General features: G+C 72.7%; 112 protein-coding genes and 1 pseudogene (2 of these 113 running past the window's edge). 64 read left to right on the forward strand and 49 right to left on the reverse strand.

The window, feature by feature from the left end; genetic code table 11:
• Positions 1–41, forward strand: the 3' end of a protein-coding gene (locus tag AB0B39_RS16250) for a ribose-phosphate pyrophosphokinase (RefSeq protein WP_357495817.1). 898 nt of this gene lie to the left of the window's left edge; only the last 41 of its 939 coding nucleotides appear in the window; the start codon falls outside the window, past its left edge; the stop codon is at positions 39–41.
• Positions 42–64: 23 nt separating this feature from the next.
• On the opposite strand, the gene AB0B39_RS16255 is transcribed toward AB0B39_RS16250, so the two are convergent.
• Positions 65–520 carry an ATP-binding protein gene (locus AB0B39_RS16255; protein ID WP_357574668.1) on the reverse strand — a complete coding sequence of 152 codons (456 nt, stop codon included), beginning with the start codon at positions 518–520 and terminating at the stop codon, positions 65–67.
• Positions 521–638: 118 nt separating this feature from the next.
• Here AB0B39_RS16255 and AB0B39_RS16260 point away from each other — a divergent pair, with 118 nt between their 5' ends.
• Positions 639–1,760 carry a DUF5931 domain-containing protein gene (locus AB0B39_RS16260; RefSeq protein WP_357574669.1) on the forward strand — a complete coding sequence of 374 codons (1,122 nt, stop codon included), beginning with the start codon at positions 639–641 and terminating at the stop codon, positions 1,758–1,760.
• A 14-nt stretch (positions 1,761–1,774) separates the two neighbouring features.
• On the forward strand, positions 1,775–2,422 hold the full coding sequence (locus tag AB0B39_RS16265) for a response regulator transcription factor (protein ID WP_357496237.1): 648 nt from the start codon (positions 1,775–1,777) through the stop codon (positions 2,420–2,422).
• A 5-nt stretch (positions 2,423–2,427) separates the two neighbouring features.
• On the opposite strand, the gene AB0B39_RS16270 is transcribed toward AB0B39_RS16265, so the two are convergent.
• The 3 genes from AB0B39_RS16270 to AB0B39_RS16280 all read right to left on the reverse strand — a co-directional run bounded on the left by AB0B39_RS16270 (position 2,428) and on the right by AB0B39_RS16280 (position 4,890).
• Positions 2,428–3,000, reverse strand: coding sequence for a DUF5709 domain-containing protein (locus AB0B39_RS16270; RefSeq protein WP_354861350.1), 573 nt, complete (start codon positions 2,998–3,000; stop codon positions 2,428–2,430).
• An 88-nt stretch (positions 3,001–3,088) separates the two neighbouring features.
• On the reverse strand, positions 3,089–3,829 hold the full coding sequence (locus tag AB0B39_RS16275; protein ID WP_357574670.1) for an ATP-binding protein: 741 nt from the start codon (positions 3,827–3,829) through the stop codon (positions 3,089–3,091).
• A gap of 65 nt (positions 3,830–3,894) precedes the next feature.
• Entirely contained in the window at positions 3,895–4,890 is a 996-nt protein-coding gene (locus tag AB0B39_RS16280; RefSeq protein WP_234587632.1) for an SDR family oxidoreductase, read from the reverse strand.
• Positions 4,891–5,119: 229 nt separating this feature from the next.
• Between AB0B39_RS16280 and AB0B39_RS16285 the strand changes: the two genes are divergently transcribed.
• Positions 5,120–6,319, forward strand: coding sequence for a glycosyltransferase (locus AB0B39_RS16285; protein ID WP_234587631.1), 1,200 nt, complete (start codon positions 5,120–5,122; stop codon positions 6,317–6,319).
• Between the two features lie 28 nt (positions 6,320–6,347).
• On the opposite strand, the gene AB0B39_RS16290 is transcribed toward AB0B39_RS16285, so the two are convergent.
• The 4 genes from AB0B39_RS16290 to aroA form a co-directional block, all read right to left on the reverse strand.
• Positions 6,348–7,202: a hypothetical protein gene (locus tag AB0B39_RS16290; protein ID WP_357496239.1), complete on the reverse strand. Its 855-nt coding sequence runs from the start codon at positions 7,200–7,202 to the stop codon at positions 6,348–6,350.
• Between the two features lie 59 nt (positions 7,203–7,261).
• Positions 7,262–8,080 (reverse strand): histidinol-phosphatase, encoded by an 819-nt coding sequence (gene hisN / locus AB0B39_RS16295; RefSeq protein ID WP_357495828.1) that lies wholly within the window; start codon positions 8,078–8,080, stop codon positions 7,262–7,264.
• A 28-nt stretch (positions 8,081–8,108) separates the two neighbouring features.
• On the reverse strand, positions 8,109–9,119 hold the full coding sequence (gene rsgA, locus AB0B39_RS16300) for a ribosome small subunit-dependent GTPase A (protein WP_357574671.1): 1,011 nt from the start codon (positions 9,117–9,119) through the stop codon (positions 8,109–8,111).
• A gap of 121 nt (positions 9,120–9,240) precedes the next feature.
• A complete protein-coding gene (gene aroA, locus AB0B39_RS16305) occupies positions 9,241–10,542 on the reverse strand; it encodes a 3-phosphoshikimate 1-carboxyvinyltransferase (RefSeq protein ID WP_357574672.1) in 1,302 nt (433 codons plus the stop codon).
• A 102-nt stretch (positions 10,543–10,644) separates the two neighbouring features.
• On the opposite strand from aroA, the gene AB0B39_RS16310 reads away from it, so the two are divergent.
• From AB0B39_RS16310 to rsrA, 5 genes are all read left to right on the forward strand, one after another.
• Complete coding sequence (locus AB0B39_RS16310) at positions 10,645–11,355, forward strand: SOS response-associated peptidase (protein ID WP_357574673.1); 711 nt, start codon at positions 10,645–10,647, stop codon at positions 11,353–11,355.
• A 197-nt stretch (positions 11,356–11,552) separates the two neighbouring features.
• A complete protein-coding gene (locus tag AB0B39_RS16315) occupies positions 11,553–11,945 on the forward strand; it encodes a WhiB family transcriptional regulator (protein ID WP_234587627.1) in 393 nt (130 codons plus the stop codon).
• 53 nt (positions 11,946–11,998) lie between these two features.
• Positions 11,999–12,616, forward strand: coding sequence for an alpha/beta family hydrolase (locus AB0B39_RS16320; RefSeq protein WP_357495833.1), 618 nt, complete (start codon positions 11,999–12,001; stop codon positions 12,614–12,616).
• Between the two features lie 216 nt (positions 12,617–12,832).
• Positions 12,833–13,660, forward strand: a complete 828-nt coding sequence (locus AB0B39_RS16325) for a sigma-70 family RNA polymerase sigma factor (RefSeq protein ID WP_354861333.1) — start codon at positions 12,833–12,835, stop codon at positions 13,658–13,660.
• 1 nt (position 13,661) lies between these two features.
• Positions 13,662–13,949: a mycothiol system anti-sigma-R factor gene (gene rsrA / locus AB0B39_RS16330; protein WP_007464731.1), complete on the forward strand. Its 288-nt coding sequence runs from the start codon at positions 13,662–13,664 to the stop codon at positions 13,947–13,949.
• Between the two features lie 124 nt (positions 13,950–14,073).
• Here the strand turns inward: rsrA and AB0B39_RS16335 are convergent, their stop codons facing one another.
• Positions 14,074–14,205 carry a hypothetical protein gene (locus AB0B39_RS16335; RefSeq protein WP_255787660.1) on the reverse strand — a complete coding sequence of 44 codons (132 nt, stop codon included), beginning with the start codon at positions 14,203–14,205 and terminating at the stop codon, positions 14,074–14,076.
• Positions 14,206–14,371: 166 nt separating this feature from the next.
• Here AB0B39_RS16335 and AB0B39_RS16340 point away from each other — a divergent pair, with 166 nt between their 5' ends.
• Positions 14,372–14,593, forward strand: a complete 222-nt coding sequence (locus AB0B39_RS16340; RefSeq protein ID WP_007464729.1) for a biotin/lipoyl-binding carrier protein — start codon at positions 14,372–14,374, stop codon at positions 14,591–14,593.
• Entirely contained in the window at positions 14,590–15,099 is a 510-nt protein-coding gene (locus AB0B39_RS16345; RefSeq protein WP_357574674.1) for a GNAT family N-acetyltransferase, read from the forward strand. The genes AB0B39_RS16340 and AB0B39_RS16345 overlap by 4 nt, the downstream gene beginning before the upstream one ends.
• A gap of 10 nt (positions 15,100–15,109) precedes the next feature.
• On the opposite strand, the gene AB0B39_RS16350 is transcribed toward AB0B39_RS16345, so the two are convergent.
• A complete protein-coding gene (locus AB0B39_RS16350; RefSeq protein WP_234588662.1) occupies positions 15,110–15,712 on the reverse strand; it encodes a TetR/AcrR family transcriptional regulator in 603 nt (200 codons plus the stop codon).
• Positions 15,713–15,824: 112 nt separating this feature from the next.
• Between AB0B39_RS16350 and AB0B39_RS16355 the strand changes: the two genes are divergently transcribed.
• On the forward strand, positions 15,825–17,405 hold the full coding sequence (locus AB0B39_RS16355) for an MDR family MFS transporter (RefSeq protein ID WP_357495839.1): 1,581 nt from the start codon (positions 15,825–15,827) through the stop codon (positions 17,403–17,405).
• 194 nt (positions 17,406–17,599) lie between these two features.
• Here the strand turns inward: AB0B39_RS16355 and AB0B39_RS16360 are convergent, their stop codons facing one another.
• Entirely contained in the window at positions 17,600–19,429 is a 1,830-nt protein-coding gene (locus tag AB0B39_RS16360) for a tetratricopeptide repeat protein (protein WP_357574675.1), read from the reverse strand.
• Between the two features lie 184 nt (positions 19,430–19,613).
• Between AB0B39_RS16360 and AB0B39_RS16365 the strand changes: the two genes are divergently transcribed.
• Positions 19,614–20,645, forward strand: a complete 1,032-nt coding sequence (locus AB0B39_RS16365) for an SIS domain-containing protein (protein ID WP_357496243.1) — start codon at positions 19,614–19,616, stop codon at positions 20,643–20,645.
• Positions 20,646–20,675: 30 nt separating this feature from the next.
• On the forward strand, positions 20,676–22,268 hold the full coding sequence (locus AB0B39_RS16370) for a histidine kinase N-terminal domain-containing protein (RefSeq protein WP_357495843.1): 1,593 nt from the start codon (positions 20,676–20,678) through the stop codon (positions 22,266–22,268).
• A gap of 168 nt (positions 22,269–22,436) precedes the next feature.
• On the opposite strand, the gene AB0B39_RS16375 is transcribed toward AB0B39_RS16370, so the two are convergent.
• Together AB0B39_RS16375 and AB0B39_RS16380 are read right to left on the reverse strand one after the other, a co-directional pair.
• Entirely contained in the window at positions 22,437–23,978 is a 1,542-nt protein-coding gene (locus tag AB0B39_RS16375; protein ID WP_357574676.1) for a glycosyltransferase family 39 protein, read from the reverse strand.
• Positions 23,979–24,014: 36 nt separating this feature from the next.
• Positions 24,015–25,040 carry an aldo/keto reductase family protein gene (locus AB0B39_RS16380; RefSeq protein WP_357574677.1) on the reverse strand — a complete coding sequence of 342 codons (1,026 nt, stop codon included), beginning with the start codon at positions 25,038–25,040 and terminating at the stop codon, positions 24,015–24,017.
• Positions 25,041–25,102: 62 nt separating this feature from the next.
• Here AB0B39_RS16380 and AB0B39_RS16385 point away from each other — a divergent pair, with 62 nt between their 5' ends.
• The 5 genes from AB0B39_RS16385 to AB0B39_RS16405 all read left to right on the forward strand — a co-directional run bounded on the left by AB0B39_RS16385 (position 25,103) and on the right by AB0B39_RS16405 (position 29,719).
• Positions 25,103–26,014 carry a helix-turn-helix domain-containing protein gene (locus tag AB0B39_RS16385; protein ID WP_357495849.1) on the forward strand — a complete coding sequence of 304 codons (912 nt, stop codon included), beginning with the start codon at positions 25,103–25,105 and terminating at the stop codon, positions 26,012–26,014.
• Positions 26,015–26,305: 291 nt separating this feature from the next.
• Complete coding sequence (locus tag AB0B39_RS16390) at positions 26,306–28,018, forward strand: nitrite/sulfite reductase (RefSeq protein WP_357495851.1); 1,713 nt, start codon at positions 26,306–26,308, stop codon at positions 28,016–28,018.
• A complete protein-coding gene (locus tag AB0B39_RS16395; protein ID WP_234588653.1) occupies positions 28,015–28,176 on the forward strand; it encodes a hypothetical protein in 162 nt (53 codons plus the stop codon). Before AB0B39_RS16390 ends, AB0B39_RS16395 begins: the two co-directional genes overlap by 4 nt.
• The gene (locus tag AB0B39_RS16400; protein ID WP_357574678.1) at positions 28,173–28,934 is read left to right on the forward strand and encodes a phosphoadenylyl-sulfate reductase; all 762 of its coding nucleotides are present in this window, start codon (positions 28,173–28,175) and stop codon (positions 28,932–28,934) included. The genes AB0B39_RS16395 and AB0B39_RS16400 overlap by 4 nt, the downstream gene beginning before the upstream one ends.
• Complete coding sequence (locus AB0B39_RS16405; protein WP_357574739.1) at positions 28,931–29,719, forward strand: CbiX/SirB N-terminal domain-containing protein; 789 nt, start codon at positions 28,931–28,933, stop codon at positions 29,717–29,719. Before AB0B39_RS16400 ends, AB0B39_RS16405 begins: the two co-directional genes overlap by 4 nt.
• An 87-nt stretch (positions 29,720–29,806) precedes the next feature.
• On the opposite strand, the gene AB0B39_RS16410 is transcribed toward AB0B39_RS16405, so the two are convergent.
• Entirely contained in the window at positions 29,807–30,064 is a 258-nt protein-coding gene (locus AB0B39_RS16410; RefSeq protein WP_007072794.1) for a WhiB family transcriptional regulator, read from the reverse strand.
• 447 nt (positions 30,065–30,511) lie between these two features.
• The gene (locus AB0B39_RS16415; protein WP_357574679.1) at positions 30,512–31,462 is read right to left on the reverse strand and encodes a diacylglycerol kinase family protein; all 951 of its coding nucleotides are present in this window, start codon (positions 31,460–31,462) and stop codon (positions 30,512–30,514) included.
• Positions 31,463–31,505: 43 nt separating this feature from the next.
• Here AB0B39_RS16415 and AB0B39_RS16420 point away from each other — a divergent pair, with 43 nt between their 5' ends.
• Positions 31,506–31,895 (forward strand): hypothetical protein, encoded by a 390-nt coding sequence (locus tag AB0B39_RS16420; RefSeq protein ID WP_234588649.1) that lies wholly within the window; start codon positions 31,506–31,508, stop codon positions 31,893–31,895.
• 72 nt (positions 31,896–31,967) lie between these two features.
• Here AB0B39_RS16420 and AB0B39_RS16425 read toward each other — a convergent pair whose 3' ends face one another.
• From AB0B39_RS16425 to sodN, 3 genes are read right to left on the reverse strand one after another with little or no spacing between them, the layout of a single operon-like run.
• Positions 31,968–32,375, reverse strand: coding sequence for an ATP-binding protein (locus AB0B39_RS16425; RefSeq protein WP_234588647.1), 408 nt, complete (start codon positions 32,373–32,375; stop codon positions 31,968–31,970).
• 32 nt (positions 32,376–32,407) lie between these two features.
• Positions 32,408–32,983 carry a GNAT family N-acetyltransferase gene (locus tag AB0B39_RS16430; protein WP_357574680.1) on the reverse strand — a complete coding sequence of 192 codons (576 nt, stop codon included), beginning with the start codon at positions 32,981–32,983 and terminating at the stop codon, positions 32,408–32,410.
• Positions 32,980–33,384, reverse strand: coding sequence for a superoxide dismutase, Ni (sodN, locus tag AB0B39_RS16435; RefSeq protein WP_007464694.1), 405 nt, complete (start codon positions 33,382–33,384; stop codon positions 32,980–32,982). Before sodN ends, AB0B39_RS16430 begins: the two co-directional genes overlap by 4 nt.
• Positions 33,385–33,468: 84 nt before the next feature.
• Between sodN and AB0B39_RS16440 the strand changes: the two genes are divergently transcribed.
• The 3 genes from AB0B39_RS16440 to AB0B39_RS16450 all read left to right on the forward strand — a co-directional run bounded on the left by AB0B39_RS16440 (position 33,469) and on the right by AB0B39_RS16450 (position 36,251).
• Positions 33,469–33,819 carry a S26 family signal peptidase gene (locus AB0B39_RS16440; RefSeq protein ID WP_357574681.1) on the forward strand — a complete coding sequence of 117 codons (351 nt, stop codon included), beginning with the start codon at positions 33,469–33,471 and terminating at the stop codon, positions 33,817–33,819.
• Positions 33,820–33,963: 144 nt separating this feature from the next.
• A complete protein-coding gene (locus AB0B39_RS16445) occupies positions 33,964–35,142 on the forward strand; it encodes an NADP-dependent malic enzyme (RefSeq protein WP_357495862.1) in 1,179 nt (392 codons plus the stop codon).
• A 146-nt stretch (positions 35,143–35,288) separates the two neighbouring features.
• Complete coding sequence (locus AB0B39_RS16450; protein WP_234588641.1) at positions 35,289–36,251, forward strand: zinc-binding dehydrogenase; 963 nt, start codon at positions 35,289–35,291, stop codon at positions 36,249–36,251.
• Between the two features lie 113 nt (positions 36,252–36,364).
• Here the strand turns inward: AB0B39_RS16450 and AB0B39_RS16455 are convergent, their stop codons facing one another.
• Entirely contained in the window at positions 36,365–37,333 is a 969-nt protein-coding gene (locus tag AB0B39_RS16455; RefSeq protein WP_357495864.1) for a chlorophyllase, read from the reverse strand.
• Between the two features lie 99 nt (positions 37,334–37,432).
• Positions 37,433–38,482 (reverse strand): aldo/keto reductase, encoded by a 1,050-nt coding sequence (locus AB0B39_RS16460; protein ID WP_357574682.1) that lies wholly within the window; start codon positions 38,480–38,482, stop codon positions 37,433–37,435.
• Between the two features lie 90 nt (positions 38,483–38,572).
• Between AB0B39_RS16460 and AB0B39_RS16465 the strand changes: the two genes are divergently transcribed.
• Positions 38,573–39,034, forward strand: a complete 462-nt coding sequence (locus AB0B39_RS16465) for a MerR family transcriptional regulator (RefSeq protein ID WP_357574683.1) — start codon at positions 38,573–38,575, stop codon at positions 39,032–39,034.
• Here the strand turns inward: AB0B39_RS16465 and AB0B39_RS16470 are convergent.
• The gene (locus AB0B39_RS16470; protein WP_357574684.1) at positions 38,916–39,461 is read right to left on the reverse strand and encodes an aminoglycoside adenylyltransferase; all 546 of its coding nucleotides are present in this window, start codon (positions 39,459–39,461) and stop codon (positions 38,916–38,918) included. The genes AB0B39_RS16465 and AB0B39_RS16470 overlap by 119 nt on opposite strands.
• A gap of 47 nt (positions 39,462–39,508) precedes the next feature.
• A complete protein-coding gene (locus AB0B39_RS16475) occupies positions 39,509–40,399 on the reverse strand; it encodes an alpha/beta hydrolase (RefSeq protein ID WP_357574685.1) in 891 nt (296 codons plus the stop codon).
• 158 nt (positions 40,400–40,557) lie between these two features.
• Here AB0B39_RS16475 and AB0B39_RS16480 point away from each other — a divergent pair, with 158 nt between their 5' ends.
• Entirely contained in the window at positions 40,558–40,731 is a 174-nt protein-coding gene (locus AB0B39_RS16480) for a hypothetical protein (protein WP_234588635.1), read from the forward strand.
• 54 nt (positions 40,732–40,785) lie between these two features.
• Here the strand turns inward: AB0B39_RS16480 and AB0B39_RS16485 are convergent, their stop codons facing one another.
• From AB0B39_RS16485 to AB0B39_RS16495, 3 genes are all read right to left on the reverse strand, one after another.
• Positions 40,786–41,901 carry an acetate kinase gene (locus AB0B39_RS16485; RefSeq protein WP_357495874.1) on the reverse strand — a complete coding sequence of 372 codons (1,116 nt, stop codon included), beginning with the start codon at positions 41,899–41,901 and terminating at the stop codon, positions 40,786–40,788.
• Positions 41,898–43,976 carry a phosphate acetyltransferase gene (gene pta / locus AB0B39_RS16490; protein WP_357574686.1) on the reverse strand — a complete coding sequence of 693 codons (2,079 nt, stop codon included), beginning with the start codon at positions 43,974–43,976 and terminating at the stop codon, positions 41,898–41,900. Before pta ends, AB0B39_RS16485 begins: the two co-directional genes overlap by 4 nt.
• Positions 43,977–44,055: 79 nt before the next feature.
• Positions 44,056–44,748 (reverse strand): TetR/AcrR family transcriptional regulator C-terminal domain-containing protein, encoded by a 693-nt coding sequence (locus AB0B39_RS16495; protein ID WP_357495878.1) that lies wholly within the window; start codon positions 44,746–44,748, stop codon positions 44,056–44,058.
• A gap of 101 nt (positions 44,749–44,849) precedes the next feature.
• Here AB0B39_RS16495 and AB0B39_RS16500 point away from each other — a divergent pair, with 101 nt between their 5' ends.
• From AB0B39_RS16500 to AB0B39_RS16510, 3 genes are all read left to right on the forward strand, one after another.
• Positions 44,850–45,968 carry an NAD(P)/FAD-dependent oxidoreductase gene (locus tag AB0B39_RS16500; RefSeq protein WP_357574687.1) on the forward strand — a complete coding sequence of 373 codons (1,119 nt, stop codon included), beginning with the start codon at positions 44,850–44,852 and terminating at the stop codon, positions 45,966–45,968.
• 151 nt (positions 45,969–46,119) lie between these two features.
• Entirely contained in the window at positions 46,120–46,782 is a 663-nt protein-coding gene (locus tag AB0B39_RS16505; protein WP_357574688.1) for a hypothetical protein, read from the forward strand.
• Complete coding sequence (locus AB0B39_RS16510; protein WP_357574689.1) at positions 46,775–48,940, forward strand: bifunctional polysaccharide deacetylase/glycosyltransferase family 2 protein; 2,166 nt, start codon at positions 46,775–46,777, stop codon at positions 48,938–48,940. Before AB0B39_RS16505 ends, AB0B39_RS16510 begins: the two co-directional genes overlap by 8 nt.
• A 41-nt stretch (positions 48,941–48,981) precedes the next feature.
• Here the strand turns inward: AB0B39_RS16510 and AB0B39_RS16515 are convergent, their stop codons facing one another.
• A complete protein-coding gene (locus AB0B39_RS16515; protein ID WP_357495886.1) occupies positions 48,982–49,161 on the reverse strand; it encodes a DUF6104 family protein in 180 nt (59 codons plus the stop codon).
• Positions 49,162–49,282: 121 nt separating this feature from the next.
• Entirely contained in the window at positions 49,283–53,023 is a 3,741-nt protein-coding gene (locus tag AB0B39_RS16520) for a multifunctional oxoglutarate decarboxylase/oxoglutarate dehydrogenase thiamine pyrophosphate-binding subunit/dihydrolipoyllysine-residue succinyltransferase subunit (RefSeq protein WP_357574690.1), read from the reverse strand.
• 297 nt (positions 53,024–53,320) lie between these two features.
• Here AB0B39_RS16520 and AB0B39_RS16525 point away from each other — a divergent pair, with 297 nt between their 5' ends.
• Together AB0B39_RS16525 and AB0B39_RS16530 are read left to right on the forward strand one after the other, a co-directional pair.
• On the forward strand, positions 53,321–53,620 hold the full coding sequence (locus tag AB0B39_RS16525; protein ID WP_357574691.1) for a hypothetical protein: 300 nt from the start codon (positions 53,321–53,323) through the stop codon (positions 53,618–53,620).
• Positions 53,617–54,024 carry a hypothetical protein gene (locus AB0B39_RS16530; RefSeq protein WP_357574692.1) on the forward strand — a complete coding sequence of 136 codons (408 nt, stop codon included), beginning with the start codon at positions 53,617–53,619 and terminating at the stop codon, positions 54,022–54,024. Before AB0B39_RS16525 ends, AB0B39_RS16530 begins: the two co-directional genes overlap by 4 nt.
• A 53-nt stretch (positions 54,025–54,077) precedes the next feature.
• On the opposite strand, the gene AB0B39_RS16535 is transcribed toward AB0B39_RS16530, so the two are convergent.
• From AB0B39_RS16535 to AB0B39_RS16545, 3 genes are all read right to left on the reverse strand, one after another.
• On the reverse strand, positions 54,078–54,899 hold the full coding sequence (locus AB0B39_RS16535; protein WP_357495894.1) for an ABC transporter permease: 822 nt from the start codon (positions 54,897–54,899) through the stop codon (positions 54,078–54,080).
• The gene (locus tag AB0B39_RS16540; protein ID WP_357574693.1) at positions 54,896–55,831 is read right to left on the reverse strand and encodes an ABC transporter ATP-binding protein; all 936 of its coding nucleotides are present in this window, start codon (positions 55,829–55,831) and stop codon (positions 54,896–54,898) included. The genes AB0B39_RS16535 and AB0B39_RS16540 overlap by 4 nt, the downstream gene beginning before the upstream one ends.
• A 140-nt stretch (positions 55,832–55,971) precedes the next feature.
• Positions 55,972–56,616 (reverse strand): hypothetical protein, encoded by a 645-nt coding sequence (locus tag AB0B39_RS16545; protein ID WP_357495896.1) that lies wholly within the window; start codon positions 56,614–56,616, stop codon positions 55,972–55,974.
• Between the two features lie 151 nt (positions 56,617–56,767).
• Between AB0B39_RS16545 and AB0B39_RS16550 the strand changes: the two genes are divergently transcribed.
• From AB0B39_RS16550 to AB0B39_RS16590, 9 genes are all read left to right on the forward strand, one after another.
• Positions 56,768–57,544, forward strand: a complete 777-nt coding sequence (locus AB0B39_RS16550) for a GNAT family N-acyltransferase (RefSeq protein ID WP_357495898.1) — start codon at positions 56,768–56,770, stop codon at positions 57,542–57,544.
• Positions 57,541–58,473, forward strand: coding sequence for a lysophospholipid acyltransferase family protein (locus AB0B39_RS16555; protein WP_357495900.1), 933 nt, complete (start codon positions 57,541–57,543; stop codon positions 58,471–58,473). Before AB0B39_RS16550 ends, AB0B39_RS16555 begins: the two co-directional genes overlap by 4 nt.
• Before the next feature lie 294 nt (positions 58,474–58,767).
• Positions 58,768–59,592 (forward strand): DUF4097 family beta strand repeat-containing protein, encoded by an 825-nt coding sequence (locus AB0B39_RS16560; protein ID WP_357495902.1) that lies wholly within the window; start codon positions 58,768–58,770, stop codon positions 59,590–59,592.
• Positions 59,589–60,200, forward strand: a complete 612-nt coding sequence (locus AB0B39_RS16565) for a PadR family transcriptional regulator (protein WP_357495904.1) — start codon at positions 59,589–59,591, stop codon at positions 60,198–60,200. Before AB0B39_RS16560 ends, AB0B39_RS16565 begins: the two co-directional genes overlap by 4 nt.
• Before the next feature lie 85 nt (positions 60,201–60,285).
• Positions 60,286–60,987, forward strand: a complete 702-nt coding sequence (locus tag AB0B39_RS16570; RefSeq protein WP_030336721.1) for a response regulator transcription factor — start codon at positions 60,286–60,288, stop codon at positions 60,985–60,987.
• Positions 60,984–62,540: a HAMP domain-containing sensor histidine kinase gene (locus tag AB0B39_RS16575; RefSeq protein WP_357574694.1), complete on the forward strand. Its 1,557-nt coding sequence runs from the start codon at positions 60,984–60,986 to the stop codon at positions 62,538–62,540. The genes AB0B39_RS16570 and AB0B39_RS16575 overlap by 4 nt, the downstream gene beginning before the upstream one ends.
• A gap of 62 nt (positions 62,541–62,602) precedes the next feature.
• Positions 62,603–64,234: a trypsin-like peptidase domain-containing protein gene (locus AB0B39_RS16580; protein WP_357574695.1), complete on the forward strand. Its 1,632-nt coding sequence runs from the start codon at positions 62,603–62,605 to the stop codon at positions 64,232–64,234.
• Between the two features lie 178 nt (positions 64,235–64,412).
• Positions 64,413–65,078 carry a BON domain-containing protein gene (locus AB0B39_RS16585; protein ID WP_234590591.1) on the forward strand — a complete coding sequence of 222 codons (666 nt, stop codon included), beginning with the start codon at positions 64,413–64,415 and terminating at the stop codon, positions 65,076–65,078.
• Between the two features lie 157 nt (positions 65,079–65,235).
• On the forward strand, positions 65,236–66,291 hold the full coding sequence (locus AB0B39_RS16590; protein WP_357496247.1) for a glycosyltransferase family 4 protein: 1,056 nt from the start codon (positions 65,236–65,238) through the stop codon (positions 66,289–66,291).
• 15 nt (positions 66,292–66,306) lie between these two features.
• Here AB0B39_RS16590 and AB0B39_RS16595 read toward each other — a convergent pair whose 3' ends face one another.
• Positions 66,307–67,818, reverse strand: coding sequence for a protein kinase (locus AB0B39_RS16595; RefSeq protein ID WP_357574696.1), 1,512 nt, complete (start codon positions 67,816–67,818; stop codon positions 66,307–66,309).
• Positions 67,819–67,983: 165 nt separating this feature from the next.
• Between AB0B39_RS16595 and AB0B39_RS16600 the strand changes: the two genes are divergently transcribed.
• The 7 genes from AB0B39_RS16600 (at position 67,984) to AB0B39_RS16630 (ending at position 76,632) form a co-directional block, all read left to right on the forward strand.
• Entirely contained in the window at positions 67,984–68,817 is an 834-nt protein-coding gene (locus tag AB0B39_RS16600; protein WP_357574697.1) for a patatin-like phospholipase family protein, read from the forward strand.
• On the forward strand, positions 68,817–69,821 hold the full coding sequence (locus tag AB0B39_RS16605) for a 1-acyl-sn-glycerol-3-phosphate acyltransferase (RefSeq protein WP_357495915.1): 1,005 nt from the start codon (positions 68,817–68,819) through the stop codon (positions 69,819–69,821). Before AB0B39_RS16600 ends, AB0B39_RS16605 begins: the two co-directional genes overlap by 1 nt.
• Before the next feature lie 143 nt (positions 69,822–69,964).
• On the forward strand, positions 69,965–70,285 hold the full coding sequence (gene cutA / locus AB0B39_RS16610; RefSeq protein WP_234590601.1) for a divalent-cation tolerance protein CutA: 321 nt from the start codon (positions 69,965–69,967) through the stop codon (positions 70,283–70,285).
• 47 nt (positions 70,286–70,332) lie between these two features.
• Positions 70,333–73,875 carry a hypothetical protein gene (locus AB0B39_RS16615; RefSeq protein WP_357574698.1) on the forward strand — a complete coding sequence of 1,181 codons (3,543 nt, stop codon included), beginning with the start codon at positions 70,333–70,335 and terminating at the stop codon, positions 73,873–73,875.
• 134 nt (positions 73,876–74,009) lie between these two features.
• Entirely contained in the window at positions 74,010–75,062 is a 1,053-nt protein-coding gene (locus AB0B39_RS16620) for an acyl-CoA desaturase (protein WP_234586042.1), read from the forward strand.
• A gap of 125 nt (positions 75,063–75,187) precedes the next feature.
• Positions 75,188–75,481, forward strand: coding sequence for a 4a-hydroxytetrahydrobiopterin dehydratase (locus AB0B39_RS16625; protein WP_234586040.1), 294 nt, complete (start codon positions 75,188–75,190; stop codon positions 75,479–75,481).
• The gene (locus tag AB0B39_RS16630; protein WP_357574699.1) at positions 75,478–76,632 is read left to right on the forward strand and encodes an FHA domain-containing protein; all 1,155 of its coding nucleotides are present in this window, start codon (positions 75,478–75,480) and stop codon (positions 76,630–76,632) included. Before AB0B39_RS16625 ends, AB0B39_RS16630 begins: the two co-directional genes overlap by 4 nt.
• 82 nt (positions 76,633–76,714) lie before the next feature.
• On the opposite strand, the gene rocD is transcribed toward AB0B39_RS16630, so the two are convergent.
• The 5 genes from rocD to AB0B39_RS16655 all read right to left on the reverse strand — a co-directional run bounded on the left by rocD (position 76,715) and on the right by AB0B39_RS16655 (position 80,811).
• Positions 76,715–77,929, reverse strand: coding sequence for an ornithine--oxo-acid transaminase (gene rocD / locus AB0B39_RS16635; RefSeq protein ID WP_357574700.1), 1,215 nt, complete (start codon positions 77,927–77,929; stop codon positions 76,715–76,717).
• Entirely contained in the window at positions 77,926–78,741 is an 816-nt protein-coding gene (gene ddaH, locus AB0B39_RS16640) for a dimethylargininase (RefSeq protein WP_357496249.1), read from the reverse strand. Before ddaH ends, rocD begins: the two co-directional genes overlap by 4 nt.
• A 667-nt stretch (positions 78,742–79,408) precedes the next feature.
• Positions 79,409–80,278 (reverse strand): sulfite exporter TauE/SafE family protein, encoded by an 870-nt coding sequence (locus AB0B39_RS16645; RefSeq protein ID WP_357574701.1) that lies wholly within the window; start codon positions 80,276–80,278, stop codon positions 79,409–79,411.
• A 111-nt stretch (positions 80,279–80,389) separates the two neighbouring features.
• Positions 80,390–80,644, reverse strand: a complete 255-nt coding sequence (locus AB0B39_RS16650) for a hypothetical protein (RefSeq protein ID WP_357574702.1) — start codon at positions 80,642–80,644, stop codon at positions 80,390–80,392.
• A complete protein-coding gene (locus tag AB0B39_RS16655) occupies positions 80,641–80,811 on the reverse strand; it encodes a hypothetical protein (protein ID WP_234586029.1) in 171 nt (56 codons plus the stop codon). The genes AB0B39_RS16650 and AB0B39_RS16655 overlap by 4 nt, the downstream gene beginning before the upstream one ends.
• Positions 80,812–81,020: 209 nt before the next feature.
• Here AB0B39_RS16655 and AB0B39_RS16660 point away from each other — a divergent pair.
• From AB0B39_RS16660 to AB0B39_RS16670, 3 genes and pseudogenes are all read left to right on the forward strand, one after another.
• Positions 81,021–81,908: pseudogene (locus AB0B39_RS16660) on the forward strand (helix-turn-helix transcriptional regulator).
• Complete coding sequence (locus AB0B39_RS16665) at positions 81,901–82,101, forward strand: DUF397 domain-containing protein (protein ID WP_357574703.1); 201 nt, start codon at positions 81,901–81,903, stop codon at positions 82,099–82,101. The pseudogene AB0B39_RS16660 and the gene AB0B39_RS16665 overlap by 8 nt, the downstream one beginning before the upstream one ends.
• 56 nt (positions 82,102–82,157) lie before the next feature.
• A complete protein-coding gene (locus AB0B39_RS16670) occupies positions 82,158–82,967 on the forward strand; it encodes a DNA-formamidopyrimidine glycosylase family protein (RefSeq protein WP_234586010.1) in 810 nt (269 codons plus the stop codon).
• Positions 82,968–82,985: 18 nt separating this feature from the next.
• Here AB0B39_RS16670 and AB0B39_RS16675 read toward each other — a convergent pair whose 3' ends face one another.
• Positions 82,986–83,852, reverse strand: coding sequence for an aminoglycoside phosphotransferase family protein (locus AB0B39_RS16675; RefSeq protein ID WP_357495929.1), 867 nt, complete (start codon positions 83,850–83,852; stop codon positions 82,986–82,988).
• A gap of 77 nt (positions 83,853–83,929) precedes the next feature.
• Between AB0B39_RS16675 and AB0B39_RS16680 the strand changes: the two genes are divergently transcribed.
• From AB0B39_RS16680 to AB0B39_RS16690, 3 genes are all read left to right on the forward strand, one after another.
• Positions 83,930–84,355: a nucleoside deaminase gene (locus tag AB0B39_RS16680; protein ID WP_357495931.1), complete on the forward strand. Its 426-nt coding sequence runs from the start codon at positions 83,930–83,932 to the stop codon at positions 84,353–84,355.
• Positions 84,356–84,706: 351 nt separating this feature from the next.
• On the forward strand, positions 84,707–85,972 hold the full coding sequence (locus AB0B39_RS16685) for an AGE family epimerase/isomerase (RefSeq protein ID WP_357574704.1): 1,266 nt from the start codon (positions 84,707–84,709) through the stop codon (positions 85,970–85,972).
• Entirely contained in the window at positions 85,969–86,922 is a 954-nt protein-coding gene (locus AB0B39_RS16690) for a carbohydrate kinase (protein ID WP_357574705.1), read from the forward strand. The genes AB0B39_RS16685 and AB0B39_RS16690 overlap by 4 nt, the downstream gene beginning before the upstream one ends.
• Before the next feature lie 188 nt (positions 86,923–87,110).
• Here the strand turns inward: AB0B39_RS16690 and AB0B39_RS16695 are convergent, their stop codons facing one another.
• The 3 genes from AB0B39_RS16695 to AB0B39_RS16705 all read right to left on the reverse strand — a co-directional run bounded on the left by AB0B39_RS16695 (position 87,111) and on the right by AB0B39_RS16705 (position 90,692).
• Positions 87,111–88,079, reverse strand: coding sequence for a LacI family DNA-binding transcriptional regulator (locus AB0B39_RS16695; RefSeq protein ID WP_234586074.1), 969 nt, complete (start codon positions 88,077–88,079; stop codon positions 87,111–87,113).
• 72 nt (positions 88,080–88,151) lie between these two features.
• Positions 88,152–89,531 (reverse strand): FAD-dependent oxidoreductase, encoded by a 1,380-nt coding sequence (locus tag AB0B39_RS16700; RefSeq protein ID WP_357495937.1) that lies wholly within the window; start codon positions 89,529–89,531, stop codon positions 88,152–88,154.
• Between the two features lie 24 nt (positions 89,532–89,555).
• On the reverse strand, positions 89,556–90,692 hold the full coding sequence (locus tag AB0B39_RS16705) for a glutamate--cysteine ligase (RefSeq protein WP_357574706.1): 1,137 nt from the start codon (positions 90,690–90,692) through the stop codon (positions 89,556–89,558).
• Positions 90,693–90,898: 206 nt separating this feature from the next.
• On the opposite strand from AB0B39_RS16705, the gene AB0B39_RS16710 reads away from it, so the two are divergent.
• Both AB0B39_RS16710 and AB0B39_RS16715 read left to right on the forward strand, forming a co-directional pair.
• On the forward strand, positions 90,899–91,192 hold the full coding sequence (locus AB0B39_RS16710) for a DUF6412 domain-containing protein (RefSeq protein WP_357574707.1): 294 nt from the start codon (positions 90,899–90,901) through the stop codon (positions 91,190–91,192).
• A 98-nt stretch (positions 91,193–91,290) separates the two neighbouring features.
• Entirely contained in the window at positions 91,291–92,046 is a 756-nt protein-coding gene (locus tag AB0B39_RS16715; RefSeq protein ID WP_357495941.1) for a membrane protein insertase YidC, read from the forward strand.
• Positions 92,047–92,088: 42 nt separating this feature from the next.
• Here AB0B39_RS16715 and AB0B39_RS16720 read toward each other — a convergent pair whose 3' ends face one another.
• Entirely contained in the window at positions 92,089–92,760 is a 672-nt protein-coding gene (locus tag AB0B39_RS16720) for a DedA family protein (RefSeq protein ID WP_234585960.1), read from the reverse strand.
• A gap of 95 nt (positions 92,761–92,855) precedes the next feature.
• Positions 92,856–93,470: a DUF1349 domain-containing protein gene (locus AB0B39_RS16725; protein ID WP_357574708.1), complete on the reverse strand. Its 615-nt coding sequence runs from the start codon at positions 93,468–93,470 to the stop codon at positions 92,856–92,858.
• 78 nt (positions 93,471–93,548) lie between these two features.
• Here AB0B39_RS16725 and AB0B39_RS16730 point away from each other — a divergent pair, with 78 nt between their 5' ends.
• Both AB0B39_RS16730 and fabG read left to right on the forward strand, forming a co-directional pair.
• Entirely contained in the window at positions 93,549–95,201 is a 1,653-nt protein-coding gene (locus AB0B39_RS16730) for an alpha-amylase family protein (RefSeq protein WP_357495945.1), read from the forward strand.
• A 43-nt stretch (positions 95,202–95,244) separates the two neighbouring features.
• Positions 95,245–96,003 carry a 3-oxoacyl-ACP reductase FabG gene (gene fabG / locus AB0B39_RS16735; protein WP_234585952.1) on the forward strand — a complete coding sequence of 253 codons (759 nt, stop codon included), beginning with the start codon at positions 95,245–95,247 and terminating at the stop codon, positions 96,001–96,003.
• Between the two features lie 29 nt (positions 96,004–96,032).
• On the opposite strand, the gene AB0B39_RS16740 is transcribed toward fabG, so the two are convergent.
• Together AB0B39_RS16740 and AB0B39_RS16745 are read right to left on the reverse strand one after the other, a co-directional pair.
• Positions 96,033–96,449: a hypothetical protein gene (locus tag AB0B39_RS16740; protein WP_357495947.1), complete on the reverse strand. Its 417-nt coding sequence runs from the start codon at positions 96,447–96,449 to the stop codon at positions 96,033–96,035.
• Positions 96,442–96,834 (reverse strand): hypothetical protein, encoded by a 393-nt coding sequence (locus AB0B39_RS16745; protein ID WP_234585948.1) that lies wholly within the window; start codon positions 96,832–96,834, stop codon positions 96,442–96,444. The genes AB0B39_RS16740 and AB0B39_RS16745 overlap by 8 nt, the downstream gene beginning before the upstream one ends.
• A 463-nt stretch (positions 96,835–97,297) precedes the next feature.
• On the opposite strand from AB0B39_RS16745, the gene AB0B39_RS16750 reads away from it, so the two are divergent.
• The gene (locus AB0B39_RS16750) at positions 97,298–98,200 is read left to right on the forward strand and encodes a Gfo/Idh/MocA family oxidoreductase (protein ID WP_357574709.1); all 903 of its coding nucleotides are present in this window, start codon (positions 97,298–97,300) and stop codon (positions 98,198–98,200) included.
• 493 nt (positions 98,201–98,693) lie between these two features.
• Positions 98,694–99,491: an ErmE/ErmH/ErmO/ErmR family 23S rRNA (adenine(2058)-N(6))-methyltransferase gene (erm, locus tag AB0B39_RS16755; RefSeq protein ID WP_357574710.1), complete on the forward strand. Its 798-nt coding sequence runs from the start codon at positions 98,694–98,696 to the stop codon at positions 99,489–99,491.
• An 8-nt stretch (positions 99,492–99,499) separates the two neighbouring features.
• Here erm and AB0B39_RS16760 read toward each other — a convergent pair whose 3' ends face one another.
• Entirely contained in the window at positions 99,500–99,691 is a 192-nt protein-coding gene (locus AB0B39_RS16760) for a DUF2795 domain-containing protein (protein ID WP_234585931.1), read from the reverse strand.
• A gap of 100 nt (positions 99,692–99,791) precedes the next feature.
• Here AB0B39_RS16760 and AB0B39_RS16765 point away from each other — a divergent pair, with 100 nt between their 5' ends.
• Positions 99,792–101,048 (forward strand): erythromycin esterase family protein, encoded by a 1,257-nt coding sequence (locus AB0B39_RS16765; protein WP_234585927.1) that lies wholly within the window; start codon positions 99,792–99,794, stop codon positions 101,046–101,048.
• 122 nt (positions 101,049–101,170) lie between these two features.
• Here AB0B39_RS16765 and AB0B39_RS16770 read toward each other — a convergent pair whose 3' ends face one another.
• The 3 genes from AB0B39_RS16770 to AB0B39_RS16780 all read right to left on the reverse strand — a co-directional run bounded on the left by AB0B39_RS16770 (position 101,171) and on the right by AB0B39_RS16780 (position 104,503).
• Complete coding sequence (locus AB0B39_RS16770; protein ID WP_357574711.1) at positions 101,171–103,381, reverse strand: MMPL family transporter; 2,211 nt, start codon at positions 103,379–103,381, stop codon at positions 101,171–101,173.
• Positions 103,382–103,416: 35 nt separating this feature from the next.
• Entirely contained in the window at positions 103,417–103,968 is a 552-nt protein-coding gene (locus AB0B39_RS16775) for a helix-turn-helix domain-containing protein (RefSeq protein WP_357495958.1), read from the reverse strand.
• A gap of 100 nt (positions 103,969–104,068) precedes the next feature.
• Positions 104,069–104,503, reverse strand: coding sequence for a helix-turn-helix domain-containing protein (locus tag AB0B39_RS16780; RefSeq protein WP_357495960.1), 435 nt, complete (start codon positions 104,501–104,503; stop codon positions 104,069–104,071).
• A gap of 75 nt (positions 104,504–104,578) precedes the next feature.
• Between AB0B39_RS16780 and AB0B39_RS16785 the strand changes: the two genes are divergently transcribed.
• The 4 genes from AB0B39_RS16785 to AB0B39_RS16800 all read left to right on the forward strand — a co-directional run bounded on the left by AB0B39_RS16785 (position 104,579) and on the right by AB0B39_RS16800 (position 110,058).
• Entirely contained in the window at positions 104,579–106,096 is a 1,518-nt protein-coding gene (locus AB0B39_RS16785; RefSeq protein WP_357574712.1) for an MFS transporter, read from the forward strand.
• A complete protein-coding gene (locus tag AB0B39_RS16790) occupies positions 106,093–107,052 on the forward strand; it encodes an ATP-dependent DNA ligase (protein WP_357574713.1) in 960 nt (319 codons plus the stop codon). Before AB0B39_RS16785 ends, AB0B39_RS16790 begins: the two co-directional genes overlap by 4 nt.
• 61 nt (positions 107,053–107,113) lie before the next feature.
• On the forward strand, positions 107,114–107,596 hold the full coding sequence (locus AB0B39_RS16795) for an AraC family transcriptional regulator (protein ID WP_357574714.1): 483 nt from the start codon (positions 107,114–107,116) through the stop codon (positions 107,594–107,596).
• A gap of 80 nt (positions 107,597–107,676) precedes the next feature.
• Positions 107,677–110,058, forward strand: a complete 2,382-nt coding sequence (locus AB0B39_RS16800; RefSeq protein ID WP_357574715.1) for an excinuclease ABC subunit UvrA — start codon at positions 107,677–107,679, stop codon at positions 110,056–110,058.
• A 63-nt stretch (positions 110,059–110,121) separates the two neighbouring features.
• On the opposite strand, the gene AB0B39_RS16805 is transcribed toward AB0B39_RS16800, so the two are convergent.
• Positions 110,122–110,748 (reverse strand): TetR family transcriptional regulator, encoded by a 627-nt coding sequence (locus tag AB0B39_RS16805; protein WP_357495967.1) that lies wholly within the window; start codon positions 110,746–110,748, stop codon positions 110,122–110,124.
• Between the two features lie 124 nt (positions 110,749–110,872).
• On the opposite strand from AB0B39_RS16805, the gene AB0B39_RS16810 reads away from it, so the two are divergent.
• Positions 110,873–112,173: the 5' portion of an ABC transporter permease gene (locus tag AB0B39_RS16810; protein WP_357574716.1), read on the forward strand. 826 nt of this gene lie beyond the right edge of the window; only the first 1,301 of its 2,127 coding nucleotides appear in the window; the start codon lies at positions 110,873–110,875; its stop codon lies beyond the right edge, outside the window.

Genomic DNA, 112,173 nt, shown 5'->3' on the forward strand with positions numbered 1-112,173 from the left:
GGATTCACAACGGGGAGTCGGTCTCGGCCCTGTTCGGGTGAGCCCGCCCGCGCCGGGCCCGGTCTCAGCGCTTGGTGCGGTCGGTGGCGGCGAGGGTGGCGGCGATGCGGACGGTGGTGCCGGCGGCGCTGGTGGCGATCTCCATGGCGTCGGTCAGCTCCCGGGCCAGCCAGAGACCCCACCCGCCGGCGGTGTCCGGGGCGGGACGGCTCCGGTCGCCCAGCCGCTGCGGGGTGATGCCCTGGCCGTGGTCCGCCACCTCGCAGAACAGCCCGCCGGGCTCCCGCCAGAGCCGCAGCCACCCGCGCCCGCCGCCGTGCCGCACGGCGTTGGTGATCAACTCGTTGACCGCCAGCACGAAGTCGTCCAGCCGTTGGCCTTCGAGGCCGGAGGTGTGCGCGCAGGAGGTGACCGAGTGTCGAATCTCGGTCACCTGGGCCTGCTCGAAGGCCTCGGCGATCAGGAGGGAGGGTTCGATGGGCACAACCGTACGCGGTGCGTGCGGATCTGCATTCGTCATGGCCCGTCCCGACAGCGGATCTCGGAGTATTTCGCGGCTTTTCAACCGTACGTCAGGGTTCCTTGATGTGCACTCCGTGGCCCCGCGCCGCCGGCCCCGCTGTGGCATCCTGACCGCCATGCCGTCGCCGTCGGGTGGTTTCGAGGTGCCGCTCTGGCGGGCGCTCACGGTGTTCCGGGTCACCTCCCTCGGGTACGTCTGCGCGCTCGCCGTACGCGACGCCGACCGGTACGACCACCCGTTCGCCGTCGGCGCCCTGGTCCTGGCGATGATCCTCTGGACCGGCGTGACAGCCGTCGGGTACGCCCGCTCCGCCTGGCGCCGTTGGCCGCTGCTGCTGGCCGACCTCGGGGTGGTGGTCGCCATCGTGCTGTCCACCCCCTGGGTGATCGGACGGGAGGCGCTCGCCCACGGCGTACCCACCCTGGGGGTTGCCTGGATGGCCGGCCCGGTGCTGGCCTGGGCGGTCTCCGGCGGCCGGCGGCGGGGCACGGTGGCCGCGCTGCTGGTCGCCGGCGCGGACGTGGCCACCCGGGAACGGATCAGCCAGTCCTCCTTCACCGGAGTGATCCTGCTGCTGCTCGCCGGGGTGGTGGTCGGCCACGTCGCCCGGCTCGCCGTGGCCGCCGAGGAACGCCTGCAACACGCGGTGGAGTTGGAGGCGGCCACCCGGGAACGGGAACGACTGGCACGCGACATCCACGACTCGGTGCTCCAGGTGCTGGCGCTGGTGCAGCGGCGCGGCGCGCACCTGCCCGGCGAGGCCGGCGAACTGGCCCGGCTCGCCGGTGAGCAGGAGGCCGCGCTGCGGGCGCTGATCGCCGGCACCGCACCGGCCGACGCCGGGGCGGAAGCGGTGGACCTGCGCGGTCTGCTCGGCCGGTACGCGTCGGCGGCGGTGTCGGTCTCGGCCCCCGCCACCCCGGTGACCCTGCCCCGGCAGGTGGCCGGCGAGTTGGCGGCCGCGGCCGGCGCGGCCCTGGACAACGTGGGCCGCCACGCCGGCGGGCGGGCCTGGGTGTTGATCGAGGACGAGGGGGAGACCGTGACCGTGTCGATCCGGGATGAGGGGCCGGGCATCCCGGCCGGCCGGCTGGTCGAGGCCGCCGCGCAGGGACGGCTCGGCGTGGCCCAGTCGATCCGTGGCCGGGTGACCGACCTCGGGGGTACGGTCCGGATCATGTCGACCCCCGACGCGGGCACCGAGATCGAGCTGATCGTGCCGAGGACGCAGCGGTGACGGCGGTGCGGGTGATGGTGGTCGACGACCATCCGATGTGGCGCGAGGGCGTGGCCCGCGACCTGGCCGAGGCTGGCTTCCTGGTGGTGGCGACCAGCGGCGAGGGGCGACAGGCGATCCGGGTGGCCGCCGCCGCCCGCCCCGACGTGGTGATCCTCGACCTGCAACTACCGGACATCTCCGGGGTCGAGGTGGTCGTCGGGCTGCGCGCCGCGCTGCCCGAGGTCCGGGTGCTGATGCTCAGCGCCAGCGGCGAGGAGCAGAGCGTGCTCGACGCGGTCAAGGCGGGCGCCACCGGCTACCTGGTGAAGTCGACGGCGCCCGCCGCGTTCCTCGACGCGGTCCGCCGCACCGCCGCCGGTGACCCGGTCTTCACGCCCGGCCTGGCGGGGTTGGTGCTGGGGGAGTACCGGCGGATGGCCGCCGGGCCGGGGCAGGACGCGACCGGGGACGCGGAGCCGGGAACGCCCCGCCTCACCGACCGGGAGACCGAGGTGCTGCGCCTGGTGGCCAAGGGAATGTCGTACAAGCAGATCGCGCAGCGGCTCGGCCTGTCCCACCGGACGGTGCAGAACCACGTCCAGAACACGCTCGGCAAGCTGCAACTGCACAACCGGGTCGAGTTGACCCGTTACGCGATCGAGCGTGGCCTGGACGACTGATCGGCTCAGACCGAGCGCGGCGGCTCTGTCTCGTGGATGGCCAGCTCCTCCGCGGTCGCCCCGCCCCCCGCCGACCCGGCGTCGTACGCCACGGAGTCGGTCTCCTGGTCGGTGTGCGCTCCCTCGTCCGGTTCCACGAGCCGGCCCACTGTGGCGTCGGCGACCGTGCCGAGCTGGCCGTGGTCATAGAGGGAGACCGGCGAGTTGGGATCCGACGTCGGCCCCGGGTCCATCACGTCGGCGTCCAGCTGGGCCTCCGCCGCCGCGGCCTCGTTCTCCGCCTCGAAGGCGATCTTCGGGTCGACCGGGCCGGCCAGTGGGTCGTCCACCGGGCGTTCGTAGACCTCCCGATCGAGCTTGTAGTCCAACGACTCCCCGTCGAGTTGCTCCTCGGCGGTCGTCCCGAAGCGGTCAACGGCCACCGGCGTCCGGTCGCCGGGCAGCTGGGCCGGCTCCGGGCCGTCCGCCTCGCGGCCGGTGAGCACGTCGTCGTTGGCGCTCGAGTCGTCATCGGCGGTGTCGGGCAGCCCCTCCGCCTCGGTGTCGGACACGGGGGTCGGGTACTCGTTGTCGCGCATGTCTGATCACTACCCGCTGCCCTCCCGCCGTAACCGGAGCACCGCCGGTCATGCGGCGGCGAACCGGACACCGGGTGCGGGAGGTCCGTCAGCCCTGCGCTGCCTCGTCGTCCGGGTGCAGCACGCACCAGACGACCTTGCCGTCCGGCACCATGCTGGTGCCCCACCGGCGGGCCACGGTGTCGATCAGCAGCAGACCCCGGCCGCCCACGCGGTTCGGCGGGGACAGACCTTCGAACGTGGGCCGGCGCGACGAGTGGTCCCGAACCGCCAGGTGCAGGGTGTCGTCCTGCGGCGCCAACCGGACGCTCATCGGGGTCCGGGCGTGCGTGACCACGTTGTTGACCATCTCGGTGACCGCGATCTGCGCCGGCTCGGTCAGGGCCGGCATGCCCCAGCGCACGCAACCGGTGGCGACCAGCTCGCGGGCCTGCCGGGCGGACTCCGGAGTCGGCGGCAGCTCGGCGGTCAGCACGGCCGCCAGCGGGGCCGCCGCGACAGCGGCCAGCGCGGCGTCGAGGGTGGGCCAGGCCGGCACACCCGCCAGGACGGCGTCGGGGCGACCGGGTCCGGAGACCGCCGGGTCGCACAGCAGCAGGTCCGCGGCCGGCCAGTCGGCGATCTCCCGGCGGACCTCGGCGAAGACACCCCGCCCGGCCGGGTCGGTGACCCGCAACCCGGTCACGTCGGCGACCACCGGGCCGGGCCGGTCGCTGAGCCGTGCCAGCAACGCGTCGTGAACCCGGGGCGCCCCGGCGGTGTCGAGCACCCCGCTCAACCGGATGACCGGGGACGACTCGTCGACCTCCACCCGGCAGCGCTCGTTCACTCCGATGGTCGTTTCGGGGTGCGGCCCGCTGACGTACGGCGCTTGCGGTCGGTCGACGCCTTTCATCAGCGAACCGATCGGGATCGGCGGTTCATGGCCATGGTGCCGACAGCGGTGCCGGCCGCGGCGAGACCGAACGCGGCGGTCATCCGCACCAGCTGACGCCGTCGACCGTGCCAGCCACCGCTGCGGCTGGCCTGCCCGTCGGCGTGGAACACGTTGCCGGTGCTGTCGAGCCGGGCGCCGGGGCCGAACTGGGTGCGGTGGGCGTACCAGCCGAGGGTGCGTTCGACAAGGGCCGGCGCCAGCCGCCACTGCAGGCCGAGCAGCCGTGCGGCGCCACCGGCGTACGCCTCGCGGCGCGGCCGGCGCAGCAGCCGCACGATCGTCTCGGCGACCACCTCCGGCGGGTAGATCGGCGGGGGTGGCACCAGCTCGCGACCGCTGTGGTTGGCCGCGTGCCGGAAGAACGGGGTGTCGATGGTGGCCGGCAGGACGGTGCAGACGGAGATCTGCCCCCGACCGGTCACCCGCAGCTCCTGCCGGACGGTGTCGGCCAGCCCACGGATGCCGTGCTTCGCGGCGTTGTACGCCGACTGGTACGGCATCGCCACCTCGGCCAGCACCGACGCGTTGTTGACCAGCACGCCGCCGCCGGCCGCGCCGAGGTACGGCAGCGCGGCCTTGATGCCGTGCACAGTGCCCAGCAGGTTGACCTCCAGCACGCGCCGGAACTCGGCGACGGGGATCTCGTCGAACAGGCCCACCGCGCTCACGGCGGCGTTGTTCACCCAGGCGTCGATGCGGCCGAATTCGCCCACCGCGCGGTCGGCCAGCCGTTGCACCGACTCCAGATCGGTCACGTCGGTCGGGACGGCCACCGCCCGGCCGCCCAGCTCCCGGCAGCGCTGCGCGACCTGTCGCAACGCGGGCTCGCTGCGGGCGGCGAGCACCACCGCCGCGCCCCGGCGGGCCAGGGCGTACGCGGTGGCCGTGCCGATCCCGCTGGAGGCGCCGGTGATCACCACGGTCGAATCGTCGAGGGTGCGGGTCAGCGGCATTCTGCAGCGGTACCCCCGGTCGGGCCCGGTCATACCAATCGCCGCCCGACGATCATCGGATCCGCCCGGTGCACCGGGCGAAATCGGGGCTCATGTGGTTGCCGTGGCGCAAGTGTCGGTGGCACCTGCGGTGACTGTTCCCGATCTGCCAGGTTTCGGCTCGGGGCTCTGAGGTTAATGGGACGCTCTGACCGGGACCGCCGAGGAAAAGATCGCAGGGAGGTGACCCATGCGCGTCGGCCTCGTCTGCGCGCACACCAGCTCGTACCGGCATGCCGACGGCCCGCCGGTCGGCACCCAACAACACATCGCGCGGGTCGCCGCCGAACTGGCCGGAAGAGGCCACGACGTCCGCATCTACGAACGTCGGGACGACCCTGACCTGCCGGCGACGGCCGATGTCGGCGGCTATCGGGTGCACCGGGTGCCCGTCGGCCCGGCGACCGCCCTGCCCACCGCCGGTCTGATCCCGCACGTCACCGAGTTCGGGCGCTGGCTGACCGACGAGTGGGGCGGTGCCTGGCGCCCCGAGGTGGTGCACGGGCACTACTGGATCGGCGGCCTGGCCGCCGCACACGCCGTCCGGGAGACCGACATCCCGGTCGTGCAGACCTTCCACTCGCTCGGTGTGGAGCAGCTGCGCCACCTGGGCGGCGAGTACGACGGCCCGGGGGAGCGGATCCCGCTGGAGCGGGCGCTGACCCGGGCGGTGGACATCGCCGTCGCCCAGTGCAACGACGAGGTGGACGAGCTGACCCGGATGGGTCTGCAACGTACCTCCGTGGCGATGGTGCCGGCCGGGGTGGACACCGCGCAGTTCCACCCGGACGGCGAGGCGGCCCCGCGCGAACAGCGGGCCCGGATCCTCTCCGTCGGCGGACTGTCCCCGGGCCACGGCCAGGACGACCTGATCCGGGCGATGCGGCTGGTCGGCGACGCCGAACTGGTGATCGCCGGTGGCCCACCGGCCGGCCAGCTGGCCAACCACGCGGAGGCGCGTCGCCTGCGCGAGCTGGCCGAACGGGCCGGGGTGGCCGAGCAGGTCCGCCTGGTCGGGGCGGTGCCGCACGACCAGATGGCGACCTGGTACCGGTCGGCCGACGTGGTGGCCTGCACGCCGCACTACTCCTCGGCGGGACGGGTCTCCCTGGAGGCCATGGCCTGCGGGGTGCCGGTGGTCGGTTACGCGATGGGCGGCCTGGCGGACGCGGTGGTCGACGAGGTCACCGGCCGCCTGGTGCCCCCCGGTGACGTACGCACGCTCGGGGTCTCCCTGCGCCGGCTGCTCGCCGACAACGCCGGCCGGTTCGCGTACGGGCACGCCGCGGTGGACCGGGTTCGCAGCAGTTACACGTGGGAACGGACCGCCGGTGCCCTGGAACGCCTCTACGAGCGGGTGGTGAGCCGCCGCAAGCCGGTCGAGGCGTGAGCGGGGTGCCGCCGGATGCGCGGGTCGGTCAGACGGACCGGCCCGCGCTGACCATGGCCCGGTCGTGGCGGTGCGCCACCGAACGGTGCTGCTGCGGCTGCGCGTAGCGGGTCAGGCCGATCACGGCGGCCAGGGTGACCAGGAATCCGGCGGCGGCCAGCCACTCCCGGCCCGGCCAGATCTTGTCGTTGAGCAGCAGCAGGCCGACGATCGCCGCCGGCACCGCTCCGGCGGCGTCCATGGCGGCGACCGCCGCGGTCGTCGAGCCGCGCTGCATGGCCAGCCCGAGCAGCAGTTGGCCGACGATCGAGTGGGCGATCAGCAGGTAGAACAGCGGGTTGGCGAGGAACGCCTCGGCCGACGGCGCGGAGGCCAGCGGCCGGGCCGCCACGGCCGCCGACGAGAACGCCAGCCCGGCCAACGAGCCCAGGGCCACCGACCCGGGCGCTCCGTGCAGCCGGACGGCGAAGACACCGAGCACCGCGATGACGCCGAGCGCCGCCAGCAGGGCCACCGAACCGGCGGTGCCGAGCTGCTTCGACGGCGCCGGCCGCGCGGCCAGCACCAGCGCGGTGATCCCCGCGAAGAGCAGGGCCAGCAGGGCCACCTCCGCCACCGGCATCCGCCACTTCAGCACCAGAACGCCGATGATGGCGGTCACCCCGAGCCCGGCCGCCACGCTCGCCTGCACCAGGAACAGGGGCAGGTCCCGTCGGGCCAGGAAGGCGAGCACGAACCCGCCGATCTGACAGCACAGCCCCACCAGGTACGTCCGGTGCCCGGCCAGGCGCAGCAGCAGACCCGGATCGAAGGTGTGGTGCACTGTGGTGCGCGCCGCAGCCACCGACTGGAGCAGGTTGGCGAAGCCGTACGCGACGATCATCGCCGCGAGGAAGCACCAGCCGGAGGAGACCACCTGGCGAGGATAGAGGTTGCCGGGGGTCAGCGCTCGGCTGGTCGATCCAGCCGGGCGAGGATGTCGGCGTGCAGTACACCGTTGGTGGCCACCACGCTGCTCTCGGTGCCCGGCCCGCCGGTGGGGGACTGTCGACCGCCCAGATCCGTGACCGTGCCACCCGCCTCCGTGATGATCGGTACCAGCGCCGCCACGTCCCACAGCGACAACTCCGGCTCGGCCATCACGTCCAGTGCGCCCTCGGCCAACAACATGTAGCCGTAGAAGTCGCCGTACGCCCGGCTGCGCCAACCGGCGCGCAGCAGGTCGAGCATCGCGTCGAGTCGCCCGGCGTCCTCCCAGCCGGTCAGCGACGAGTAGCAGACGCTCGCGTCGGCGACCTCGCGCACCGCCGAGACCCCGATCCGGTCGCCGGCTGCCGGACCCGGCCCGGCGAACGCGCCCGCGCCGGCGCTCGCCCACCAGCGTCGGCCCAACGCCGGCGCCGACACCACGCCGACGGCCGGCCGGTCGCCGTCGTACAGCGCGATCAGGCTGGCCCAGATCGGCACGCCACGGACGAAGTTCTTGGTGCCGTCGATCGGGTCGACGATCCACCGCCGGCCGTTGGGATCGGTGGACGGCTCGGCGCCGTACTCCTCGCCGAGCAGCCCGTCGGCGGGCCGGTGCTCGGCCAGCAGGGCGCGGATCTCCCGCTCCACGGCGGTGTCCGCGTCGGAGACCGGGGTCAGGTCGGGCTTCGTCTCCACCCGCAGGTCGAGCGCCCGGAACCGGGCCATGGCGATGGCGTCGGCCCGGTCGGCGAGCAGGTGGGCGAGGGCGAGGTCGTCGGCGTACCCGGTCATGCCGGCAACCTAGCCGACGCCCCGCCTGTCACTCGTCGGGCCCGCGCCGGTCACCCTCGCCGGGCCCGCGCTGGTCGCTGTCGCCGCGCGCGTCGCCGTCGCCGGCGCGCGAGGCGAGCAACCGGCGGTACGACGCCAGCCGGCGCGGGTCGGCCTTGCCAGCGGCCACCCAGGCGTCCAGCGCGCAGTCGGTCTCGTCGGCCGTGTGCTGACAGTTGGGCGGGCAGTCGACGGTGCCCTCGACGAGGTCCGGGAAGCCGTGCAGCAGGCTGTCGGCGGAGACGTGCGCCAGCCCGAAGCTGCGGATCCCGGGGGTGTCGATGATCCAGCCCGGGTCGGTGTCGACGCCCGGCACGGGTGGCAGCCGCAGCGCCACCGCGCTTGTCGAGGTGTGTCGGCCCCGGCCGATCGCGCTGACCACGCCGACCGCGCGCAGCGCCTCCGGGACGAGGCGGTTGACGAGCGTCGACTTGCCCACCCCGGAGTGCCCGACCAGCACCGACACCTTGCCGCTCAGCAGCGCGCGGAGCGCGGCGAGGTCGGAGTCCGGGCGGTTGAGCACGTACGGCAGCTCCAGCTCGGTGTAGTAGCCCAGCACCTCCTCCGGCCCGGCCAGGTCGGCCTTCGTGAGGCAGAGCAGCGGCTCGACGTCCGCGTCGTACGCGGCCACCAGGCAGCGGTCGATGAACCCGGTCCGCGGCGGCGGGTCGGCCAGGGCGCTGACGATCACCAACTGGTCGGCGTTGGCCACCACCACCCGTTCCAGCCGACCCTCCGCGGTGGTCTCGTCGTCGTCGGCGGTGCGACGTAGCACCGAGCGGCGCTCGGCGATCCGGACGATCCGGGCGAGAGCGCCCTGGGCGCCGGAGGTGTCGCCGACCAGGCTGACGCGGTCACCAACGACCACCGACTTGCGGCCCAGCTCCCGGGCCCGCATCGCGGTCACCGTGGGCAGCTCGGCCCCCACCACGCCGCGTTCGGCCCCGGCCAGCACGCACTGGTAGCGCCCCCGGTCCACGGCGATGACGAAGCCGTCCACCGCGTCGGCGTGCTGCGGGCGGGTGCGCGTACGCGGGCGCGACGACTTTCCGGGTCGGACCCGTACGTCGTCCTCGTCGTACTCCCGCCGTTTGGTCGCCAGGACCTGTCCTCTTCTCGCGTCAGCTCTTGCCGGTCACCATCGCTGACCATAGTGCCGGGAACTCGGGCATGGTCTTGGAGGTACACCCCACGTCGTCCACCTCGATGCCGGGGACGGCGAGCCCGGCCACTGCGGCGGCGTGGGCCATCCGGTGGTCGTGGTAGGTGCGGAAGACGCCACCGCGCAGCGGACGCGGCCGGATCTCCAGCCCGTCCGGCGTCTCGGTGATGTCGGCCCCGAGCCCGCCGAACTCCCGCGCGAGCGCGGCGAGCCGGTCGGTCTCGTGGCCCCGGATGTGCCCGACGCCGGTGAAGACCGACGGTGAGTCGGCGAGCATGGCCAGCGCGGTCAGCACGAGGGTCAGCTCGCCGACGTCGGACAGGTCGGCGGTCAGACCGTGCACCACGCCGGTGCCGCGGACGGTCAGCCCGTTGGTGGAGAGGGTGACCTCGCCGCCCATCCGCTGGAGCAGCGACCGGAGCTGCTCGACCGGCTGGGCGCTGCTGTGCGGCCAGCCCTGCAGGGTCACCTCGCCGCCGGTGACCAGGGCCGCGGCGAAGAACGGCACGGCGCCGGAGAGGTCTGGCTCGATCTCCCAGCCGCGCCCGGTGAGCGGGCCGGGCTCGACGGCCCAGACGTCGGGGGTGCTGTCGTCGACCGCCGCGCCGGCGGCCCGCAGCATCCGCACCGTCATCCGCAGGTGGGGCGCGGAGGGCACCGGCGCACCGACGTGGCGCACCACGAGGCCCCGGTCGAAGCGCGGGGCGGCCAGCAGCAGGCCGGAGACCAACTGGCTGGACGCGGACGCGTCGATCACCACCTCGCCGCCGGTGACCCCACCGGTGCCGAGCACGGTCAGCGGGAGGCTGCCCGTGCCGGTGACGTCGATCCGCACGCCCAGCGAGCGCAGCGCGTCGACAAGCGGGCCGAGCGGCCGGGTGCGGACGTACGGGTCGCCGTCGAAGGTGACCTGCCCGTCGCTCAGCCCCGCCACCGGTGGCAGGAACCGCATCACGGTGCCGGCCAGCCCCACGTCGACGTGGGCGGGGCCGACCAGCGGGTGCGGCCGGACCAGCCAACGTTCGTCGTCGTTGATCGACACGTGCGTGCCCATCGCGCGCAGGCCGGCGGCCATCAGCTCGGTGTCCCGCGCGCGCAGCGGCTCGGCCAGGGTCGACGGGCCGGCGGCCACGGCGCTGAGCACCAGGGCGCGGGCGGTCATCGACTTGGAGCCGGGCAGGCGCAGTGTCGCTGCCACCGGGTCGGACGCGGTCGGTGCGCTCCACGGCTGTGGCGGCCGGGTCGCGGTCAGATTCCCCACGGTTACATTCTGCCGTGTCGGCCGGTGGGTGACGCCGACCGGCGGTCGTACTCCCGGTTGGCGGGACAGCAGGCAGGGCCCCCGACGGGTTAGCGTGAGCGCATGTGCGGCAGGTACGCGACGACCCGTGGTTCCGGTGAGTTGAGCGCGCTGTTCGAGTCGGCCGACGACACCGACGGCGCGATCCGGCCGGATCACAACGTCGCGCCCACCGATCGGGTGCCGCTGGTGCGGCTCACCCCGCACGGGCACCGCAGCCTCTGCGTCGCCCGCTGGGGCTTTCTGCCGCACTGGTCCCGGTCCGCCGCGGGCGCGGCCCGCATGATCAACGCGCGGGCCGAGACGGTGACCACCAGCCGGGCGTACGCCGGGGCGTTCGCCCGCCGCCGCTGCCTGGTGCCGGCCGACGGCTGGTACGAGTGGGTCGGCCAGCCCGATGGCCGCCGGCAGGCGTACTTCATGACCCCGGCCGACGGCTCGGTGCTCGCCCTGGCCGGCATCTGGTCGGTCTGGGAGTCCGGGGCCGAGAGCCGGCTCACCTTCAGCGTGCTGACCACCGCGGCGCTCGGCGAGCTGGCCGAGGTGCACGACCGGATGCCGGTGCTGCTGCCGCCCGATCGGTGGTCGTCCTGGTTGGGGCCGTGCGACGAGCCCGACCGCCTGCTCGTGCCCGCGTCGCCCGATCGGCTGGCCGGGTTGGAGATCCGCCCGGTCGGGCCGGCGGTGGGCGACGTCCGCAACGACGGCCCGGAGTTGACCGCCCGGGTGTCCGTCCCGCCGCAGCCGGTCCCATCGGAGCTGACTCTGTTCTGAAAATGACAGGCATCGTCGAGCACCGATTTGCCAGGGTTCTGCTCGATTCGTCGCCTGGCCGTTCAGCCATGTTCTCCGTAAGCCCTTGTCTCGGTGTCCGGAAGTGCGATACAACACAGCGCCGGTAGTGGCTGTCGATTCGCACGGGGCGGACGACATCCACCGATCTTGCCGGTCCCACGGGGGAGGTGGGTGGAATGACACGGGCGCGTATGCCCCGCCCGCACGAGGTGGCTGCGGCACGGAGAGATCCGCGGCTGCTGCGGGCCTTGCGAGAACGCCGACAGGACGACGCGTGGCGCACCAGAGGGACGTGCCAGAACGTCGATCCGGAGACGTTCTTTCCGGCACCGAACGAACCGGCGGATGCCGCCGTCGCGCTGTGCCGCAGTTGTGACGTGCAGGGTTCCTGCCTGGCCTGGGCGCTGGAGGTCGGCGACTGCCACGGCGTGTGGGGCGCGACCACACCCCGCGAGCGGCGGGCGATGCTTGTCGCCTGGCGCGGCGAGGTCGAGCCCGATCCGGACGCGGCCGACGACGCCGGCCCTCCGGTCCGCGACCGTCTGCTCACCCTGGTGCCGCTGAGCTGAACGCCGGGAGTGAACCATCCCGGTGACCGCCGAGGTCGGCGCAGAATGGGTCGGTGCTGCCCAGCGAAGAGATCGACACACCCCGCGGCCCGGCGCGGATCGACACCGACCTGCCGGCCCGGCCGGCCGCCGCCCTGCTGGTGCTCGGGCACGGGGCGGGCGGCAGCGTGGACGCGCCCGACCTGCTCGCGGTGCGGGACTCGGCGGTCGGGGCCGGCCTGGCGGTGATCCGGGTGACCCAGCCCTACCGGGTCGCCGGCCGTCGCGCGCCGGCCCCCGCCGGGCACCTCGACGAGGCGTGGACGGCAGTGCTCGCCGCGCTGCGCGCTCGCCACGACGAGGTGGCCACGGTGCTGGTCGGAGGTCGTTCCAGCGGCGCGCGGGTGGCCTGCCGGACGGCCCGCGCGGTGGGCGCGGCCGGGGTCGTCGCGTTGGCCTTTCCGCTGCACCCACCCGGCCGGCCGGAACGCTCCCGCGCCGCCGAGTTGGCCACCGGGCTGCCGACGCTCGTGGTCAACGGTGACCGGGACCCGTTCGGGGTGCCCGCGTCGGAGCCGGGCGTGCAGGTCGTGACCCGGCCGGGTGAGACGCACGACCTACGGCGCGACCCGGCCGGCACGGCCGACGTGGTGCGGGACTGGCTGCGCCGGCACGGCTGGGCGGCCGACTGAACCGTCCGACCGTTTCCGCTGCCGGGCGCGGGTCGTTGCATCGGTTGGTGCCGCCGGCCCGCTTCGGACGGACGGCGCCAGTCCTCCCAGGCCCTTCCTGGTCCCAGCGCCGGCGCCACCGGGGCCGGGACCAGGAACGGGAGAGCCGGGCGGAATGCCTCACCGGTCATCTCGCGTTACTAACCCCGGACGACTTTTCTGCGAGGGGGGTGACCGGTGCCGACCGAGACACGAAGCCTGGAACGGGACGAGCGGGACGCCCGGCAGCTGCAGCGGCTGCTGGATGGTCCGGACTGGCCCGTGACAGCGGGACCGGGCGGGGTGGGTGCGGTGAGCACGGGCACACCAGCCGGAAGTGAATCTGTGGGCAGGTCCGTGCGCGTATCCTCGGCGGGAAAGCATCCGACGCGAGGGGATGTGCGGTTGACCACCGAGAAGACGGACGAGCGCAGGGCCCGGTTCGAGCGGGACGCGATGCCATTCGTCGATCAGCTCTACGCTGCTGGGCTGCGCATGACGCGCAACCCGGCGGATGCCGAAGACCTGGTCCAGGAGACCTACCTGAAGGCGTACGCGGCCTTTCACCAGTTCGAGCAGGGCACGAACCTGAAGGCCTGGCTCTACCGGATCCTGACCAACACCTACATCAACTCCTACCGCAAGCGGCAGCGCCAGCCGATCCAGGCGCCCACGGAGGAGATCACCGACTGGCAGCTCGCCGAGGCCGAGTCGCACACCTCCAGCGGGCTGCGCTCGGCCGAGACCGAGGCTCTGGACCGGCTGCCGGACAGCGACGTCAAGGAGGCCCTCCAGCAGTTGCCGGAGGAGTTCCGCCTGGCCGTCTACCTGACCGACGTCGAGGGCTTCTCCTACAAGGAGGTCGCCGACATCATGGGCACGCCGATCGGCACCGTGATGTCGCGTCTGCACCGCGGCCGTCGTAATCTGCGCAAGCTGCTCGAGCAGTACGCCGCGGAGCGGGGCTTCAGCCCGGCCCGGTCCGCGAAGGGCTCTGCCGCTGCCGCTGCCGGCCGGGAGGTGTGACGTGAGCTGTGGAAAGCCGCACGAGACGGACTGCCGCGAGGTGCTCGCGGAGGTCTACCTCTACCTGGATCTCGAGTGCGCCGACGAGCGCCGCTCGCTGATCCGGCACCACCTCGACGAGTGCGGGCCGTGCCTGCGCGAGTACGGGCTCGAACAGGAGGTGCGGGCACTGGTCGCCCGTTGCTGCGGCAACGAGACCGCGCCCGATCAGCTGCGCGAGCGGCTGCGGGTCAAGCTCACCGAGTTGGTGGTCTTCGAGACCAGCGACTCCCGTGAGCTGGCCGACTGAGCGTCGGCGTACCGAAACGGCGAAACACCGGTGGCCCGGGTCGATCTTCGACCCGGGCCACCGGTGTACCCGGCCTGCGCCGGGTCGGACTGACCGGTGACGGGCGCATCGCCCGCCGGCGCGTTCAGGAGTTGGGACGCTTGCCGTGGTTCGCGGCGCTCTTCTTGCGGGCCTTCTTCTTGCGGGACTTCTTCGCCATGCTGACCTCCTCGTGATGGGTCGGATCCGTGCTGCGCGCGGCCTCGCGCCGGTGCACCCACCGGCCGCCCGGCGTCGGGTCCGACCCGCTGATGGTAGTGCGCTCGACACCCGGTGCCTTCCCCCGGGGCCTCGGCGGCCGGTCGGCCGCACCGCTCCGCTCCCGCGCCCCACCCTCGCGTGATTGGATACGTCGGCAGGCACATCGCGAAAAAGGGAGGGCCGTGGACATGGCCGAGGAGATCCGCGCCGAGATGGTGGCGAACGTCTGGAAGGTCGTCGCGTCCGCGGGCGACACCGTGTCCGAGGGCGACACTCTGGTGATCCTCGAGTCGATGAAGATGGAGATCCCGGTCGTCGCCGAGGCCGACGGCGTGGTCCAGCAGCTCGCCGTGCACGAGGGCGACGTCGTGCAGGACGGCGACCTGATCGCGGTGATCGGTTGAGCGGCCTGCTGGTCCGGCTTGCCGACACGGCCGACTTCCCGGCCGTCGCCCGCCTGACCGTGGCCGCGTACGAGGCGGACGGTCAGCTCAAGGGCGAGCACGGGTACGGGGCGGTGCTGGCCGACGTCTCGACCCGGGCCGGCAGCGGCGAGGTGCTGGTCGCGGTGGACGAGGCGACGGGCGCGGTGCTCGGCTCGGTCACCTTCGTCCTGCCGGGCACCCCGTTCGCCGAGCTGTCCGGGCCGGGCGAGGCGGAGTTCCGGATGCTGGCGGTCGACCCGGGCGCCCAGGGGCGGGGTGTGGGCGCGGCGCTGGCCCAGGCGTGCGTCGACCGGGCGGCCGAGTTGGGCTGTACGGCAGTCGTGATCTGCGTCCGCGCGGGGATGGCCGTGTCGGCCCACCGGCTCTACGAGCGCCTGGGGTTCGTCCGTATGCCGGCGATGGACTGGTCGCCGGTGGAGGGCGTGGCCCTGCTGGGCCTGCGGCTGGAGCTGCCCCGCGCCTGAGACCGGCGCGTCAGGCCCGGCTGCTGGCCGGGGCCGCGTCCTCGTCGGGCTCGGCGCCGATCGCGGCCAGCAATTCGTCGGCCACCTCCAGCGCGAGCCGGCGGCGTTCGGCGTCGGTGATGCCCGGTGCCCGCACGGCGAACCAGCTGGTGTGCACGGCGAACAGGGACAGGGTGGCGCGCAGTTGGGCGGCGGGGGAGTCGTCGCCCCGGCAGAGGGCGCTGGCGAGCCGCATCATCCGGCCCCGCATCTGCTGGCCGGAGGAGAGGCTCTTGAGCACTGTCTGGTTCTGCTCGAAGAAGCGCATCACCGACGGCATGTCGCCGCCGAACATCGTGTCGGCGTAGCGGGAGATGAGGGTGCGGCGGGTGGCCAGGGTCGCCGGCTGGGAGTCGGCCCAGGCGGTCAGCGCGTCCATCTGATCCAGCCGATCCTCGACGAAGCTGGCGACGATGTCGTCCTTGCTCTTGAAGTGGTAGTAGAGCGCCGCCTTGGTGACGTTGAGGCGTTCGGCGATCTCCCGCAGCGAGGTCTTCTCGTACCCCTGCTCGGTGAAGAGCTCCAACGCGACGGCCTTGATCCGCTCCCGGGTGCCGCCTGTGCTCTCCCTCACCTACGCCCCCCAATTCACTTGACCGTCAGTTGGTACCCAACTTACCGTGCGGCTAGTAAGGTGACTAGCCGGGCGGCAAGTAAGTAAGGCAATCCTCGGGGGGAGCTTACCCATGACTCAGGCAACCCAGGCCGGCGCACGACCCAACGTACGGGTCGTGCTGTTCGGACTGATGATCGCGATGATGCTCGCGATGCTCGACAACATGATCGTCAGCACCGCGCTGCCGCGGATCGTCGGCGAGTTCGGCGGCCTCAACCACTTCACCTGGGTGGTCACCGCGTACGTCCTGGGCACCACCGTCTCCACCCCGATCTGGGGCAAGCTCGGTGACCTCTACGGCCGTAAGTCGGTCTTCCTGACCTCGGTCGTCGTCTTCCTCGTCGGCTCGGCCCTGTGCGGGATGGCCGGCTCCGGGATGTTCGGCGGCCCGCAGGACGGCATGGTGCAGCTCATCGCCTTCCGCGCCGTGCAGGGCCTGGGCGCCGGTGGCCTGATGGTCGGCGTGATGGCGATCATCGGCGACCTGGTTCCGCCGCGCGAGCGCGGGCGTTACCAGGGCATGATCGCCGGCATCATGGCCATCGCCATGGTGGCCGGCCCGCTGGTCGGCGGTTTCATCACCGACAACCTCTCCTGGCGCTGGGCGTTCTACGTGAACCTGCCGCTGGGTGGCATCGCGCTGCTCGTGCTGATCACCACGATGCACCTGCCGAAGTACCGCACCGAGCACCGGATCGACTGGCTCGGCGCGGCGCTGCTCTCGGTCGGCATCACCGCGATCGTGCTGATCACCACCTGGGGCGGCAACGAGTACGACTGGGCCTCGCCGCAGATCCTCGGCCTGGCCGTGCTGGCGCTGGTGGCGCTGGTGGCGTTCGGCCTGGTGGAGCGCCGGGTTCCGGAGCCGATCCTGCCGTTGGCGCTGTTCGCCAACCGCAACTTCGCGCTGATCTCGGTGATCGGCTTCCTGCTCGGTTTCGCGATGTTCGGCGCGATGAACTTCCTGCCGCTCTATCAGCAGACCGTGCAGGGTGCCTCGGCCACCAACAGCGGTCTGCTGCTGCTGCCGTTGATGTTCGGCATGCTTGTCGTCTCGCTGGTCATCGGGCGGGCGATCACCAAGACCGGCAAGTACCGGGCGTACCCGATCATCGGCGGCGTGGTGATGACCGGGGGCATGGCGCTGCTCTCCATGCTCGACACCGACACCAGCAAGCTGCAGTCCTCGCTCTACATGGTCGTGCTCGGGGCCGGCATGGGCTTCCTCATGCAGACCTCCATGCTGATCGCCCAGAACAGCGTGGAACAGAAGGACCTCGGCGCGGCCAGCGGCGCGGCCACCTTCTTCCGGTCGATCGGCGGCTCGTTCGGCATCTCGCTGTTCGGCGCGATCTTCGCCAACCGGCTCGCCGACTCGTCCGCCGGCCGGGCGTTCAGCGGCGGCGGCGAGGGCGGGATGGACCTGGAGCAGCTGAAGAAGCTGCCGGCCCAGGCGCGTGAGCTGGTCCTCACCGGTCTCTCCGACGCCATCTCGCACGTGTTCCTCTGGGCCGTGCTGTTCACCATCGTGATTCCGGTGCTCGCCTGGTTCATCAAGGAGATCCCGCTGCGCACCGCCAACGAGGCGCCGCCGCAGGCCACCCCGGAGGAGGAGGCCGAGGTCGCCCTCGGCAAGGCCCCGGTCGCCTGACCCAACCCCAACCCCAACCCCGCGCCGCACCGACCTCAAGGTCGGTGCGGCGCCCCCTTTCCCGCCGATCTTGCACTTTCTGTCCCGACAAAAACCCCAAACCCGGACGAAACCACGACAGCAAGTGCAAGATCGGCGGGGCGGGGCGGGCAGGGCGGGGCGGGGTGCGCGGGGTGGGGCGGGGTGCGCGCGTGTCAGGGGCGGCGGGTCAGCCGTTGCCAGAGGCGGCGTAGCGGGTTGCGGGGGCGGGGAAGCCGGGCGGTGCGCTCGCCGATCATCCGGGTGGCCAGTGCCGTGCTGTCCGGGTCCAGGGTGGGGGCGGCCAGCGCGAGGTGGGCCAGTGAGACCGCGATCGGCACCGGCCGGGCCTGGGCCACCGCCGCCGCGTCGGCCAACCGTTCCGCCACCACGCAGGCCACGTCCGGCCGCACGTCCGGGTCCACCCAGGCGGCGGTGATCAGGGCGAACAGCGCCGCTTCGGTGACCCAGTCCTCCACACCCCAGACCAGGTCCACCAGCACCCGGCGTCGGGTCGACTCCGCCCAGGGCTCGTCGGTGCGCTGGTGCAGCAGCCCCAGACAGGCCCAGACCTGCACCCCGCGGACCCAGATCGACGGATCCTGGGCGGCCAGCAGTCGTCCCAGCCCGCTCGCCGGCGCCGCGGGCGGGTGCACCAGCAGCCCGAGCAGGTCGTCGACGTCGAGGCCGGCCAGGCCCACCGCCGCGTCGTAGGCCGCCGGCGGGTGCGGCCACGCCGGGTGGGCCACCTGTCCGATCCGTTCGACAGCCACCGCCGAGGGCGCCGGCAGCGCCGGTGTCGGCACGTTCTCCGCGAAGTGCCACAGCCGCTGCGCGGACGGGCGTCGAGGCTCGCGCGGGTCCGGCTCCACGACCCCGGCGACCTCGATCCGCAGTCCGGGCGCCACCGCCGTCGCCGTCCGCAGGGCGCTCGGTGGGGCTGCCGCCGCGAGGCGTACGGCGCCGCCGATGCCGTTGTCGTCGTCGGCGACCGCCTGACGGAGCGCGTCGACCAGGGGGCCGCCGGCCGGCGTCAGTTGCCCGAGCCAGGGCCGGCCCCGGCAGCACTGGGCCAGATCGCCGTGCTCGTGGCTGTCGTCGGGGTGGTCCCGGATGAAGTCGGCGAGCGCGACCAGGTGGGACAGGTCGCCGTCGCGCAGGTGCCGCAGTCGGTGGGCGGTGTGCACCGCGCAGTCGAACGACGGGTCCCGGGCCAGCGCCCGCTCGGTCCACTCCAACGCCTCGTCGAGCCGGCCGATCTCGGCCAGGGTGCCGGCGATGTCGGCGTAGATGGCCAGGTCGTCCGGGTCCAGTTCGACGGCCCGACCGAGCGCCGCGAGGGCGTCGCGGGTCCGGCCCGCGCTGCGGTACGCGTACCCGAGCCAGACCTCGCCCATCTTCGACGGCTGGCACCGTACGCCCCGGCTGGCCCAGCGGATCGCCAGCGCGACCTCGCCGAGCCGCCGGGCCAGTGCGGACGCCGCGCCCAGCAGGAGACCGTGCTCGGGGTGCACGGTGGCGGCGTTGCGGGCCAGCGTGAGGTACGGCGTGAGGGCGTCCCGGCCGGCCCGCGGCACCGGATCGGTCAGCGCCGCGCAGACCTGCATGAGGACGCGGGCGATGTGGTCCGGCTCCAGCCGTTCGGCCAGTTCGGAGGCGGTCACCCACGGCACGCCCGCCCACTGGGTGCCGGGCGCGTGACCGGTCGCCGCGGCCAGCAGCTCCAGCCCTTCGGCGGGGCGGCCGGCGGCGGCCAGCAGGTGGGCGCGGGCGACGACCGCGCCCACGAAGGTGTGGTGGTTGATCGGGAAGAGGTCGAGCCCTCCTCCGTCGGCCGCGGCGAGGCGGGCCAGCGTCTCGTGCACCTCGGGCAGGGTGGGCGCCCGCGCGAGCGCGCCGGCGAGGTGGCCGGCGGCGTGGTGGAGGTCTCCCTCGTCCAGTGCCAGCCGGGCCAGCGCCAGCTCCTCCGTCGCGGAGAGCGCGGGCTCGTCCCTTCCCTCTGGCACGGTGTCCTCTCGTCGCAGCTGCAGACAGCGGGGCCAGCGTAGTTGATGTTGAGTTGATCAAGTGATCAACTGCGCACTGCTGCTCGAATAATTGCTGCTGTCGACTTCTGCGTGCAAGACTGAGCAGGAAACGCGCGGCAATCGCGCATGAGGGGAGTGTTTCGTGACACGTGCAGGGTCCGGAATGGCCGCCGACATCGCCGAGCAGCCCGCCGGCTACGCGCGCCTGCTCGACAGCGCCAACACCGCGGCGATCGCCCGGGTGGCCGCAGTCGTGGCCGAGCGTCGACCGCGACACGTGGTCTTCACCGCCCGGGGCACGTCCGACCACGCGGCCCTCTACGGGGCGTACCTGACCGAGATCCGGCTCGGCCTGCCCGCCGGTCTCGCCTCGCCGAGCGTCGTCACCCTGTTCGGCGCCCGCCCCGACCTGTCCGACGCGCTTGTCGTCGGGGTCAGCCAGAGCGGCGGCTCACCCGACCTCGCCGAGGTGCTGCGCGCCGCGCGGTCCTCCGGCGCGCTCACCCTCGCGGTGACCAACGCCCCCGACTCCCCGCTGGCCGACACTGCCGAGTTGAGCATCGACATCGCCGCCGGGCACGAGCGGGCGGTCGCGGCGACGAAGACGTACACCGCCGAACTGCTCGCCCTGCTCATGCTGGTCGAGGGGATCCGGGCCGGCGACGGGGTGCTCCCGGCGGCCGAGCGGGAGGCGCTCGCCGCGCTGCCCGACCTGGCCACCAGGACGCTCGCCGACGACACCCCGGCCCAGCTCGCGCCGCGCTACCGCTTCGCCCGCCAACTGGTCACCACCGGCCGCGGGTACGCCTACCCGACCGCCCGCGAGGCCGCGTTGAAGCTGATGGAGACCTCGTACCTGCCGGCGCTCGCCTTCTCCGGCGCCGACCTGCTGCACGGCCCGCTCGCGATGACCGACCCGGAGGTCCCGGTGCTCGCCGTCGTCGGCTCCGGTCCGGGTGGCCGGTCGATGGGCGAGGTGCTGCCCCGCCTCGGGGAGCGCCGCGCCGACGTGGTGGTCGTCGGCTCCGCCGACGTGCCGGGCGCCACCCGGCTCGCCGTCCCCGAGGTCGACGAGCGGTACGCGCCGCTGCTGGACATCCTGCCGTTGCAGCGCCTGGCGTTGGCGTTGGCACTGACCCGTGGCGAGGACCCGGACGCGCCGCGCGGCCTGAAGAAGGTCACCGCGACGATGTGAGGCACGGCGCGGCGTGGCACCCTGGTCACCGTGTCCACGCTGCGCGACCTCGCCGAGGAGCACACCCGCCTCCGTCCGGCCGACATCGACCACCTGCACCGGATCGCCGGTGACTGGCAGCTGCTCTCCGATCTGTCCTTCGCCGATCTGCTGCTCTGGGTGCCGGTCGACGCCGAGGGCACGTTCCTCTGTGTCGCCCAGGTCCGCCCGACGACCGCGCCCACCGCGTACCAGGACGACCAGGTGGGCCGGATCATCGGCGGCTCGGAGGTGGCCCACCTGGGGGTCGCCTACTCCCAGGGGCGGATCTGGCGCGAGGGCGACCCGGTCTGGTACGGCGACGTGCCGGCCCGGCACGAGGCGATCCCGGTCCGGCTGCGCACCGCCGACGGCGAGGCCGGCGAGGTGATCGCCGTGGTCGGCCGGGACACCAATCTCTCCACCGCGCGGACGCCCAGCCAGCTGGAACTCAACTACCTGACCACCGCCGACGACCTCGCCCAGATGATCGCCGACGGCACCTTCCCGCCACCCCGGCACCCGGGCGAGACCACCTCCGCCCCCCGCGTCGGCGACGGCCTGGTCCGGTTGGACGCCGGTGGCAAGGTCACCTACGCGAGCCCGAACGCGCAGTCCGCGTACCGCCGGTTGGGCTACGCCTCCCACCTGGTGGGGGAGGACCTGGCCGCGCTGCATCGCCGGCTGGCGGGCGACCCGCTGGACGGCACCGAGGCGGCCAACGGCATCCTGGCGGCGTTGCGCGGCGAGGCGCCGCCCCGGCGGGAGATCGACGCCCGTGGGGCCACGATGCTCACCCGGGCCCTGCCGCTGATGCCCGCCGGCGTGCCGATCGGCGCTCTGGTGCTGGTGCGCGACATCACCGAGGTCCGTCGTCGGGACCGGGCCTTGATCACCAAGGACGCCACCATCCGGGAGATCCATCACCGGGTGAAGAACAACCTCCAGACGGTGGCCGCGCTGCTGCGCTTGCAGGCCCGCCGGGTGGCCATGCCGGAGGCCCGGGTCGCCCTGGAGGAGTCCGTCCGCCGGGTCGCCTCGATCGCTCTCGTGCACGAGACGCTCTCGATGTCCAGCGACGAGGCGGTCGAGTTCGACGGCATCGTCGACCGGGTCGCCAGCGCGGCGACCGAGGTCGCGGCGACCGAGGTGAGCGTCGGCATGCGCCGTAAGGGCAGCTTCGGCGTACTGCCCGCGGAGATCGCCACGTCGCTGGTGATGGTCCTCAACGAGTTGCTGCTCAACGCCGTCGAACACGGCTTCCCGCCGGCCGACGAGTCGGACGACGTGCCCGTGCCGCCGACCTCGGGCGTGGTGCCGGCCGTCGTCGCCGAGGGCGATCCGTCGGCGCGGCCGGAGGTGGTGGTCTCGGCGCACCGGTTCCGCAAGATGCTGCACGTCTCGGTGACCGACAACGGGCGCGGCCTGCCCCCCGAATTCGACGCCGAACGCGGCAGCCGACTCGGTCTCCAGATCGTGCGGGCACTGGTCACCGGCGAGCTGCGCGGCACCATCGAGCTGCGCGCGGGTGCCAAGGGCGGCACCGAGGCGTTGCTCGTCGTCCCACTGGCCCGCAACGCCCCGGACGGCCGCTCGCAGGGCTGAGCCGCCGTCCGTTCGGTGTTGTCGCAGATGGGCGCGGCTGGCCGAATGAGCGTGATGCCTGTGAGTCATCTAGATGACTCACAGGCATCAGCCTTTTCACCGCGCGCCGGCCTCGCCTGGTGGGCGATCAGACCGACGACCGACGCGGTCCGGCCGTTGACCGATCGCTCAGCGGCCGGTCAACAGCGCGACGGTCAGGCCGGGGCGCTGCCAGACCTGCGTGACGGTGAAGTCGGTGCGGAGCGCGTCGCCCTTGGCGCCGGGCACGGCGGCCAGCGGCTCGGCCTGCCGGCCGGCGACGACGAGCCACACCCGCGTCGTACCGGCCAGACACTGCGCCGGCTGGGGGCACTCGGCCGCCCACAGGTCGCCCCGGCGCACCTCGTCCTCGGTGACCAGCACGTCGCGTGGTGGGTCGTCGAGGTGGTAGTCGATGCCGAGATCCAGGAAGAGCCAGCTGTGCCGGGGCGAGTAGACCACCGCGTCCCCCGGGCGTTGGCCGTCGGCGATCACCCGTGCGGCCCCCGCGTAGTCCACGGGCGCGCTGCGCGGCCACTCGTGGGTCCGCCGCAGCGCGGTCTGGTCGGGCAGGCCGAGCAGCGCGGCCAGGACCACCACGACGACCGCGGCCGGCGCGGTCACGGCGGCCAGCGCCGCACCGGCCAGCAGACACGCGAACGGCACCACGAAGACCAGGTACCGGGGCACCCACAGGGGTACGACCGTGCCGGCGGCGAAGAGCAGCAGCACGGGCAGCAGCACCGCGCTCACCGGCAGCAGAGCGCGCCGCCCGAGCCGGGCCGCGCCCAACGCGGCGACCCCGACCAGCAGACCGCCCACCACGCTGCTCTGGGCCACGCCGCCCGGCAGCGCGGTCAGGTCGTCCAGCCGGGCCAGGTGGACCCAGTTCAACTGCCGGGACTGCTGCGTCCGGGCCTTGAGCAGCAGCGGACCGGCCAGCAGTGCGGCCGGCAGCACGGCGACCAGCCATCGCCACACCCGCCGGTCCCGCTCGACGGCGGGACGGTCCCGGCCGGCAGTGGGTTGGTCCCGCCCGGCGGTGGGCTGGTCCCAGGTGGCGACGCCGGCCTCGGCGGGGCCGCGCCACCAGGCGATGAGGACGACAAGCGCATGGGCGGCGAGCACTGTGAGCGCGATCAGGTGGATGAGCCCGAGAGCGGCGACGGCGACCGCGTAACCGGCCCACCGGGCCCAGCTCGGTCGGCGCAGCGCGGTCACCAGCAGGACTGTGGCGAGCACCGCGAGCATGGTCGCCAGCGCGTACGGGCGGGCCTCCTGCCCGTAGCGGGAGGTGCCGGGGAGCACCGCGAACAGCAGCCCGGCGAAGAGGCCGGCACGTCTGTCGACCAGCCGCGCGCCGAGCACGGCGAGCAGCCCGGCGGCCACTGTCATCGCCACCACGGCCGGTATCCGCAGGGCGATTGTGGAGTCGCCGACGACAGTGGTCCAGACGTGCATCAGCAGGTAGTACGGCCCGGTGGCGGCGTCGATGGTGCCGGCCAGCCGGACCAGGTCGCCGGGCGAGCGGGTGGCCGCGCTCCACGTCGCCAGCTCGTCGCGCCAGAGCTGGGCGGAACCCAGCCCGGTCCCTGTCACCGCCAGGGTCAACAGCGCCGGGCCGAGCCAGACCGGCAGACGACGCAGGCGCTCCCACGCCGCCCCGGCCGACCTCTCGGACAATTGCCCCACGGTCCGAGCCTGCCACGACCACTCCCTGCGTGGGCGTCAGCCGGCGGGAGGCGGTGGGCGCCATGCGGGCATCACGTCGTTCGGCCGAGCGGTCTTCGCCGGATCACGCTCCACGAGTTCGTCGAGCACGGCGTCGATGCGGGCCAGCAGCTCGTCGTCGAGCCGTACCGTGGCGCCCTTGGCCGTCTCGGCGAGCTGCTCCGGCCGGGACGCGCCGACGATCGCGCTCGCCACGGTCGGACGGGCCAGCACCCACGCCACCGCCAATTGGGCCATCGTGCAGCCGGCCGCCTCGGCGACGGGTCGGAGCTGGCGTACCCGGGAGAGCAGCAGATCCGCCGAGTAGCGGGCGACGAACGAGCCCCCGAAGCCGTCGGTGGCCCGGGATCCGGCGGGCGGACGCCGGCCGGGTTCATACCGACCGGTCAGCACGCCCATCGCGAGTGGCGCCCAGGCGAGCTGACCCAGGCCGAGGTCGGCGCAGGCGGGCGACACCTCGGCCTCCACGACCCGCCACAGCATCGAGTACTGCGGCTGGTTCGCGACGAACGGAATGTGCAGCTCGGCGGCGAGCCGCTGACCCGCCTGCAACTGCGGTGCGGTCCACTCGGAGACGCCGACGTAGAGCACCTTGCCCTGGCGGACCAGGTCGGCGAAGGCGAGCATCGTCTCCTCCAGCGGCACGCTGTCGTCGTACCGATGCGCCTGATAGAGGTCGACGTGGTCGGTGCCCAGCCGGCTCAGCGAGGCGTGGCAGCCCTCGATGATGTGCTTGCGGGACAGCCCGGCGTCGTTGGCCCCCGGCCCAACCGGCAGGCACACCTTCGTGCACAGCTCGATCGAGCTGCGTCGGACGCCACGCAGCGCCTTGCCCAACGCCTCCTCGGCTCGTCCCTGCGCGTACCGGTCGGCGGTGTCGAACGTGGTGACGCCCGCGTCCAGGGCGGCGGCCACGCACCCGGCCGCCGCGTCGTCGTCGAGCTGGTTGCCGTGGGTGACCCAGTTGCCGTACGCGACCGCGCTGACGCGCAGGCCCGACCGGCCCAGTTGCCTGTACTCCATACCGGGATCCTCGGGTCGCCCCGCCCTGTCGCCGAACCGTTCGACCGTGGTCGAATCCGTGAGTGATCGAGGTTCGGTTCTCGCCCGACGACCTGAGCCGGGTTCGGTTCGTGCACTCGCCGCTGGCCGAGCTGGTGGCCAGCTCCTGGGCGTTGCGCAAGCCGGCGAAGTACTGGATGCACCGCCCGTGGCGGGAACGCGCGCAGCGGCTGCTGCCGGACGCCGGCCTGGAGCCGCTGCTGGCGGTGCTCACACCGTCCAACGGTTACGTGCCGGACTTCCTCACCCCGATCGGCGTGGCACCGAACCTGGCCGCCGAGCTGCGGGCGGTCGCCGGCACCGACCCGTCCCTGGTGCGCCGGCAACTGGACCGGGCCGGCGCACCCCGGCTGCCCCCGGACGAGCTGGTCGCGCAGCTCCACCGGTACTTCACCCTGCTGATCGCACCGGACTGGCCCCGGCTGCGGGCGCTCGCTCTGGCCGACATCCGGCGGCGGGCGCTGCTCGCCGCGGAGCAGGGTGGGCGGACCCTGCTCCGCGAGCTGCACCCGTTGATCAGGTGGGACGGCGCGGCGCTGCGGGTCGCCGTCGGCACGACCCGGCCGGCCGGTCTGGACGGCCGCCCGTGGACGCTGCTGCCCACTTCGTTCTCCGGACCGACGGTGCACGCGATCATGGAGGGCGACGCCGGCCCCGCCCTCTGCTATCCGCCCACCGGGCTGGGCGGGCTGTGGGACTCGCCACCGCCCAGCACCGCGCTGGGCGCCCTGCTCGGCGCTACGCGGGCGGCGGCGCTCTCGCTGCTCGACTCGCCGCTGAGCACCGGTGAGCTGGCCGCGATGCTGGGTCTCGCGCCAGCGACCGCGTCGCACCACCTCACCACGCTGCGGGACAACGGCCTGATCGCTGGCGTACGGCAGGGGCGGGTGGTGCGCTATGCCCGAACTGTCCTTGGTGACCGCCTGGTCGGCTGACCTCCGGCCCGTGATGTGGGATCCAGCACGCGGACATTGGCCGGCCCCCATGGGGTGTGGCAGCATGGGCCCCATGACCGCCGCAGTCGTCCGCCGCTTCGTGGCTCGTCGCCACGTCGATTACGGCCGCGTGCGCAGCGCGATCTGTCCGGCCTACTGACGACGCCCGACCAATCCGTCTCGGGCGCGCTCCGCGCCGGCTGTCTGAAGACACCGTTGTCCCGCCCCCTCGCGGGCCGGCCGTCGCGCCCCGCGTAGCCCGAGGCACAGCAGACAACGGAGGTCGCCGCGATGGCGGTCAGCAGCATCCCGCCCCGTTCCGAGGACCCGACGACCCGCCCGGCCCGGGCGCCACGCCGGCCCCGGGGTGAGGGTCAGTGGGCGCTCGGCCACCGCGAGCCCCTCAATCCCAACGAGCGGATCAAGAAGGACGACGACCCGCTCAACGTCCGGGCGCGCATCGAGAACATCTACGCGCGCGGCGGCTTCGCCTCCATCGACCCGCAGGATCTGCGTGGCCGTTTCCGCTGGTGGGGCCTCTACACCCAGCGCAAGGCCGGCATCGACGGCGGGCGCACCGCGGTGCTGGAGCCGCACGAGCTGGAGGACGAGTTCTTCATGCTCCGGGTCCGCATCGACGGCGGCCAGCTCAACCTGGCTCAGCTGCGCGTGGTCGCGGACATCTCCCGGGAGTTCGCCCGGGACACCGCCGACATCACCGACCGGCAGAACATCCAGTACCACTGGATCCGTGTCGAGGACATGCCGGAGATCTGGCGCCGGCTGGAGTCGGTAGGCCTGCAGACGACCGAGGCCTGCGGCGACTGCCCACGGATCGTGCTGGGCAGCCCGGTCGCCGGGGTGGCCCGCGACGAGCTGGTCGACCCGACTCCGGCGATCGACGAGATCGTCGCCCGGTACGTGGGGGACAAGCAGTTCTCCAACCTGCCCCGCAAGTTCAAGACGTCCATCTCCTGGCTGGTCGACACCCCGTACGAGTCGAACGACATCGCCCTTCTCGGCGTCGACCACCCCGAGCACGGCCCCGGCTTCGACCTCTGGGTCGGTGGCGGGCTCTCCACCAACCCGATGCTGGCCCAGCGGCTCGGCGCCTGGGTGCCGTTGGCCGAGATTCCCGACGTGTGGGCCGGCGTGGTCGGGATCTTCCGCGACTACGGCTACCGCCGGCTGCGTAACCGGGCCCGACTGAAGTTCCTGGTGGCCGACTGGGGCGTGGAGCGTTTCCGGGAGGTCCTGGAGAAGGAGTACCTGGGCCGTACGCTGCTCGACGGCCCCGCCCCGGAGCTGCCGGCGAAGCCGATCGACCACGTGGGCGTGCACGAGCAGGCCGACGGGCGGCACTACGTGGGGGCCGCCCCGGTGGTCGGGCGGGTCTCCGGTGGGCAGCTCGCCCAACTGGCCGACGTGGCCGAGGCGCACGGCAGCGACCGGGTGCGGCTCACCCCGTACCAGAAGCTGCTGGTGCTCGACGTGCCGTCGGAGCGGACGGAGTCGCTTGTCGACGCGCTGCGCGGGATCGGGCTGGAGGCCCGGCCGTCGGCCTGGCGGCGCGGCACGATGGCGTGCACCGGCATCGAGTACTGCAAGCTCGCCATCGTCGAGACGAAGGCCCGCGGCGAGGAGCTGGTGGCCCGGCTGGAGCAGCGGCTGCGCGACTTCGACGCGGACATCTCGATCCACATCAACGGCTGCCCGAACGCCTGCGCCCGCACGCAGGTCGCGGACATCGGCCTCAAGGGTCAGCTGGTGGTCGGCCCGGACGGCCGGCAGGTGGAGGGCTTCCAGGTGCACCTGGGCGGCGGCCTGGGCATGGCCCAGGGTCAGACGGCCGGTTTCGGCCGCAAGCTGCGCGGCCTGAAGACCACCGCCGACGAGCTTCCGGAGTACGTGGAACGGCTGGCCCGCCGCTACCTGGCCGGTCGGAGCGAGGGCGAGACGTTCGCCAACTGGGTGATCAGAGTCGACGAGGAGGAACTGCGATGAGCAGCGAGAACCGAGCGGCACCCCTGTACTGCCCGTACTGCGGCGAGGAGGACCTGCGGCCGCACGAGGCGGGGCACGGCGCCTGGGAGTGCCACGCCTGCGCACGGGTCTTCGCGGTGAAGTTCACCGGGCTGCTCTCCCGGGCGGTGACCCGATGAGCCTCGTCTCCGCTGCCAACCTGCGCCTGGTCGGTCCGGGCGCTCAGACGTCGACCGAGCCGGCCGGGCGCAACCCCGACGAGCTGCGGACGCTGGCCGAGCACGCGGCCCGGGACCTGGAGGGCGCCCCCGCCCTGGAGATCGCCCGCTGGGCTGCGCAGACCTTCGGTGACCGCTTCTGTGTCACCAGCTCGATGGCCGACGCCGTCCTGGCCCACCTGGTGTCCCGGGTCGCCCCGGGGGTGGACGTGGTCTTCCTCGACACCGGTCTGCACTTCCCGGAGACGCTGCGGGTCCGCGACGAGGTGGCCCGGACGCTCCCGGTGAACGTCCGGTCGATCCGGCCCCGGCTCACGGTGGGGCAGCAGGACGGTCAGTACGGCCCGCGACTGTTCAACAAGTCGCCGGACGACTGCTGCCAGCTGCGCAAGGTGGAGCCGCTGGAGCGGGCGCTGTCCGGGTACGACGCCTGGGCCGCCGGTCTGCGCCGGGACGAGTCGCCGACCCGGGCCAACACGCCTGTGGTGACGTTCGACGCGCGGCGCGGCAAGGTGAAGGTCAACCCGATCGCGGCGTGGTCGCAGGGGGACGTGGACGCCTACATCGCCCGCTGGAACGTCCCGGTCAACGAGCTGTTCAAGCAGGGCTACGGCTCGATCGGCTGCTGGCCGTGCACGCGGCGGACGAAGGCCGGGGAGGACCCCCGGGCCGGGCGGTGGGCCATGTTCGAGAAGACCGAGTGCGGGCTGCACGTCTGACCCCGTCACCGACGAACCCGACCGGCCCGGACGCGGCCGGCGGGGCGGCCCCGGTGGTGCTTGTCGCGCACGGCAGCCGGGATCCACGAGCGGCCGAGGCCACCCGGGCGCTGGCCCGGGCGGTGTCGGCCGCCCGGCCCGGCCTGTCGGTGTGGGCGAGTTGGCTGGACCACACCGAGCCGGGACCGACCGAGGTGCTGCGCGAGCTGGCCGAGGCGGGGCATCCGCGCGCGGTTGTCGTGCCGCTGCTGCTGACCGCCGCGTACCACCACCGGGTGGACATTCCGGCGGCCGTCGCCGCCGCGACGCAGGCCGGACCTCCACTGTCGGTACGGGTCACCGACGTGCTCGGCCCGGCGGACGGAACGGTGTCGCCGGCGCTGCTGGCGGGGCTGCGCCGTCGGCTCGGCGAGGTTGGCCCGGGGCGCTTCGACGCGCTGGTGCTGGCCGCCGCGGGCACCCGGGACGCGCGGGCGCGCGGTTCGGTGGGCCGGGTGGCGGACGCGCTCGGCGTCGAGTTCGGGGTGCCCTGCCGGGTGTCGTACGCCTCGGCGGCCCCACCGGCGACCGGTGTGGCAGTGGCCCGCCTGCGGGCGGCTGGCGCGCGCCGGGTGGCGGTGTCCGCGTACTTCCTCGCGCCGGGCCTGTTCCACGACGCGGTGGCCGACTCGGCACGGGCGGCCGGTGCGGTGGCGGTCGCGGCCCCGCTGACGGACGCGCCCGAGCTGGCCGAGCTGGTGCTGCGCCGGGTCGACGGCCGGGGCGCGCTGGCACCGACAGGTTGACGGCTCAGCCGGTTTGGCCAGGCACGGGACAGCAGTACGCCCCGGCAGGCGGACCTGCCGGGGCGTGCAGCTGTGTCGTTGGGGGAATCAGGCGGAGTGAGCGCGCAGCACCCGGAGGCCGCCGCGCCGCTTCACAGCGCGCCGCTCCTCCTCGCTCATCCCGCCCCAGACGCCAGCGTCCTGACCGGACTCGAGCGCCCACTGCAGGCACTGGTCGGTCACGGAGCAGCGCCTGCAGACGGCCTTGGCCTGCTCGACCTGCAGGAGAGCCGGTCCGGACGTCCCAATCGGGAAGAACAGCTCCGGGTCCTCGTCGCGGCAGACAGCATGGTGACGCCAGTCCATGGCGGCAACACTCCTCATTCTGGATGGGTGGCAATTTATTGCGGGTAGTGCTTTTCCTATATGCATCCGCATTGCCTATGGTGACCGTTCGCGTCTGACCATTCGGCAGTGCGTGAGCAGGCGGTTAGCCTCGGAGACCTGCTGGAACAGCTCAACCTGACGAGCATATCCAGGCAATGTCCCGGTAACTCAAGTTCGCTTGTGAATACTTTCACGAACGCTCGTGATGTCAAGGGTGACGCTCGGAAAAACTCCAAGCGGTGAGCAAGCCCACAACCCATTTGTCCGGGTTCCAGTGCGTTCCTGGTTACCCGCCGTGCCACAGCCGAGGATCAATATAGTACAGTCCGCGTGACATTGCTGACATTTCCGGCACCTGCCCCTCGGTGTGGCGGCGCCCGCCGGTGCGGTTGCGGCGCCGCGTCGACCAAGGGCAGTACCCGAGACCTAGCAGATTACTCTGAGTGCGGCCGGAATGGATGTGAATCTGACTTTCTCCCGCTCGCCAAGATAGTCGCCGTCCAGCTGGAACGCCTGCGGACGGCTGGAGAGCAGGGTGAACTCCGCCGTGTCATGGAGTCGTAACACCTGACGACCGCTCGGATCCGGCCGCCGGGACAGGAACTGAGTGACTGTCCGTGTTGTGCTAGCCACCCGGAGCTGACGCAGTGCCAGCACGTCGAGGCCGAGATCGAACGACGCTTCCGGGTTCGGGTTGACCTCGCGGTCGCCCAGGTACGTCCACGGAGCGGTGTTCTGGATGATGACGGTGGCCAGCTCCTCCTCCGCCGGCTCACCCGGTCGCTCCAGACTGATCGCCGGATGCCGCCGGTCCGAGGCGAAGAAGTACTGGTTCATGATCGAGCGCAGGTAGAGCCCCGGCGTCGAGACCCGCCCCTTGCGCCGTGCCTGCTCCACCCGGTGGATCACCGCGGCGTCCAGGCCGAACCCGGCGCAGAAGGTGAAGTAGCGGTCGTCCGCGCGGCCCAGCCCGACCGTGCGGTGCCGGCCCAGGCGCAGCCCTTCGAGGATCATGCTGGTCGCCTCCGGCCACTCCCGGGGCAGGCCCACCGCGCGGGCGAACACGTTTGTCGAACCGCCCGGAACGGTGGCCAGCGCGGGCAGCCGCTCCGCCATCGACGCGCCCTCGGCGCCGGCTGGCGGTTCGGCCGACATCAGGCCGTTCACCACCTCGTTCACCGTGCCGTCGCCACCCAGGGTGACGACGAGATCGACCCCCTCGGTGGCGGCCTCCCGGGCCAGCGCCATGGCGTGCCCCCGGCGACGGGTGTAGCGCACACTGAGGTCGACTTCGCTGCGCAGCGCCCGGACAAGCACGTCCCGGCTGCGTTCGCTGGTGGTGGTGGCCTTCGGATTGACCACCAGGACGGCCCGCATGGGCGGCACTGTACCTCTCGGTAGCCCGGGTATCGTGGCGCGCGTGACCATCGACTCGGCCCCGGTTCCCGTCACACTCCGCTGGGCGGTGCGGCTGCTCTGGGCGGAGGCGGTCGCCGTCGGGCTGATCGCGGTCTGGCTGGTCTGGGCCGACCTCACCGCCACCACCACCGACCTGGCGTCGGCGTTGCTGGTGACCGCGTTCGCCGTCGGGGCGGCCGTCGCGCTCTGGGCTCTGGGCCGCGCGCTGCTGCGCCGACAGGCCGGCGCGCGGGCCCCCGCGATCGTCCTTCAGCTCATGCTGCTGCCGATCGGCTGGTTCATGATCCAAGCCGGGCTGGGTTGGCTGGGCGTACCGCTGATGGCGCTCGGCCTGGGCGTCGGCTGGCTGCTCGTCAGCCCGCCCACCACGAAGGCCCTCGGCTTCGAGTGACCCCGCCGCACGGCCGCAGGGCAACGGGTTCGCCCGCGGCCCCGGCCGGGCGGGGCCGGCGGGGCGTGTCGGTCAGTAGCCGCCGGAGCGGCGGGTGAGCAACGAGATCGTCGCCCGGCCGTCGGAGGCACCGGCGGACGCCGACGTGGTCAGGGCGGTGAGCACCTTCCAGGCGAAGGACGACTCGGCGGGCAGCGTCGCCCCGCGCACGGTCGGCACGGTCACCTCGACGGTCAGCGCGTCGTTGGTGACCGAGAACCGGCACTCCAACTCGGCGTCGCGGGTGGCGATGGCGAGCAGCATGGCGCACGCCTCGTCGACAGCGATCCGCAGATCCTCGATCTCGTCGAGCGCGAACTGCAACCGGGCCGCGAGACCGGCGGTGGCGGTGCGGAGCACGCCGAGGTAGCCGCCGTCGGCGGGCACCGTGAGGTGCACCACGTCGTCGTCGGTCGCTGGCTGGCCGGTCAGTTGAGTCACGCCTCATCCCCCCGGTCGGGGACTCTACCCGGTCAGTCGTTCGGGCGCGTGTCGGCGGCCTCCGCCTGAGCGGCGAGGTCTCGCAACGCGTCACCGCTGAGCCGGTAGGGGACCCACTCGCTCATCTGCTCGGCGCCGATCGAGGCGTAGAAACCGGCAGCCGGATTCCACTCGATCATCCACCACTCCAGCCGCCGGTAACCCCGTCGTACGCAGATGTCGGCAAGCGTGGCGAGCAGCAGCCGGCCTGCGCCGGTGCCCCGGGCAGCCGGTGAGACGTAGAGATCCTCCAGGTAGATGCCGTGCACGCCGGCCCAGGTGGAGAAGTTGAGAAACCACAGCGCGAAGCCGATCGGCCGGTCGTGCTCGTCGACCGCGACGTGGCCGAAGAGCGCCGGAGCGGTCGTACGACTACTCCAGTTCGGCGCGTCTGACGCCGCGCCTCGACCTGGAGTAGTCGGGAACAGCGCCGAGGTGAGCTGCTCGGTGGTGAGGTGGCACTGGTCGGGAGCGCGTTCGTACTCCGCCAGCTCGTGCACCATGGCGACGACGGCCGGCACGTCCTCGGGACGTACCGGCCGGATCGTCGGGATGACCGGGTCGGTCACGCCTTCTTGGTCTCCCAGAAGATCTTGGCGATCTCGTCGATCTTCGCGAGGAGCTTGTCGGCGGTGGCCGGGTCGAGGCTGCCCTTGACGCCACCGGCGCCGGCGAGCTTGGTGGCCTCGTTGAACAGGGTGTGCAGGTTCGGGTACTTCTCGAAGTGCGGCGCCTTGAAGTAGTCGGTCCAGAGCACCCACAGGTGGTGCTTGACCAGCTCGGCGCGCTGCTCCTTGATGATGACCGCCCGGGTACGGAACTCCGGGTCGGTGTTCGCCTGGTACTTCTCGCAGATCATTTTGACCGACTCGGCCTCGATCCGGGCCTGGGCCGGGTCGTAGACGCCGCACGGCAGGTCGCAGTGAGCGCTCGCGGTGACGCGGGGCGCAAGGATGCGCGGAAGTCGCATCGGGATCCTCCATGGGAAGTTTGCGATGATCAAAGGCGACATTACTCCTGAGAATGCTCCCCGAACCGGGTGGAGGTGAAACCAGTGCGAGCCGATCACCCGGCGGAGACGCCGCACCTGCGCGGGCCGCTGACGCCCGTTTCGGTGACCGGCCCGTCCATGGCGCCGACGCTGCGGCACGGCGACGCGGTGCTGGTCCGCTCGGGCGGGCGCCCGATCCGGCCCGGTGACGTGGTGGTCGCCGTGTTCCGCACGCGTCCCGAGCTGCTGGTCGTGAAGCGGGCGGTACGGCCGCAGGACGGCGGCTGGTGGCTGCGCGGCGACAACGATCTGGTCACCGACGACTCCCGTGCGTACGGGGTGGCGGACGTGCGCGGAAGGGTGGTGTTCCGCTACTGGCCCCGCCCCGGACGGGTGCCCCGTCGGCCGTTATGACCCTGCTCACATCCGAGGGGCAGTGCCGACACTATGCTCGGAAAGTGCCCGGGTGACCCCCCGCACCGCGTGCCACCGCTCGCCGCCCACCTCGCGGCCGGGCCCGGCCGCCCCGTCTGCTCGACAGATCCTGGAGTCACCGCCATGTCTTCGTCCTCCGTGGACCCTGCTGATCCCGTCTTCCAACTGCACCGCGGCGGCAAGATGGCCGTCGCCTCGACGGTCCCGCTCACCAGCCGCGAGGACCTCTCCCTCGCGTACACCCCGGGTGTCGCCCGGGTGTGTGAGGCGATCGCCGCCGACCCCGACCTGGCCGACGACTACACCTGGGCGTCGCACGCCGTGGCCGTCGTGACCGACGGCTCGGCGGTGCTCGGGCTCGGCAACATCGGGCCGCGCGCCGCGCTGCCGGTGATGGAGGGCAAGGCGGTGCTGTTCAAGCAGTTCGCGGGGGTGGACGCGGTGCCGGTCTGCCTGGACACCCAGGACGTGGACGAGATCGTCGCGGTGGTGCGGGCGCTGGCCCCGTCGTTCGGCGGCATCAACCTGGAGGACATCAGCGCGCCGCGCTGCTTCGAGGTGGAGCGGCGACTCGACGAGGCGCTGGACATCCCGGTCTTCCACGACGACCAGCACGGCACCGCCATCGTGGTGCTCGCCGCGCTGCGCAACGCCGCCACCCTGCTCAACCGCAAGCTCGGTGACCTGCGGGTCGCGGTGAGCGGCGCGGGCGCGGCCGGCGTGGCCGTGACGAAGATGCTTGTCGCCGGTGGGGTCAACCCCGACCAGGTGGTCGTGTGCGACTCCAAGGGGATCATCGGCCGGCACCGCGACGAGCTGACGGGCACCAAGGCCGAGCTGGCGGCGAGCACCAACGCCGACGGCCGCCAGGGCGACATCACCGAGGCGCTGCGCGACGCGGACGTGCTGATCGGGGTCTCCGGCGGGCAGATCCCCGAGGCGGCCGTCGCTCAGATGGCCCCGGGCGGGATCGTGTTCGCCCTGGCCAACCCGACTCCTGAGGTGCACCCCGAGGTGGCCGCCCGGCACGTCGCGGTGGTCGCCACCGGCCGCAGCGACTATCCCAACCAGATCAACAACGTGCTGGCGTTCCCCGGCGTGTTCCGGGGCGCGCTGGATGCGCGGGCCACCCGGATCACCGAGGGGATGAAGGTCGCCGCCGCCGACGCCATCGCCGGCGTGGTGGCCGAGTCGCTGACCGCCGACGCGATAGTCCCGTCGCCGCTCGACCCGCGGGTCGCCCCGGCCGTCGCCGAGGCCGTCGCCGAAGCGGCCCGCCGCGACGGAGTAGCCCGCCGGTGAACGCGACAGCGCGGCCCGCCGGCGTGGCGCGGCGGTAGGCGCGACGGCAGGAGCCCCGCCGCCAGGCGCGGCGCGGTGGCCCGGGGTACACGTGACGGCGTGGCCCGGTGGCGGGCCCCTTCTTAACGGGCGCTCAGCTTGTTACCGTGCCGATCATGCGTGCCGCCTTCGCCTCCCGCCTCGACGATGCCGATCCGCTCGCCGCCCTCACCGTCGGTGAGCGGCCCGAGCCGACCCACCCGGAGGACGACTGGGTGACCGTGCAGGTGCGGGCCACCTCGCTCAACCACCACGACCTCTGGTCGCTGCGCGGGGTCGGCCTCACCGACGCCCAGCTGCCGATGATCCTCGGCTGCGACGCGGTCGGCGTGGACGAGCACGGCAACGAGATGGTCGTCTACCCGGTCGTCGTCACGCCGGGTGACCCGCGCGGGGTCTCCATCCTGTCCGAGCACTTCGCCGGGACGCTCGCCGAGCGGGTCGCCGTACCCCGGTCGAACCTGATCCCCCTGCCCGACGGCATGGCGGCGACCGACGCGGCGTGCCTGCCCACGGCCTGGCTGACCGCGTGGCGGATGCTGACCACCAAGGGCCGCGTCGCGGACGCCGACAGCGTGCTGGTGCAGGGCGCCGGCGGCGGCGTCGCGACCGCGGCCGTCGCGCTCGCCCTCGCGATGGGCAAGCGGGTGTACGCGACCAGCCGGGACGCCGCCAAGCGGGAGCGGATCACCGCCCTCGGGGCGACCGCCCTGGAGTCCGGTGCCCGGCTGCCGGAGCGGGTCGACGTGGTGATCGAGACGGTGGGCGCGGCGACGTTCGACCACTCGTTGAAGTCGGCCGCGCCGATGGCCCGGATCGTGGTCTCCGGCGCCACGGCCGGCCACCAGCCGTCGGTCAACCTGCGCCGGGTCTTCGCCATGCAGCTGGAGATCCTGGGCACCTCGATGGGCACGCCGGGGGAGCTGTACGAGCTGCTGGCGTTCTGCGCCGAGAACGAGGTCCGTCCGGTGATCGACGCCGTGGTCCCGTTCAGCCGGGTCGAGGACGCCTTCGCCCGCCTGCACTCCGGCGACGCCTTCGGCAAGATCGTCATCGATCACACCGCCTGACCCGCTTCCCTCTCGCGATCTTGCACTTTCTGTCGACGATTCACGGCAAATATCCCGTTATGCCCCGACAGTAAGTGCAAGATCGCGGAGGGGGGAGGGGGTGGGGGCGTGGGTTAGAGGTGGTTGTCGAAGGTGGCGATGTCGTTGCGCGTCGCGTCGGTGGAGATGCGCTTCTTGGCCTCCGCGTCGCCGTACAGCGACCAGCGCAGGAACTCGACGGACGTGTCCGAGACGACCCGCAACGTCTTGGCGTCGCCGAGCAGCGCCCGCCCGTGGTCGCCCTTGGGCAGGCTGAGCATCGCCTTCGGCCAGGGCACCTTGTCGTACGCGGCCTTGCCCGCCGCGTAGTCGACCACCTCGTCCAGCTCGCCGTGCACGAACAGCTGCGGCGCGGTCGCGCCCGCGAACGCCGTACCCACGCCGACTGCCGTACCGGCGAAGACCACCCCGGCGTCCAGCCGCTCGTCCCGGCTGGCGGTGAAGAGGCCGATGGTGGTCACCCCGCCGGCCGAGTGCCCGGCCGCGCCAACCCGGTCGGTGGCCAGCCGGCCGCGCAGCCCGTCGCCGGCCTTGCCGTCGAGCGCCAGCACCTGGGTCAGGGCGTACGACACGTCGGCCGGCTGGTTGAGCACGTCGAGGATGTTGCCGTCGGCGCCCTTGGAGGTGTGCGGGAAGGTCGGCGCGGCCACCACGAAGCCCGCCGCCGCCCAGCGGGTCAGCAGGGTGGCGTAGTCCTCCGGCAGCCCGGTGAGACCGTGGCTGAACATCACCACCGGAAACCGGCCCTGCGCCGCCGCAGCGGACCGCTTGACCGCGCCGCCGGCCTTCCCGGCCGCCGGATACCAGATCGTCGTCGGCAGCGCACGGCCGTCCCGGTTCAGCTTGAGCTGGCGTACGCCGACGCCGAAGGCGCTCTTCGGGGCGGTCCCGGAGGGTACCTGCGGCGTCGGCGTGGCGGCGGCGGGCGGTGGCTCGGCGGGCGCCTGCCAGCCCTCGGTCTTGCGGGCGTCGGCGGAGCAGCCGACCAGGCCGGCCATGAGCAGGGCGCTGGCCAGCAGCGTGGGGGTGACGCGACGCGACATGAAACCAATTGTGCCCTGCCGCGCCGGCCGGCTCGGCGCGGTTCGACGCGCGGTGCCCACGCCGTGACCGGCTGACCCGGACCGGGTGTGACCGGTCGTTCAGGCCGCGGCGCGTTCGGGGAGCGGGCGTCGCCGCCGGGCGGTGTCGGTCAGGGAGCGTGGCGGGAAGGCGGCGTTGGGGTCGTACCGGTTGGTTCCGGGCGGCACGATCTCGTCGATCCGGTCGAGGGTCGCGTCGTCCAGGGTGAGCGTGGCGCCCTTGAGCAGGTCCTCCAGGTGTGCCATGGTCCGCGGTCCGATGATCGCCGAGGTGACCGCCGGATGGGCCACCGTGAAGGCGATGGCGAGCTGCGGGAGCGTGCAGCCGATGCCCGCCGCGAGGTCGACGAGCTGCTCGACGATGTCGAGCTTGGCGGCGTTCTCGGCGAGCGTGGGATCGAACTGCGCCGGCCGGAGCACGGCACGCCCGGTCGACAGGTCGACGGGCCGGTCCCTGCGGTACTTCCCGCTGAGGAACCCGAAGGCGAGCGGGCTCCAGACCAGGACCCCCATGCCGTAGCGCTGGCAGACCGGCAGGGTCGACGCCTCGACCCCACGGGCCAGGATCGAGTACGGCGGCTGCTCGGTGCGCAGCCGGCCGAGGCCGCGACGCTCGGAGACCTGGTGCGCCTCGACGATCCCTTCGGCGGGGAACGTCGAGCACCCGAAGGCGCGGATCTTTCCGTCGCGGACGAGGTCGCTGAGCACCGAGAGCGTCTCCTCGATGTCGGTAGCGGGGTCGGGGCGGTGGACCTGGTAGAGGTCGATCCAGTCGGTGCCCAGACGCCGCAGGCTCCCTTCGACGGCCTTGAGGATCCAGCGCCGCGAGTTGCCACCCTGGTTGGGCCCCGCACCCATCGGAAAGTGCACCTTGGTGGCGAGGACGACGTCGTCCCGGCGCCCCCGCAGCGCCTTGCCCACGATCTGCTCGGACTCACCCTGGCCGTACATGTCGGCGGTGTCGACGCAGTTGATGCCCTGGTCCAGGGCCGCGTGCACGATGCGGACGCAGTCGTCGTGGTCCGGGTTTCCGACGGCACCGAACATCATGGTTCCGAGGCAGTGGGTGCTCACCTCGATGCCGGTCCCGCCGAGTGTGCGATAGCGCATGCTGATGCTCCTCTGGCGATGTCGTGACGATCACGGGGGACCCTAGGAGCTGGAGTCGGCTCTAGGTCAAGCCTCGTTACCCTGCTCGGCATGGCCGAGGACATCGTGAGTCTGAGCATCGGGCAGGTCGCCGAACGCACCGGCTTGAGCGTGCACGCCCTGCGCTTCTACGAGCAGGAGGGCGTCTTCGTCGATCCGGTACGCCGTGGGCCCGGCGGGCGTCGCGTCTACAGCCAGGACGACGTCGACTGGCTGACCGTCTGCATCATTCTCCGTACCTCGGGCATGCCGTTGCCCGCGCTGCGCCGGTACGCCGACCTCGTCCGGGAGGGTGCCGGCAACGAGGAGGAACGTCTCGCCCTGATGCGCGAGCACCAGGAGCGCGTCACCGGCCAGATCGGCAGGCTCACCCAGTGCCTGGACCTGATCGGCTTCAAGGTCGGGGTGTACGAGGACCTGCTCGACGAGGCGCGGCCCGCAGTCGAGCCAGGTCGTCCGCGTCCTTCGGACGGCGAGGCCGCTCCGGCATCCACACCGGGTACATCTGCTTGAACTCGATCTGCGCCGGCACCGAGATCGTCGGCACGGTCAACGGGCCGATCCGGCCGGATGGCGCGTCCAGCATCCCGGCCGGCAGTGGTGTGCCGGCCCAGGACCCGGCGCCCACCGTCGGGCGACCGGCGTCGTCCCGACCCAGGTACGCGACGCTCACCTCCACGTCGTCGGCGAACAGGTCGAGCTGCAACTCCACAGGCATCCGGGGATCGGGGCGCCAGCCCCGGGCCAGCAGCAGGTCGGCCAGCCGGGCCGCGTCCTCGCGCCAGCAGTACCAGTCGACGTCGACGTGCGGTCGGGACACCTCGCCGAGCTGGAAGTCCATCGCCCAGCCGCCCCGCAACCACACCGCGATGCCGGCCGACCCGGCCACCTCGACCACGTCGGCGATGCTCGCCAACTGGCGGCGCGCGAGGTCGTCCACCCGGGCACTCTAGCCGGGGGCACCGCCGTGACACGCGGGCGAAGACCCTAGGCCGGGCGGGACTCGTAGCGGGTGCCGGGCGTGCGCGCGTCGGTGGGCAGGCGGGCGCCGGCGGTCCGGTCGCCGTAGAGGGTCCAGCGTAGGAAGTCGGTGGTGGTGGCGAGAACGGCGGCGAATCCGGGGTTGCCCGGCGTGAGGTACGCGCCATGGTCCTGGCCGAGGACGCTGACGAACACCGCAGGTCCCGGGGTACGCGCGTACGCCGCCCGGCCCACCGTCACCGGCACCACCGGGTCGGCCGTGCCGTGCACGAAGAGCACCGGTGCGGTCGGTCCGGCGAAGCTGCCCGGCAGCCCGCCGCCGGCGATCACGATGCCCCCGCGCAGCCGGGCCGGGTGGCCCTCGGTGAACATGCCGGAGGTGGTGAAGCCGCCCGCCGAGTGACCGGCGGCGGCGATCGACGTGAGGTCCAGGTGGCCGGCGAGCGGATCAGCCGGGTCGCCGTCGAGGCGGCCCAGGTGCCGGATCAGCCGCCAACCGTCGGCGGGCTGGTTGCGCACGTCGGCCCGGGTGAAGTTCGCGGCACCCGCACGGGTGTGCGGGTACGCGGGCGCGGCCACCACGAAACCGGCCGCCGCCCAGCGGGTGGTCAGCCCGGCGTGCAGTTCGGGTCGGCTGTGCAGACCGTGGCTGTAGATCACCACCGGGAACCGCCCGGCGGCCACCCCGTCGGTGCCGGCCGGATACCAGATGGTCACCGGCAGGGGACGCGCCGAGCGCGGATCGAGGGTGAGCGTACGCACGCCGACGACGTACGACCCCTCGGGCGCTCGGCGCGCGGACGGCGGCCCGGCGGACCCGCCCGCCACGGCGGTTGCCGGCGCGCAACCGGCCAGCAGCGCCGTCACCAGTACGGCGACCAGCCGTCGAACCCCCACCGTTTCACCGTAGGTGCCCGGGCACGTCCAGCGGCCCCGCCGTCCGGCCCGGCTCTGGCCGCCACCCGGTCGGGTCGCCTCCGCCGGCCGGCTCGACCCGGTGGGACGGCACAGACGGGGGGCGGTGCTCCGCGACCGGCTTCGCTAGGGTCACCGACATGGCTGAGAACTACACCGACCCCAGCGGCAACACCGAGGCGTTCCGCGCCTTCACCCAGACGCCGGAGGCCGCCGGTCCGGCCGACGCGCCGTCCCGCCTGCCGCTCATCGTCGGTGCGGCGGTCGTCGTCGTGCTGCTGGTGGCCCTCGTCGCCTGGCTGGCGATGCGCTGAGCCGGCGCGCGGCGATGCGCTGAGCGGGCCCGACTCCACGTGGTCGGGGCGACGTCAGTGCGCCCCGACCACGTCCCGGGTCTGCCGGGCGATCTCCCGTTCCTCATCGGTACGGATGACACAGACGCTCACCTCGGCGTCGTCCGGCGAGATCAGCCGGTCGCCGTCGCCGTTGTTGCGCGCCTCGTCGACGGTGATGCCGAGCCGGGCCAGTCCGGCCAGCGCGGCGGCCCGGACGGGCGCGGCGTGCTCGCCCACGCCGGCGGTGAACGCGATCGCGTCCACGTGGCCGAGCAGCGCGTAGTACGCGCCGACGTACCCGGTGATCCGCCGGCAGTACACGTCGAAGGCCAGCGCGGCGGCCGGATCCCCGGCCGCCCGGCGCTGGAGCACCTCGCGCATGTCGTTGACGCCGGTCAGCCCGAGCAGCCCGCTGCGGTGGTTGAGCAGGTCGTCGATGTCGTCGACCGACATCCCGCCCTCCCGCCGCAGGTGGAAGATGACTGTCGGGTCGAGGTCGCCGCTGCGGGTGCCCATCACCAGCCCCTGCAGGGGTGACATCCCCATCGAGGTGGCGACGCTGCGGCCGTTCGCGACCGCGCAGGCGCTGGCCCCGTTGCCCAGGTGCAGGGTGATGGTGTTGAGCTGCTCGTACGGCCGGCCCAGCAGTTCGGCGGTACGCCGGGAGACGTACGCGTGCGAGGTGCCGTGGAAGCCGTACCTGCGGATGCCGTACCGCTGGGCGGTGTCCAGGTCGATCGCGTAGGTCGCGGCGGCCTCGGGCAGGGTGTGGTGGAACGCCGTGTCGAAGACGGCGACCTGCGGGACGTCCGGCAGCGCCGCGCGGGCCACCTCGATGCCGGCCAGGTTGGCCGGGTTGTGCAGCGGGGCCAGCGGCACCAGATCCTTGATCGCGGCCAGCACCGCGTCGTCGATGAGGACCGGGGTGGTGAACTTCCGGCCGCCGTGCACCACCCGGTGCCCGACCGCCGCCAGTCCGGTCAGGTCCAGTCCGGCCAGGATCTGCCGGACGGCGCTGGCGTGGTCCGCCGGGCCGCCGCCGGGCTCACCGACCCGCTCGACGGTGCCCTGGTCGACGGTCCGGTCCCCGTCGTAGTGGCGCCACTTCACCGAGGACGACCCGCAGTTGAGCACCAGTACCCGACTCATGACGCCTCCTCGGCGGCCGCCTGGATGGCGGTGATCGCCACCGTGTTGACGATGTCCGGCACTGTCGCGCCCCGGGACAGGTCGTTCACCGGCCGGCGCAGGCCCTGCATGACCGGGCCGACGGCGACCGCCCCGGCCGAACGCTGCACCGCCTTGTACGTGTTGTTGCCCGTGTTGAGGTCCGGGAAGATAAAGACCGTTGCCTGGCCGGCGACCGGGCTGTCGGGCAGCTTCGTGGCGGCCACTGCGGGGTCGATCGCCGCGTCGTACTGGATCGGCCCCTCGACCAGCAGGTCGGGCCGGCGCTCCCGGACCAGCGCGGTGGCCGCGGCGACCTTCTCCACGTCCGCGCCCGCACCGGAGCTGCCGGTGGAGTACGACAGCATGGCGACCCGGGGTTCGATGCCGAAGCGGGCGGCGGTGTCGGCCGACGAGATCGCGATGTCGGCGAGCTGGGCGGCGTCCGGGTCGCGGTTGACGGCACAGTCTCCGTAGACCAGCACCCGGTCGGCGAGCAGCATGAAGAAGACGCTGGAGGCCACCGAGACCTCCGGCACGGTACGGATGATCTCGAACGCGGGCAGGATGGTGGCGGCGGTGGTGTGCGTGGCGCCCGAGACCATGCCGTCGGCGTACCCGGCCGCCACCATGAGCGTCCCGAAGTAGTTGGGCTGGGCCACGATGTCGTGCGCCAGCTCGGCGGTGACGCCCCGGTGGGCGCGCAGCCGCGCGTACTCGGCGGTGAACTCGTCGCGCCACCCGCTGGTGGCCGGGTCGACCAACCGCGCGTCGCCGAGGTCGATGCCCAGCTCGCGGGTGCGCCTGGCGATGTCGTCCGGCCGCCCGAGCAGGGTCAGCTCGGCGACGCCCCGGCGCAGCAGGATCTCCGCCGCCCGCAGGATGCGCTCCTCGGCGCCCTCGGGCAGCACCAGGTGCCGGGGCCTGGAGCGGGCCCGGTCGATCAGCTCGTTCTCGAACATCAGCGGGGTGACCCGCGTCGACCGGCTGACCCGCAGCCGGCGGGCCAGGTCGTCGGTGTCCACGCAGCGCTCGAACGCGCCCAGCGCGGCCTCCACCTTGCGCGGGTTGGCCACGCTGGGCCGCCCCTCGATCCGGCTGGACGCCTCGACCGTGTCGTAGCTGTCGCTGCCGACGGAGAGCACGGCCAGGCCGGTGTTCAGGCCCTCCACCAGCCGCATCACCCGGGGGTCGGGTTGCTCGCCGAGGGTGAGCACGAGCCCGGCCACCGACACCTGCCCGGCCACGTGTGCCGCGCTGGCCGCGACGAGCAGGTCGGCCCGGTCCCCGGGGGTGATCACCAGAGCGCCCTCGGTGAGGTGGCCCAGCAGTGTCGGCACGTGTGCCGCCCCGACCACGTAGTCCAGCACGTCCCGGCCGAGCGCCGCGTCGTCGCCGGCCAGCAGGGTGGCGCCGAGCGCCGCCGCCACCTCGGCCACCGTCGGCGCCGACACGCTCGGCACCTCCGGGATGGCGTACGCCGGCACGGGCAGCTCCGGCAGCGTCATCGGCTCGGACACCCGGTTGGCGATCACCGCGAGCACCGTCGCGCCCAGGTCGGCCACATCGTGGTACGCCCCGCGCATGGCCGCCGCGACGGCCGCCGGCTCCTGCTCGTAGCCGTCGACCACCGGCACCACCACGCTGCCGAACTCGGTGGCCAGTCGGGCGTTGAAGGCCAGCTCGCGGGGGTGCGCAGGGTCGCCCGGCTCGTCGAAGTCACTGCCCACCACGACGACCGCCGGGCACTGCCGCTCCACCGCCCGGTACCGCTGGACGACAGCGGAGATCAGCTCTTCCCGTCGGCCGTCGGCGACCAGCCGGGCCGCCTCGGCGTACGTGGAGCCGGCCAGGTCGGCGAGCGGCACCTCGACCCGGTACCGCTCGCTCAGCAGCGCGAGGATCGGGTCCGGGCCGGTGTCGGCCACCAGCGGTCGGAACACGCCGATCCGCCCGACCTGGCGGGACAGCAACTCGGCCAGCCCGAGGGCGATCGTCGACTTGCCTCCGCCCGAACCGACGCTGGTCAGATACACGCTGCGAGCCACAGCCCCCACCCTAGAAGATCGCGAGTCTCCCCACCCGGGCCCTACGGCCCTCCGTCCCGGGCCCCGCCGGCCGCTTCCGGCAGGTGGGTCACGCGGGGCGCAGGGCCGCGATGCCGGTCAGGAAGATGTCGATGCCGGCCAGGAACTGCTCACGGTCGTCATGATCGCGCAGCTGCGTCACTGTCGCGTGCACGAACGGGTACCTGGCGGGGTCCAGTTGCGCCCACTTCGCGGCGGTGGTGTCCAGGAACGTCCCGCGGTCCGTGCCGCCGCCGCTGAGGTGCCGGGCGTTTGCGGCGTTCTGGACGGCGACACCGAGGACGTAGTTCACGAGCGTCCCGGCCGCGTCGAAGCGCGCTCCCTCGGGCACGGCGAGCGCGTCCAGCAGCCTGCCGATGCTCTCGTAGAAGTCCAGCAGCGCGGGGCGCCACGGTTGCCGGGAGAGTTCCGCACCGACCCAGGGGTGGGCGTCGATCGCGTCGAACAGGCCCAGGGCGAGCAGGCGCAGGGTCTCGCGAGGACCGCCGGTGGTGGCCGTGCGGGACAGCACACCGGTGATGACGTCGTCGGTGGCCGCCGCGAGCAGGTCGTTCTTGTCCGCGACGTGGTGGTAGATCGCGCCGTATCCGGTCTTCAGGCGCACCGTGAGCGCACGCAGCGTCAGAGCGCTCTCGCCGCCGCCGTCCAGGATCTCGGTGGCGGTCCGAATGATCAGGTCCCTGGACAGGCTGTCCGTGCGGCGCGGGGTCGGCCCGGATCCGTGAGCGGTTCGCTGTGCCATGAGCCCAGTGTCGCACGGTTGGATTGTTGCTCCAAAGCCGTGCTAGCGTTCGTTGGAGCGGCGATCCAAAACGGCTCGTCCTGTAGACCTGGGGGACCACCATGACGACACCGGTCACGATCATCGGAGCCGGCCTGGGCGGCCTGCTGCTGGCCCGCGTGCTGCACGTGCACGGCATCCCGTCCACCGTGTACGAGGCGGAGGCGTCCTCGGCGACGCGTACGCAGGGCGGACTGCTCGACATCCGCGACTACAACGGCCAGCCCGCGCTGGAGACGGCTGGCCTGACCGAGGAGTTCCGCAAGCTCGTCCTGGAGGGGCGTCAGGCGATGCGCCTGTTGGACCGGCACCGGAACGTCCTGCTCGACGTGCCCGACGACGGCACCGGTGGCAGCCCGGAGGTGCAGCGCGGCGAACTGCGGCAGATGCTGCTCGACTCACTCCCGGCCGGCACCGTCCGGTGGGGTCACAAGGTCAGCGGCGTGCGCGCCCTCGGCGAGGGCCGCCACGAAGTGGCCTTCACCAACGACACCGCAGTCGTCACGAGCCTGCTGGTCGGCGCGGACGGCGCCTGGTCCCGGGTCCGACCGCTGCTCTCCGAGGCCACACCCGGGTACACCGGCTTCTCATTCATCGAGACCCACCTGTTCGACGGCGACACCCGGCACCCGACCAGCGCGGAAACCGTCGGCGGCGGAGCGATGATGGTGCTGGAGCCGGGCAGGGGGATCCTGGCCCATCGGGAGCGCGACGGAAACCTCCACACCTGGGTGATGCTCGCCAGGCCGCAGGACTGGTTCGCCGCCATCGACTTCGCCGACCCCGACGCGGCCATCGCGCGGATCGTGCGGGAGTTCGACGGCTGGGCGCCGGAGCTCACCGCCCTGGTCACCGACGGCGAGACCCCGCCGGTCCTGCGCCACATCTTCACCCTGCCCGCCGGACACCGGTGGGACCGGAGGCCCGGAGTGACCCTGCTCGGCGACGCCGCGCACCTGGCGGCACCCAACGGCGAAGGCGCCAACCTGGCCCTTCTCGACGGCGCCGACCTCGGCACGGCCATCGCCGCGCACCCCGACGACATCGAGACCGCGCTCACCGCGTACGAGCAGGCCATGTCCGTGCGAAGTGCCACGGCCAACGCCGAGGCCCCCGACCTTCAGGACATGCTTGGCGACGGCACACCTGACACGTTGATCAAGGCTCTCACCGGAAGCTGAGGCGGCCTGCGGCCTGCGGCCCAGGCGTCGGCGTCGGCGTCGTTCCGGCGGGGCCAGGCAGGTAGCAGGCGCTCGGTCGGCGGTGCGGTAGGCGTCTCACCTGTCAGGCGTCGCAAGAACCGAAAAAGATTCACGCCTACACTCGCTTCCCATGACCGCCCGGCGCCTGAGCAGCGAAGATACGTCGACCCGGAGGTCGACGCCCGCAGGCGTGCCCGGTGACGCTCCGACCCCACCGGCCGCGCCTGTCGACGAATCGACAATGGTGATCGGCCGCTCCGACGCCCCCACCGCGCTGATCGCCGCCGTACCCCAACCACCGCCGGTGTTCGTCGATCCCAGCGGCCGACGTCGCTCCCGCCTGCGCTGGCTCGCGTACGCCGTCGGTCTGTTCGGTCTGCTCTACACCGGGCTGGTGGCTGTCAGCTTCGCGGGCGGCATGGTGGAGCCGCACACGGTGCTCCCCTTCGTGGACGAGGCCGAGCAGCCCGAACGGCCCCGGTCGCCGCAGGCCGAGGCGATCACGGTAGTTCCCGAGCCGTCAACGGCCGTCCCCCGTACGTCGGCGGCCCCGGTGACCCCCAGCGCCGCCCCGGCGGCTACCCGCCCGGTCGCCCCCCGCCGCTCGCCGGGCGTCACCGGCTCGCCGAGCGGCGGTCCCGCCCGAGCGCCGGCCCCGCCCGCCCCCGCGCCCACACCCACGCCGACTGCTCCGTCGGCCCCGACACCAGCCGTCCCGCCGTCGACCGAGGACCCGCCGACGCCACCGGACGAGACGCTCGACGAGCCCGACGGCTCACCCGCCGATGACTGAGACGACGAGCACGGGAGCCCGCCAACGTCGGGCCGTACCGCCGCCGCGCTGGATCCTGCTGGGCGTGTTGCTGGCGGTGCTGGCCGGCGTGCTCGTCGTCCACGCGTACGCCAACGCGTCCTTCACCCCCGACCACCAGCACAGCGGCCGAGGGCAACGCGAGGTCCCCACCTCGGTGGTCACCGGGGGTCCGATCATCAGCGCCAACAGCGAACAGGTCCGTTCCTACCGGCTGCCGGAGCGGACCATCGCGCTCACCTTCGACGACGGCCCCGACCCGGTCTGGACCCCCGAGGTGCTGCGCGTCCTCGACGCTTACCAGGTCAAGGGCACCTTCTTCGTGCTGGGTTCGCAGGTCTCCCGACACCCCGACGTGGCCCGGAGCCTGGTCGGTGGCGGCCACGAACTCGGCGTCCACACGTTCACCCACCCGGACCTCACCGAGCTGCCCGGCTGGCGGCGGGACCTGGAGTACGCCCAGACGCAGCTCGCCCTGGCCGCCGTCACCGGCGTGCGGACCTCGCTGGTCCGGTACCCGTACTCCTCACACGCCGACGCCATCGACAACGAGGACTGGCCGGTGCTGACCGCCGCCGGCGACCTGGGCTACCTGACGGTGCTCAACGACACCGACAGTCAGGACTGGGCGCTGCCCGGCGTAAACAAGATCATCGAGAATGCGGCCCCGGAGGGAACCTCGGGCGCCATCACCCTCTGGCACGACGCCGGCGGTGACCGGGCGCAGACCGTGGCAGCCCTCGACCGGTTCATTCCGATGATGAAGGAACGCGGATACCGGTTCGTCACCGCGACCGAGGGGCTGAACCTCGCCTTCGCCGCCGCCGGCGCCGACCACCGGGTGGACTCCGGCCTGGCGGCCACCGCGGGGGACCGCTGGCGCGGCCGGATGCTGGTCTGGGCCGTCCAGGGTGCCGACCGCCTGCTGAGCGTGTTCGGGATCCTTTTCGTGCTCGTCGGCGTGCTCACGGTGGGGCGCACCGCGGTGCTGTTCCTGCTCGCCGGGCGGCACGCCCGCCGCCGGCGGGCCAAGGACTGGACGTGGGGGCCACCTGTCACCGCGCCGGTGTCGGTGGTCGTTCCCGCCTACAACGAGAGGGAGGGGATCGCGGCAGCGGTGCGGTCACTCGCCACCGGCGACCATCCCGGCGGGATCGAGGTGGTGGTCGTCGACGACGGCTCCACCGACGGGACCGCCGACATCGTCGACGCGCTCGGCCTGCCCAACGTCCGGGTGGTCCGCAAGCCCAACGGCGGCAAGCCCAGCGCATTGAACACCGGCGTGGCGCTGGCCCGCCACGACCTGATCGTGATGGTCGACGGCGACACCGTCTTCGAACCCGACTCCGTCCGGCGGCTCGTGCAGCCCTTCGCCGACCCGCAGGTGGGCGCGGTAGCCGGCAACGTCAAGGTCGGCAACCGGCGCAGCCTCATCGCCAAGTGGCAGCACATCGAGTACGTCATCGGGTTCAACCTGGACCGGCGTCTCTACGAGACGCTGCGCTGCATGTCGACGGTGCCCGGCGCGATCGGCGGCTTCCGGCGGCAGGCGCTGCGCTACGCCGGCGGGATGACCGACGACACCCTGGCCGAGGACACCGACATCACCATGGCCCTGGGCCGGGCCGGCTGGAAGGTGGTCTACGAGGAGACGGCCCGCGCCTGGACCGAGGCGCCGACGAGCCTGGGACAGCTGTGGAAACAGCGCTACCGGTGGAGCTACGGCACCATGCAGGCGATGTGGAAGCACCGCCGCTCCGTGTTCGACAGGGGGGCCTCCGGCCGGTTCACCAGGCGATGCCTGTTCTTCCTCAGCCTCTTCGGCGTGCTGCTGCCGCTGCTCGCGCCCGTGATCGACCTGCTGGCCCTGTACGGCCTGTTCTTCCTCGACCGGACCGCCACGGCGGTGGCCTGGCTGGTCATGCTCGGCGTGCAGATGGTCACCGCGATCGTCGCGTTCCGGCTGGACCGGGAGAAGCTGGGTGTGCTGTGGGTGCTGCCGCTGCAACAGTTCGTCTACCGGCAGTTGATGTACCTGGTGATGATCCAGGCAGTGGTCACCGCACTGACCGGCGGCCGGCTGGGCTGGCAGAAACTCCGACGCACCGGGCTGGAGCCGGCAACCTCCCGCACCGGCTGACCGGCGCCGGTCAGCCGTCGGTAGGTCGATCGTCGGGCGGTTCAGTCCTCGTCGGGGTCGTCCAGGCGGGCCAGGTAGGTGGCCAGGCGCTCGATCGGGGTCTCGAACTCGGGGTTCAGGTCGACGAAGTCGCGCAGGCGCTCGCCCAGCCACTCCAGGGTCACCTGCTCGTCCCCCCGGCGCTCGACCAGCTCCTCGATGCCACGGTCGGTGAAGTACACGGCGTACGTCCTCGTGCTCGGCCCGGCGCGGGCCGGGCGGGTCGGTGGTTCGGACGGACCGACGCGAGCCGGGGCAGGACCGTGGAAACGGCCCTGCCCCGGCTCGCGTGGCGCGATCAGGTCACGGGCGGGGGAGTGCCGCCTCGATGAGCGCGGTCTGCTCGACCTCGTGGGTCTTGGCCGAGCCGACCGCCGGGGCCGCCGCGGCCGGGCGGGAGATCCGCCGCAGCCGGACGTCGGTGAGGTGCTCCAGCAGGTTGAGCGCGACGAACGACCAGGCGCCCTGGTTGGCCGGCTCCTCCTGCACCCAGGCGAAGTCCTCCGCGTTCGGGTACTGCGCGAGGGCGGCCCGGATCTCCTCGACCGGCAGCGGGTACAGCTGCTCGATCCGGATGATCGCCGTGTCGGTGATGCCGCGCTCCTGCCGGGCCTGGAACAGGTCGTAGTAGACCTTGCCCGAGCACAGCAGCACCCGCTTGACCGACTCCGGTGCCGGGGCGGCGGTGTCGCGCAGCACCGGCTGGAAGGTGCCGGTGGTGAAGTCCTCCACCGAGGAGACGCAGAGCTTGTGCCGCAGCAGCGACTTCGGCGTGAACACCACGAGCGGCTTGCGCTTCGGCGACAGGGCCTGGCGGCGCAGCAGGTGGAAGTAGTTCGCCGGAGTCGTCGGGATGGACACCCGCATGTTGTCCTCGGCGCACATCTGCAGGAACCGCTCCGGGCGACCGGAGGTGTGGTCCGGGCCCTGGCCCTCGTGGCCGTGCGGGAGCAGCAGGGTCACCGCGGAGCGCTGACCCCACTTCACCTCACCCGAGGAGATGAACTCGTCGATCACCGACTGGGCGCCGTTGACGAAGTCACCGAACTGGGCCTCCCAGGCGACCAGCGCGTTGACGTTCTCCACCGAGTAGCCGTACTCGAAGCCCATCGCCGCGTACTCGGACAGCAGCGAGTCGTGCACGAAGAACCGGGACCGCTCGCCGTCGCCGGTGAGCGACTTGAGCGGCAGGTAGTCGTCGCCGGTGCGGGAGTCGACCACCGACGCGTGCCGCTGGACGAAGGTGCCGCGCCGCGAGTCCTGCCCGGCGAGCCGGACGGTGACCCCGTCGTGCAGCAGCGCCCCGAACGCGATGATCTCGCCGAAGCCCCAGTCGATGTTGCCCTCGACGGACATCTTGGCCCGCCGGTCGAGCAGCTGCTGGATCCGCTTGTGCGGGGTGAAGCCCTCGGGGAGGTTGGTGTGCGCCTCGCCGACCGCCTTCACCACGGCGGCATCGGTGGCGGTGTCGACCGCCGGCTCCGGCTCCTCCTCGCGGCGGGGACGGTTGAGCTGGCGCGGCGTGGCGGCGGCGTCCCGGGTGGCCTTGAAGACCTTCTCCAGCTGCGCCTGGTAGTCGCGCAGCAGCTCCTCCGCGTCCTCCACGGTGATGTCGCCGCGACCGATCAGCTCCTCGGTGTAGAGCTTGCGCACCGACCGCTTCGAGTCAATGATCTTGTACATCTGAGGGTTGGACATCGACGGGTCGTCGCCCTCGTTGTGGCCGCGCCGGCGGTAGCAGACCATGTCGATCACGACGTCCTTGTTGAACGCCTGCCGGTACTCGAAGGCCAGCCGGGCCACTCGGACCACGGCCTCCGGGTCGTCGCCGTTCACGTGGAAGATCGGCGCCTGGATCATCCGAGCCACGTCGGTGCTGTAGAGGCTGGACCGGCTGTACTCCGGGGCGGTGGTGAAGCCGACCTGGTTGTTGACCACCACGTGCACGGTGCCGCCGGTGCGGTAGCCGCGCAGCTGCGACAGGTTGAGCGTCTCGGCGACCACACCCTGGCCGGCGAACGCGGCGTCGCCGTGCACCGCCAGCGGCAGCACGGTGTAGCCCTCCAGCTTGAGGTCGATCCGGTCCTGCTTGGCCCGGACGATGCCCTCCAGCACGGGGTCGACGGCCTCCAGGTGCGACGGGTTCGCCACCAGGGACACCTTGACGACGTGCTCGCCGTCCGGGGTGGTGAACTTGCCGTTCTGGCCCAGGTGGTACTTCACGTCGCCGGAGCCCTGCGTCGAGCGCGGGTCGAGGTGACCCTCGAACTCCGAGAAGATCTTCTCGTACGGCTTGCCGACGATGTTGGCCAGCACGTTGAGCCGGCCCCGGTGGGCCATGCCGATGACCACCTCGTCCAGCCCGCTCTCGGCGGAGGACTCGAGCACCTCGCCCAGCAGCGGGATCAGCGACTCGCCACCTTCGAGCGAGAAGCGCTTCTGGCCCACGTACTTGGTCTGCAGGAAGGTCTCGAACGCCTCGGCGGCGTTGAGCCGGTTGAGCACGTGCTTCTGCTCGTCGGCGGACGGCTTCTCGTACTTGCGCTCGATCCGCTCCTGGATCCAGCGCCGCTCCTCCGGGTCCTGGATGTGCATGTACTCGATGCCGACGCGCCGGCAGTACGAGTCGCGCAGCACGCCGAGGATCTCGCGCAGCTTCATCCGCTGGCGCCCGGCGAAGCCGTTGACCGGGAACTCCCGGTCCAGGTCCCACAGGGTCAGCCCGTGCTGGAGGACGTCCAGGTCGGGGTGCTTGCGGATGGTGAATTCCAGCGGGTCGGTGTCGGCCATCAGGTGACCGCGCACGCGGTACGCGTGGATCAGCTCGTGCACCCGGGCGGTCTTGTTGATCTGACCCTCGGAGTTGACGGCCACGTCGCGCACCCAGCGCACCGGCTCGTACGGGATGCGCAGCGAGGTGAAGATCTCGTCGTAGAAGCTGTGCTCGCCCAGGATCAGCTCGTGCATGACCTTGAGGAACTCGCCGGACTGCGCGCCCTGGATGATCCGGTGGTCGTACGTGCTGGTCAGCGTGATGACCTTGCTGACCGCCAGCTCGGCCAGGGTGGCCTCGGACATGCCCTGGTAGGGGGCCGGGTATTCCATCGCGCCGACGCCGATGATCGCGCTCTGCCCCTGCATGAGCCGCGGCATGGAGTGCACCGTGCCGATGCCGCCCGGGTTGGTCAGCGAGATCGTGGTGCCGGAGTAGTCCTCCATGGTCAGCTCGTTGCGCCGCGCCCGCCGGACCACGTCCTCGTACGCCTGCCAGAACTGCCGGAAGTCCATCTGCTCGCAGCCCTTGATGGAGGGGACCACCAGGTTGCGGCTGCCGTCCGGCTTGGCCAGGTCGATCGCGATGCCGAGGTTGACGTGCGCCGGGCGGACCACTGCCGGCTTGCCGTTGGCCTCGGCGAAGGAGTTGTTCATCTCCGGGTGCTGAACGAGCGCCCGGACCATCGCGTAGCCGACCAGGTGGGTGAAGCTGACCTTGCCACCGCGCCCTCGGGCGAGGTGGTTGTTGATCACGATGCGGTTGTCGACCAGCAGCTTCGCCGGGACCGCGCGGACGCTTGTCGCGGTGGGCACGCTCAGCGAGGCGTCCATGTTCTGGACGATCTTCGCGGCGACACCTCGCAGCGGCGTGGTCTGCGGGCCGTCGGCGCTCGGCGCGGCGGCCTTCGCGGCCGGCTTGGCCTTCTCCGGGGTGGCCTTCGCGGGCGCGGCCTTGGCCGGCGTCGACGGCGCGGCGGCCGGCTTGCTGGCGGCGGCGGCCGGCTTCGCCGGGGTGCTGGGCTGGCTGACCGTGGCCGCCGCCTCCGGCTGGCCGTCGGGCTCGGGCGCGGCGGCCGGCTTGCCCGACGTCTCAGCCCGGCGTGGCGTGCCGGCGCCGGGCGCCGGCCGGTAGTCGGCGAAGAAGTCGTGCCAGGCCGAATCGACGCTCGTTGGGTCGGCGAGGTACCGCTGGTACATCTCCTCGACGATCCACTCGTTCGGGCCGAAACCCGCCAGTGGGTTCTCCTGCGAAGTCTGCTGGGTCGACACGGCCGGTAATCGCCTCTTTCACGCGGGTTTGTGTGTCACGCGGTGTCCGTCGCGTCCAATTGATGGACAACGGACAGGACGACTCCCAGGCTACGCCGTACGGATCGCGCAGGCATTTCCGCCTCGGTCGGGTGGCCGGATTCACAGAAGATGCCAGAAGTTCACCAACCCCTGCGCGGCCCGTCCCCGGCTGCTACGGCCAGATTGAGTACCGGTACGGATGTCCCCGCACCGACGTCCTCCGCGAGGATCGGGCGCATGGATCATGACGGGGCACGGGGGCGCTATGGCCGGAGCATGGCGGTGGCGACCGGTTGGTACGTCACCGCGATCGCGGCCATGGCGGTGGGCACGACGAGCGTGCCGAGCGCGCCGCACGACGACTGCGCGGCCTGGTTCAGCTGCCTGTCGCCGGGCGAGTCGCTGGTGTTCGTCGGTCTGGTGTGGGGCACGCCGGTGCTCCTCGGGCTGCTGGTCGTGACGGCGCTGGTGACCGCGCTTGTCGTCCGACTCGTCCCCTCGGCGGTGCTCGCCGGCACCACCGCCGCGGCGCTCAGCGTCGGGGTCTGCGCCGCCGCGTACCTGGGTCGCTCGTGAAGCGGCTCGGCCTTGGCGGGCTCTTCTTCGGCTGGCTCTACGGGGTGCCGTTCCTGCTGCTGGTGGGCCTGATCCGGCGCATGTCCAGGCCGTACACGCCGAACGCTGACGATGCGCAGGCGTTCGGCGCGACCACTGACGCCCTGCTGACGACCGGGCTCCTGCTCAACGGGGTGCTTCCGGTGCTCGGCCTGCTGCTGGCCGGATGGGCGGGGGAGGCCCTCTGGCGTCGGCACTTCGCCTGGGCGTTCGCCGGGACGGTGCTGCTGTACGTGGCGGTCGCGCTGGTCGGCAGCATGGCCACCAGCTCGCTGATCGGGCACATCCCCGCCGATCTGGAGCCCGACCCGGTGGTCACCCAGTGCATTCCGATCAGCGGCGGCCGGAGCTGCCCGGGCGGGTGAGGCGCAGGCCCGGGGTGGCGGCCGTGCCGCCGCCACCCCGGAACTCGCATCGGTCAGGAGATGTCGCGCCGGCGCATCAGCAGGGTGCCGACCACGCCGGTGACCACCGCGTATCCGATGAGCACGGCGGCGCCCGCCCAGCGCGGCGGGTTGCCCGGGATGTCCGCCCCGGTGACCATCAGCGACGAGGCCAGCGACGGCACCAGCAGTTGCAGGTTGTTGATCCAGTCGCCCCAGCGGTTGGCCAGGACGGCGATCACCACTGCCGCACCGATCGAGCCGCCCAGGTAGAGCAGGATGCCGGTCACTGTCGCGCCGATCTGGCTGCGGATCAGCACGCCGATGCCGACGCCGAACACGGCCCACAGCAGGTACGCGAGCAGGTTCAACCCGATCGCCCGCCAGGCTGCGTCGTTGCCGAGTTGCGAGTCCAACCCCACCGCGCTCAGCACCGCCGAGCCGGCGATCAGGTTGAGCACGGTGGTGACCAGCCAGAACAGCAGCGCCAGCACACCCGCCGCGACCAGCTTGGCGGCCATCACCGCGGTGCGGTGCGGCGCGGTGAGGAACGTGGTGGTGACCGTCTGGTGGAAGAACTCGCTGGTCACCACGATGATGCCGAGCAGCATGATGATCAGCAGGCCGAAGAACTGCCCGGAGGTGAACAGGTTCGACGCGATCGCGTCCGGGGTGGCCGCGGCCTCGAACTGGGCGGACTGGTCGCCCACGTCCGCGGGGTTGGTGCTGGTCAGCGCGTCGGTCTGCAACCAGTTGAAGAGCAGCGTGAGCGCCCACAGCGGCAGGCTGATCAGCGCGAACACCCACCAGGTGTTGGTGGTACGGATCTTGAGCAACTCGGATCGGACGAGGTTCATCGGATACCCGCCTTTCCGGCCGTCAGCTCCAGGAAGACCCGTTCCAGGTCGGGTCGTTCGGTGGTCAGTTCGTGCAGCTCCACGCCCGCGGCCAGGGCGGCCCGACCGATCGTGGGGGCGTCCACCCCGGAGACCAGCAGGACGCCGTGCTCGTCGGTGGTGACGGTGGCCGACTGCGCCTTCAGTGCGGTGGTCAGCGCCTCGGCCTGCGGGGTGCGGACCCGCACCTGGGCGCCCTGGGCCATCGACCCGAGCACCTGCTCGACCGGCCCCTGCCGGACGAGCTGCCCGGCCGCGATGATCACCACGTCGTCGGCGAGCAACTGCATCTCCGACAGCAGGTGGCTGGAGACCAGCACCGTACGGCCCTCGTGGGCCAGGTTCTTGAGGAACCCGCGCATCCACCGGATGCCCTCCGGGTCCAGCCCGTTGGCCGGCTCGTCGAGGATCATCACCCGGGGATCACCGAGCATCGCGGCGGCGATACCGAGCCGCTGCTTCATGCCGAGCGAGTAGCCCTTGAACTTGCGCTTCGCCGCCGGGGTCAACCCGACCAGCTCCAGCGCCTCGTCGGCCCGCGACCGGGGCAGGCCGGCCGCCGCGCAGATCACCCGCAGGTGGTTGATGCCGGTGCGGCCCTTGTGCGCGCTGGACGCCTCCAGGATCGCCCCGACGTGCCGCAGCGGGTCGGTGAGGTCGGCGTAGCGGTGACCGCTGATGGTGGCCGTACCCGCGGTCGGGGTGACCAGGTTCAGCAGCATGCGCAGCGTGGTGGTCTTACCGGCGCCGTTCGGGCCGAGGAAGCCGGTCACCCGCCCCGGTGCCACGGTGAAGGACAGGTTGTTCACCGCCCGCACGTTTTTGTACTGCTTCGTCAGACCGGACACCACGATCTGACCGTCGCTGGTGGGGCTTCGCTGCCCGTCAGTCATCATTCTCCTCCCGTGTGGCGTCGAGGTACGCCGTGGCACAGCGTGACGGTACCGAGCAACAAGGTCAATCAGGCCCGGTCCCTACGGCGTGGTCCCCCTTGGGGCGGAGGCGTGTCCTCCCTGCGGACGACCGCGGGGCCTCAGCGGGCGATCCAGGTGGCCCGGGCCGCGCCCAGCAGCGCGCCGTCGGGGCCGTACAGGCTGGTGTGCACCAGCGCCTTGCGGCCGTCGACACCGATCAACGCGCCGGTCACCACGCACTCGTCGCCCGGCGCCGGCCGGGCGGTGACCACCGCGGCGATCCGCCCGAGCAGGTACGGGCGGCCGGACGCGAGCACCGTCCAGCCGCCGGGGCAGTCCAGCGCGGCCCAGACCGTGGCGTCGCCTACCTGCTCGGGTGCGCGAAACGGCGCGGCGGTCCGGCCGTCCGGCAACCGGCCGGGAAAGATCCGCAACCCGTCGTCGCGGCGCGGACCACAGACGAAACACTCGGGGTACGGATGCTCGACGAACCCGGGGTAGCGGGTGGAAGCCTCCACCGCCGTCTCCCGGTCGACCGGCGGCACGACGGCGTCCACGACGCCGGCGGGGCGGACCTCGGCCACCAGTTCGCCGGCCGGATCCCGGACCTCGCCGTCGACCAGGCTCAGCGCCGTCTCCAGCGGCGGTGGCCGACGCAGCGTCACCTCCACCGGTCCGGGGCCACCCTCGGCCGCGAAGAGGCCGGCGCTCCAGCCGCCGTTGCCGGAGCCGGTGGGCCCGTTGTACCGGGACTCGATGCGCATGGGTGACCTCCGTGGGGCGTGGGGCGGCGCCGTCGCCGGCCCGTCGGGCAGCCTCGCACGGGCCCGGTCGGAGGCATCCGCCGGCCGGCGTTCATCCGGTCGACACCAGTGGTGCGCGCCGATGGCAACCCGGGGCATTTACACAGATCCCATGGCCGTTCTGCATGTCGCTGGCGCATCCCTGACGACCAGCGGATACACCCTGCTGATCGCCGACGACCCCACCCAGGTCGCGGCCGCGCAACGCCTGCGCCACGAGGTGTTCGCCACCGAGTTGGGCGCCACCCTCGCACCCGGCGGCGCCGGGTTGGACGTGGACCCCTTCGACGCCCACTGCGATCACCTCATCGTCCGCGAGGACAGCACCGGGCAGGTGGTCGGCACGTACCGGCTGCTGCCGCCGGGGCGTACCGACCGGCGGTACGCCGAGAGCGAATTCGACCTCGGGGCGCTCGATCCACTGCGCGACGACCTCGTCGAGACGGGTCGGTCCTGCGTGCACCCGGACCACCGATCGGGCGCGGTGATCAACCTGATGTGGGCGGGGCTCACCCGCTACCTGCACCTGCGCGGCTCGCGCTGGCTCGGCGGCTGCGCCTCGGTGCCGGTCGACGACGGCGGTCGCACGGTCGCCGGGGTGTGGGCCCAGGCCCAGGCCCGGCACCTGTCGCCGCCGCCGCTGCGGGTGCGCCCGCTGCGCCCGTGGTTCGCCGAGCCGGCCGCCGTCGCGGCCGCCACGGCCGCCGACCCGGCCGCTCGCGTGGCGGTGCCGCCGCTGCTGCGCGGTTACCTGCGGCTCGGCGCGTGGATCTGCGGCGAGCCCGCGTACGACCCGGACTTCGGGTGCGCGGACTTCTACGTGCTCTTCTCCCTGGACCGGATGAACCCGCGCTACCTGCGGCACTTCCTGGGCGGGGACCACCGGTGACCGCCGGAGCGCGGGACCTGTGGCGGCCCTTCTCGGGCTGCGACGACGACTGCCTGCCGGCGGCCGGCGAGGTGCCCACGGTGCCGGTGGTCCGCCGGATGCTCCGGTTGGTCGCGGCGAGCGGGATGCTGCTGGCCGGGGTGGGAGTGGCGGTGCTGCTGCCGGTGCTCCCGGCGCGCGAGCGGCAGGCGGTGCTGCGCGGCTGGGCCCGCGGCACCGTTCGCGCGTTCGGCGTCCGGTTGGTGATCAAGGGCCGGCTGCCCCGGCGGCGCGCGCTGCTGGTCGCCAACCACGTCTCGTGGCTGGACATCCTCGCCGTCCTGGCGGTCGCGCCCACCCGCATGGTGGCGAAGCGGGAGATCCGGTCCTGGCCGGTGGTCGGGCTGCTCGCCGCGGCGGCGGGCACTGTCTTCGTGGACCGGTCCCGGCCGCGGGCCCTGCCGGCCACCGTGCGCCGGCTGGCCGACACGCTGCGCGCCGGCCGGTCGGTAGCGGTGTTTCCCGAGGGTACGACCTGGTGTGCCGGGGACGGCGCGGACGGGTGCCGCCCCGACGGCGGGTTCCGGCCGGCGATGTTCCAGGCCGCCATCGACGCGGGCAGTCCGGTGGTGCCGCTGCGGCTCGGGTACCGGTGCGACGCCACCGGAGCGGTCACGACGGCCGCCGCCTTCCTCGGCGCGGACACCCTGCTGCGCTCGGTCGCACGGGTGGTCGCGGCGCGGGATCTGGTGGTCTCGGTGACGATCGCAAGTGCGCTGCACCCGGCCGGCGACGCCGACCGGCGGTTGCTGGCCCGGGCCGCCGAGTCTGCCGTACACCTGGTGCCGGTTGTCCCGACGCGGACCCGGCTGCGGCCGGTCCCCACCATGACCCCGGCGGGTTCCGTGCCGCAGGTGCCTGCCGGCCGGGACCTCGACCTGGCGGCCTGAGAGCAGGACTCACCACTTGAGCACGCGCCGATCCCGGCGCCGGAGTAGGTCGGATCGCCCTTTGCTCTGCTTCAACCCACGCAACACTTGCGGCCCGCTTGTGTTGCGTGGGTTGAAGCAGAGCAAAGGAGGCGCTCGGAGCGCCCTTTCCCTCGTCGTTAAAAGGCCGGGGCTGGTGGCTGACGCCGTGGTCAGGGTCGCGGTGACGACTCGCGACAGTCTTGTGTGTCGCGATGTATCGCGTTACGGTTTCCTCGTCGGCGCGCGTGGGCGCGTCGTCGAGGGGAGGACGTCATGGCCGGATGGACGGTCGGCAGCCCGCAGCGGCTCACCGTGGACGGCCCGGTCACCCGGCTGGACGTCCGCCTGATCAGTGGACGACTCAACGTGGTCGCCACCGACGGCCCGACCCGGATCGACGTCACCCAGGTCGGCCGCCGACCCGTCCTGATCGACCACTCCGACGGCCGGCTCAGCATCCGACAGGAACGCGGGCACGGCTGGTCGGAGGTCCTGCGGTGGTTCCAGATGATCCACCGCTATCCGCGGGTGGACGTCTCCGTCGCCGTGCCCGCCGATGTCCTCGCCGACCTGGACCTGGTCTCCGGGTCGCTTGTCGCCTCCGGCCTGCGCCGGCAGACCACGGCCCACGTCGTCTCCGGCCAGATCACCCTGATGGGCCTGCGCGGTACCACCTCCGCGAAGATCACCTCCGGGCCGGTGGAGGCGCTCGGCGTCCGCGGTGACCTCACCCTGGAGACCGTCTCCGGGGAGGTGATCCTCGCCGACAGCGCCGCCGACCGGGTGCGGGCGCAGACCGTCTCCGGCGCGATCACCTGCGACCTGGACAACCCCCGGCGCAGCGAGATCCAGCTCACCACCATCTCGGGCAGCATCACCGTCCGGGTCCGCGAGGACAGCGACCTCGCCGTCCGGCTGAACACCGCCTCCGGCCGGATCACCAGCGGCTTCCCGCAGGTGCGCAACTCGCGATTCCCGCTGCCGAGCAGCGAGGGAGTGCTCGGCGCCGGCGAAGGTAAGCTCTGGGCCTCCGCGACGTCGGGAAGCATCTCGCTCCTCGCCCGACCGGTGGCCGCCGACGAGGAGGAGTTGCCGTGACCGCCGTGTTCAGCCACGGGCGGCTCCGGCTCTATCTGCTCAAGCTCCTCGACGACGGCCCCAAGCACGGCTACGAGCTGATCCGTCTCCTGGAGGACCGGTTCCTCGGGCTGTACGCGCCGAGCGCCGGCACCATCTATCCCCGGCTGCAACGGCTGGAGGCCGAGGGGCTGGTGAGCCACACCGCCGCCGGAGGGCGCAAGACGTACTCCATCACCGACGCCGGCCTCGCCGAGCTGCGCCAGCGCGCCGGTGAGCTGGCCGCGTTGGAAGCGGACATCGCGGCCTCGGTGGCGGACCTCTCCACCCTGGCCAGCGAGATCCGCAGCGAGGTGCGCGGCTCGACGCGCGACCTCAAGCGGGAGCTGAGCGAGGCCACCCGGCAGACCCGGCGTACGCGGTGGGAGCCGCCCGCGTCGTCCTACCGGCCCCCGCCGGCCGACGCGCCACGCGATGCCCTGCTCGACGAGTTCGACAAGCGGCTGGCCTCGTTCACCGCCGAGGTGAGCCATCTGGCACGGGCGCGGCAGTTCAGCGACACTCAACTGCGCACGGCGATCCGGCTGCTCGACGGCGCCCTGGACGGGCTGCGCCGGCTGCTGCGCTGACGCCTGCCCGGCCGCCCGGCGACTCACAGGGTTTTTCCAGCGAGCGTCCAGCGCCGGTGCAGTGAGGTCACCGATGATTGGGCCCATGCCCGCTACCCAGACCGAGGCGCGACTCCTCGTCGTCGAGGACGACCCCAACATCCTCGAACTGCTCTCCGCGAGCCTGCGGTTCGCGGGCTTCGACGTGGCCACCGCGACCAGCGGCAGCGCGGCCCTCAACGCCGCCAAGGACCACCGGCCCGACCTGGTCGTGCTCGACGTCATGCTGCCGGACCTGGACGGCTTCGAGGTCATCCGGATGCTGCGCGAGGGCGGCACGCGGACCCCGGTGGTGTTCCTGACCGCCCGGGACGCCACCGACGACAAGATCCGCGGGCTCACCCTGGGCGGCGACGACTACGTCACCAAGCCGTTCAGCCTGGAGGAGTTGACCGCCCGGATCCGCGCCGTGCTGCGCCGCACCACCACCGGCGAGCAGGCCCCGTCCCGGCTCACCTTCGCCGACCTGGAGCTGGACGAGGAGACCCACGAGGTGCACCGGGCCGGGCAGCGGGTGCAGCTCTCGCCGACCGAGTTCAAGCTGCTGCGCTACCTCATGCTCAACGCCAACCGGGTGCTGTCCAAGGCGCAGATCCTCGACCACGTCTGGAACTACGACTTCCGTGGTGACGACAACATCGTCGAGTCCTACATCTCCTACCTGCGGCGCAAGGTCGACACCACCCAGCCCCGGCTGATCCACACCCTGCGCGGCGTGGGGTACGTGCTCCGCAAGCCGGCGGCGTGAACGCGGTCGCGCAGGCGAAGGGACGGCTGCGGGGCGTACCGCTGCGGGTCAAGCTGGTCGCCTCGGTGCTCGCGCTGGTCTCCGCGGCGCTGCTGGTGATCAGCTCGCTGACCGCCTACTTCCTGCACAACTACCTGGTCGGCCAGGTGGACGGGCAGATTCGGTCGGCCACCCAGAGCCTCGGCCAGTACCTCCCGGGTCTGCGCAGCGGCGAGGTCAACGTGACGCTGCCCAGCGACTACGTCGTCTCGCTGGCCGACGAGAACAGGGTGTCCCGGCCGTACTACGACAAGGTGAACCGCGCCCCCGAACAGCTGCCCAGCTTCCCCACGACCCGGGCGGGTTTCGAGGATCTGGAGGGCCAGCCGAAGACTGTCCCGTCCCAGGACGGAGGCACCCGGTGGCGGGTCTACTACGCCGCCCAGCCGGACGGCTCGGTGCTGGCCGTGGGTCAGCCGCTGACCGAGGTCGACCGTGCGGTCAAGCAGCTCGTCTGGATCGACCTGCTGGTCGGCGGGGCGGTGCTGATCCTGCTCGCGTCGGTCGGCGCGGCGATCGTGCGGACCAGCCTGAAGCCCCTCGTCGAGATCGAACGGACCGCCGCGGCCATCGCGGGCGGCGACCTGACCCGCCGGGTGCCCGACCCGGAGCAGGGGCAGGAGCATCCCACCTCCGAGCTGGGCCGGCTCTCCCGCGCGCTGAACGCGATGCTCACCCAGATCGAGGCGGCGTTCACCGCCCGGGCGGCCTCGGAGACGGCGGCCCGCTCGGCGGAGAGCACCGCCCGGGACGCGGCCGCCGCAGCCCAGGCGTCCGAGGCGCGGGCCCGACGCTCCGAGGAGCGGATGCGGCAGTTCGTGGCGGACGCCTCGCACGAGCTGCGGACCCCACTGACCACCATCCGTGGCTTCGCCGAGCTGTACCGCCAGGGCGCGGCCCGCGCGCCGGAGCAGACCGCCGGGCTGCTGCGCCGCATCGAGGACGAGGCCGCCCGGATGGGTCTGCTGGTCGAGGATCTGCTGCTGCTCGCCCGGCTGGACCGGGAACGCCCGCTCTCGCTGGCCCCGGTGGAGCTGCCGGTGCTGGCCTCCGACGCCGTGCAGGCGGCTCGCGCGGTCGCCCCGGACCGGCGGATCGAGCTGGAGATCGAGCCCGGTTCCGGCCCGCTCGTCGTCTACGCCGACGACGCCCGGCTGCGCCAGATCATCGGCAACCTGGTGACCAACGCGCTGACCCACACCCCGCCGGAAGCCGACGTCAGCGTGCGTCTGCGCGCCGAGGCGGGCAACCTCGCCGTCGTGGAGGTCATCGACACCGGCCCCGGTCTCTCCCCGGAACAGTCCGAGCGGGTCTTCGAGCGGTTCTACCGGGCCGACGCGGCCCGGACCCGACGGGCCGACGGCAACACCGGCACCGGCCTCGGCCTGGCCATCGTGGCGGCGCTGGTCGCCGCCCACCACGGCTCGGTCGAGGTGCTCGAGACGCCCGGTGGCGGAGCCACCTTCCGGGTCCGGCTGCCGCAGGTGCCCAGGGGCGACGACCTGGGCGAGTGACTTTCAGCCAACTTCCAGGACGGTTCCAGGTTGATTGCAGTGCCGGGGGAGAAGGTAGTCCCATGACCGAGTTCGAGTCCGACCCGCAGCGCCGGCCGGCCCCCATCGACGCCGAGCCGTCGCACCCCACCGCCGAGCTGCCGCGCGACGAGCGCGCGCAGTCCGACTCTCCGACCACCCCCGTTCCGGTCGTCTCGACCGACGGGGACACCGCGCCCACCGTCGCCACTCCGGCCGTGCCCGCCGCTTCCGACGGACCGACCGGGTCCGCCCCCCACGCCGGGCAGCCGACCGGGTACGAGCCGCCGACCGTGGGGCAGCCCACCGGGTACGAGCCGCCGACCGCCGCCGGTGGATCCGCGCCGCCGTACCCGGTCTCCGGCCACCCGGCGCCCGGCCACTCCGGCCAGCCTGGCTACCCGGCCCAGCCCGGCTACTCCGGTTACCCGCAGCCGGCCGCCGGCCAGTACCCGGGCGCCGGCTGGCACGCGGGCCAGCAGTCCGGCTGGGCCGGCGGGGGCCAGCCGGGCGCGGCCTACCCCCAGCACGCCCAGCACCAGCAGCACCAGCAGCACCACCCGGGGCAGCCCGTGCCGCCGTGGGGCCCGCAGGCCACGCCGCCCGGCTCCGGGCCCCGGCCGGGCCGGATCGCCAAGTTCGCCGGCGCCGGCGTCGCGGTGTTCGCCCTGATGCTCGGCTCCGGCGTCGCCGGTGGGGCGCTCGCGCTCGCCCTCGACGGCGACAACGGCGGCGTCACCCGCACCTACTCCGCGGCCCCCGTGCTCAACAGCGCCGACCTGCCGAAGATCGCCGCGTCCGTACAGGACAGCGTCGTCTCCATCGCCACCGACAGCGGCGAGGGCTCCGGCGTGGTCCTGAGCGCCGACGGCTACGTGCTCACCAACAACCACGTGGTCGCCTCCGCCAGCGGGGACACCGTGCAGGTCGTCTTCGCCGACGGCAGGAACGTCCAGGCGAAGATCGTCGGCACCGACCCGAAGACCGACCTGGCAGTGGTCAAGGCCAACGGGGTGAGCGACCTCAAGCCGGCCACGTTCGGCGACAGCGACGCCATGCAGGTCGGCGACCAGGTGCTCGCCCTGGGCAGCCCGCTCGGCCTCCAGGGCTCGGTGACGGCGGGCATCCTCAGCGCCCGGGACCGCACCATCCGGGCCGGCGAGGGCCAGCAGCAGGACCCGAACCAGCAGAGCCAGGCCGTCAGCTCGATCTCCGGGCTGCTGCAGACCGACGCGCCGATCAACCCCGGCAACTCCGGTGGCGCGCTGGTCAACACCCGGGGTGAGGTGATCGGCGTCAACACCGCCATCGCCACCTCCGGGCAGAGCACCGGCAACATCGGCGTCGGCTTCGCCATCCCCAGCAACAAGGCCAAGGACGTCGCCGGCAAGCTCCAGCGCGGCGAGAAGGTCAGCCACCCGTCGCTCGGGGTCGGCGTCAACCAGGCCGAGGGTGGCGGCGCGCTGGTCGCCTCGGTCACCGCGGGCAGCGCCGCCGAGAAGGCCGGCCTCCAGCGCGGCGACGTGGTCACCCGCTTCGGCGACAAGGTAATCAACGACTCCGACGACCTGGTCGGCGCGGTGCAGGCCGGCAAGGTCGGCGACCGGGTCGAGGTGCACTTCAAGCGCAACGGCGCCGAGAAGACCGCCACCGTGACGCTCGCCGAGACGTCCTGACCGACAACTGAACCTGCCTCCTCCCTCCGGCGGCGGGTGGCGGGGCCGAGGGGGTCGGCTCCGTCACCCGCCGCTCTTTTTCCGCCCGGACGGCGGTTCACCCTCACGGGGTGAACCGCCGTCACCCGTACGAGCGGCACGGTCGGCAGGCGAGCCGGCGAGCGTACGGGGGTGGACCGTGAGCGGGTCTGATGTCGACGACGAGCGGATCCAGCGCGAGGTCCTGGCCGAGCTGGCCTGGGATCCGCAGCTGCTACCGAACGAGATCGGGGTGGCCGTCGACCAGGGGGTGGTCACGCTTACCGGGTTCGTGGACGGCGCGGCCCGTGCGTGGGCCGCGACCCGCTGCGCCCAACGGGTGCGGGGCGTACGCGTGGTGGCCGACCAGATCGAGGTACGGCTGCCGGGGACACCGGGGCGTACCGACGGCGATATCGCCCTCGCCGCGGCCCGAGCCCTGGAGTGGGACAGTTTCGTGCCCGCCGAACGGTTGGACGTCACAGTGGCCAACGGCTGGTTGATGCTGCGCGGTGAGGTCGAGTTCGGGTGGCAGCGCCGGGCCGCCGAGGGGGAGCTGCGCCGGCTGGACGGCGTACGGGGAATCACCAACCTGGTCGAGGTGCGGCCGTCGGCACCACCTGCCGGCGAGCGGCTGCGGCAGGACGTCCGGCGTGCCCTGGCGCGCACGCTCGGCGCGGAGCGGGTGACGGTGGAGGTGGACGGGGACACGCTGGTCCTCGCCGGGGTGGTCCGCTCCTGGTGGGAACGGGACCAGGTGGAGCGGGTGGCGTGGTCGGCGCCGGGTGTACGAGTCGTGCACGACCAACTCCTGGTCGGCGGGTAAGCGTCCGTCTTGTCCGGTTTACCGGAGGCCGGGTGGGGAAACCGCCGCGGACCATGCCGACCGACGGCGATACCCGATCGGGGATCAACGGGGAGGACTCGTGGCCGTGAACCACCCGCCCGCCGACCGCTCGCCGGAGCGGTCGTTGCGCATCGCGATGGTGGTCCCGCCATGGCTGTCCGTGCCGCCGCCCGGCTACGGCGGCCTGGAGCAGGTGGTGGCCTGCCTGGTGGACGCGTTGAGCGCCCACGGGCACGCGGTGACGCTGTTCGGTGCCGGCGAGCAGCACGGCACCGCCGCCAGCGGATTCGTCTCCACCATCGCCCAGGTCCAGTACGAGCGGCTCGGCGAGTCACTGCCGGAGCTCGCGCACCTGGCCCGGGTGAAGAGCATGATCACGCCGGCCGACTTCGACGTGATCCACGACCACACCACGATCGGGCCGCTCGTGGCCGGCCGCCGGTCCGTGCCGACGGTGGCGACGGTGCACGGCAACCCGGTGGGGGAGTACGGCGACGTGCTCGGCGACGCCGACGAGAACGTCGCCCTGGTGGCCATCTCGCACGCCCAACGCCGACTCAACACGGGCCTGCCCTGGGCCGGCACCGTGCACAACGCGCTGGACCTGCGCGGTTTTCCGCGCAAGACCGTGCCCGGCCCCGGACCGGTGCTGTGGCTGGCCCGGTTCAGCCCGGACAAGGGCCCGGACATCGCCATCCGCGCCTGCCGGGAGGCCGGCCTGCCGCTGCTGCTGGCCGGCAAGTGCAACGAGCCGGCCGAACGGCGCTACTACGAGCAGGTCGTCGCGCCGCTGCTCGACGAGGACGTGTCGGTGGTGCTCAACGCCGACCGCGCCGAGACCCTGCGGATGCTCGTCGACGCCCGTTGCCTGATCATGCCGATCCAGTGGGAGGAGCCGTTCGGCATGGTGATGCTGGAGGCGATGGCGACCGGTACGCCGGTGGTGGCGCTCGACCGGGGCGCGGTGCCCGAACTGGTCCGGCCCGGACTCACCGGGCTGGTCTGCGGGCAGCCCGACGAGCTGCCCGCCGCTCTGCTGGCCGCCCGGGAGCTGGACCCGCAGGACTGCGTGGCGCACGTCGCCGAGAACTTCTCGGTCGAGCGGATGGCGTACGGCTACGAGGACGTCTACCGGCGCTTCGCCCTCGGGCGGCCCGCCGTCCGGGACACGGCCCCCGTCGCCGTTCGCTGACGGTGCCGCCCCGGGTCAGACCCGTGCCGCTCCCAGCTCGGCGATGGCGGCGTCCAGCCGCTGTGCGTACGCCGGGCTGATCGCCCCCTCGCCGAGCCGGACCGTGACCTTCTCGCGCAGCCGGGCCACCGGTCGGGCCAGTTCGTCCCGGTCGGACCCGGCGGCGGCCAGCAGGTTGCGCAGCTCGTTGCGCAGGTCGAGGCCGACATCGCCGCGGATCTCCCCGTCGCGCAGGCCGGCGTCGATCAAACCGTCGACACGGTTGGCGGCCTCCACGAGGGTGCCCGGCTCGCCCGTGGGCGCGCGGGTGGCCGGTGGCGACGACGGTGCCGGGGTCGACCGGGACGGCTCGGTGGCCGGCGGGTCGGTCGGCGGACCGCTCGGCGGGTCGGTAGGCGCGGGCGTCACCGGGCCGGCCGACGGCTGGGCCCGGCGATCCGGCTGCTGGTCGGGCAGCAGTGCCGCACCGGCCAGCGCCACACCGACGGCCAGCGCCACCGGGATCAGGACCAGCAGCGCCAGCTGCCGGCGGGACCGGCCGGGCCCCGCGCCGGCCGGCGTCGGCACGTCGTCCACCTGCGGCGTCGGCACGTCGTCCACCTGCGGTGTCGTCGCGTCGCCCGCGTGCGCCATCCCGACGCTCGTCGGCAGGGCCAGGGTGGGCACCCTGATCGTGGCGGTCGGTGGGTCGGGCGGCAGGACGTGGCCGCGCAGCGCGGTGGCGAGCTGCCGGGCCGTCGGCCGGTCCGCCGGCTCCCGCGAGAGGCTCCGCAGGCAGATCCGGGCCACCGGCGCGGGCAGGTCCGGCACGTTGGCCAGGGTCGGCGCCGGGCCGTCGGCCAGTGCGGCGCTGAGCTGCTCCCAGGTGTCCGCCGGGTACGGCACGCGGCCGGTCAACGCCTCGTACAGCAGAACGCCGAGCGAGTAGACGTCGGTGGCCGGCTGGGCGGGTGCGCCGTCGAGCCGTTCCGGGGCCACGTACGCCGGGGTGCCGAAGGTGCCGCCGTCCTCGTCCTCGTCCGGTGCGCCGATCCGGGTGGCGATGCCGAAGTCGAGGACCTTCACCCCCATCGCGGTCATCATGACGTTGGCCGGGGTGATGTCGCGGTGCACGATGCCGAGCCGGTGCGCGGCGGCCAGCGCGTCCGCGACCTGGGCGCCCACCTCGACCGCCTCCGGCCACGGCAGCGGGCCCTCGGTGAGCCGCAGCTCCAACTCCTCGCCGCTGAGCAGCTCCATCACCACGAACGAGGTGATGGACCCGTCCGGGTCGACCGTCTCGCCGTAGTCGTGGACCGACGTCACGTGCGGGTGCACCAGCTGGGCGGCCGCGCGCGCCTCCTCCCGCACCATGTCGCGGAACCGCGCGTCGGCGGCGAGCGAGGGCGCGAGCACCTTGAGCGCCACGACGCGGTCGAGCACCTCGTCCCGCGCGCGCCAGATCACCGACATGCCGCCGGCACCGATCTGGTCGATGAGTCGGTACCTGCGGGCCAGCAATCGGCCCGGATGCAGCGCTGCCTTCACGGATCGCACCTGCCCTCGGGGGTGGGAGCGGTATCAGGTTGCGCGAATGTGTCCTGCCTGTCAACGCCGATGCGCCGGATGGTCGACGGACGGTGGCCGGGTAGGTCCACCGGCCGGCGGACGGCGGCCCACTGGTGGTCGGCGGGCGCGTGCCAGGATGGGGACATGGCGGGGGGACCGGTGGCGTTCGTTCTCGGTGGCGGCGGGGTGCTCGGCGCCGTCGAGGTGGGCATGTTGCGGGCCCTGTTCCGCGCCGGCATCCAACCCGACATGGTGCTCGGCACGTCGATCGGCGCGGTCAACGGCGCGCTGGTCGCCGCCGACCCGTCCGAGGCGGTGACCGACCGGCTGGTCCGCCTCTGGGCCTCACCCGAGGCCAGCGAGGTGTACGGCGACTCGGTCGCCCGGCAACTGCGCCGCTTCGCAGCCCGCACCCACCTGCACTCGCCCCGGCCGTTGCGCCGGCTGCTGGAATCCGAACTGGGCGTCGACACCACCTTCGCCGACCTGCGGGTGCCGTTCCGCTGCTGCGCCGCGCACATCGAGCGGGCCGCCGAGCACTGGTTCGACAGTGGTCCGGTGGTGCCGGCGGTGATGGCGTCGGCCTCGGTGCCGGGCCTGCTCCCGCCGATGGAGATCGACGGCGCGCACTACGTGGACGGCGGCATCGTCAACTCGATCCCGATCGGCGAGGCGGTGGCCGCGGGCGCCGGCCAGATCTTCGTCCTGCAGGTGGGCCGGATCGAACGGGAGCTGACGCCACCCCGGCGGCCGTGGGAGATCGCGCAGGTCGCGTTCGAGATTTCCCGCCGGCACCGCTTCTTCCGTGAGATGGCCGCGCTGCCCGAGGGGGTGGAGGTGCACGTCCTGCCGACCGGAGGGCTGAACCCACGCGACGACACACCGTGGGCGTACCGGGACATGGCGGCGGTGGGACGGCGGATCAGCCGGGCGTACACCGCGTCGCGCCGCTACCTCGCCGCCCACGTGGAGCGTTGATGCCGCTGCCCCCGAGGTGGCTGCGGCGGCTGCTGATCGCCCCCGCCGTGGTGCTGCTCGCGATCGCCGTGGTGACCACGCTGCCGGTCTGGGCGCTGCTCGCGGCGGCCGCCTCGCCGCTGGTCCCGGGCCGGCTACGCCCCCTGCGCCTGCTCTGGATCGGCTGCGTCTACCTGGTGTGGGACGCTGCGGCGCTGCTCGCGCTGTTCGTCCTGTGGCTGGCGTCCGGGTTCGGCTGGCGCAGCCGGTCCCCAGCCTTCCAGCGGGCGCACTACGTGCTGGCCGGCTGGTTCCTGCGGGTGCTGTTCTGGCAGGCCCGCTGGTCGCTGCGACTGCACATCGACGTGGTCGGCACGGACCCGGACACGGCGCTGCCCGGCCGGCCCGAGCTGGTGCTCTGCCGGCACGCCGGGCCGGGCGACTCGTTCATCCTTATCCACGGTCTGGTCAACTGGTTCAACCGGGAGCCGCGGATCGTGCTCAAGGACAGCCTCCAGTGGGACCCGGCGATCGACGTGCTGCTCAACCGCCTGCCCAACCGGTTCATCGCGCCGACACCGGAGCGCGGCGAGGAGACGGTACGCCAGGTCGGGCACCTGGCCGCCGGCCTGGACGACAACGACGCCTTCGTGATCTTCCCGGAGGGCGGCAACTTCACCCCCAAGCGTCGACTGCGGGCCATCGCCCGGCTGCGGTCCCTCGGCCTGGAACGGATGGCGCAGCGCGCCGAACGGATGCGCCACGTGCTCGCCCCGCAGCCGGGCGGGGTGCTCGCCGCCCTGGACGCCGCCCCCGACGCCGGGGTCATCTTCGTCGCCCACACCGGACTCGACCGGATGAGCACCGTCGCCGACGTGTGGCGGGAACTGCCGATGGACAAGCGGATCGTGATGCGGTTCTGGTCGGTGCCCCCGGAGGAGGTGCCGACCGGCCGGCAGCAGCGCATCGACTGGCTCTTCGACTGGTGGGCGCAGATCGACACGTGGATCGCCGCCAACCGGTGAGCGCAAGGAGTGCAGCGAAGCGGAGCCCCGCAGTCGCGAACGAAAAGCGGGCTCCGGTGAGCGCGAGGAGTGCAGCGAAGCGGAGCCCCGCAGTCGCGAACGAAAAGCGGGCTCAGCACCTCGTCGCCGCGTAGGGTGCGCTCGTGGACCAGATCTGCGTGGTGACGACTGTGGTGGATGCGCGTTCGGTTGCGGACGTGCTGGCGGCCGCGGCCGTCGCCGGGCGGCTCGCCGCCTGTGCTCAGGTCGGCGGTCAGGTGGACAGCACCTACTGGTGGCGCTCCGGGGTGGAGACGAGCACCGAGTGGTCCGTGCAGTTCAAGACCGCGCCGGACCGGTTGGCCGCGCTGGTGGACCAGATCCGGGCCAGCCATCCGTACGAGGTCCCGGAGATCCTGGTGTCGCGGGTGGACAGTGGTGATCCCGGGTACGCGGCCTGGGTGCACGACCACACCCGACCCTAGGTACGCGCACTCTGGGCCGTCCGCCGCCGGTTTTCGATGATGACCGGGTGGACGACACCCGCTATCCCTGCCCCGCTTGCGGCGCCCCGGCCGACCTGAACGCCGGTTGCGCCGGTTGCCGCCGCCCGCCGGACCGAATCGCGGCCGAGGTGGTCCGACTGGGGCGGGAGGTGGATCGGCTCGGTCCGGAGGTGGAGCGGGCCCATCGGACGTACACCGAGTTGGCTGGTCGGCTGGCGGCCACCTCGCGGCGGCGGGCCGAGCTGGCGGCGGTCGTCCGCGCGGGGTTGGCGGCCGGAGCGCCGGTCGTCGGGCCGCCGCCGGTCATGTCGCCGCCGCCCCTTCGTGTGGTGGAGCACGCGCCGCCCGGCGCGGCGGAGACGTCGACCCGGACGGTCCAGGGGTTGCTGTTCGTCCTCGGTGGACTTCTGCTCGGCACCGCGGCCGTGGTCTTCACCGCGGTGGCCTGGGCGTCCGTGGGGGTCGGTGGCCGGGCGCTGATCCTGGCGGCGGTCACGGCGCTCGTCCTGGCCGGCCCGCTGCTGGCGGTCCGCCGGGGTTTGCGGGGCACGGCGGAGACGTTCGCCGCGGTGGGGCTGCTGCTGGTGCTGCTGGACGGGTACGCCGCCTGGTCGGTGGATCTGGGTCACGTGACCGGGTGGCCGGGCGCCAGGTACACCGCGCTGGTCGGGGGAGTCAGCGCGTTGGTCTTCGTGGCGTACGGCCGGTTGAGCGGGTTGACCGGGCCCTGGTTCGCGGGCCTCGCGGTCGCGCAACCGGTGCTGCCGTTGCTCGCGGCGCCGGCCGACCCCGGCGCGGGCGGCTGGGTGCTGGTGCTGCTCGGGGTGGCAGTGCTGAATCTGGCGGTGCTGGTCGCGCTGCGCGATGGGGACGGTGCGCGCCGGCTCGCGGGTCGGATATTCGCCGGGTTGGGTCACGTCGGCGCGCTGGTCGCCGCCGCCGCGTGTGCGTTGGTGCCGTTGGTGCTGGGGCGGTCGGCGGGGTCGCCGTTGCTGGCCGGCGTGCCGATGCTGCTGGTCGTGGTGACCGGGCTCGTCGCGGCGTTGCTGGTCGGCGGCACGGCGGCGCGGGCGGTGGCTGCCGGCCTGCTGATGCCGGTGCTCGCCGCCGCGGTGCTGCGCCCGGTGGGTGAGCTGCGGCCGTCGTTGCTGCTGCTCGCGGCGGCGATGGTCGCGCTCGTCCTGGCCGGGGCGGTACGGCTGTTGCCGACCGGCTGGCGTCCCGGGCCGCGCGCCGGCGCGCTGCTTGTCGCGGCCGGGGCGGCGCAGGTCGCCGTGGCGATCGCCGGTGTGTTGGCGGTGGCTGCCGCCGCCCGGTCGCTGCCGCCCTGGCACGGGGCCGGGTGGGGGCCGGATCTGAGCTGGGGTTGGCAGGTGGCGCCCGCCGTGGCGCTGGCGCTGGGGGCGGCCGCGTCATTGCTGCCCCGCCGCGCGTGGGCGGGGCTGGCCACTGCCGGCGCGGTGGTGGTGCTGCTGGCCGTGCCCATCGGCTGGACGGCGTCGTGGGCGACTGTGGTGGCCGTGGACCTGGCCGGCGGGGTAACTCTGGTGCTCGCCGTACTGGCCCGCCCGACGACCCGGGCGGCCACCCTGCTCGGCTGGGCGGCCGGGGGCGCCGTCCTGATCGGGCACGCGCTGCTGGTGGCCCTGGCCGATCCGCTCGGCGTCGTGGTGGTGCTGGGCATCGGCACCGTGCTCGGGGTGGCGCTGGCGGTGCGGACGGCCGACGGGCCGTACCGATGGGTGGCGGGCGTGGGCTTGCTGGCCGCGCACCTGGCGCTGCCCGCCATCGCCGCGGTGGCGCTCTTCGCGGCCGGCGTGCAGCCCTGGTGGCAGGCGCGGGCCGCGCTGCTCGCCGCCGGGCTGTCGCTGGTCGCGGCGCTCGCGGTGCGTCGCCACCGGGTCGACCTGATCGAGTACGCGGTGACGGGCGGCGCGGTCGCGGTGTTCGCGGCCGGGGTCTCGCCGCTGGTGGCGGCGGGGAACGAGCCCGTGACGCCGTACGCCGCGCTGGCGGCGCTGGGCGTCGCCCTCGTCGCCCGCTGGGGCCTGCCGGCGCTCGGCGACGAGCCGGACGGCCCCGCGCAGCGGACGGCGGTCGGGGGGCTGTCGGCCGCTGGGGGGCCGGTGGTGGACGCCGAAGGGCCGTCGGAATCGGGGGATCCGACGATCGGGGGGGCGTCAACCATCGGGGGGCCGTCGACGGTCGGGGGGCCGTCGGCGGCCGGGGGTCTGCTGAGGGCGTCGGGTGTGGTGCTGGCGGGGGTCGCGGTGCTGGCCGCGCTGCCGACGATCCTCAGCGCGCTGTTCATCCCGTACGGCGTCCCGGGGCCGGTCTGGTCCGGGGCGCCGACCGCGATCGCCGATCGGGGGCTGTTCCCCACCGGGCTGGCGCTTGTCGCGTTGGCGGTGGCCGCGGCGGTGGCCGGTCGGCGGGTGCGCCCACCGCTGCTGACCGGCCTGCCGTTCGCCGCCGCCGCGCTGCCCGTGCTGCTCGTCGCGGTCGGTGTGCCGTGGCCGGTGCTGCCGGCCGCCACCCTGCTCGCCGGGGTGTCCGCGCTGCTGCTCGCCGCCCTGGTGGCGCCCCGCCCGGCGCTCGCGTCGATCGCCGTGCCCGTGGGGGCGGTGCTGGCCGTGGCCGGCGTGGCGGTGCTCCTGGCCACCCGGTCCGGCACGCTCGCGGCCGAGGGCACGCTGCTGGTGACGGCGGTGATCGTCGCCGTCGGGGCCCGGATGGCCGAGGCGCGTGTCGTCGGGAGCGTCGCGGCCGTGGGAGCGGCGTGTGCGCTGGCGGTGACCGCTCCGCTCGCCAACGGGCAGGGGTTGCGGGCGGCGGCGTACCCGCTGCTGGGGGTGGCCGTGCTGGCCCTCGCCGCCGCGGCCCTGGCCGGCCGGCAGCGGCGGGCACCGGTCGGGCGGGTGCTGGATGCCGCCGCGCAGGCGGTGGCGGGGGTGGCCGCGGCGCTCACCGTCGAGGTGGCGCAGCAGCTCGCGACCGTCTGCGTGCTGTGGGGAGCAGCCGTCGCGCTGCGGCTGCTGCGCCGGGGGGAGCCGGCCGGTCGACGGTGGCGGTTCGCCGCGATCGCCGCGGGCAGCGAGCTGATCGGGGCGTGGGTGCTGCTCGCCGCCGGCGGGGTGAGCGTGGTGGAGGCGTACACGTTGCCGGCGGCGGGGCTCGCCCTCGGCGCGGGCCTGCTGGCGTTGCGGACCCGGCCGGGGCTGACCAGTTGGCCGGCGCTCGGCCCGGGGCTGGTCGCGGCGCTGCTGCCGAGCCTGGTGTCGGTGCTGGCCGGGCCGGATCCGCAGCCGTGGCGACGGTTGCTGCTCGGGGCGGCGGCGCTGGTCGTGGTGCTGGCCGGCGCGAGCCGCCGCTGGCAGGCTCCCGTGCTGCTCGGCGGTGCGGTGCTGGCGGTCCTGGCGCTGCACGAGATCGCCCGTGGCTGGGACCTGCTGCCCCGGTGGATCTATTTGGGTGCCGGCGGGCTGGCGCTGATCGGGCTGGCCGCCAGCTACGAGCGGCGGCGTCGCGACCTGGCCCGACTGCGCGCCGCGGTGGCCCGGCTGGGCTGAATCGAGGCCGGGGGGTAGGGCCCGCCCTACCCCCCATCCGGGGGTTGTCAGGGTTACTCACCGCAACCGATGCGGGGAGACTGACATTGACCCCGAACCAGCCTGGTTCGGGCGCAAGCGGAACAGGAGCAGTAATGGCGCTCGGAGCGGTGGCGGAACCGCCGGTACGACGGCGAGGTAGTGATTACGCACAGTTGTCCCGACGGATCAGTCAGGCCGGCCTGCTGGAGCGGCGACCTGCCTCGTACGTTGCCCGCCTCGTGCTCACCCTCGGCGCCTTCGTGGCCGGCTGGGTCGCCGTGTTCCTGGTCGGCGACTCCTGGTGGCAGGTGGCGCTGGCGGCCGTGATGGCGGTGGCCACCACCCAGGTCGCGTTCCTCGGTCACGACGCCGGGCACCGCCAGATGTTCCGTCGACGCGGCCCGAGCGAGGTCGTCGGGCTGGTCGCCGGCAACGCAGCGGTGGGGATCAGCTACGGCTGGTGGGTCGACAAGCACAACCGGCACCACGCCAACCCGAACCACGAGGACGAGGACCCGGACGTCGGCGCGGGCGCGCTGGTGTGGACTCCCGAACAGGCCGTCCAGACCCGGGGCGCACACCGTTGGATGGCCAGCCGGCAGGCGTACCTCTTCTTCCCGCTGCTCTTTCTCGAGGGTCTGAGCCTGCACGTGGCGAGCATCCGGGCGATCATCGGCCGGGAGCAGAGTGGCCGGTACGCGACGCCGATGCGGCACCGCGCGGTCGAGGCGGGGCTCCTCGTCGCGCACACCGCCGGGTATGTGGCGCTGCTGCTGGCGGTCATGTCGCCGGGCAAGGCGCTGCTCTTCGCCGCCGTGCACCAGGGGCTGTGGGGCCTCTACATGGGCTGTGCGTTCGCGCCGAACCACAAGGGCATGCCGATGCCGACCGCCGAGGACGAGCTGGACTTCCTGCGCAAGCAGGTGCTGACCTCACGCAACGTGCGGGGCAGCCGGCTGGTCGACACCGCGCTGGGCGGCCTCAACTACCAGATCGAGCACCACCTGTTCCCGAACATGCCCCGGGCGAACCTGCGCCGGGCGCAGCCGATCGTCCGTGCCTACTGCGCCGAGCAGGGCATCCCGTACGCGGAGACCGGGCTGATCGAGTCGTACCGGCAGGCGCTCGGCCACCTGCACGAGGTGGGTCGGCCGCTGCGCGGCTGAACACGGCTGACGTGAGACCTACCGGCGGGGCGGCATCCGATGATGCCGCCCCGCCGGCTTCTGCGCGCGTCGACTGAGCGGTGGCGCGTACGGCTCGCTGGATGCGCCACCGGTAGGGTCTGGTCATGGCAGACCTGCTCACCGCGGACGCGGTGCGAGAAGAGCTGGGCGGGTTGGCCGACTGGTCGGGTGACCCGACCGGCATCGGCCGCACCGTCCAGCTCGGCAGTTTCCCGGACGCCATCGCGGTGGTGGACCGGGTGGCGGCGGTGGCCGAGGAGCTCGACCACCATCCCGACATCGACATCCGATGGCGGACCCTGACCTTCCGCTGTGTCACGCACTCGGCCGGCGGGGTAACCCACCGGGACATCGAGCTGGCCCGGCGGATCGACGACATCGTCCGGAGTGCGGCATGAGATTCGAGATCAGCAAGGTTCTGGACGCCATCGAGGGGCGGGTCTGCACCGACCCGTCGCTGGCCCGGGCGGTGCTCGACCTGGCCGAGATCATCCGCTACCAGGACATCGACGGTGGCCGGCCGGCGAGCCTGCTGCGCCTCGGCATGGTCATCGACGCGCTCTCCCGCGAGCTGGAGGAGGACAGCGTCCAGGTGTACGCAGTGGTGCACCGGGCGCTGCTCTCCGACGCCGACCTGACCTCCAACGAGCGGATGGTGGTTCGCCGCTGGGCCGACGACGGCCTCGTGGAGGTGCTGGACAACCCGGGTGACCGGATGCTGGAGGTCGCCGACCTGCTGGGCCTTCCGGTGCTCACCCGGGTGCGCTTCGACGGGCTGCGCGGGCGGTTCCCGTGGCTGGTCGAACAGCCTGGCCGGGTGGTCGCCCCGGTGCCGGGCGCCGGTGGGCCGGTGTTCATCGCGCACGTCGGCGGCGGGCACGCCCCGGTGGCCGGCAAGCGTTCGCCGACCGGTGCGAAGCTGCTGGCCCGGCAGTGGCGCTGCCCGGAGTCGGGCTGCGCGTTGTTCGGCGGCGGTGGTGGCGGTGGCGCGTTCGCCGACCTGGCCGGAGGGGCGGACCGCAGCCCGGCCGCGCAGCCGCCGCCCTCGCTGCGTAACGGCGTGCCGACCTGCCCGCGACACGGCGCACGCCTCGGTGACGGCGGCCCGCGTCCGCGTACGGAGGTGCTCGCCGTGCGCGTGGGTGGCCTGGTGCGGCGGCGGTTCGTGCTGAGCGAGGGGCAGCCGGTGGTGGCCGGTCGGGCACCCGAGCAGGACGGCGGGATCATGCTCGGCCAGTGGCTCAACGACGAGGCCCGGCGGTGGATCAGCCGGGGTCACGTCCGCTTCGAGCTGCGGGTTGGCGAGGTCATCGTCACCGACGTCAGCACCAACGGCTCCGGCATCCGGCCGGCCGGGTCGATGAACGAGGCGGACCGGATCCCCCTGGCCCCGCAGCAGTCCCGGGTGCTGGGCGAGAACGACATGATCGAGCTGTACCCGGGCGTGCAGATCGGCCGCGCCGAGGAGTTGCCGACGGGTGCCCCGTTCACTCCCACGTCGGTGATGGCCGAAGCCCCCACGATGGCGATGCGCCTGCCCCGCCCCTGACTCCGGTTGATCATGAAGTTATTGCCACGACACGCCGAGGCGGCGGGCAATAACTTCATGATCGACGCGGGTGGCGCCGGGGTCAGGCGGTCAGGACCTCGGCTAGTTGTGCTACCGCTTGGTCGATCTCCTCTTCGGTGATCACCAGCGGTGGGGCGAGTCGGATGGTGGAGCCGTGGGTGTCCTTCGCGAGGATGCCGCGCTCCATCAGGCGCTCGCACGCCTCCCGGCCGCTCATCAGCGCCGGGTCGATGTCCAGGCCGGCCCACAGGCCGCGCACGCGTACGCCGACCAGGCCCTTGCCGAGCAGAGCTTCCAGGCCGGCGCGCAGCCGCTCGCCCAGCTCGGCGGAGCGACGCTGGAACTCGCCGGTGGCCAGCAGCCGGACGACCTCGATGGCCACCGCGCACGCGAGGGGGTTGCCGCCGAACGTGGAGCCGTGCTGACCGGGCTTGAGCACGCTAAGCACCTCGGCGTTCGCGGCCACCGCGGAGACCGGCACGATGCCGCCGCCGAGCGCCTTGCCCAGCAGGTACATGTCCGGCACGACGCCCTCGTGGTCACAGGCGAACGTCCGGCCGGTACGCCCCAGACCCGACTGGATCTCGTCGGCGATGAAGAGCACGTTCCGCTCGGTGCAGACCTGTCGTACGCCCGGCAGGTAGCCCTCCGGCGGCACCACCACGCCCTGCTCGCCCTGGATCGGCTCCAGCAGCACGGCCACCGTGTTCTCGTCGATCGCGGCGGTCAGCGCGTCCAGGTCGCCGTACGGCACGACGGTGAAGCCCGGGGTGTACGGCCCGAAGTCGGCGCGGGCGTCCTCGTCGGTGGAGAAGCTCACGATGGTGGTGGTCCGGCCGTGGAAGTTGCCCTCGGCGACCACGATGTTGGCCTGGCCCGGGGTGACGCCCTTGACCTGGTAGCCCCACTTGCGGGCCACCTTGATCCCGGTCTCCACCGCCTCCGCGCCGGTGTTCATCGGCAGCACGAGGTCCTTGCCGCACAGCTCGGCCAACTCCCGGCAGAAGTCGGCGAACTGGTCGTGGATGAACGCCCGGCTGGTCAGCGTGAGCCGGTCCAGTTGGGCGTGCGCGGCGGCGATCAACTGCGGGTGCCGGTGACCGAAGTTCAGCGCCGAGTAGCCGGCCAGGCAGTCCAGGTAGCGCTTGCCGTCCACGTCGGTGAGCCACGCGCCCTCGGCCGACGAGATCACCACCGGCAGCGGGTGGTAGTTGTGCGCGGTGTACTTCTCCGCGTCGCGTACGGCGGACGGGGTCCGCAGCATGTCCTCGATCACTTGCTTGCCTTTCCCTGACGGAGTCGCAGCGTGCAGCACTTCGGTCCGCCGCCGGCCTTGCGCAGCTCGGACAGGTCGACACCGATGGTCTCGTAACCTCGGTCGCGCAGCTTGGCGGCCAGGTCCGTGGCCTGCGCGGGCAGCACGACGTGCCGTCCGTCGCTGACCGCGTTCAGGCCCAGCACCTCCGCGTCGGCCATGGTGGCGTGCACCGCGTCGGGGAAGAGCCGGCGCAGCACGGCCTGGCTGCCGGGGGAGAACGCCTCCGGCAGGTACGCCACGGTCCGCTCGTCGAGCACGGTCAGCGCGGTGTCCAGGTGGTAGAAGCGCGGGTCGACGAGCTGCATGGTGATCACCGGGTAGCCGAAGACCTCCTGCAACTGGGCGTGCGAGGCGTGCGCGGTGCGAAAGCCGGTGCCGGCGAGCAGGTGGTCACCGGCCAGCAGGACGTCGCCCTCGCCCTCGTTGACGTGCTTCGGGTCGTACAACTCGAAGCCGGCGGCCTCGAACCAGGCCCGGTAGGCCGGGGCCTCGTCGGCGCGCTGCGGGTCGCGGAACTGCACAGCCATCGCCTTGCCGTCGATCACGGTGCCGCCGTTGGCGGCGAAGACCATGTCGGGCAGGCCGGGCACCGGAGTGATCTCCTCGACGGTGTGGCCCAGGTCCAGGTACGTCTGGCGCAGCTGCTCCCACTGCCGGACGGCCAGCGCGGCGTCGACCGGCGCGCTCGGGTCCATCCAGGGGTTGATCGCGTAGTCGACGGCGAAGTACGTCGGCCGGCACATCAACAGGCGCTGGCTGGTGGCGTCCATCGTCATTGTCCTGCTCCCAGGGGTCGGGCACGCCCGGCCACCGTGGCCCACGGGCTGGTGCCGTTGCTCAACGGTATGCGGCCCCAGCGGAAGGATCCACCACCGAAGGTTGCGCAGACCGAACATTCGTTGCGTGTGGTCAGTCTCGCGCCGCGATTCGTTGCGTAGATGGGCCGGCCAGGGCTGCTGGTGCTCCGCGTCACCCGACGTGGCCTGTGGGACGACACCGGCCGTGCGCGCGACACCGTCCGTCTGCGGGCCGACGTGCGGGGTCGACGTGCGGGCCCGGCTGCGGGGGCAGTGGGCGCATCCTTTGCTCTGCTTCAGCGGAGGCAACACCTGCCGTCCGGTAATCGGACGCTCGGTGTTGCCTGGGGTGAAGCAGAGCAAAGGATGAAAGGAGGAGAAAGGGGAGCCGGAAGGCAAGGAGCGAGCAGGAGGAAGAGGAAGAGAGAGGCGGAGAGGGGCTCAAGAGAGGGAGCGGAGGGAAGGTGCGGGTCCGCGCGATGTCCCCTCCTGGAGACGGCCTGTGCGGACCCCGGACACACTTCAGGGGCGGCGAATCGCCGCCCCTGAAAGGGTGTTGCCCGATCGGTGAACCACCTGCGGGCTGCCGGCGAACCGCCGGCTTTCGCCGGTGCATCACCGGCGAGCGGAACAGTGCCCGCTAGAAACGGTCCACAAACTGTGAATCAAGCCACTCGCGGAAGCGCTGCACCCAGTCGCCGTCGGTGGTCGGCCAGTCGAACTGACCGGTCATCGCCAGCACGCCGATCACCACCGCCGCGAGCCCGATGAGCACGCCGAACAGCGCGTCGGTCTTGCCTGCGACGTGCCGGCGGCGGGTGGCCATCAGGCCGAGCACCGAGAGCACCGCGCCGAACGCGCCGACGCCGATGCCGTACCCGGCCAGGGTGCCGGTCAGCACGAACAGCGCACCGGCGACGGAGGCGATGAGGCCGAGGGTGGCGAGCAGGCTGGCCCGGGGCTTCGGGCCGCGCGTCACCGGCGGCTCCGGCTCGGTGTGCCCGGGGGTCGCGTCGACCGGGCGGTCGGTCCCGACACTGTCGGTCGGGTCGGGCCGTGGAGTCGTCCGGTCGAGGTCCGTGTCGCGCTCGGGGCGTCGGGTCGTGCGGTCGCGGTCGAGGCCGGTGTCCCGCTCGATGGTCGGGGCGGTCGCCGCGGCGCTGCTCGCCCGGGTCGGGCCGTCCGAGCGGACGGCGCCGGATCGGGCGTCGCCCTCCACCGGGCGGGCGGTGGCGGCCCGGGCCACGGCCGCGCGCTCGGCGGCACGCCGCTCGGCCTCGCCGGCCTGGTCGCCGGTCGCCGTCGTGCTGCGGTACGTCGTCTGGTCGGCGTCCCGGTCGGTGACCACCGGTCGGTCGGTGACGTCCCCGGACCGGGCGGTGTCGGTGACCGCCGTGCTGCTGTCCCGGTCGGTGACCGGGGTGTCCCGCTCGTCGACGCGGCCGTCGAGGTTCTCGTCCCGCGTCGGTGCCGGCTCGGACCGGCGGGACAGCGAAGGAATCCTGACCACTACACACCTCCTGATGAATGCGTGGTGGCCGACGGAGAGGGTGGCACCCACGCGGTACCGCCCTCAACTACCCCGTTGGGCGTTTCCTGACACCAATTACGGGTACGGCCATCACGCGCGGACTGACCTGCTCCGCGCCGGCGCGGAGTGGAGCACCCGCAGCCCGGCCCGCCGCACATACAACTCCCGCTTGTCGACGGCCAGGCCCTTGGCGTCCAGGACGTAGCCGGTCAGCCAGACCCACCCGTGGTAGGTGGGGCGCGCGTCCACGCTCACCAGTCGCAACCGCAGCTCGCGGTCGCCGGAGAACTGCACCGAGCAGGCCGCCCCGATCAGCAGGAGGTCGCCGGGCTTCAGCTCGGTCACGTCGGCCAGTGCCCACGGTTGATCGGGATGCGGTGGCGGGCCCGGCAGGGCAGCTCCGCGCCGCAGCGGCACACCCGGCGCCACCGCGTCCAACTCCACACCGGCCGATGCCGGCGGGCGAGGGTCAGCGCGGTGGCCAAGAGGTATTCGTCGTACGACACGCGCACCGCGGCATCCTTTCCGCCGAATTGCCGCCGACGCCATTAGTGGCGTCCTTTTCCGGCCCCCGATACGTGACAGCCTGTTCCACGCCGGCCCCCTTGTGCAACAACTCCGCGCCGTCCTAGTCTCGACCCGTATTGACGCACGAGGAATGGAAAAGAAATGGGTGCGGGGCGAAACATTCGGTGTTGCAGGAAGGGTGCGGTGATGTTGCATGACGGATGAAACAGGCGGGTCCACGGTCCCTCGGCGACAGCTCGGCCGGCTGCTCACCCAGCTCCGCGAGGACGCCTCGGTGACGCTGGACGCGGCGGCCGTGGCACTGGACTGCTCGCGGCAGAAGGTGTGGCGCATCGAGAAGGGTCTGGTCCCGGTGCGGGTGGTGGACGCCCGCGCGATGTGCGCTCTCTACCGGGTGCCCGAAGATATGCGGGAGATCGTCGCCGCGCTCGCGAAGGAAACTCGCGCGAAAGGGTGGTGGCATTCGTACGGCGATGTCGTCCCGTCGTGATTCTCGCTGTACGTCGGCCTGGAATCGTCGGCTTCGACCCTGCGCCAATATGACGCCGAGCTGATCCCCGGCCTCCTGCAGACCCGCGAATACGCCAGCGAGCTCTTTCGCCGCAAGAATCCGACCATGAGCGCCGAGGATCGGGAGAAGCTGGTCGAGGTCCGGTTGCAACGCCAGGGCATCCTCGTCCGCCGGCTGCCGACCGCGCCTGTCCTGCGGGTCGTCCTGAGCGAAGCGGTGCTGCGGCGCACGATCCCCGACCGCCGGGCGATGGTGGGGCAGTTGCGCCACCTGCTCGACGCGGCGCGGCTGCCGAACGTCAGCCTGCGGGTGCTGCCGCTCGCCGCCGGTCCGCCGCTGGCCAGCGAAACCGGCACCTTCGTCCTGCTGGGCTTCCCGCAGGCGTTCGGGAGGGCGTCGACCGAGCCAACCACCGTCTACCTGGAGAACATCACCGGGGCGCTCTACCTCGACAAGCCAACCGAGGTGGCCGCCTTCGAACATGTCTGGTCTGATCTGGAGACGCTGGCGTCGACTGAGGCAGAATCAGAGAAAATGATCACTTCGATCATCGAGGAGCATCATGACTGACCTGGCCGGTGCCACCTGGCGCAAGAGCACCCGCAGCGGCGGGAGCGGCGGCAACTGCGTCGAGGTGGCCGACAACCTCCCCGGCGTCATCGCCGTCCGGGACAGCAAGGCCCCGTCCGAAGCCGCTCTGATCTTTGCTCCGCGCGCCTGGGCGTCGTTCGTGGCCGACGTCAGGGAGCAGCGCCTGGGCTGACGTGTCCGCGCCGCTCATTCGGCCCGGCCGCCTGCCGCTGACTATCCTTGGGTCCCGTGCCAGAGGGACACACCATTCATCGCCTGGCGGCCCGGCACGCCGAGCTGTTCGCCGGGGACAAGCTGCACGCCGCCAGCCCGCAGGGCCGCTTCGCCGAGGGCGCGGCCCGGCTGTCCGGCACGGTCCTGGAGAGCACCGAGGCGTACGGCAAGCACCTGCTGCACCACTACGCCGGCGAGCTGACCCTGCACGTCCACCTCGGCCTGTACGGGAAGTTCACCGACGGGCCGGGGGAGCCACCCGAGCCCGTCGGCCAGCTGCGACTGCGGCTGGCCAGTGACCGGCACTGGCTCGACCTGCGCGGGCCCACCGCCTGCGAACTGTTCACCCCGCCCGAGGTGACCGCCCTGCGCGAGCGCCTCGGGCCGGACCCGCTGCGCGCAGACGCCGACCCCGAGCGGTCGTACGCCCGGATCTCCCGCAGCCCCACGCCCCTCGCGGCGCTGCTGCTGGACCAGTCGGTGGTGGCCGGCACCGGGCTGATCTTCGTGACCGAGGCGCTGTTCCGGGCCGGGTTGTCGCCGACCATGCCGGGCCGCCACCTGACCCGCGCCGGCTGGGACGCGCTCTGGGCCGACCTGGTCGAGCTGATGCGCCTCGCCCTGCGGCAGGGGCGGATCGACACCGTGCGCGACGTCCACCTGCCGGAGGCGATGGGGCGACCACCGCGGGTCGACCGCCACGGCGGCGAGGTGTACGTCTACCGCCGCGCCGGCGGGCCCTGCCACGTCTGCGGCACCGAGGTCAGCCGGAGCGAGCTGGCCGGCCGCAACCTCTACTGGTGCCGCACCTGCCAGCCCGGCTGACCGCCCGCCGCCCGGACGTCACTCGCCGTCGAGCAGCCAGCGGACCACCTCGATCTGGTGCGGGAAGACGACGTCCCCGTCGATGCTCCAGGCCATCGTGTGGCCGATCGTCCAACCCCGTACCCGCTCGGCGTCCAGCCCGAGGTCGGTGCTGAGCCGGTCGAGCCGGTGCCGGACGGCGGCCGGCGAGTGGCCCAGCTCCTGACCGCGTACGAGCGGCACGACCGAGAACTCCCGCTCGCCGCTCAGTGGCTTCGGGTCGATCACCAGCCAGGGCTCGCGGTCGGCGGCGAGCACGTTGCCGGCGTGCAGGTCCTGGTTGACGAGCACCTGCTCGCCCTGGCTCGACGCCAGGTCGACGAGCAGGGCGCATGCGGCGTCGAGCAGCCGCCACTCGTACGGGCGACCGGTCCGTTCCCAGCTTCGCGGAATCCGGTCGAGCCAGCCGGCGGCCTCCTCGGCGAGCGGGGTGAACGGCGTGCCGGCGGGTCGCCAGAGCCGGGGCAGCACGTCGATCGCCGCGTCCAGTGCCCGGTCCAGCGGCAGTTCGTACAGCGGCGTGCCGGGTTGGCAGCGTTCCACCAGCAGGGCATGGCGGTCCGGGTCGTGCGCGAGCAGCCGGACCGCGCCGTCGCCGTCCCAGTGGGCCAGCGCCGGGGCCTCGTGCCGGCTGTCCTCGGTCGGGAACTGGAGCTTGAGTACCGCCGCCGTGCCGTCGGGCAGGTCGGCGGGGAGCGCCAGGGAGGCGTACGCGTACGGAAAGGGCGGGCCCAGGCGCAGCGTCCATTGCTCGGCGCACTCCGCCAGCAATGTCGGAAGCGCGGCCAGCCAGTCCCGGCCGACCGCTGACCCTCGTATCCAGCCGAGTCCCTCAGGCAGATCCATCAGGCCATCCTGGGTCATCCATCGTGCTGAATCGACAGTGTTCGCGTGTCGGATCCACTGTGGCTAGCGTGGTACGGATGACACCTGAGGACGAGAAGTTTCTCCGCCGTGCCGTGGAACTCGCCAGCCGGGCCGGGGCTGCCGGCGAACGGCCGTTCGGTTCGTTGCTGGTCGACGCGAGCGGCGTGGTCCTGATCGAGGACCACAACACGGTCGTCTCGGATTCGGACATCACCGCCCACCCGGAGCTGAAGCTGGCCCGCTGGGCCGCCCGGGAACTCTCGCCGGAAGCGGCCGCCGGCACCACGATGTTCACGAGCTGCCAGCCCTGCCCGATGTGCGCGACAGCCATCGACCGGTCCGGCCTCGGGCGCGTGGTGTACGCCCTGTCGGGCGAGCAGTTCGAGGAGGTCAAGCCGGCCACCCCGCCGCTGCCTCCGGTCCGCTACGAGGGGCCGGCGCTGTTCGAGGAGGCGCGTCGGCCGATCGACGACTACTACTGACCGGGCCGGTCCGTGCGGCGGCGCGGGCAGGGCGGCCGGGTCGACGCGGGTCGGGACGCGGCGGCCGGCCCGTGTCGAGCCACCGTCCAGCGCGGCGCCGCTCGGTCTCTGGATCGGGTGGGTGTGACGCAACTGGAATTGACAGTCGGCAGGCCTCCGGAGCAGGGTTTGAGAGTGACAACGATGTCAACGGGCAAAGGGGAGGAATCGTACACATGATTTCCTTCACGCCGTACCCGGCGAAAGACCGGCCGGTCTACGGTGTCCCGTTGGCGGTTTTCCGGCGCGCACCCAGTTCGCCCGCCGATCCTGGCCCTATGTCCCTTTCCTACCCCACGGTGACCAGCTGAAATGAGCGACGTGCCCCGACCCGACGCCGACCAGACCCCTGCCCCGGCAGGGTCACCCGACCTGCCCGACCTGGCCGGGTTCCTCGCCGACCAGACCCACACGCTGCTCGACACGGCCCGCCGCGCGGTCCGCCCCGAGGGCGGGTTCTGGTGGCTCACCGACGACCGCACCCCGGATCGCGGCGAACCTCTCTACACGTGGATCACCTGCCGGATGACCCACGTGGCCGCGCTGGCCCACCGCAACGGTGACCCGGATGCCGCAGCCCTCGTCGACCACGGCGTCGCCGCGCTCAGCACGCTGCTGCGCGACGAGCGGTACGGCGGCTGGTTCAGCGCCGTCGACCAGGAGGGCACGCCCACCGACGAGCGCAAGGCCGGGTACGACCACGCGTTCGTGCTCCTCGCCGCGTCCAGCGCCGCCCGGGCCGGGCGACCCGGCGCGGATCGCCTGCTCGCCGACGTGCTGACAGTGGTGCGGGACCGGTTCTGGGACGACGACGCTGGCGCGGTCCGGGAATCGTGGAACCGGGACTGGACGGTCACCGAGGACTACCGAGGCGCGAACAGCAGCATGCACATGGTCGAGGCGTTCCTCGCCGCTGCCGCCGCCACCGGTGACACGAGCTGGACCGACCGGGCCCTGCGGATCGCCACCCACCTGGTGCACACCGAGGCCGCCCGGCACGACTGGCGGCTGCCCGAGCACTTCACAGCCGACTGGACGCCACTGCTCGACTACAACCGGGACCAACCCGCCGACCCGTTCCGGCCGTACGGCTCGACGATGGGCCACTGGCTGGAGTGGGCCCGGCTGCTGCTGGAGCTGGAGGCGGTCCTGCCGCAGCCACCGGGCTGGCTGCTCGCCGACGCCCGTACCCTCTTCGCGGCCGCCGTGCGGCGCGGCTGGGCGGTCGACGGCGCCGACGGTTTCGTCTACACGATCGACTGGGACGACCAGCCGGTGGTCCGCTCCCGGATGCACTGGGTGCTGGTCGAGGCCATCGGCGCGGCGGTCACCCTGCACCGCCGCACCGGGGACGCCGTCTACGACGAGTGGTACCGGGTCTTCTGGGCGTACGCACGCCGCTACCTGATCGACGGCACCGGCTGGCGGCACGAGCTGGACGAGCGGAACCTGCCCGCCGACACGGTCTGGCACGGCCGGCCGGACGTCTACCACGCGTACCAGGCGGTGCTCCTGTCCCGCTCGGCCGCCGGCCTCGGTGGTCCCGGCCCGCTCGACCCCGGCACGGTGACCGCATGATCGTGGTGGCGGGCGAGGCCCTCATCGACCTGGTGGTCACCGCCGAGGGGCAGCGGGCGGTGCCGGGTGGCTCCCCGGCGAACGTGGCGGTCACCCTGGCGCGGCTCGACGAGCCGGTGCGGCTGCTGGCCCGGATCGGCCCCGACGAGTACGGCCAACAGATCGCCGAGCACCTGGCGGCCAACCAGGTGGACCTGCGGTGGGCGGTCCGCGCCGCCGAGCCCACGTCGGTGGCGGTGGCCACCCTGAACGCCACCGGGCAGGCCAGCTACGAGTTCCGGCTCGACGGCGCGGCGGACTGGCAGTGGACCCCGCAGGAGCTGCCCGACCTGGCCGGATCGTCGGCGACGGCCCTGCACACCGGGTCCCTCGCGCTCGCGCTCGCGCCCGGCGCGCAGGTGCTGGAGGGCCTGCTCGCCCGCGAACGCGACCGCGACGGGCTGACCATCTCGATCGACCTGAACCTGCGCCCGAGCATCGTGACGGACCGGGCCGCGGAGCAGGAGCGGACCCGCCGCCAGATCCGCCTCGCGCACGTCGTCAAGGCCAGCGACGAGGATCTGGCCTGGCTCTACCCGGACCGCTCGGTGGGCGACGTGCTGGCCGAATGGCGCGAGGCCGGCGTGTCCTGTGCGGTGGTCACCCGGGGTGGCGAGGGCGCGTGGCTGCTCGCCCCGAACGGCGCACTGCACGAACAACCGGCGGTACGCACCACAGTGGTCGACACCGTCGGCGCCGGCGACTCGTTCACCGGTGGCCTGCTGGCCGCGCTGGCCGACATCGACGCGCTCGGTGACCGGCCGGCCGACCGGCTCGCCGCGGTGACCGAGCAGCAGTGGAGCGCAGTCCTGCGCCAGGCCGCGACGGTGGCCGCGCTGACCTGCGCCCACCGAGGCGCCGACCCACCCCGCCGAGCAGAGGTAGAAGCCCTCCTGACCACAACACCCTGACCCCAACCCGCCAACCCCCCGGCCCCTGCCCCCCACCTCCGCGATCTTGCACTTTCTGCCCCGACAAAGCGCGTGATCCTGCACAAAACAACGACAGAAAGTGCAAGATCGCGGGGCGCGGCGGTGCGGGGGCGCGGGGTGCGGGGTGCGGGGTGGGGCGCGGGGGTGCGGGGGTGCGGGGTGGGTCGTTAGGGGAGGCCTCGGCGTAGGAGGCGGGTGGGTAGGACTGTGGTTGCTGGCGGGGAGTCGTCGCCGGCGATCCGCTCGAAGAGGCGCTCCGTCGCCACGCGGGCCAGCTCCCGCGTGTCGTAGCCGACGACCGTCAAGGGCCGGGGCATCAGGTGGGCCAGCTCGAAGTCGTCGAAGCCGACCAGCGCCGCGTCGCTGCCCCGGCGGTGCAGCTCGGCGAGGGCGCCGACGGTGAGCCGGTTGTTGCCGCAGAAGAACGCGGTGGGCGGGTCCGGGAGGTCGAGCAGCGTGGCGACCGCCCGGCCCGCGTCCTCGGGGGCGATCAGGCGCTCGCGGACCAGCGAATCGTCCGGCTCGACTCCGGCCTCCGCCAGCGCGGCCCGAGCGCCGACCAGCCGCTCACGCATGGTGGGGACGCTCGGAGCGCCGAGCAGGAGACCGACCCGCCGGTGCCCCTCGTCGAGCAGCGCACCGACCCCGGCCCGGCCGCCACCTCGGTTGTCCAGCAGCACGGCGTCCGCGAGCAGTCCCTGCGGTGGCCGGTCCAGGAAGACCACCGGCATGCCCAGCTCGACCTCGCGGCGCAGGAACGAGTGGTCGGGACCCGCCGGCACCACCAGCAGCCCGTCGACCCGGCGCTGGGTGAAGTCCTGGAGAACCGCGCGTTCCCGCTCCGGGTCCTCCTCCGACGAAGCGGTGATCAACATGGTGCCGTGCGCGGCGGCGATCTCGGCGGCGACGCTCGCGATGGTGGCGTAGAACGGGTTGGCGATCTCCTCGATGAGCAGCCCGACCGTGGCGTTGAGCTGCCGCGAGCGCAGGTTGCGCGCGATGTCGTTGCGCCGGAAACCCAGCTCGGCGATCGCGGCCAGCACACGGCCGAGCAGTTCCTGCCCCACCGGCTCGTCGTTGACCACCCGGGAGACCGTCTTCAGGCTGACCCCGGCGTGCCGGGCGACATCGACCATGGTTGGGCGTCGGCGTGCGGCCGACCTGGTCGGAGTCTGGGTCACGGGGTGGTCCTCCACGGCGGGCGCGGGTCAGCGGTCGAGAGCGGCGAGCGCGTCGACCGCCTTTCGGGCGGCGATCAGCACCGGATCCCAGACCGGCGCGTACGGCGGAGCGTAGCCGAGGTCGAGCGCGGTCATGTCATCCACCGTCATGCCGTTCCACAGAGCCACGGCCAACGTGTCGATCCGTTTGGCCGCCTCGGACCAGCCGACGATCTGCGCGCCGAGCAGCCGGCCGCTGGGTCGCTCGGCGATCAGCTTGACGGTCATCGTCCGCGCGCCGGGGTAGTAGCCGGCCCGGTTGGTCGAGTCGGCGACCACCGAGACGAACTCGAAGCCGGCCGCCCTGGCCTCCCGCTCGCGCAGGCCCGTCCGACCCACCTCCAGGTCGCAGACCTTGGTCACCGCGGTGCCGATCACGCCCGGGAAGGTCGCGTACCCGCCGCCGATGTTGATGCCGGCCGTCCGGCCCTGCTTGTTGGCGTGCGTGCCCAGCGGCACGTGCACCGGCAGTCCGCTGACCCGGTGCAGCGTCTCCACGGAGTCGCCCGCGGCCCAGACCCCGGGCAGCCCCGGCACCCGCATCCGGCGGTCCACGCGGATGCCACCCGTGGGCCCGATCGGAAAGCCGGCAGCCTTGGCGAGCGCGGTGTTCGGGCGTACGCCCAACCCCAGGACCACGACGTCGGTCGGCATCGAGCCCTCGGCCGTGACCACCGCGGACACCCGGCCGTCCCGCTGATCCAGGCCGGTCACCGGCAGGCTGGTGCGGATCGTGATGCCGAGGCCGCGCATGGCCTCGGCGACCAGTTCGGCCATGTCGCCGTCCACCGTCGCCATGGGCTGCTGGCCCGCCTCGACCAAGGTCACCGCGAGGCCGCGCTCGATCAGCGCCTCGGCCATCTCGACGCCGATGTACCCGCCACCGACCACCACTGCCCGGCTGGGCTGCGGCTCGGCGTCCAGCCAGGCGCGCAGGGCCGCACCGTCGTCGAGGGTCTGCATCCCGAACACGCCGCCCGCGTCGGTGTCCGCCCACGGTGGCTGCACCGGCACCGCGCCCGCGGCGTACACCAGTTCGTCGAAGCGCTCGCGGACCTCGCCGCCGCCCGCCAGGTCCCGGGCGACCACCTCGCGCCGTTCGAGGTCGATGGTCGTCACCTCGTGCCGCATCCGGACGTCCACGGCGAACTTCGTGCGGAACGTCTCCGGGGTCCGCGCGATCAGCTCGTCCGGGCCGGACACCATCCCGCTGATCCAGTACGGGATGCCGCACGACGAGTAGGAGGTGAAGTGACCGCGCTCGAAGACCACTATCTCCAGGTCGTCAGGGCCGCGGCGGCGTCGTGCCTGCGACGCCGCCGACATGCCGGCGGCGTTCCCGCCGATGACGATCAGTCGTTGCGCCACGGGACCATCCTGTCACGGGCGTGTTCAGCCACGGGTCTGTCGCGCCACGTCCTGCACCACGTCGACGAGCCGTCCGGTACGGGCGTACACGGCACGCTGCCGCGCCGCGCCGGTGCCGTGGCGGCGCAGCCCGCCCAACAGGTCGGACACCTCCGCCCAGTCGTCGTGCTGCTCCAGCGCCGGCCGCATCCGCTCCACGAACCGGTCCAGCAGCTCCCAGGCCGGGCGCAGCTCGCCGTTGGTGACGTCGACGCCCTCGCCTTCCAGGCCGTCGTGGGCGGCCCTCCAGTGCGCGCCGACCAGCAGGTGGTGGTCCGTGCGCAGGGCGGGCCGGCCGGCCTCGACGTCGGCCATGGCGGTGGCCACGAGTGCCCGCACCAGCGCGGCGACCAGCACCGCGTCGTCCACCGTCGGGCAGACGTCGCCGATCCGCAGCTCCACGGTCGGGTACTTTGCCGACAGCCGGGCGTACCAGTAGAGCATCCCCTCGTCGAGCATCACGCCGCTGGAGATCAACTGACGGATCAGCCGCTGGTAGTGCTCGTGCGACTCCAACCAGGGCGTCGGCGCCACCGACGGCCAGCGCTCCCACTCCACCGAGCGCCAGCTCGCGTAGCCGGTGTCCTCGCCACCGGCGAACGGCGAGTTGGTGGTGATGGCGTGCAGCATCGGCAGCCACGGCCGGACGTGGTTGAGCACCTGCACGCCGGTCTCCGGATCGGGGACGCCCACGTGCACGTGCATGCCGTTGTTGCCGGGGCCGGGCACGAGCAGCCGGAAGCGTTCGATCATCCGGTCGAAGCGGGGCTTGTCCACGACCGGCGGCACCGGGCCGTCCACCGGGCCGGTGCCGATGGCCAGCAGCCGTACGCCGGCCCGCTCGGCCGCCTCGGCGAGGGCCTTACGCAGGACGCCGAGGGAGTGCCGGATCGAGGACAGCTCAAGACCGGGCGGCGAGCCGATCTCGATCTGGCTGGTCTGGAACTCGCGCTCCACCTGACCGCGCAGTTCCGCCGGCACCTGCTCCATCACCAGGTCGACGGCGGGCACCGCGGCTCCGGTGTGCGGGTCGACGAGCAGAAACTCCTCCTCGACACCCACGGTGAGCAATTCGGTCCCCGCGGTCGTCCCGCTGGGCGCCTCCGCCACCTGGCCCGTCATCGCGACACCACCGTCCGTTTCTGCCGTCTGCGGTCCGTCCGCGTCGGTCGGCCGTCTGGTTACCCACAGTGGCAACGCTCGGAAACGTGTGACGGCGCGCTGCCCGCGCGTGTCGCCCACAACTGGCGCCTGACACCGGGCGGATCGGCCGGTGGGGGGCTCGCGATTCGGCCGGGCGGCGTGACAGCGGGTCCTATGCTGAGCCCGTGCCGGTGCCGCTGGGTTTCCTCTGGGTCGCGTGGATGTCCGCGTTCGCCCAGCTCACCATGCTGGCCGACCGCCCGGCCGACCTGCTGGCCGGGGCCGCCCTGACCGCCCTGGTCCTGTTCGCCGCGCTGCTCGCCGCGCACGTGCCCGCCCCGGCGGGGGCAATTGGCGTCGCACGACGCTGGGCCGGGCTACGGGCCCGCGCCCGGGGTCGCCGGGTTCCCCGCCAGATCGACCCGGACGCCGCCGGCCGACCTCGCCCCCGGGCACCTGGGCTCCCCTCGGCCGCGTAGCGCCACACCGCCGCGCGGCCGATCCCACCGTCACCGGTCCTTCGTGCCGGCGGCCACCGCCGGGAAGGACCCTCCGGAATCGGACCGAGGGGTTTCCCATGCTCGCCTTCGCACCACTGCACGACGTCGTCGGCGCCGCCGGCACCGCGTTGTCCTGGCTCACCGATCTGCTCGAACCGTTGGCCGGCGGCACCGCGACCGTCGCCGCCATCGTGCTGCTCACCATCGCCGTCCGGTTGCTCATCGCCCCGCTGACCGTCGCGCAGGTCCGCGGGGAACGGCGCCGCGCGGCGCTCGCCCCCCAGGTGCGCGATCTCCAGCAGCGGTACGCCGACGACCCGGCGACGCTCCAGCGCGAGGTGTTCGCGCTGTACCGCTCGGCCGGCGCGAACCCGATCGCCGGCTGTCTGCCGTTGCTGCTCCAGGCGCCGTTCCTGTTGGTGCTGTACCGGCTGTTCGCCACCGACGAGGGCGGCACGGGGCTGCTCGACGAACGGCTGGCCGGGGTGCCGCTGGGCCAGCACGTGAGCGACGGGCTGTCCGGCGCGGCCGGGCCGCTCTTCGTCGTCCTGCTGGGCCTGCTGCTGGTGCTGGCGTGGTGGTCGTCCCGGCGGGCACGCCGGGCGTCGGCGGCGGTCGGCACGGTGGCCGGTACGCCCACCGAGGGGCCGGGCGCCGCCACGCTCGGCCGGCTGCTGCCCCTGCTGCCGTTCACAACCGTGCTGGTGGCGCTGGTGCTGCCGCTCGCGGCGGTGATCTACCTGGTGACGACCACCGCCTGGTCGGCGCTGGAACAGGCGGTGCTGCGCCGGCCCCAGGCCGCACCGTCGCCCGCCGACACCGCCCAGGGCTGACGGCCAGCGAGGGAGCCGCGAGCGCTCAACTGTCGACGCGGATCAGCGACCGGCGGTCACCGACCGCCGGTCGTCGCGCTCGCGCCGACGGCGGACCTTGCGGATCACCCAACTGACCACCATCACGACGAAGACCACGCCGATGGCGTAGTTGAACCAGTCGCTGTAGCGCGCGACGTCCTGCCAGCGGCTGCCCAGCGCGTAACCGGCACCCACGATGAGGGCGTTCCACACGCCGCTGCCGATCGTGGTGAGCAGGACGAACTCACCGAGCGGCATCCGGTTGGCCCCGGCCGGCACGGAGACCAGGCTGCGGACCACCGGCACCACCCGGCCGATCAGCACCGCCCACCGGCCGTGCCGCTCGAACCAGCGGTCGGCCTTCTCCAGGTCGTCGCGGTCCACCAACGGGATGCGGTCCAGCCAGCGCTTGAGCCGTTCCTCGCCGAGCGCCGCGCCGAGCCAGTAGAGCACCAGCGCGCCGACGAGCGAGCCGACCGTCGCGGCCGCCACCACGAGGACGACGTTGAACTTGCCCTCGTGGGCCAGGAACCCGGCCAACGCCAGCACGATCTCGCTGGGGATCGGCGGAATGATGCTCTCCAACGCGACCAGCAGCGCCACGCCGACCGGGCCCGTCGCGTCGATCACCGAGGCCACCCACCCGGTCAGGCCGGTGAACTCGGACGGGTCACCAGTCTGGGCGTACGCCATTGGTCGTCCTTCCGATCCGGCTACCGGGGATCGGAAGGTCATACCCAGCGACCGGCGGCACACACCTGCGCGTGAGCCCTGCCACGCCGGCCGGGTCAGCCCTCCGGGTGCAGCGCGGTGTCGGCCGGGCCCTGCCGCCAGCCGGTGAACACCACGGTGAGACCGGCGCGCGTCGGCGCGCAGCAGAACGGGCCGGCCATCGCCTCGGCCGCCGGGTCCAGCGGAGCGAGGCGGACCAGTCGCCAGGCCGCGTCCGCGACCCGGGCCCGTACGGTCAGCGCGTCGCCGGCGCGGCTGACCCGCACGGTCACCTCCTGGCCGGCCCAGCCGGGGACCGGGGACACCGACCAGTCGGAGAACTCCCTGGTCACCACCGCGCCGAGCTGGGACTCGCCGTCGCTGACCTCGACGCCCGCCTTGACCCACGTCCCCTCGTCGACGCGGACCAGCACGCCGGCCTGGTCGAACTGCGCCGAGAAGTCGAGGACGAAGCTCACCTCCATGGCGGCGCCGACCGGCAGCGGCGCCAGCAGGGCGGGCCCGTTGTCGTGGACGAAGCCGTAGCTGGTCCGCCGCCAGAAGTCCGTCTCCGCACCGGCCTCGACGACCAGCTCGCCGGCCGGGCCTTGCGCGGCGCGGACCGGCGGGTGTAGCCAGACGCCCCGGGCCCAGTCCAACCGTTCGCTCGGCGGTACGAGGTCGATCTCCATAACCGGCACGGTAACCAACCCCGCCCGGCCCCGACGCCCGGGTTTGCCGCGGTGATCGACCGGAGATGTTCCTCCGGCATGGGTGACCGTTGGTATTCCGAAGCCGTCGTCTACTGCCTCGACATCGACACGTACGCCGACTCCGACGGTGACGGGGTCGGTGACATCCGTGGGCTGATCGGAAGGTTGGACTATCTGGCCCGGCTGGGCGTGACCTGCCTCTGGCTGCACCCGATCCACCCGTCACCCAACCGCGACGACGGTTACGACGTCACCGACTTCTACAACGTGGACCCGCGTTTCGGCACCCTCGGCGACTTCGCCGAGCTGCTGCACCAGGCGCAGAACCGGGGCATCCGCGTGATCATCGACCTGGTGGTCAACCACACGTCCGACGAGCACCCGTGGTTCCAGTCCGCCCGCTCGTCGCCGGACTCGCCGTACCGCGACTGGTTCGTCTGGTCCGACACCGAGCCGGACGACCGGCACCAGGGCATGGTCTTCCCCGGTGAACAGAAGGAGACCTGGAGCTACGACCGGACGGCCAAGGCCTGGTTCTACCACCGGTTCTACAAGTTCCAGCCGGACCTCAACTTCGCCAACCCGCAGGTCCGGGCCGAGGTCAAGAAGATCATGTCGTTCTGGCTCCAGCTCGGGGTCTCCGGTTTCCGGATGGACGCCGTGCCGTTCATCATCGAGCTGACCGAGCCGGGCAACCCGAACTCGCCGAAGGACTTCGAGTTCCTCACCGAGATGCGCCAGCACGTCCAGTGGCGGCGCGGCGACGCCGTCCTGCTGGCCGAGGCGAACGTCGAGCCGGACCAACTGCCGACGTTCTTCGGCGACACCAGCGGCTCGGGCAACCGCATCCACATGCTCTTCGACTTCATGCTCAACGGCCGGCTCATGCTCGCCCTGGCCCGGCAGGACCCGGAGTCGCTGATCGAGGCGTTGCGCGACACCCCGAAGCTGCCCGTCGGTGGGCAGTGGGCGACCTTCCTGCGTAACCACGACGAGATCGACCTGTCCCGGTTGACCACCGAACAGCGCAACCAGGTGTACGAGCAGTTCGGCCCGGACGAGAACATGCGCATCTACGACCGGGGCATCCGTCGCCGGCTCGCCCCGATGCTCGGCAACGACCGGCGGCGCATCGAGCTGGCGTACGCCCTGCAGTTCTCGATGCGCGGCACGCCGGTGCTGCGCTACGGCGAGGAGATCGGGATGGGCGAGGACCTGTCGCTGCCCGGTCGGGAGGCGATCCGTACCCCGATGCAGTGGTCGTACCAGCCGAATGCCGGCTTCTCCACCGCGGACCCGGAGAAGCTGGTCCGCCCGGTGCTCGACAAGGGTGAGTTCGGCTACCAGAACGTCAACGTCACCGCCCAGCGCAACGACCCGAAGTCGCTGCTGGCCTGGTTCGAGCGCATGATCCGGACCCTGCGGGAGGCCCCCGAGATCGGCTCCGGCTCGACCACCCACATCGACGTGGCGATGCCGGCCGGGGTGCTGGCGCACCGGGCGGACGGGCCGACCGGGACGATGGTCTTCGTGCACAACCTGGGCACCGATGACGTCGAGGTGGACCTGAGCAGCCTCGAACCGGAGGCCGATCTGCCGATCGACGTGCTCGCCGACCGTGGCTACGGCGAGCTGGGCAAGCTCGGCGCGGTGAAGGTCTCCGGGTACGGATACCGGTGGATTCGCCTATGCCGGGGCCGGGGGTTCTGACGTTAAGCTCCTCCGATCGACCCCACGTTACCGGGAGGTAATCATGTCGGAGGAGCCCCGCGTCGCCATCGTCACCGGAGCCGCGCGCGGTATCGGCGCGGCCACCGCCCGGCGGTTGGCCGCCGACGGGATGGCCGTCGCCGTGGTCGACATCGAGGAGGCCGCCACCAAGGAGACGGTGGACGCCATCGTCGGCGCGGGCGGCCGTGCGCTCGGCGTGGGCGCCGACGTGTCCGACCGGGAGCAGGTCGAGGCGGCCGTCGAGCGGGTCGCCGCCGAGCTGGGCGCCCCCACGGTGCTGGTCAACAACGCGGGTGTGCTCCGCGACAACCTGCTGTTCAAGATGACCAACGCCGACTGGGACACGGTCATGGGTGTGCACCTGCGCGGCGCGTTCCTGTTCAGCCAGGCCGCGCAGAAGCACATGGTGGACCGCAAGTGGGGGCGGATCGTCAACCTGTCCAGCACGTCCGCCCTGGGCAACCGCGGCCAGGCGAACTACGCCGCGGCCAAGGCGGGCCTCCAGGGCTTCACCAAGACGCTCGCCATCGAGCTGGGCCCGTTCGGGGTGACGGTCAACGCGGTCGCGCCGGGCTTCATCGTCACCGACATGACCGCCGCCACCGCCGCCCGGATGAAGGTCGACTTCGACGACCTCCAGAAGCACGCCGCCGCCGAGATCCCGGTCCGTCGCCCGGGTCGCCCGGAGGACGTCGCGCACACCATCTCGTTCCTGGCCAGTGAGGGGGCGGGCTTCGTCTCCGGGCAGGTCATCTACGTCGCCGGCGGCCCACGGGCCTGACGCGCGCCCTCGTCACGCGGCCCGGCCGGTCAGGCCGGGTCGCGGCGGGTGCGCCAGAGCCAGAACAGGCCGAGCACCGGCAGCACCAGCGGGATGTAGCCGTACCCGCTGCCGAACTGCGACCACACCGTCTCGTCGGGGAACAGGTCCTTGTCGACAACGCTGAGGATGCCGACGGCGACGACCCCGACCAACTCCACCGAGCAACAGGCCAGCGCCACCCGTCGGCCGGTGTGCCCGGCGCGGGCCAGACCCACCGCGGCCACGATGTAGATGAGCGCGGCCAGGGCGGAGAGCAGGTACGCCACCGGCGCCTCGTCGAACTTGGTGGCGATCTGCAGACCTGCCCGGCTGGTCGCCGCGATGGCGAAGAGCAGGTAGACCGCGATCAGCAGCCGCCCCGGACCGGCGTTCGTGGCGCGTCGGACCGGTCGTGTCTCAACCACCGAGGACCTCCCAGGTCTGCTGCAGCCGGACCACCACTACCGGTGCGACCAGGCAGACCGCGCAGACGATCGCCGACCCCCAGCGGGTCGGCTCCATCCGGGCCAGCACCCACGCCAGCGGCGGCAGGCAGACGAGCGTGGCCAGGTAGCCGTAGAACGCGCCGGGCTCGCCCGGCCGGTCCCCGCCACCGACCGCGACCAGGGCCAGCACCCCCAACGCGAGCAGTGCCACCTCCAGTACGGCCAGACCGGCGAACTGCACCCGGTCCGGTGGCCGGTGGCGTACCGCCGCGACCAGCGCCCACACGGCGACGAGCAGCGAGAGCACGATCGACGCCGTCGCGAGGAGCCCGTCCACCGGCGAGTCGGCGGCCGCGCTCGTCATCGGCCCCACCTGGTCGTTGCCTCGGTCACCGGCACAGCCTACTAACCGTCGTAGTACCCGGGCCACGCTGCCTGGCCGCCGCGCCCGCGGCGGGTCGTCGAGGGGTGTTCGGCCCCTGTCGAGCTGCCCCATGAGCGGGGCACCACGCCCCGCCCGGCTCGCCCGCACCGCTCGCCCGCCCCGCCCGGTCCGCCCGCCCGGTCCCCCGGGGCCAAGATCGTGCTCGATCCGGGAAGTAGTGGCTTCGGGCGCGAACGAGGCCACTGGATCCTGGATCGAGCGCGATCAAGGGGGAGTGGTCGTCCCGCCGGGCGACGGCACCCGTCGGTTGGTTCGTTCCTCCCGGGTACGGGGGCATTGGGCTGCCCTGGTTGGCGACCCGCCGCCGGTGGGCCCGGTGGGGCGACTAGCGTGGATCACGTCCGTGGCGTCGCCACGGTGCGGGGAGACAGCGGAGGTACACGTGCTGCGGTTCGGTTTGTTCGGCACCGGTCACTGGGCGATCGAGACGCACGGTAAGGCGCTGCACGCACACCCGGACGCGGAACTGGTAGGCGTGTGGGGGCGTAACCCCGAGCGGGCTTCCGCGCTGGCCGAGCGGTACGGGGTGCCCGCCTACGCCGAGGTCGACGCGCTGATCGAGCAGTGTGAGGCGATCGCTGTCGCGCTGCCGCCGGACGTTCAGGCCGACATCGCGGTCCGGGCCGCCACCGCCGGCCGTCACCTGCTGCTGGACAAACCGCTGGCGCTCTCCGTCGAGGACGCCGACCGGGTCGTCGCCGCCGCCGAGGCGTCCGGGGTCGCCTCGGTCGTGTTCTTCACCCAGCGGTTCCAGCCGAACGTCACCGCGTTCCTCGCCGCGACCGCCGCCGCCGGCGGCTGGCAGCACGGCCGTACCACCGCCTTCGCGTCGATCTTCCAGGAGGGCAGCCCGTACGGCGGCTCCCTGTGGCGTCGCGAGCACGGCGCACTCTGGGACATCGCCCCGCACGCGCTCTCGATCCTCCTGCCGGTGCTGGGGCGGGTGACCCAGGTGGCGGCGATGGACGGGCCGAGCGGGATGGTGCACCTGCTGCTCACCCACGACGGCGGTGCCACCAGCAGCGCCTCGCTGTCCCTGGACGCCCCTCGTGAGGCGATGGCCCGGGAGTTCGTGTTCTACGGCGAGAACGGGATCGAGACCGTCCCGGTCGGCGAGAACGACGCCGACACGGCGTTCGGTGTCGCGATCGACCAGCTCGTCGAGCAGGTGCGGACCGGCACCCGCGACCACCGCTGCGACGTCCGCTTCGGCCGCGAGGTAGTCGCGATCCTCGCCGCCGCCGAAACCGCCCGCACCGAATCCCGCACAATCCCCCTCCCGTAACCCACCCCACCCCACCCCACCCCACCCGCCGGGCCCCACCCCCTGCCCGCCCCGGTTGATCATGAAGTTATTGCCACCCCGCCCGGCGTGTCATGGCAATAACTTCATGATCACCGCGCCAAGCCGGTGGGGAAATGGGTGGGGTGGGTGGGGTGGGGGTCGGTAGGGTGGGGGCCATGATCACGCATGCCCTGATCGAGGGGGTCGGTACGCCGGCCGCCTGGGGTGCCCTGCTGGTGTCCCGTCCGCGCGTCCGGCGTCCGGCCCTGACGGGCTGGGACGTGACCTGCCGCTGATCGGTCCACTTCGCGGTGCGCCGGGGCTGTCGCCCCGCCGCCGCTGATCCTTCGCCACGGCACGAGGCTGTCGCCTCGTCTTCGCGTACCCGCGCATCGTCCAGGGCCGTCCGAGTCCCGATCCACTCGGACAGGTCCGGCAATTCCTGCTGCCTGTCCAGCCCGTCGCCGAGCGGCGACAGACAGGACGACGACCCGTGGCGCCTCGCCCGATCCGATCAACCGAACGCGACAGGTCCCGTCGCGTACTCAGCCAGAACTTTCTCGTCGACCGCGCGGCCGTCCAGCGGGTGGTCCGCGCCGCCGACCCCGATCCGGCCGGGCTCCTGCTGGAGGTCGGCGCGGGCCGGGGGCAGCTCACCCGACCCCTCGCCGCCCGGTGTGGGCGGCTGACGGCGTACGAGGTGGACCCTCGCGTCCGCAACGCGCTGGCCGCCGTCTGCGGGGAGCTGTCCAACGTGGAGCACCGGCAGGCCGACTTCCTGGCCGCCGAGCCGCCACCGGAGCCGTTCGCGGTGGTCGGCAACATCCCCTGGTCGCTGACCTCCGCCGTGGTGCGGTGGTGCCTCGCCGCGCCCCGGTTGCGGTCCGCGACACTGCTCACCCAACTGGAGTACGCCCGCCGCCGCAGCGGCGACTACGGCCGGTGGACGCGGCTGACCGTCTCGACCTGGCCGGAGTTCGGGTGGCGGCTGGCGGGGCGGGTGCCACGTACCGCGTTTCGGCCGGTGCCGGCGGTCGACGCCGGGATCCTGCGCATCGAGCGGCGGCCGGAGCCGCTGCTGCCGGCGGCGGCTCTGCCGGCGTACCGAAGGCTCGTGGGGTGGGGTTTCGAGGGCGTCGGCGGCTCGCTCGCCGCGACCCTGCGCCGGCACCACCCGCCGGCGCGGGTCGCGGCCGCCCTGCGCGCGACCCGGATCGCGTCGGACACCCCCGTGGGGTACGTCTGGCCGGAGCAGTGGCTGGTGCTGTTCCGGCTGCTGCACGCGCGGTGAGCCGTCGGTCAGGCGAGGGTGGTCAGCGCCTCGCTCAGCTCGGCCGGCGACTCGAACTGTTCGGCCGGCAACGCCTGCAACATCTGCAACATGGCCGTGCTGGCCCCGTTCTCCTGCCCCCAACGGACGAGGTCCTCGCGGGAGACCGGGTAGTCGAGCCCGGCCAGGTACTCCTGCAATTGCACGCCGGTGACGGTCATGCCGTTCGGCTACCCGCTCGCCGCTCCCGTACACGCTCACGGCGTGTCGGTGGGCGACGCGCCGACGGTTTGTCGGCGCGACCGCCGGGTAGCCGCTGCCATGCTGGTTCAGCGGCTCGGCGCACCGAGCGACTTCGACCCGTTGCTGGAGCGCGTCCGGGACGCCCGGGTGGTGATGATCGGCGAGTCCACCCACGGCAGCTACGACTACTACCGGCTGCGCGAGCAGCTCACCCGTCGGCTGATCGCGGAGTGCGGCTTCTCGTTCGTGGCAGTGGAGGGCGACTGGCCGGACTGCGACCGGGTGCACCGCTCGGTCACCGCCGCGCCGGGCGGGGCCCTCGATCCACAGACGGCGCTGGAGCGCTTCGAACGGTGGCCGACCTGGATGTGGGCGAACGCCGAGGTGGCCCGGTTCTGTCGCTGGCTGCGGGCGTGGAACCTGGAGCGGCCCCAGGACGGGCGGGCGGGCTTCCACGGGCTCGACGTGTACAGCCTCTGGGAGTCGATGCAGGCGATCTTCGACTATCTGGGGGAGGAGGACCCGACCTCGCTGGAGGCGGCGCAGGACGCGTACCGGTGCTTCGAGCCGTACGGCAAGCGGGTCGAGGAGTACGGCGCGGCCAGCCGCTTCGTCTCGGCCCGCTGCGAGGAGGAGGTCGTGCGGCTGCTGGCGCGTACCCGGGAACAGGCCATGTCGGACGGCCCGGACCGCTTCTCGGCCTGGCAGAACGCGGAGGTGGTGGCCGGCGCGGAGCGTTACTACCGGGCGATGGTGGCCGGCGGACCGGACTCGTGGAACATCCGCGACACCCACATGCAGGACACCCTGGACCGGCTGCTGCAACGCTACGGCCCGGACGCCCGCGGGATCGTCTGGGCGCACAACACGCACGTGGGGGATGCGCGGGCCACCGACATGGCCGCCGACGGCATGGTCAACATCGGTCAGTTGGCCCGCGAGCGGCACGGCGACGACGCGGTGGCGTTGGTCGGGTTCGGCACCTACCGGGGCACGGTGATCGCCGCTCCCCGCTGGGGCTCGCCGTCGGAGGCGATGGTGGTGCCGCCGGCGCGGGAGGGTTCGGTGGAGCGGCGGTTGCACGAGCTGATGCCGGAGCGGGCGGTGCTCGTCTTTGGCGGCGACGACCAGCCGGGCTGGGTCACCGAACCGGCTGATCACCGGGCGATCGGGGTGGTCTACGACCCGTCCTTCGAGTCGTGGGGCAACTACGTGCCGACCCGGCTGGGCGACCGCTACGACGCCTTCATCTGGTGCGACGAGACGACGGCCCTGCATCCGCTGGCGGTCCCCGCCGTCCCCGGCGAAATGGAGACATACCCAGCCGGCGTGTAAAAACCCGCCGCGCCAGGCCGCGCCCGGGCGGGTCGATCATGGAGTTGTGGTGCCGGACGAAGGCTCCCAAACGGGGTCCAACGGGCACCGCAACTCCATGATCGACCGCGAGGTGGGTCAGGTCAGACCCGGGTCGGGGTTGCCTCGGTCAGGTGTTCGCGCAGGCCTTCGCCCTCGATGTCCACGTTGGGCAGGGCCCGGTTGAGCCAGCGGGGCAGCCACCAGGCGCGGTCACCGAGCAGGGACATCACGGCCGGGACGATGGTCATCCGGACCACGAAGGCGTCGATCGCCACGCCGATGGCCAGCGCGAAGCCCATCGACTTGATCACCGGGTCGTCGAGGAAGACGAAGCCCCCGAACACCGAGATCATGATCAACGCGGCGGCGGTGACCACCCGGGCGCCGTGCCCCATGCCGCTGATCGTGGCCTGCCGGGCGGTCTCGCCGTGCACGAAGTCCTCGCGCATCCGGGAAACCAGGAATACCTCGTAGTCCATCGCGAGCCCGAACAGGATGCCGATGAGCAGGATCGGCAGGAAGCTGATCAGCGGGCCGGGCGTGTCCAGGCCCACGAGGTCGGCGAGGTGCCCCTGCTGGAACACCGCCACCGTGATGCCGAACGTGGCGGCGACGGTGAGCAGGAAGCCCAGCGCGGCCTTGACCGGCACCAGCAGCGAGCGGAACACCAGCATCAGCAGCAGGACCGAGAGCCCCACCACCAGCAGCAGGTAGACCGGCAGCGCGTCGGAGAGCTTCTCGGACACGTCGATGCCGATCGCGGTGACGCCGGTGAGCAGCACGTCCGCGTCGCGGATCCCGCCCACCGAGTCGCGGATGTCGTGCACCAGCGTCTCGGTGGCCTCGTCGGTCGGGCCGGTCTTCGGCACGACGCCGAGCAGTGCCGTCCGGCCGTCCGGGCTGAGCTGGGCGGGTGCCACCGCGAGCACGTTCTCGGTGCGCTGGAGCAGCGCGGTGACCTGCGGCACGGCGGCCGAGGTGGCCTGCGGCGAATCACCGGCGACGACGACCGCCAGTCGGCCGGTGAAGCCCGCGCCGAAGCCCTCGGTGATCAGGTCGTTCGACACCCGGGCCGGCGAGCCGACGGCCGCCGTCGACGCGTCCGGAAGCGCCAGCCGCATGTCCGGCGTGGGCAGCGCGAGCAGCCCCAGGCCGAGCAGGCCGACCAGGATGACGGGTACGCGGAACCGCGTGACGAACCGCGCCCAGCGGAAGCCGAACCGGGACTGGTCCTCGGTGGCGGCGTTCGCCTCGTTGGCCGATTCGTTGGTGGTGGCAGCGGTCTCGTCGGTGGAGACGGTGCGCAGCCGGCGGGGGAGGACCCGACGTCCAGCGAAGCCGAGCAGCGCCGGCGCGAGGGTGATGGCGACGAGCACGGCCACGGTGACGGTGCCGGCGGCGGCGAGACCCATCACGGTGAGGAACGGGATGTCCACCACGGCCAGGCCGGCGAGCGCGATGACGACTGTGGCGCCCGCGAAGACGACTGCGGAGCCGGCGGTGCCCACGGCCCGGCCGACGGCCTCGTCCGGGGGCAGGCCGTCGAGCAGGTTCTGCCGGTGCCGGGAGGTGATGAACAGCGAGTAGTCGATGCCGACGGCGAGGCCGAGCATCAGCGCCAGGATCGGCGCCGTGCTGGTCAACTCGACGACGCCACTCAGCGCGAACAGTCCGGCCATGCCGGCGCCCACGCCGATCAGCGCGTTGAGCATGGTCATCCCGGCGGCCACCAACGAGCCGAAGGTGATGATCAGGACGATCGCGGCGACCACGACGCCGAGCGCCTCGGTCGAGCCGATCTCCGGCTCGCCGCCCAGCACCTCGCCGCCCGGGGCGACCTGCCAACCCTGTGCCTTCGCCGCCGCGCCGACCTCTTCGTACGCGGCCTTCTGGTCGTCGGTCACCTCGTCCGCGCCGGTGGCGAACTGGACCTGGACCAGCGCGTACCGGCCGTCGGGCGAGACGGCGCCGACCTGGAGCGGGTTGACCGCACCGACCACGCCGGGCAGCGTCCCGGCCTGCTGGACCAGCTCCTGCACCACTGCCTGACCCTGTGGAGTGCCGAGTTGGCCGTCTCCGGGCGCCTTGACCGCGATGGTGCCGGTCGCGCCGCTGGCCGCCGGGAACTGCTCGGCGAGCAGGTCGAGCGCGCGCTGGCTCTCGGTGCCGGGCATGGTGAAGTTGCTCGCCGTCGGGCCGCGCAGGGTCGCCGCGGCCAGGCCGGCGCCGACGAGTACGACGAGCCAGAGCGCGACGACGAGTCGTCGCCGGCGCAACGCGCCCCGGCCGAGCCGGTAGAGCAGGGTGGCCATCAGGAGTCCTTGTCCTCGGGTCGTGGGTGGGTGGGTCAGGGTGCGTCGACGGGTTCGACGGCCCGCCGCACGAGGGCGAGCAGGGCGGCGCGCAGTTCGTCGTCGGGGATGTCGGCGAACTCGGCGCACGCCTCGGAGATGCCGGCCAGCAGCACCAGCGCGGCGATCCGGGCGCCCGGTCGGTCGGAGTGCCCGGCCAACGCGTCGCGCAGCCGGTCGGAGATCTCCTGGATGTGCGCGAACGCCGGCTGGCACAGCAGCTCGGGGAACTCGCCGCGCAGCACCGCGATCTCCCGCCGGAACCGGACGGCGAGGTCGACGAAGCCCGCCGCGGCGAGTTCCTGGGCGGCCGCGCCGGTCCGGCCGGCGAGCTGGTCGTCGAGGTCGCGCAGTACGCCGATCGCGGGTGCCATCAGTTCGGCGAGCAGGGCTTCCTTGTTGGCGAAGTGGTAGAGCACGGTGGCCTTGGAGCAGCCGACCTCGCGGGCGATGTCCTGCAACGAGGTGCCCCGGTAGCCGGTCACCGCGAACCGTCGCGCCGCTGCGGCGAGGATCTCGCCGTGCGTCTCGGACACCGCTCTGGCCATCACCGGTCCACCTCCGTGAACCAGCATGCCTGACCGATCGGTCAGACCCTGACCGATCGGTCAGAAAGAGGTGGTGGCGTTCCCCACACCGCGTTCCGGTTTAGCCGGCGTGCTCGGTGTCGTACCTGGTCCGCGCCTCGGCGATGGCGCGGCGGTGCCGTTCGGCCCAACTGGTCAGCGCCACCAGCGACTCGTACAACTCCAGCGCCATCGGCGTGGCCGTGTACTCCACCTTCGGCGGGACGGTCGGATAGACCGTGCGGTGCAGCAGGCCGTCGCGCTCCAGGTTGCGCAGGGTCAGGGTGAGCATCCGGCGGCTGATGCCCTCGATGTGCCGCTCCAACTCGGTGAAGCGCACCGGGCCGTTCGACGCGGCCACCAGGATGCCGATGCTCCACTTGCCGCCGACCCGGTCCAGCACCTCGCGGACGGTGCACGCCCTGGCCTGCCCGGGGGTGAACGGCACGTTCCCGGCGGCGCAGGTGAACTCCGCCTCGACCTGCGCGGACACATCGCTGTTCCTCTGGGACATCACAGTGCCTCCTTCCGCTCCGGCTCATGGTCACAGACGATGACCTCGGTAACAAACCGTGCACCAAGGAGGCGTGCGATGAACCGTACCGACCCGGCCCGCTGGCCGGCCCTGCTCGTGCTCTGCGCCGGCAGCCTGATGATCATCCTGGACGGCAGTGTCGTGTCGGTGGCCCTGCCGTCGGTGCAACGCGACCTGGGCTTCACCGCCGCCGGACTGGCCTGGGTGGTCAACGCCTACCTGGTGGCGTTCGGCGGGCTGCTGCTGCTCGCCGGCCGCCTGGGCGACCTGCTCGGCCGACGTCGGGTCTTCCTGGCCGGCGTCGTGCTGTTCACCCTCGCCTCGCTGGCCTGCGCGACGGCCACCGGACCGGCAGTGCTCGTCGCCGCGCGGTTCGGCCAGGGCGTCGGCGGCGCGCTCGCCATGGCGGTCAGCCTCGGCATGATCGTCCGGCTCTATCCGGAGTCGGTCGAGCGGGCCCGCGCCATCGCCGTCTTCAGCTTCACCGGGGCGGCCGGCGCCACGATCGGCACGGTCGCCGGCGGGGTGCTCACCGAGCTGGCCGGCTGGCGTTCGATCTTCCTGGTGAACCTGCCGATCGGGGCCGCGATCCTGCTCGCCGCCGTCCGCCAACTCCCCGCCGAACGGGGCATCGGCCTGCGGGCCGGCCTCGACCTGCCCGGAGCCCTGCTCGCCACCGCCGGCCTGATGGCCGCCGTGCTGGGCATCGTGGGGACCGGTGAGCACGGCTGGACCAGCCCGCGGACCCTCGGGGCGGCGGTGCTCGCGGCGCTGCTGCTCGGCGGTTTCGCCGTACGCCAACAGGTGGCGGCGACCCCGCTGCTGCCGGCGCGGGTGCTGCGCGTGCCGGGCCTGGTGGCGGCCAACGCGGTGCAGTTCCTCGTGGTCGCCGCGTTCTTCGGCTTCCAGTTCCTGCTCGCCGTCGAGCTGCAACTCGTGCTCGGACTGGACGCGGCGGCCACCGGCTGGGCGTTCCTGCCCACCCCGGTCGTGATCGCCGTGGTGTCGCTCGGCCTGGCCGGTCGGCTGATCGGCAGGTGGGGCGCCCGCAACGTGCTGCTGGCCGGGTTGAGCCTCGCGACAGTCGGCTTCCTGCTGCTGGCCCGGTTGCCCGCCGACGGCAGCTACCTCCCCGACGTACTCCCCGCTCTGGTGGTCTTCGGAGTGGCCGGCGGCCTGACCCTGCCGTCGGTCACCACACTGGCCATGGTCGGCGCGACCGACGCCGACGCCGGGCTGGCGTCCGGGTTGGCCAACACCACCCAGCAGGTCGGCGGGGCGGTCGGCCTGGCCGCGCTGGCGACCCTGGCCGCGGCCCGCAGCGACGGCCTGCGGGCCGCCGGCCGGGCCGAGGCGGTGGCGCTGGCCGGCGGCTACCGGGTCGCGTACGCCGTGGCCGCCGGTCTGGTGCTCGCCGCGTTGCTGGTGGCGCTGGGCACGCTGCCCCGCCACCCGAACGGCCGGCGGCCCGACGTCGATGTGCCGGTCGACGACGGCGGGCAGCGGAATCGTTCGGTGTCGAAGCGCCGCGTCCGGTTGACCGACGACGCCGAGGCCGCCAGGGTGATCGGGTGAGTGAGGCTGACGAGACCCGCGACGGCGTGGCCCTGACCAACCTGGACCAGCCGCTGTCCGACCGGAACGGCGCGACCAAACGTGACCTGGTCGACTACCTCGACGCGGTGCGCGAGCCGCTCATCGGGCAGCTGCGGGACCGGCCGCTGTCGGTGATCCGGGTCCGCCCCGGCCAGCCGCCCTTCATGCAGAAGAACCTGCCCCGCTACACCCCGGAGTGGGTCCGCCGGGTGCCGGTCTGGGCCGAGGCGTCGCACCGGGAGATCTCGTACGCCCTCTGCGACGACCGGCGCACCCTGCTCTGGTTCGCCAACCAGCGGGCCGTCGAGTACCACCCGACGCTGGCCACGGCGGCCGACCTGCACCGACCGACGCACCTGGTGCTCGACCTGGACCCGCCCGAGGGCGACGGGTTCCGCGCTGCCGTCGGCGCCGCCCTGCTGGTCCGCCAGGCGCTCGCCGACGCCGGCCTCGCCGGGGCCGTCAAGACCAGCGGCGCCAAGGGCGTGCACGTCTTCGTCCCGGTGACGGGTGAGCCCACAGCGGAGGAGTTGGCCGCCGCCACCCGGGCGCTCGCCGTCCGCGCCGAGCGGCTCGACCCGGCGCTGGCCACGACGGCGTACATCAAGGAAGACCGGGGCGGGAAGGTCTTCGTGGACGCCACCCGCGCCGGCGGGGCGACGGTCGTGGCCGCGTACAGCCCGCGACTACGGCCCGGACTGCCGGTCTCCTTCCCGGTCGACTGGTCCGACCTGACCGAGGTGACCCCTGCGGACTTCACCATCGCGACGGTGCCGTCGCTGCTCGACGGGACCGACCCGTGGGCCGCGCTGATGCCGGCGCCTCAGGCGCTCCCCGCCGACCTGGTCGCCCAGGGCCGGACCATCCCGGTGGCCCGGGTGCAGGCCATGCACGAGGGCAAGCGCCGGGCCCGCGCCCGCCGCGAAAGCAGCTGACGGTACGCGCACCCCGCGCTGCCGCGCCGATCAGCAAAGGCACGCCGCCTTCGGCGGTCCCATGTCGTCGGGGGTCTGTGGCACGATTTTCCAGGTGACCAGCCGATCCGCCGAGAGCCAGCGCCTGAGCGATCTCGCGCGGCTGCGCCGCGTCCGCGACCGCATCGACCGGGAGTACGCGCAGCCCCTGGACGTCGAGGCGCTCGCCCGGGGCGTCCACATGTCGGCCGGGCACCTCAGTCGGGAGTTCCGGCTCGCCTACGGCGAATCTCCGTACAGCTATTTGATGACCCGGCGCGTGGAGCGCGCCATGGCGCTGCTGCGTCGCGGCGACCTGAGCGTCACCGATGTCTGTTTCGCGGTCGGCTGCTCGTCGCTCGGCACCTTCAGCACCCGCTTCACCGAGCTGGTGGGGGTGCCGCCCAGCACCTACCGGCGGGAGGCGGCGCTCGCGACGGCCGGGCTGCCGTCGTGCACGGCGAAGCAGGTGACCAGACCGGTCAGGAATCGAGAAGCGCCTGTCACGCCGCCACCCCTAGCGTGACTGCCACGGGTCGGGTCGGCGCGGCGAGCCGCGTCGGCAGCGACCCCGGGGCCCCGCCCGCCCGAGAAGATGGAGACACCATGAGCAAGGCCACGGACCCGCCCGCGGCGCACGTCGCCGACCGGCACGACCTGATCCGGGTGCAGGGCGCGCGCGTGAACAACCTCAAGGACGTCACGGTCGAGCTTCCGAAGCGCCGACTGACGGTGTTCACCGGGGTCTCCGGCTCCGGCAAGAGCTCGCTGGTGTTCGGCACCATCGCGGCCGAGTCGCAGCGGATGATCAACGAGACCTACAGCGCCTTCGTGCAGGGCTTCATGCCGACGCTGACCCGGCCCGAGGTCGACGTACTGGACGGGCTGACCACGGCGATCATCGTCGACCAGGAGCGGATGGGCGCCAACGCCCGTTCCACGGTCGGCACCGCCACGGACGCCAACGCGATGCTGCGCATCCTCTTCAGCCGGCTCGGGCAGCCGCACATCGGCTCGCCCAACGCGTTCTCCTTCAACGTCCCGTCGGTGCGGGCGACCGGCGCGATCACCGTCGAGCGCGGTGCCGGCAAGACGAAGACCGAGAAGGCGACGTTCAACCGACTCGGCGGCATGTGCCCGCGCTGCGAGGGCATGGGCGCGGTCACCGACTTCGACCTGTCGGCGCTGTACGACGACAGCAAGTCGCTCAACGAGGGCGCGATCACGATCCCCGGCTACAGCATGGAGGGCTGGTACGGCCGGATCTTCCGGGGCTGCGGCTACTTCGACCCGGACAAGCCGATCGCCAAGTTCAACAAGAAGGAGTTGCAGGACCTGCTCCACCGGGAGCCGACCAAGATCAAGGTCGACGGCATCAACCTGACGTACGTCGGCCTCATCCCGCAGATCCAGAAGTCGTTCCTCGCCAAGGACATCGACACGCTGCAACCGCACATCCGCGCCTTCGTGGACCGTGCGGTGACGTTCACGACCTGCCCCGACTGTGCCGGCACCCGGCTCAGCGCCGAGGCCCGGTCGTCGAAGATCGCGGGCAAGAGCATCGCCGACGTCTGCGCGATGCAGATCAGCGACCTGGCGGCGTGGGTCCGGGGCATCAAAGAGCCCTCCGTGGCGCCGCTGCTCACCGGCCTGCAACACCTCCTCGACTCGTTCGAGGAGATCGGGTTGGGCTACCTGTCGCTCGACCGCCCCTCGGGCACCCTCTCCGGAGGCGAGGCGCAGCGCACCAAGATGATCCGCCACCTCGGGTCGTCGCTCACCGACGTCACGTACGTCTTCGACGAGCCGACGATCGGGCTGCACCCGCACGACATCGCGCGGATGAACGGCCTGCTCCTGCGCCTGCGGGACAAGGGCAACACCGTCCTGGTGGTGGAGCACAAGCCGGAGGCGATCGCGATCGCCGACCACGTCGTCGATCTCGGGCCGGGCGCGGGCACCGGCGGAGGCGAGGTGGTGTTCGAGGGCACCGTCGATGGGCTGCGCGCCAGCGACACGCTGACCGGGCGGCACCTTGACGACCGGGCCCGCCTGAAGACCTCCGTACGGACGCCGTCGGGCGTGCTGCAAGTGCGGGGCGCGAACACCCACAACCTGCGCGACGTCGACGTCGACATTCCGCTCGGCGTGCTCGTGGTGGTGACCGGTGTGGCCGGTTCGGGCAAGAGTTCGCTGATCCACGGCTCGGTGTCCGACCGCGACGGCGTGGTGTCGGTCGACCAGAGCGCGATCCGCGGCTCGCGCCGCAGCAACCCCGCGACGTACACGGGGCTGCTCGACCCGATCCGCAAGGCGTTCGCGAAGGCCAACGGTGTGAAGCCGGCCCTGTTCAGCGCCAACTCCGAGGGCGCCTGTCCCGGCTGCAACGGCGCCGGCGTCATCTACACCGATCTGGGGATGATGGCCGGTGTCGCCGCCACCTGCGAGGAGTGCGAGGGCAGGCGGTTCCAGGCGTCGGTCCTGGAGTACCGGTTCGGTGGCCGGGACATCAGCGAGGTGCTCGCCATGTCGGTGCGCGAGGCCGAGGCGTTCTTCTCCGCCGGCGAGGCGCGTACGCCCGCCGCGCACGCCATCCTCGATCGGCTCGTCGACGTCGGGCTCGGCTATCTCAGCCTCGGCCAGCCGCTGACCACCCTGTCCGGCGGCGAGCGGCAGCGACTCAAGCTGGCCACCCGCATGGCCGAGAAGGGTGGCGTGTACGTCCTCGACGAGCCGACCACCGGCCTGCACCTCGCCGACGTCGAGCAGCTGCTCGGCCTGCTGGACCGACTGGTCGACTCCGGCAAGTCGGTGATCGTCGTCGAGCATCACCAGGCGGTCATGGCGCACGCCGACTGGATCATCGACCTCGGCCCGGGCGCCGGCCACGACGGCGGCCGGATCGTCTTCGAGGGCGCCCCGGCCGATCTCGTGGCCGCCCGCTCCACCCTCACCGGTGAGCACCTGGCGGCGTACGTCGGCAGGTGAGCCCCCGGGGCCGGCGCGCGGCAGCGGCGTCGGCCTCACCGGGACCGGGACCGGTCCCGGTGATCAGCGTTCGGGTAGGCGTGGCCGGCTGATCGGGGCGCTGAGCATTCCGGTGATGGCGTCGACGAGGAAGTCGCCGACCTCGGGCCATTGCGGGTCTTCGCCGGTGCGTTCGGCGCGTGCCTCGACCTCGGCCGTCGTGGTGCTGACGATGCGGGTGATCAGGAGCGCACGGCCGGCGACCACCTCCGGGTCGAGGTGCCGCAGCCGCGCGGCCAGGGACTCGCGCAGCTCCAATGCCTGTGGCGTGGTGTCCTGGGCTTCGCGCATGATCGGCACAGTGGTGGGGTTGTGCAGCATGTGTTCCAGGAACCGGGCCCGCCAGCTCGGGCGCGGTAGCTGATCGAGAACCCGCATGCTCGGCTCCACGAGACCGCGGATGTCGCCGAGGATGGAGTCGTCGGTCGGGGGCATCTGAGCGCGTTGTTCCGCCACGGCGTGCACGTGGCGGGCCATGAGCGCCTTCAGCAGGCCCTCGCGCCCGCCGAAGTAGTAGCGCACCGCCGAGTGGTTGGTGTTGCCAGCCGCCTCGGCCACCCGGCGGTCGGAGATCTCGGCGACTCCCGATTCGGCGAACAGCCGCTCCGCCGCGTCCAGCAGCGCGGTGCGTGCCGCCTCGGACCGCCTCATGACCCCGGCCCCCTCGTGTCCTCGCCCGGATGTGACTCAGGTCAACCTAGCCGGATTCCTGGTTCCGGCATCCGCCGCCTACAGTTTGTAAGTCAACTGGCGTACAAACTGCTCTGGAGCGTGCATGGATACCGAAGCCGTGATCGAGGCTGCCGACGTGGTGGACGGCCGCCCGCCCGGCGCGGACCGCAAGGAACAGATCATCCGAATGGTCGCCCTGTTCGTGATGCCCTTCCTCATCGTCACGATGATGTTCGCGACCTACATGTCGACCATGCATTCACCGCACCCCCGGGACATGCCGGTCGCGATCGTCGGCAGCGGCGCCCCGGCACAGGCCGTCGTCGACGGGCTCAACGCCGCCGACAGCACCGAGGCCACACTGGTGGCCACCCGCGACGACGCGGTCGACCTGCTGCACGACCAGGAAGCCGCCGGGGCGCTCGTCCTGCCCACCGACGGCAGCGCCAACGCCACGATCCTCACCGCCTCGGCGGCCGGAGCCTCGCAGAACGCCACGGTCCAGCAGTTGCTCGCGCCCGTGGCCCTCCAGAACAGCTGGCAGACCACCGCCGAGGACGTCGCGCCGCTCCCCGCCGGTGACTCGGCCGGCATCGCGGTCCTGTTCGCCGCGATGGGCATGATGCTGGCCGGGTACGTGCCACTGAGCATCATGGTGATGGGCGTCCCCCACCTGCTGCGGCTGCGCCGGTTCCTGCCCGTTCTGGCCGGCTGGTCCGCGGTCACCAGCTCGATCATCTGGCTCATCCTCGGGCCCGTCGTGGGAGCCGTCGACGGCCACTACCTCACCTTCCTCGGCGTCGGCATGCTCGCCACCGCGGCCGTCGGCCTGGCCCAGCTGCTGCTCTCCAAGTTCGTCGGACCCCTCGCGGTGCTGCCCGGCATGCTGCTCTGGGTCGTGTTCGGCATGCCCGCGTCCAACCTGGCCCTGTCCGTGCACAACATGCCCGGGTTCTTCCAGTTCCTGCACGGCGTGCTGCCGCTCCCGGCGGCCGGTGAGGCACTGCGCTCGGTCCTGTACTTCGACGGCAACGGCCTGGGCACCCACCTGATCGTCCTGGCCGTGTGGCTCGTGGCCGCCCTCGCGCTCTGCCTGCTCAAGGAGCGCAGCGCGAGCGGCAACACGATCCCCGGCGTCCCTCCGATCGCCGACCCCGAGGCGAAGGCCCCCGCTCTGGCCGGCGGGCCACCGCGCTCCAAGCGATTCCGGTACGTGGCCGCGGCCGGCTTCCCGCTGGCCATCCTCGTGGTCGTCGTGGGCGCCATGGGGTTCTCCATGCACAAACCGCAACCGCACGACATCCCGGTCGTCGTGGTCGCCGCCGCCCCCGGGCAGGCTCAGCAGACCGCCGCCGGCCTCAACGCACAGCTTGACGGCATCCTCGACGTCACAGTCGCCGACAC

It is taken from the genome of Micromonospora sp. NPDC049114 (assembly GCF_040648635.1).
In the GTDB taxonomy this organism is placed as follows: domain Bacteria; phylum Actinomycetota; class Actinomycetes; order Mycobacteriales; family Micromonosporaceae; genus Micromonospora.

Coding starts and splice junctions, on each gene's coding strand:
- AB0B39_RS16280 (WP_234587632.1), bottom strand. CDS start 4,890: ATGCCGCTGACCCGCACCCTCGACGATTCGACCGTGGTGATCACCGGC.
- AB0B39_RS16505 (WP_357574688.1), top strand. CDS start 46,120: ATGACCGCCCGGCGCCTGAGCAGCGAAGATACGTCGACCCGGAGGTCG.
- AB0B39_RS16720 (WP_234585960.1), bottom strand. CDS start 92,760: ATGGCGTACGCCCAGACTGGTGACCCGTCCGAGTTCACCGGCCTGACC.
- AB0B39_RS16315 (WP_234587627.1), top strand. CDS start 11,553: ATGACACGGGCGCGTATGCCCCGCCCGCACGAGGTGGCTGCGGCACGG.
- AB0B39_RS16605 (WP_357495915.1), top strand. CDS start 68,817: ATGCCGCTGCCCCCGAGGTGGCTGCGGCGGCTGCTGATCGCCCCCGCC.
- AB0B39_RS16580 (WP_357574695.1), top strand. CDS start 62,603: ATGACCGAGTTCGAGTCCGACCCGCAGCGCCGGCCGGCCCCCATCGAC.
- AB0B39_RS16265 (WP_357496237.1), top strand. CDS start 1,775: ATGGTGGTCGACGACCATCCGATGTGGCGCGAGGGCGTGGCCCGCGAC.
- AB0B39_RS16365 (WP_357496243.1), top strand. CDS start 19,614: ATGGCCGCCGACATCGCCGAGCAGCCCGCCGGCTACGCGCGCCTGCTC.
- AB0B39_RS16795 (WP_357574714.1), top strand. CDS start 107,114: ATGTCGTCGGGGGTCTGTGGCACGATTTTCCAGGTGACCAGCCGATCC.
- AB0B39_RS16485 (WP_357495874.1), bottom strand. CDS start 41,901: ATGAGTCGGGTACTGGTGCTCAACTGCGGGTCGTCCTCGGTGAAGTGG.
- AB0B39_RS16390 (WP_357495851.1), top strand. CDS start 26,306: ATGGCGGTCAGCAGCATCCCGCCCCGTTCCGAGGACCCGACGACCCGC.
- AB0B39_RS16570 (WP_030336721.1), top strand. CDS start 60,286: ATGCCCGCTACCCAGACCGAGGCGCGACTCCTCGTCGTCGAGGACGAC.
- AB0B39_RS16745 (WP_234585948.1), bottom strand. CDS start 96,834: ATGACGAGCGCGGCCGCCGACTCGCCGGTGGACGGGCTCCTCGCGACG.
- AB0B39_RS16560 (WP_357495902.1), top strand. CDS start 58,768: ATGGCCGGATGGACGGTCGGCAGCCCGCAGCGGCTCACCGTGGACGGC.
- AB0B39_RS16415 (WP_357574679.1), bottom strand. CDS start 31,462: ATGCGGGCCGTCCTGGTGGTCAATCCGAAGGCCACCACCACCAGCGAA.
- AB0B39_RS16545 (WP_357495896.1), bottom strand. CDS start 56,616: ATGCGCATCGAGTCCCGGTACAACGGGCCCACCGGCTCCGGCAACGGC.
- AB0B39_RS16510 (WP_357574689.1), top strand. CDS start 46,775: ATGACTGAGACGACGAGCACGGGAGCCCGCCAACGTCGGGCCGTACCG.
- AB0B39_RS16760 (WP_234585931.1), bottom strand. CDS start 99,691: ATGACCGTCACCGGCGTGCAATTGCAGGAGTACCTGGCCGGGCTCGAC.
- AB0B39_RS16695 (WP_234586074.1), bottom strand. CDS start 88,079: ATGGTCGATGTCGCCCGGCACGCCGGGGTCAGCCTGAAGACGGTCTCC.
- AB0B39_RS16690 (WP_357574705.1), top strand. CDS start 85,969: ATGATCGTGGTGGCGGGCGAGGCCCTCATCGACCTGGTGGTCACCGCC.
- AB0B39_RS16525 (WP_357574691.1), top strand. CDS start 53,321: ATGGCGGTGGCGACCGGTTGGTACGTCACCGCGATCGCGGCCATGGCG.
- AB0B39_RS16400 (WP_357574678.1), top strand. CDS start 28,173: ATGAGCCTCGTCTCCGCTGCCAACCTGCGCCTGGTCGGTCCGGGCGCT.
- AB0B39_RS16310 (WP_357574673.1), top strand. CDS start 10,645: ATGTGCGGCAGGTACGCGACGACCCGTGGTTCCGGTGAGTTGAGCGCG.
- AB0B39_RS16685 (WP_357574704.1), top strand. CDS start 84,707: ATGAGCGACGTGCCCCGACCCGACGCCGACCAGACCCCTGCCCCGGCA.
- AB0B39_RS16535 (WP_357495894.1), bottom strand. CDS start 54,899: ATGAACCTCGTCCGATCCGAGTTGCTCAAGATCCGTACCACCAACACC.
- AB0B39_RS16480 (WP_234588635.1), top strand. CDS start 40,558: ATGGCTGAGAACTACACCGACCCCAGCGGCAACACCGAGGCGTTCCGC.
- AB0B39_RS16715 (WP_357495941.1), top strand. CDS start 91,291: ATGCTCGCCTTCGCACCACTGCACGACGTCGTCGGCGCCGCCGGCACC.
- AB0B39_RS16725 (WP_357574708.1), bottom strand. CDS start 93,470: ATGGAGATCGACCTCGTACCGCCGAGCGAACGGTTGGACTGGGCCCGG.
- AB0B39_RS16410 (WP_007072794.1), bottom strand. CDS start 30,064: ATGGACTGGCGTCACCATGCTGTCTGCCGCGACGAGGACCCGGAGCTG.
- AB0B39_RS16540 (WP_357574693.1), bottom strand. CDS start 55,831: ATGACTGACGGGCAGCGAAGCCCCACCAGCGACGGTCAGATCGTGGTG.
- AB0B39_RS16675 (WP_357495929.1), bottom strand. CDS start 83,852: ATGGATCTGCCTGAGGGACTCGGCTGGATACGAGGGTCAGCGGTCGGC.
- AB0B39_RS16395 (WP_234588653.1), top strand. CDS start 28,015: ATGAGCAGCGAGAACCGAGCGGCACCCCTGTACTGCCCGTACTGCGGC.
- AB0B39_RS16625 (WP_234586040.1), top strand. CDS start 75,188: ATGGCAGACCTGCTCACCGCGGACGCGGTGCGAGAAGAGCTGGGCGGG.
- AB0B39_RS16600 (WP_357574697.1), top strand. CDS start 67,984: ATGGCGGGGGGACCGGTGGCGTTCGTTCTCGGTGGCGGCGGGGTGCTC.
- AB0B39_RS16680 (WP_357495931.1), top strand. CDS start 83,930: ATGACACCTGAGGACGAGAAGTTTCTCCGCCGTGCCGTGGAACTCGCC.
- AB0B39_RS16455 (WP_357495864.1), bottom strand. CDS start 37,333: ATGTCGCGTCGCGTCACCCCCACGCTGCTGGCCAGCGCCCTGCTCATG.
- AB0B39_RS16800 (WP_357574715.1), top strand. CDS start 107,677: ATGAGCAAGGCCACGGACCCGCCCGCGGCGCACGTCGCCGACCGGCAC.
- AB0B39_RS16285 (WP_234587631.1), top strand. CDS start 5,120: ATGCGCGTCGGCCTCGTCTGCGCGCACACCAGCTCGTACCGGCATGCC.
- AB0B39_RS16620 (WP_234586042.1), top strand. CDS start 74,010: ATGGCGCTCGGAGCGGTGGCGGAACCGCCGGTACGACGGCGAGGTAGT.
- fabG (WP_234585952.1), top strand. CDS start 95,245: ATGTCGGAGGAGCCCCGCGTCGCCATCGTCACCGGAGCCGCGCGCGGT.
- AB0B39_RS16445 (WP_357495862.1), top strand. CDS start 33,964: ATGTCTTCGTCCTCCGTGGACCCTGCTGATCCCGTCTTCCAACTGCAC.
- AB0B39_RS16705 (WP_357574706.1), bottom strand. CDS start 90,692: ATGACGGGCCAGGTGGCGGAGGCGCCCAGCGGGACGACCGCGGGGACC.
- ddaH (WP_357496249.1), bottom strand. CDS start 78,741: ATGGACGCCACCAGCCAGCGCCTGTTGATGTGCCGGCCGACGTACTTC.
- AB0B39_RS16500 (WP_357574687.1), top strand. CDS start 44,850: ATGACGACACCGGTCACGATCATCGGAGCCGGCCTGGGCGGCCTGCTG.
- AB0B39_RS16290 (WP_357496239.1), bottom strand. CDS start 7,202: ATGATCGTCGCGTACGGCTTCGCCAACCTGCTCCAGTCGGTGGCTGCG.
- AB0B39_RS16630 (WP_357574699.1), top strand. CDS start 75,478: ATGAGATTCGAGATCAGCAAGGTTCTGGACGCCATCGAGGGGCGGGTC.
- hisN (WP_357495828.1), bottom strand. CDS start 8,080: ATGACCGGGTACGCCGACGACCTCGCCCTCGCCCACCTGCTCGCCGAC.
- AB0B39_RS16380 (WP_357574677.1), bottom strand. CDS start 25,040: ATGGAGTACAGGCAACTGGGCCGGTCGGGCCTGCGCGTCAGCGCGGTC.
- AB0B39_RS16550 (WP_357495898.1), top strand. CDS start 56,768: ATGGCCGTTCTGCATGTCGCTGGCGCATCCCTGACGACCAGCGGATAC.
- AB0B39_RS16260 (WP_357574669.1), top strand. CDS start 639: ATGCCGTCGCCGTCGGGTGGTTTCGAGGTGCCGCTCTGGCGGGCGCTC.
- AB0B39_RS16785 (WP_357574712.1), top strand. CDS start 104,579: ATGAACCGTACCGACCCGGCCCGCTGGCCGGCCCTGCTCGTGCTCTGC.
- AB0B39_RS16255 (WP_357574668.1), bottom strand. CDS start 520: ATGACGAATGCAGATCCGCACGCACCGCGTACGGTTGTGCCCATCGAA.
- AB0B39_RS16460 (WP_357574682.1), bottom strand. CDS start 38,482: ATGCGCTATCGCACACTCGGCGGGACCGGCATCGAGGTGAGCACCCAC.
- AB0B39_RS16730 (WP_357495945.1), top strand. CDS start 93,549: ATGGGTGACCGTTGGTATTCCGAAGCCGTCGTCTACTGCCTCGACATC.
- AB0B39_RS16775 (WP_357495958.1), bottom strand. CDS start 103,968: ATGGCCAGAGCGGTGTCCGAGACGCACGGCGAGATCCTCGCCGCAGCG.
- sodN (WP_007464694.1), bottom strand. CDS start 33,384: ATGCGACTTCCGCGCATCCTTGCGCCCCGCGTCACCGCGAGCGCTCAC.
- AB0B39_RS16665 (WP_357574703.1), top strand. CDS start 81,901: ATGACTGACCTGGCCGGTGCCACCTGGCGCAAGAGCACCCGCAGCGGC.
- AB0B39_RS16590 (WP_357496247.1), top strand. CDS start 65,236: ATGGTGGTCCCGCCATGGCTGTCCGTGCCGCCGCCCGGCTACGGCGGC.
- AB0B39_RS16270 (WP_354861350.1), bottom strand. CDS start 3,000: ATGCGCGACAACGAGTACCCGACCCCCGTGTCCGACACCGAGGCGGAG.
- AB0B39_RS16465 (WP_357574683.1), top strand. CDS start 38,573: ATGGCCGAGGACATCGTGAGTCTGAGCATCGGGCAGGTCGCCGAACGC.
- AB0B39_RS16495 (WP_357495878.1), bottom strand. CDS start 44,748: ATGGCACAGCGAACCGCTCACGGATCCGGGCCGACCCCGCGCCGCACG.
- AB0B39_RS16765 (WP_234585927.1), top strand. CDS start 99,792: ATGCTGGTTCAGCGGCTCGGCGCACCGAGCGACTTCGACCCGTTGCTG.
- AB0B39_RS16770 (WP_357574711.1), bottom strand. CDS start 103,381: ATGGCCACCCTGCTCTACCGGCTCGGCCGGGGCGCGTTGCGCCGGCGA.
- AB0B39_RS16805 (WP_357495967.1), bottom strand. CDS start 110,748: ATGAGGCGGTCCGAGGCGGCACGCACCGCGCTGCTGGACGCGGCGGAG.
- AB0B39_RS16355 (WP_357495839.1), top strand. CDS start 15,825: ATGACTCAGGCAACCCAGGCCGGCGCACGACCCAACGTACGGGTCGTG.